At 44.5% G+C, this 115,343-nt stretch carries 117 protein-coding genes and 5 tRNA genes (2 of these 122 cut by a window edge); 97 read left to right on the top strand and 25 right to left on the bottom strand.

Annotated features, from left to right (window positions below; genetic code table 11):
- The 12 genes from carA to rpsI form a co-directional block, all read left to right on the top strand.
- A protein-coding gene (gene carA, locus Q8O20_RS08555) for a glutamine-hydrolyzing carbamoyl-phosphate synthase small subunit (RefSeq protein ID WP_304740953.1) crosses the window boundary here: on the top strand, positions 1-1,027 show its 3' portion. The gene continues 104 nt to the left of window position 1, outside the view; 1,027 of the gene's 1,131 nt are visible here — the last part of the coding sequence; its start codon lies beyond the left edge, outside the window; its stop codon occupies positions 1,025-1,027.
- Between the two features lie 291 nt (positions 1,028-1,318).
- Positions 1,319-2,800: a cytochrome-c oxidase, cbb3-type subunit I gene (gene ccoN / locus Q8O20_RS08550; RefSeq protein WP_295010841.1), complete on the top strand. Its 1,482-nt coding sequence runs from the start codon at positions 1,319-1,321 to the stop codon at positions 2,798-2,800.
- 15 nt (positions 2,801-2,815) lie between these two features.
- Positions 2,816-3,508: a cytochrome-c oxidase, cbb3-type subunit II gene (ccoO, locus tag Q8O20_RS08545; RefSeq protein ID WP_305530809.1), complete on the top strand. Its 693-nt coding sequence runs from the start codon at positions 2,816-2,818 to the stop codon at positions 3,506-3,508.
- A gap of 10 nt (positions 3,509-3,518) precedes the next feature.
- On the top strand, positions 3,519-3,740 hold the full coding sequence (locus Q8O20_RS08540; protein WP_294895083.1) for a cytochrome c oxidase, cbb3-type, CcoQ subunit: 222 nt from the start codon (positions 3,519-3,521) through the stop codon (positions 3,738-3,740).
- On the top strand, positions 3,733-4,656 hold the full coding sequence (locus tag Q8O20_RS08535) for a c-type cytochrome (RefSeq protein ID WP_294895081.1): 924 nt from the start codon (positions 3,733-3,735) through the stop codon (positions 4,654-4,656). The genes Q8O20_RS08540 and Q8O20_RS08535 overlap by 8 nt, the downstream gene beginning before the upstream one ends.
- Before the next feature lie 10 nt (positions 4,657-4,666).
- Positions 4,667-4,873: a DUF4006 family protein gene (locus tag Q8O20_RS08530; protein ID WP_294895079.1), complete on the top strand. Its 207-nt coding sequence runs from the start codon at positions 4,667-4,669 to the stop codon at positions 4,871-4,873.
- Positions 4,874-4,994: 121 nt separating this feature from the next.
- Positions 4,995-5,699: a 3-dehydroquinate dehydratase gene (locus tag Q8O20_RS08525; protein ID WP_304740943.1), complete on the top strand. Its 705-nt coding sequence runs from the start codon at positions 4,995-4,997 to the stop codon at positions 5,697-5,699.
- Positions 5,692-6,198 (top strand): FixH family protein, encoded by a 507-nt coding sequence (locus Q8O20_RS08520; protein WP_305530808.1) that lies wholly within the window; start codon positions 5,692-5,694, stop codon positions 6,196-6,198. The genes Q8O20_RS08525 and Q8O20_RS08520 overlap by 8 nt, the downstream gene beginning before the upstream one ends.
- A 123-nt stretch (positions 6,199-6,321) precedes the next feature.
- Positions 6,322-8,664: a PD-(D/E)XK nuclease family protein gene (locus Q8O20_RS08515; RefSeq protein WP_305530807.1), complete on the top strand. Its 2,343-nt coding sequence runs from the start codon at positions 6,322-6,324 to the stop codon at positions 8,662-8,664.
- Positions 8,654-11,356 carry a RecB-like helicase gene (locus Q8O20_RS08510; protein WP_305530806.1) on the top strand — a complete coding sequence of 901 codons (2,703 nt, stop codon included), beginning with the start codon at positions 8,654-8,656 and terminating at the stop codon, positions 11,354-11,356. Before Q8O20_RS08515 ends, Q8O20_RS08510 begins: the two co-directional genes overlap by 11 nt.
- A gap of 81 nt (positions 11,357-11,437) precedes the next feature.
- A complete protein-coding gene (rplM, locus tag Q8O20_RS08505) occupies positions 11,438-11,860 on the top strand; it encodes a 50S ribosomal protein L13 (protein ID WP_182729598.1) in 423 nt (140 codons plus the stop codon).
- A 9-nt stretch (positions 11,861-11,869) separates the two neighbouring features.
- A complete protein-coding gene (rpsI, locus tag Q8O20_RS08500) occupies positions 11,870-12,259 on the top strand; it encodes a 30S ribosomal protein S9 (protein WP_294893969.1) in 390 nt (129 codons plus the stop codon).
- 56 nt (positions 12,260-12,315) lie between these two features.
- On the opposite strand, the gene Q8O20_RS08495 is transcribed toward rpsI, so the two are convergent.
- Positions 12,316-12,747 (bottom strand): heme-binding domain-containing protein, encoded by a 432-nt coding sequence (locus tag Q8O20_RS08495; RefSeq protein ID WP_305530805.1) that lies wholly within the window; start codon positions 12,745-12,747, stop codon positions 12,316-12,318.
- The gene (locus Q8O20_RS08490; protein WP_305530804.1) at positions 12,744-14,636 is read right to left on the bottom strand and encodes an LTA synthase family protein; all 1,893 of its coding nucleotides are present in this window, start codon (positions 14,634-14,636) and stop codon (positions 12,744-12,746) included. The genes Q8O20_RS08495 and Q8O20_RS08490 overlap by 4 nt, the downstream gene beginning before the upstream one ends.
- Positions 14,637-14,730: 94 nt before the next feature.
- On the opposite strand from Q8O20_RS08490, the gene Q8O20_RS08485 reads away from it, so the two are divergent.
- From Q8O20_RS08485 to lsrK, 10 genes are all read left to right on the top strand, one after another.
- Entirely contained in the window at positions 14,731-16,362 is a 1,632-nt protein-coding gene (locus Q8O20_RS08485; RefSeq protein ID WP_305530803.1) for a phosphoethanolamine transferase, read from the top strand.
- The gene (locus Q8O20_RS08480) at positions 16,349-17,050 is read left to right on the top strand and encodes a phosphatase PAP2 family protein (RefSeq protein ID WP_305530802.1); all 702 of its coding nucleotides are present in this window, start codon (positions 16,349-16,351) and stop codon (positions 17,048-17,050) included. The genes Q8O20_RS08485 and Q8O20_RS08480 overlap by 14 nt, the downstream gene beginning before the upstream one ends.
- A gap of 39 nt (positions 17,051-17,089) precedes the next feature.
- Positions 17,090-18,589: a peptide-binding protein gene (locus tag Q8O20_RS08475; RefSeq protein WP_305530801.1), complete on the top strand. Its 1,500-nt coding sequence runs from the start codon at positions 17,090-17,092 to the stop codon at positions 18,587-18,589.
- The gene (locus tag Q8O20_RS08470) at positions 18,586-19,230 is read left to right on the top strand and encodes an HAD family hydrolase (protein WP_305530800.1); all 645 of its coding nucleotides are present in this window, start codon (positions 18,586-18,588) and stop codon (positions 19,228-19,230) included. The genes Q8O20_RS08475 and Q8O20_RS08470 overlap by 4 nt, the downstream gene beginning before the upstream one ends.
- Positions 19,231-19,352: 122 nt before the next feature.
- A complete protein-coding gene (locus Q8O20_RS08465) occupies positions 19,353-19,910 on the top strand; it encodes a pyruvate flavodoxin oxidoreductase subunit gamma (protein WP_304739287.1) in 558 nt (185 codons plus the stop codon).
- A 10-nt stretch (positions 19,911-19,920) separates the two neighbouring features.
- Entirely contained in the window at positions 19,921-20,337 is a 417-nt protein-coding gene (locus Q8O20_RS08460; protein WP_305530825.1) for a 4Fe-4S dicluster-binding protein, read from the top strand.
- Positions 20,337-21,560 carry a 2-oxoacid:ferredoxin oxidoreductase subunit alpha gene (locus tag Q8O20_RS08455; RefSeq protein WP_304739285.1) on the top strand — a complete coding sequence of 408 codons (1,224 nt, stop codon included), beginning with the start codon at positions 20,337-20,339 and terminating at the stop codon, positions 21,558-21,560. The genes Q8O20_RS08460 and Q8O20_RS08455 overlap by 1 nt, the downstream gene beginning before the upstream one ends.
- 9 nt (positions 21,561-21,569) lie before the next feature.
- Positions 21,570-22,526, top strand: coding sequence for a thiamine pyrophosphate-dependent enzyme (locus Q8O20_RS08450; RefSeq protein ID WP_305530799.1), 957 nt, complete (start codon positions 21,570-21,572; stop codon positions 22,524-22,526).
- A gap of 99 nt (positions 22,527-22,625) precedes the next feature.
- Entirely contained in the window at positions 22,626-22,829 is a 204-nt protein-coding gene (locus tag Q8O20_RS08445; protein WP_305530798.1) for a hypothetical protein, read from the top strand.
- Positions 22,826-24,358 (top strand): autoinducer-2 kinase, encoded by a 1,533-nt coding sequence (gene lsrK / locus Q8O20_RS08440; protein ID WP_305530797.1) that lies wholly within the window; start codon positions 22,826-22,828, stop codon positions 24,356-24,358. The genes Q8O20_RS08445 and lsrK overlap by 4 nt, the downstream gene beginning before the upstream one ends.
- Here lsrK and Q8O20_RS08435 read toward each other — a convergent pair.
- Together Q8O20_RS08435 and Q8O20_RS08430 are read right to left on the bottom strand one after the other, a co-directional pair.
- Positions 24,355-24,660, bottom strand: coding sequence for a putative quinol monooxygenase (locus Q8O20_RS08435; RefSeq protein WP_305530796.1), 306 nt, complete (start codon positions 24,658-24,660; stop codon positions 24,355-24,357). The two genes, lsrK and Q8O20_RS08435, sit on opposite strands and share 4 nt — an antisense overlap.
- Before the next feature lie 8 nt (positions 24,661-24,668).
- The gene (locus Q8O20_RS08430; RefSeq protein ID WP_305530795.1) at positions 24,669-25,841 is read right to left on the bottom strand and encodes a class II aldolase/adducin family protein; all 1,173 of its coding nucleotides are present in this window, start codon (positions 25,839-25,841) and stop codon (positions 24,669-24,671) included.
- 96 nt (positions 25,842-25,937) lie between these two features.
- On the opposite strand from Q8O20_RS08430, the gene luxS reads away from it, so the two are divergent.
- Genes luxS through Q8O20_RS08410 form a run of 4 tightly spaced genes read left to right on the top strand, consistent with a single transcriptional unit; the run spans position 25,938 to position 27,959 of the window.
- Positions 25,938-26,444, top strand: coding sequence for an S-ribosylhomocysteine lyase (gene luxS, locus Q8O20_RS08425; protein ID WP_305530794.1), 507 nt, complete (start codon positions 25,938-25,940; stop codon positions 26,442-26,444).
- A complete protein-coding gene (locus Q8O20_RS08420; RefSeq protein ID WP_305530793.1) occupies positions 26,444-26,746 on the top strand; it encodes a hypothetical protein in 303 nt (100 codons plus the stop codon). Before luxS ends, Q8O20_RS08420 begins: the two co-directional genes overlap by 1 nt.
- Complete coding sequence (locus Q8O20_RS08415) at positions 26,743-27,216, top strand: hypothetical protein (protein ID WP_305530792.1); 474 nt, start codon at positions 26,743-26,745, stop codon at positions 27,214-27,216. Before Q8O20_RS08420 ends, Q8O20_RS08415 begins: the two co-directional genes overlap by 4 nt.
- A complete protein-coding gene (locus Q8O20_RS08410) occupies positions 27,213-27,959 on the top strand; it encodes a tRNA (5-methylaminomethyl-2-thiouridine)(34)-methyltransferase MnmD (RefSeq protein ID WP_305530791.1) in 747 nt (248 codons plus the stop codon). Before Q8O20_RS08415 ends, Q8O20_RS08410 begins: the two co-directional genes overlap by 4 nt.
- On the opposite strand, the gene Q8O20_RS08405 is transcribed toward Q8O20_RS08410, so the two are convergent.
- From Q8O20_RS08405 to Q8O20_RS08390, 4 genes are read right to left on the bottom strand one after another with little or no spacing between them, the layout of a single operon-like run.
- A complete protein-coding gene (locus Q8O20_RS08405; RefSeq protein ID WP_305530790.1) occupies positions 27,934-28,245 on the bottom strand; it encodes a hypothetical protein in 312 nt (103 codons plus the stop codon). The two genes, Q8O20_RS08410 and Q8O20_RS08405, sit on opposite strands and share 26 nt — an antisense overlap.
- Before the next feature lie 2 nt (positions 28,246-28,247).
- On the bottom strand, positions 28,248-28,862 hold the full coding sequence (locus Q8O20_RS08400; protein ID WP_305530789.1) for a riboflavin synthase: 615 nt from the start codon (positions 28,860-28,862) through the stop codon (positions 28,248-28,250).
- Positions 28,863-28,874: 12 nt separating this feature from the next.
- Positions 28,875-29,558, bottom strand: a complete 684-nt coding sequence (locus Q8O20_RS08395) for a tetratricopeptide repeat protein (protein ID WP_305530788.1) — start codon at positions 29,556-29,558, stop codon at positions 28,875-28,877.
- Positions 29,559-29,601: 43 nt separating this feature from the next.
- Entirely contained in the window at positions 29,602-29,799 is a 198-nt protein-coding gene (locus Q8O20_RS08390; RefSeq protein ID WP_305530787.1) for a hypothetical protein, read from the bottom strand.
- A gap of 119 nt (positions 29,800-29,918) precedes the next feature.
- On the opposite strand from Q8O20_RS08390, the gene mnmG reads away from it, so the two are divergent.
- From mnmG to Q8O20_RS08345, 9 genes are all read left to right on the top strand, one after another.
- On the top strand, positions 29,919-31,790 hold the full coding sequence (gene mnmG / locus Q8O20_RS08385) for a tRNA uridine-5-carboxymethylaminomethyl(34) synthesis enzyme MnmG (protein WP_305530786.1): 1,872 nt from the start codon (positions 29,919-29,921) through the stop codon (positions 31,788-31,790).
- Positions 31,787-32,656 (top strand): hypothetical protein, encoded by an 870-nt coding sequence (locus tag Q8O20_RS08380; RefSeq protein ID WP_305530785.1) that lies wholly within the window; start codon positions 31,787-31,789, stop codon positions 32,654-32,656. Before mnmG ends, Q8O20_RS08380 begins: the two co-directional genes overlap by 4 nt.
- Before the next feature lie 60 nt (positions 32,657-32,716).
- On the top strand, positions 32,717-33,226 hold the full coding sequence (gene petA / locus Q8O20_RS08375) for a ubiquinol-cytochrome c reductase iron-sulfur subunit (protein ID WP_305530784.1): 510 nt from the start codon (positions 32,717-32,719) through the stop codon (positions 33,224-33,226).
- A 1-nt stretch (position 33,227) separates the two neighbouring features.
- A complete protein-coding gene (locus Q8O20_RS08370) occupies positions 33,228-34,478 on the top strand; it encodes a cytochrome bc complex cytochrome b subunit (protein WP_304740432.1) in 1,251 nt (416 codons plus the stop codon).
- Complete coding sequence (locus Q8O20_RS08365) at positions 34,478-35,356, top strand: c-type cytochrome (RefSeq protein WP_304740430.1); 879 nt, start codon at positions 34,478-34,480, stop codon at positions 35,354-35,356. Before Q8O20_RS08370 ends, Q8O20_RS08365 begins: the two co-directional genes overlap by 1 nt.
- Before the next feature lie 10 nt (positions 35,357-35,366).
- On the top strand, positions 35,367-35,762 hold the full coding sequence (locus Q8O20_RS08360) for a hypothetical protein (RefSeq protein WP_305530783.1): 396 nt from the start codon (positions 35,367-35,369) through the stop codon (positions 35,760-35,762).
- A 116-nt stretch (positions 35,763-35,878) separates the two neighbouring features.
- The gene (moaA, locus tag Q8O20_RS08355; protein ID WP_305530782.1) at positions 35,879-36,844 is read left to right on the top strand and encodes a GTP 3',8-cyclase MoaA; all 966 of its coding nucleotides are present in this window, start codon (positions 35,879-35,881) and stop codon (positions 36,842-36,844) included.
- 2 nt (positions 36,845-36,846) lie between these two features.
- Positions 36,847-37,605 carry a 7-carboxy-7-deazaguanine synthase QueE gene (locus Q8O20_RS08350; protein WP_305530781.1) on the top strand — a complete coding sequence of 253 codons (759 nt, stop codon included), beginning with the start codon at positions 36,847-36,849 and terminating at the stop codon, positions 37,603-37,605.
- Between the two features lie 53 nt (positions 37,606-37,658).
- A complete protein-coding gene (locus Q8O20_RS08345) occupies positions 37,659-38,240 on the top strand; it encodes a 6-carboxytetrahydropterin synthase (protein WP_305530780.1) in 582 nt (193 codons plus the stop codon).
- Here Q8O20_RS08345 and glp read toward each other — a convergent pair.
- Entirely contained in the window at positions 38,237-39,454 is a 1,218-nt protein-coding gene (glp, locus tag Q8O20_RS08340; protein ID WP_305530779.1) for a gephyrin-like molybdotransferase Glp, read from the bottom strand. The two genes, Q8O20_RS08345 and glp, sit on opposite strands and share 4 nt — an antisense overlap.
- A gap of 101 nt (positions 39,455-39,555) precedes the next feature.
- Here glp and Q8O20_RS08335 point away from each other — a divergent pair, with 101 nt between their 5' ends.
- The 23 genes from Q8O20_RS08335 (at position 39,556) to Q8O20_RS08225 (ending at position 56,353) form a co-directional block, all read left to right on the top strand.
- Positions 39,556-39,969 (top strand): hypothetical protein, encoded by a 414-nt coding sequence (locus Q8O20_RS08335; protein WP_305530778.1) that lies wholly within the window; start codon positions 39,556-39,558, stop codon positions 39,967-39,969.
- Positions 39,966-40,634 carry a 16S rRNA (uracil(1498)-N(3))-methyltransferase gene (locus Q8O20_RS08330; protein WP_305530777.1) on the top strand — a complete coding sequence of 223 codons (669 nt, stop codon included), beginning with the start codon at positions 39,966-39,968 and terminating at the stop codon, positions 40,632-40,634. Before Q8O20_RS08335 ends, Q8O20_RS08330 begins: the two co-directional genes overlap by 4 nt.
- A gap of 103 nt (positions 40,635-40,737) precedes the next feature.
- Complete coding sequence (rpmE, locus tag Q8O20_RS08325; protein ID WP_299805213.1) at positions 40,738-40,941, top strand: 50S ribosomal protein L31; 204 nt, start codon at positions 40,738-40,740, stop codon at positions 40,939-40,941.
- Positions 40,942-40,983: 42 nt separating this feature from the next.
- Positions 40,984-41,793 carry a 16S rRNA (cytidine(1402)-2'-O)-methyltransferase gene (gene rsmI / locus Q8O20_RS08320; RefSeq protein WP_305530776.1) on the top strand — a complete coding sequence of 270 codons (810 nt, stop codon included), beginning with the start codon at positions 40,984-40,986 and terminating at the stop codon, positions 41,791-41,793.
- A 13-nt stretch (positions 41,794-41,806) separates the two neighbouring features.
- A complete protein-coding gene (gene rlmB, locus Q8O20_RS08315) occupies positions 41,807-42,484 on the top strand; it encodes a 23S rRNA (guanosine(2251)-2'-O)-methyltransferase RlmB (protein WP_305530775.1) in 678 nt (225 codons plus the stop codon).
- Complete coding sequence (locus tag Q8O20_RS08310; protein ID WP_305530774.1) at positions 42,481-43,299, top strand: hypothetical protein; 819 nt, start codon at positions 42,481-42,483, stop codon at positions 43,297-43,299. The genes rlmB and Q8O20_RS08310 overlap by 4 nt, the downstream gene beginning before the upstream one ends.
- Before the next feature lie 10 nt (positions 43,300-43,309).
- Positions 43,310-43,939 carry a hypothetical protein gene (locus Q8O20_RS08305; protein ID WP_305530773.1) on the top strand — a complete coding sequence of 210 codons (630 nt, stop codon included), beginning with the start codon at positions 43,310-43,312 and terminating at the stop codon, positions 43,937-43,939.
- Positions 43,940-44,010: 71 nt separating this feature from the next.
- Positions 44,011-45,234 (top strand): LL-diaminopimelate aminotransferase, encoded by a 1,224-nt coding sequence (locus Q8O20_RS08300; RefSeq protein ID WP_304741886.1) that lies wholly within the window; start codon positions 44,011-44,013, stop codon positions 45,232-45,234.
- Positions 45,231-46,490 carry a homoserine dehydrogenase gene (locus tag Q8O20_RS08295; protein WP_305530772.1) on the top strand — a complete coding sequence of 420 codons (1,260 nt, stop codon included), beginning with the start codon at positions 45,231-45,233 and terminating at the stop codon, positions 46,488-46,490. Before Q8O20_RS08300 ends, Q8O20_RS08295 begins: the two co-directional genes overlap by 4 nt.
- A 198-nt stretch (positions 46,491-46,688) precedes the next feature.
- On the top strand, positions 46,689-46,802 hold the full coding sequence (gene rpmJ / locus Q8O20_RS08290) for a 50S ribosomal protein L36 (protein ID WP_013461154.1): 114 nt from the start codon (positions 46,689-46,691) through the stop codon (positions 46,800-46,802).
- Positions 46,803-46,804: 2 nt separating this feature from the next.
- Complete coding sequence (gene rpsM / locus Q8O20_RS08285; protein WP_299804420.1) at positions 46,805-47,176, top strand: 30S ribosomal protein S13; 372 nt, start codon at positions 46,805-46,807, stop codon at positions 47,174-47,176.
- A gap of 11 nt (positions 47,177-47,187) precedes the next feature.
- The gene (gene rpsK, locus Q8O20_RS08280) at positions 47,188-47,580 is read left to right on the top strand and encodes a 30S ribosomal protein S11 (protein ID WP_015654589.1); all 393 of its coding nucleotides are present in this window, start codon (positions 47,188-47,190) and stop codon (positions 47,578-47,580) included.
- Positions 47,581-47,591: 11 nt separating this feature from the next.
- A complete protein-coding gene (rpsD, locus tag Q8O20_RS08275) occupies positions 47,592-48,218 on the top strand; it encodes a 30S ribosomal protein S4 (protein WP_013461151.1) in 627 nt (208 codons plus the stop codon).
- 23 nt (positions 48,219-48,241) lie between these two features.
- Complete coding sequence (locus Q8O20_RS08270) at positions 48,242-49,234, top strand: DNA-directed RNA polymerase subunit alpha (RefSeq protein ID WP_304741879.1); 993 nt, start codon at positions 48,242-48,244, stop codon at positions 49,232-49,234.
- A 24-nt stretch (positions 49,235-49,258) separates the two neighbouring features.
- Entirely contained in the window at positions 49,259-49,609 is a 351-nt protein-coding gene (gene rplQ / locus Q8O20_RS08265; RefSeq protein ID WP_294894092.1) for a 50S ribosomal protein L17, read from the top strand.
- Positions 49,610-49,737: 128 nt separating this feature from the next.
- Positions 49,738-50,013: a NifU family protein gene (locus Q8O20_RS08260; protein ID WP_304741876.1), complete on the top strand. Its 276-nt coding sequence runs from the start codon at positions 49,738-49,740 to the stop codon at positions 50,011-50,013.
- Between the two features lie 46 nt (positions 50,014-50,059).
- Positions 50,060-50,653, top strand: a complete 594-nt coding sequence (locus Q8O20_RS08255; protein ID WP_304741874.1) for a hypothetical protein — start codon at positions 50,060-50,062, stop codon at positions 50,651-50,653.
- The gene (locus tag Q8O20_RS08250; protein WP_305530771.1) at positions 50,643-51,938 is read left to right on the top strand and encodes a UDP-N-acetylmuramoyl-L-alanyl-D-glutamate--2,6-diaminopimelate ligase; all 1,296 of its coding nucleotides are present in this window, start codon (positions 50,643-50,645) and stop codon (positions 51,936-51,938) included. The genes Q8O20_RS08255 and Q8O20_RS08250 overlap by 11 nt, the downstream gene beginning before the upstream one ends.
- 106 nt (positions 51,939-52,044) lie before the next feature.
- A complete protein-coding gene (locus Q8O20_RS08245) occupies positions 52,045-52,419 on the top strand; it encodes a ferredoxin (protein ID WP_304741870.1) in 375 nt (124 codons plus the stop codon).
- Positions 52,420-52,422: 3 nt separating this feature from the next.
- A complete protein-coding gene (gene panD / locus Q8O20_RS08240) occupies positions 52,423-52,788 on the top strand; it encodes an aspartate 1-decarboxylase (RefSeq protein ID WP_294894083.1) in 366 nt (121 codons plus the stop codon).
- A gap of 44 nt (positions 52,789-52,832) precedes the next feature.
- On the top strand, positions 52,833-53,681 hold the full coding sequence (locus Q8O20_RS08235; RefSeq protein WP_305530770.1) for a polyprenyl synthetase family protein: 849 nt from the start codon (positions 52,833-52,835) through the stop codon (positions 53,679-53,681).
- A gap of 3 nt (positions 53,682-53,684) precedes the next feature.
- Positions 53,685-55,601, top strand: a complete 1,917-nt coding sequence (tkt, locus tag Q8O20_RS08230) for a transketolase (RefSeq protein ID WP_305530769.1) — start codon at positions 53,685-53,687, stop codon at positions 55,599-55,601.
- Positions 55,601-56,353 (top strand): RNA methyltransferase, encoded by a 753-nt coding sequence (locus tag Q8O20_RS08225; RefSeq protein WP_305530768.1) that lies wholly within the window; start codon positions 55,601-55,603, stop codon positions 56,351-56,353. Before tkt ends, Q8O20_RS08225 begins: the two co-directional genes overlap by 1 nt.
- Here Q8O20_RS08225 and Q8O20_RS08220 read toward each other — a convergent pair.
- Complete coding sequence (locus tag Q8O20_RS08220) at positions 56,337-56,660, bottom strand: co-chaperone YbbN (protein WP_305530767.1); 324 nt, start codon at positions 56,658-56,660, stop codon at positions 56,337-56,339. The two genes, Q8O20_RS08225 and Q8O20_RS08220, sit on opposite strands and share 17 nt — an antisense overlap.
- A gap of 12 nt (positions 56,661-56,672) precedes the next feature.
- Between Q8O20_RS08220 and Q8O20_RS08215 the strand changes: the two genes are divergently transcribed.
- The 22 genes from Q8O20_RS08215 (at position 56,673) to fusA (ending at position 77,701) form a co-directional block, all read left to right on the top strand.
- Positions 56,673-57,557, top strand: coding sequence for a radical SAM/SPASM domain-containing protein (locus tag Q8O20_RS08215; RefSeq protein WP_305530766.1), 885 nt, complete (start codon positions 56,673-56,675; stop codon positions 57,555-57,557).
- Positions 57,554-58,507 carry a magnesium/cobalt transporter CorA gene (gene corA, locus Q8O20_RS08210; protein ID WP_305530765.1) on the top strand — a complete coding sequence of 318 codons (954 nt, stop codon included), beginning with the start codon at positions 57,554-57,556 and terminating at the stop codon, positions 58,505-58,507. Before Q8O20_RS08215 ends, corA begins: the two co-directional genes overlap by 4 nt.
- A 54-nt stretch (positions 58,508-58,561) precedes the next feature.
- Entirely contained in the window at positions 58,562-59,713 is a 1,152-nt protein-coding gene (locus Q8O20_RS08205) for a calcium:proton antiporter (protein WP_305530764.1), read from the top strand.
- The gene (locus Q8O20_RS08200) at positions 59,713-60,450 is read left to right on the top strand and encodes a YaaA family protein (protein WP_305530763.1); all 738 of its coding nucleotides are present in this window, start codon (positions 59,713-59,715) and stop codon (positions 60,448-60,450) included. The genes Q8O20_RS08205 and Q8O20_RS08200 overlap by 1 nt, the downstream gene beginning before the upstream one ends.
- A 66-nt stretch (positions 60,451-60,516) precedes the next feature.
- Positions 60,517-60,593 (top strand) — tRNA-Thr (locus Q8O20_RS08195).
- A gap of 56 nt (positions 60,594-60,649) precedes the next feature.
- Positions 60,650-60,735, top strand: a tRNA-Tyr gene (locus Q8O20_RS08190).
- Positions 60,736-60,738: 3 nt separating this feature from the next.
- Positions 60,739-60,815 (top strand) — tRNA-Gly (locus tag Q8O20_RS08185).
- A gap of 101 nt (positions 60,816-60,916) precedes the next feature.
- Positions 60,917-60,991: transfer RNA gene (locus Q8O20_RS08180), tRNA-Thr, on the top strand.
- Positions 60,992-61,088: 97 nt separating this feature from the next.
- Positions 61,089-62,288 (top strand): elongation factor Tu, encoded by a 1,200-nt coding sequence (gene tuf / locus Q8O20_RS08175; RefSeq protein ID WP_295052837.1) that lies wholly within the window; start codon positions 61,089-61,091, stop codon positions 62,286-62,288.
- A gap of 38 nt (positions 62,289-62,326) precedes the next feature.
- Positions 62,327-62,479, top strand: coding sequence for a 50S ribosomal protein L33 (gene rpmG / locus Q8O20_RS08170; protein WP_013461134.1), 153 nt, complete (start codon positions 62,327-62,329; stop codon positions 62,477-62,479).
- A gap of 33 nt (positions 62,480-62,512) precedes the next feature.
- A tRNA-Trp gene (locus tag Q8O20_RS08165) sits at positions 62,513-62,588 on the top strand.
- 63 nt (positions 62,589-62,651) lie between these two features.
- Positions 62,652-62,837: a preprotein translocase subunit SecE gene (gene secE, locus Q8O20_RS08160; protein ID WP_013461133.1), complete on the top strand. Its 186-nt coding sequence runs from the start codon at positions 62,652-62,654 to the stop codon at positions 62,835-62,837.
- A gap of 9 nt (positions 62,838-62,846) precedes the next feature.
- Complete coding sequence (nusG, locus tag Q8O20_RS08155; RefSeq protein ID WP_304741846.1) at positions 62,847-63,377, top strand: transcription termination/antitermination protein NusG; 531 nt, start codon at positions 62,847-62,849, stop codon at positions 63,375-63,377.
- A 21-nt stretch (positions 63,378-63,398) separates the two neighbouring features.
- On the top strand, positions 63,399-63,824 hold the full coding sequence (gene rplK / locus Q8O20_RS08150; protein ID WP_015654570.1) for a 50S ribosomal protein L11: 426 nt from the start codon (positions 63,399-63,401) through the stop codon (positions 63,822-63,824).
- Positions 63,825-63,892: 68 nt separating this feature from the next.
- A complete protein-coding gene (gene rplA / locus Q8O20_RS08145) occupies positions 63,893-64,588 on the top strand; it encodes a 50S ribosomal protein L1 (RefSeq protein ID WP_299804407.1) in 696 nt (231 codons plus the stop codon).
- 124 nt (positions 64,589-64,712) lie between these two features.
- Positions 64,713-65,198 (top strand): 50S ribosomal protein L10, encoded by a 486-nt coding sequence (rplJ, locus tag Q8O20_RS08140; RefSeq protein WP_304741840.1) that lies wholly within the window; start codon positions 64,713-64,715, stop codon positions 65,196-65,198.
- A gap of 65 nt (positions 65,199-65,263) precedes the next feature.
- Complete coding sequence (rplL, locus tag Q8O20_RS08135; RefSeq protein WP_294896204.1) at positions 65,264-65,632, top strand: 50S ribosomal protein L7/L12; 369 nt, start codon at positions 65,264-65,266, stop codon at positions 65,630-65,632.
- Positions 65,633-65,797: 165 nt separating this feature from the next.
- On the top strand, positions 65,798-69,943 hold the full coding sequence (rpoB, locus tag Q8O20_RS08130) for a DNA-directed RNA polymerase subunit beta (RefSeq protein ID WP_305530762.1): 4,146 nt from the start codon (positions 65,798-65,800) through the stop codon (positions 69,941-69,943).
- Positions 69,936-74,444, top strand: a complete 4,509-nt coding sequence (rpoC, locus tag Q8O20_RS08125; protein WP_304741834.1) for a DNA-directed RNA polymerase subunit beta' — start codon at positions 69,936-69,938, stop codon at positions 74,442-74,444. The genes rpoB and rpoC overlap by 8 nt, the downstream gene beginning before the upstream one ends.
- A gap of 173 nt (positions 74,445-74,617) precedes the next feature.
- Positions 74,618-74,998 carry a 30S ribosomal protein S12 gene (gene rpsL / locus Q8O20_RS08120; RefSeq protein ID WP_294894172.1) on the top strand — a complete coding sequence of 127 codons (381 nt, stop codon included), beginning with the start codon at positions 74,618-74,620 and terminating at the stop codon, positions 74,996-74,998.
- A gap of 73 nt (positions 74,999-75,071) precedes the next feature.
- Positions 75,072-75,539, top strand: a complete 468-nt coding sequence (rpsG, locus tag Q8O20_RS08115) for a 30S ribosomal protein S7 (protein ID WP_294894170.1) — start codon at positions 75,072-75,074, stop codon at positions 75,537-75,539.
- A gap of 77 nt (positions 75,540-75,616) precedes the next feature.
- Positions 75,617-77,701, top strand: a complete 2,085-nt coding sequence (fusA, locus tag Q8O20_RS08110) for an elongation factor G (RefSeq protein ID WP_305530761.1) — start codon at positions 75,617-75,619, stop codon at positions 77,699-77,701.
- Positions 77,702-77,740: 39 nt separating this feature from the next.
- Here the strand turns inward: fusA and Q8O20_RS08105 are convergent, their stop codons facing one another.
- On the bottom strand, positions 77,741-78,337 hold the full coding sequence (locus Q8O20_RS08105) for a superoxide dismutase (RefSeq protein WP_305530760.1): 597 nt from the start codon (positions 78,335-78,337) through the stop codon (positions 77,741-77,743).
- 117 nt (positions 78,338-78,454) lie between these two features.
- Here Q8O20_RS08105 and Q8O20_RS08100 point away from each other — a divergent pair, with 117 nt between their 5' ends.
- Positions 78,455-81,076 carry a PhnD/SsuA/transferrin family substrate-binding protein gene (locus Q8O20_RS08100; protein ID WP_305530759.1) on the top strand — a complete coding sequence of 874 codons (2,622 nt, stop codon included), beginning with the start codon at positions 78,455-78,457 and terminating at the stop codon, positions 81,074-81,076.
- Here Q8O20_RS08100 and Q8O20_RS08095 read toward each other — a convergent pair.
- The 3 genes from Q8O20_RS08095 to prfB are packed head-to-tail and all read right to left on the bottom strand — an operon-like array spanning position 81,063 to position 83,512.
- Positions 81,063-81,677, bottom strand: a complete 615-nt coding sequence (locus tag Q8O20_RS08095) for a fumarylacetoacetate hydrolase family protein (protein WP_305530758.1) — start codon at positions 81,675-81,677, stop codon at positions 81,063-81,065. The two genes, Q8O20_RS08100 and Q8O20_RS08095, sit on opposite strands and share 14 nt — an antisense overlap.
- Positions 81,658-82,416 carry an arginyltransferase gene (locus tag Q8O20_RS08090; protein WP_305530757.1) on the bottom strand — a complete coding sequence of 253 codons (759 nt, stop codon included), beginning with the start codon at positions 82,414-82,416 and terminating at the stop codon, positions 81,658-81,660. The genes Q8O20_RS08095 and Q8O20_RS08090 overlap by 20 nt, the downstream gene beginning before the upstream one ends.
- On the bottom strand, positions 82,403-83,512 hold the full coding sequence (gene prfB / locus Q8O20_RS08085; RefSeq protein WP_305530756.1) for a peptide chain release factor 2: 1,110 nt from the start codon (positions 83,510-83,512) through the stop codon (positions 82,403-82,405). The genes Q8O20_RS08090 and prfB overlap by 14 nt, the downstream gene beginning before the upstream one ends.
- Positions 83,513-83,571: 59 nt before the next feature.
- Here prfB and panC point away from each other — a divergent pair, with 59 nt between their 5' ends.
- Together panC and Q8O20_RS08075 are read left to right on the top strand one after the other, a co-directional pair.
- Positions 83,572-84,393, top strand: a complete 822-nt coding sequence (panC, locus tag Q8O20_RS08080) for a pantoate--beta-alanine ligase (protein ID WP_305530755.1) — start codon at positions 83,572-83,574, stop codon at positions 84,391-84,393.
- 1 nt (position 84,394) lies between these two features.
- A complete protein-coding gene (locus Q8O20_RS08075) occupies positions 84,395-84,919 on the top strand; it encodes a hypothetical protein (RefSeq protein ID WP_305530754.1) in 525 nt (174 codons plus the stop codon).
- On the opposite strand, the gene Q8O20_RS08070 is transcribed toward Q8O20_RS08075, so the two are convergent.
- Genes Q8O20_RS08070 through flgB form a run of 4 tightly spaced genes read right to left on the bottom strand, consistent with a single transcriptional unit; the run spans position 84,906 to position 87,961 of the window.
- Positions 84,906-86,702 (bottom strand): penicillin-binding protein 2, encoded by a 1,797-nt coding sequence (locus Q8O20_RS08070; protein WP_305530753.1) that lies wholly within the window; start codon positions 86,700-86,702, stop codon positions 84,906-84,908. The two genes, Q8O20_RS08075 and Q8O20_RS08070, sit on opposite strands and share 14 nt — an antisense overlap.
- 14 nt (positions 86,703-86,716) lie before the next feature.
- A complete protein-coding gene (fliE, locus tag Q8O20_RS08065) occupies positions 86,717-87,019 on the bottom strand; it encodes a flagellar hook-basal body complex protein FliE (protein ID WP_294894121.1) in 303 nt (100 codons plus the stop codon).
- 8 nt (positions 87,020-87,027) lie between these two features.
- Positions 87,028-87,522 (bottom strand): flagellar basal body rod protein FlgC, encoded by a 495-nt coding sequence (flgC, locus tag Q8O20_RS08060; RefSeq protein ID WP_304741810.1) that lies wholly within the window; start codon positions 87,520-87,522, stop codon positions 87,028-87,030.
- 10 nt (positions 87,523-87,532) lie between these two features.
- Positions 87,533-87,961: a flagellar basal body rod protein FlgB gene (gene flgB, locus Q8O20_RS08055; protein WP_305530752.1), complete on the bottom strand. Its 429-nt coding sequence runs from the start codon at positions 87,959-87,961 to the stop codon at positions 87,533-87,535.
- Between the two features lie 136 nt (positions 87,962-88,097).
- Here flgB and Q8O20_RS08050 point away from each other — a divergent pair, with 136 nt between their 5' ends.
- The 11 genes from Q8O20_RS08050 (at position 88,098) to Q8O20_RS08000 (ending at position 101,097) form a co-directional block, all read left to right on the top strand.
- Positions 88,098-89,276, top strand: a complete 1,179-nt coding sequence (locus Q8O20_RS08050; protein ID WP_304741806.1) for an FtsW/RodA/SpoVE family cell cycle protein — start codon at positions 88,098-88,100, stop codon at positions 89,274-89,276.
- Positions 89,273-90,286, top strand: coding sequence for an undecaprenyldiphospho-muramoylpentapeptide beta-N-acetylglucosaminyltransferase (gene murG, locus Q8O20_RS08045; protein WP_305530751.1), 1,014 nt, complete (start codon positions 89,273-89,275; stop codon positions 90,284-90,286). Before Q8O20_RS08050 ends, murG begins: the two co-directional genes overlap by 4 nt.
- A 101-nt stretch (positions 90,287-90,387) precedes the next feature.
- Positions 90,388-92,055 carry a 2-isopropylmalate synthase gene (gene leuA / locus Q8O20_RS08040; RefSeq protein WP_305530750.1) on the top strand — a complete coding sequence of 556 codons (1,668 nt, stop codon included), beginning with the start codon at positions 90,388-90,390 and terminating at the stop codon, positions 92,053-92,055.
- 148 nt (positions 92,056-92,203) lie between these two features.
- Positions 92,204-92,689, top strand: coding sequence for a PH domain-containing protein (locus tag Q8O20_RS08035; RefSeq protein ID WP_305530749.1), 486 nt, complete (start codon positions 92,204-92,206; stop codon positions 92,687-92,689).
- A gap of 205 nt (positions 92,690-92,894) precedes the next feature.
- Positions 92,895-95,444 (top strand): alanine--tRNA ligase, encoded by a 2,550-nt coding sequence (gene alaS, locus Q8O20_RS08030; RefSeq protein WP_305530824.1) that lies wholly within the window; start codon positions 92,895-92,897, stop codon positions 95,442-95,444.
- Positions 95,444-95,980, top strand: a complete 537-nt coding sequence (locus Q8O20_RS08025; RefSeq protein WP_305530748.1) for a hypothetical protein — start codon at positions 95,444-95,446, stop codon at positions 95,978-95,980. The genes alaS and Q8O20_RS08025 overlap by 1 nt, the downstream gene beginning before the upstream one ends.
- Before the next feature lie 3 nt (positions 95,981-95,983).
- A complete protein-coding gene (gene maf / locus Q8O20_RS08020) occupies positions 95,984-96,529 on the top strand; it encodes a septum formation inhibitor Maf (RefSeq protein WP_305530747.1) in 546 nt (181 codons plus the stop codon).
- A gap of 6 nt (positions 96,530-96,535) precedes the next feature.
- Positions 96,536-97,291, top strand: a complete 756-nt coding sequence (locus Q8O20_RS08015; RefSeq protein ID WP_305530746.1) for a M48 family metallopeptidase — start codon at positions 96,536-96,538, stop codon at positions 97,289-97,291.
- Positions 97,288-98,394, top strand: a complete 1,107-nt coding sequence (locus tag Q8O20_RS08010) for a pyridoxal phosphate-dependent aminotransferase family protein (protein WP_305530745.1) — start codon at positions 97,288-97,290, stop codon at positions 98,392-98,394. The genes Q8O20_RS08015 and Q8O20_RS08010 overlap by 4 nt, the downstream gene beginning before the upstream one ends.
- A 4-nt stretch (positions 98,395-98,398) precedes the next feature.
- Positions 98,399-99,097, top strand: coding sequence for an ATP-binding cassette domain-containing protein (locus Q8O20_RS08005; RefSeq protein WP_305530744.1), 699 nt, complete (start codon positions 98,399-98,401; stop codon positions 99,095-99,097).
- A 35-nt stretch (positions 99,098-99,132) separates the two neighbouring features.
- Positions 99,133-101,097 (top strand): penicillin-binding protein 1A, encoded by a 1,965-nt coding sequence (locus Q8O20_RS08000; RefSeq protein WP_370688077.1) that lies wholly within the window; start codon positions 99,133-99,135, stop codon positions 101,095-101,097.
- Between the two features lie 91 nt (positions 101,098-101,188).
- Here the strand turns inward: Q8O20_RS08000 and Q8O20_RS07995 are convergent, their stop codons facing one another.
- The 6 genes from Q8O20_RS07995 to pgaB all read right to left on the bottom strand — a co-directional run bounded on the left by Q8O20_RS07995 (position 101,189) and on the right by pgaB (position 108,198).
- A complete protein-coding gene (locus Q8O20_RS07995) occupies positions 101,189-101,749 on the bottom strand; it encodes a DedA family protein (RefSeq protein ID WP_305530743.1) in 561 nt (186 codons plus the stop codon).
- A 4-nt stretch (positions 101,750-101,753) separates the two neighbouring features.
- Complete coding sequence (gene uvrB / locus Q8O20_RS07990; RefSeq protein WP_305530742.1) at positions 101,754-103,727, bottom strand: excinuclease ABC subunit UvrB; 1,974 nt, start codon at positions 103,725-103,727, stop codon at positions 101,754-101,756.
- Positions 103,728-104,015: 288 nt separating this feature from the next.
- Positions 104,016-104,465, bottom strand: a complete 450-nt coding sequence (locus Q8O20_RS07985) for a DUF2721 domain-containing protein (RefSeq protein WP_305530741.1) — start codon at positions 104,463-104,465, stop codon at positions 104,016-104,018.
- Between the two features lie 12 nt (positions 104,466-104,477).
- Positions 104,478-104,921 carry a poly-beta-1,6-N-acetyl-D-glucosamine biosynthesis protein PgaD gene (pgaD, locus tag Q8O20_RS07980; RefSeq protein ID WP_305530740.1) on the bottom strand — a complete coding sequence of 148 codons (444 nt, stop codon included), beginning with the start codon at positions 104,919-104,921 and terminating at the stop codon, positions 104,478-104,480.
- Positions 104,922-104,928: 7 nt separating this feature from the next.
- Positions 104,929-106,224, bottom strand: coding sequence for a poly-beta-1,6-N-acetyl-D-glucosamine synthase (gene pgaC / locus Q8O20_RS07975; protein WP_305530739.1), 1,296 nt, complete (start codon positions 106,222-106,224; stop codon positions 104,929-104,931).
- A 6-nt stretch (positions 106,225-106,230) separates the two neighbouring features.
- The gene (gene pgaB / locus Q8O20_RS07970) at positions 106,231-108,198 is read right to left on the bottom strand and encodes a poly-beta-1,6-N-acetyl-D-glucosamine N-deacetylase PgaB (RefSeq protein WP_305530738.1); all 1,968 of its coding nucleotides are present in this window, start codon (positions 108,196-108,198) and stop codon (positions 106,231-106,233) included.
- A gap of 302 nt (positions 108,199-108,500) precedes the next feature.
- On the opposite strand from pgaB, the gene Q8O20_RS07965 reads away from it, so the two are divergent.
- The 3 genes from Q8O20_RS07965 to Q8O20_RS07955 are packed head-to-tail and all read left to right on the top strand — an operon-like array spanning position 108,501 to position 113,493.
- Complete coding sequence (locus Q8O20_RS07965; protein ID WP_305530737.1) at positions 108,501-109,724, top strand: TolC family protein; 1,224 nt, start codon at positions 108,501-108,503, stop codon at positions 109,722-109,724.
- Complete coding sequence (locus Q8O20_RS07960; protein WP_305530736.1) at positions 109,721-110,458, top strand: efflux RND transporter periplasmic adaptor subunit; 738 nt, start codon at positions 109,721-109,723, stop codon at positions 110,456-110,458. The genes Q8O20_RS07965 and Q8O20_RS07960 overlap by 4 nt, the downstream gene beginning before the upstream one ends.
- 2 nt (positions 110,459-110,460) lie before the next feature.
- On the top strand, positions 110,461-113,493 hold the full coding sequence (locus tag Q8O20_RS07955; RefSeq protein WP_305530735.1) for an efflux RND transporter permease subunit: 3,033 nt from the start codon (positions 110,461-110,463) through the stop codon (positions 113,491-113,493).
- An 18-nt stretch (positions 113,494-113,511) separates the two neighbouring features.
- Here the strand turns inward: Q8O20_RS07955 and Q8O20_RS07950 are convergent, their stop codons facing one another.
- A protein-coding gene (locus tag Q8O20_RS07950; RefSeq protein ID WP_305530734.1) for a PAS domain S-box protein crosses the window boundary here: on the bottom strand, positions 113,512-115,343 show its 3' portion. The gene runs 505 nt beyond the window's last position; only the last 1,832 of its 2,337 coding nucleotides appear in the window; the start codon falls outside the window, past its right edge; the stop codon is at positions 113,512-113,514.

Genomic DNA, 115,343 nt, shown 5'->3' with positions numbered 1-115,343 from the left:
TATGAGCGGCTATCAGGAGATTATCACCGATCCATCGTATGCAGGTCAGTTTGTTACGTTTACTATGCCTGAAATCGGTAATGTCGGAGTGAATGATGAAGATATGGAGAGCACAAAAGCTCACTGTAAAGGGATCATCGTCCGTCAGTACCAAAGCAACTACTCTTCGTTCCGTGCCGAAGAAGCATTGCACACCTTTTTGGAAAAACACGGCATTATCGGGATCACGGATATTGATACCCGTTATATCACTAAAATGCTCCGAACCGAGGGGGCTATGATGATGATTGCTTCGACGAAGATTTCGGATAAAGACGAACTTAAAAAAATGTTAGAGAATTCTCCTCGCATTGAAGAGATTAACTACATTGAAGAGGTGAGTACAAAAACGGCATATACTCATCGCAACGGAATCTATGATCCGTTCAATTTCCGTTATAACGATGCACCCTCTGCGAAAGCCAAGATCGCCGCAATTGATTTCGGCGTAAAACGCAATATTCTCAATGAACTCACTGAAGCGGGACTGGAAGTGGAAGTCCTTCCGAATAGCTTTAGTGCCGATGAGCTGATAGCGCGCTATGACGCGAAAGAGATTGACGGTGTATTTCTATCAAACGGCCCGGGAGATCCCTTGGTATTGAAACGTGAACAAGAAGAGATCAAAAAACTGATTGAACGTAAAATTCCGTTATTCGGAATCTGTTTAGGGCATCAACTTCTTAGTATTGCGCACGGATACGATACCCATAAGCTTAAATTCGGTCATCACGGCGGAAATCATCCGGTTAAAAACGTTAAAACGGGGATGGTCGAGATTACGGCACAAAACCACAACTACAACGTACCCGAATCGGTTCGTGATATTGCGGAAGTGACCCATATAAACCTTTTTGACAATACGATCGAAGGGCTTCGTTACAACAGCGGTCACGTCTTTTCGGTACAGCATCACCCTGAATCAAGTCCGGGGCCTAAAGAGAGCCGGTACATTTTCAGCGAATTCCTCCAACTTCTTCAGCGTTAACCTAAAAAGGGGAGAATTATTCCCCCTTTCTTTCAATAATAAATCTTCAACATGTTACTTTTTTACCCCTATTTCTGTAATTAAACTTAAATATATCGTTAAGTATGAATAGTGTGAAAAATATTTAATAATTTAAGATTCCTTAAATAGTGTGATTGCTATCATTAGAGTGTCTAATAGCCTACTTTTGTTACAAAAGTGTTAAGGGCACCTTTTATTTCACGATCTGTAGTGTGAGATAAGAGGTGCCCTAATAGGCTCTTATGCTTTGAATCTTTAAGGAGGTCGTAAATGGAGAATCGTCCATTGGAGTATGATTACACGGTTGCGAAGTGGTTTATGCTTACAACTGTTGTTCTCGGTATTGTCGGGATGCTTGTCGGCGTTATTTTGGCGTGGCAAATGGCGTTTCCAGCTGTGAATTTGATGGCGGGAGAGGGATTGGCTGAATATACAAACTTTAGTCGTCTTCGTCCGTTGCATACAGACTCAGTTATCTTTGGTTTTACCCTTAGCGGTATCTGGGCTACTTGGTATTATGTAGGTCAACGTGTATTGAAAGTATCAATGGCGGAATCAAAATTCTTGATGGTCCTCGCTAAATTGCACTTTTTTATCTACTTATTAGTAGTAGTTGCAGTAGTCGGTTCATTGTTACTCGGTATCTCTACCGGTAAAGAGTATGCAGATTTCGAATGGCCGATTGATATCGCGGTAGTCGTGGTATGGGTTATTTGGGGTATGTCAATTTTCGGTTTGATCGGTATTCGCCGTGAAAAATCATTGTATATCTCTATTTGGTATTACATTGCTACTTTCTTGGGTATCGCTATGTTGTATCTTTTCAACAATATGGAAATTCCAACGTATTTCGCATCTGGCGGAATCGGCGCATGGTATCACTCTGTTTCAATGTATTCAGGTACAAATGATGCGTTGGTACAATGGTGGTATGGACATAACGCGGTTGCGTTCGGATTTACTGTACCTATCGTAGCAATGATCTATTACTTCCTTCCAAAAGAATCAGGCCAAGCGGTTTATTCATATAAATTGTCTCTTCTTGCTTTCTGGGGATTGATGTTTGTTTACCTTTGGGCAGGCGGACACCACTTGATCTACTCTACAGTACCGGATTGGATGCAAACTATGGGTTCTGTATTCTCGGTTGTATTGATTCTTCCTTCATGGGGTTCTGCGATCAATATGCTTCTTACGATGAAGGGTGAATGGCAACAAGTTGCTAGCAGTCCATTGATCAAATTTATGATCTTGGCTTCTACATTCTATATGTTCTCTACTCTTGAAGGTCCTATTCAAGCGATCAAATCAGTAAATGCTTTGGCTCACTTTACAGACTGGATCGTTGGTCACGTACATGATGGTGTTCTTGGTTGGGTTGCGTTCATGATTATGGCTGCACTTTTCCACATGGCTCCACGTGTATACAAACGTGAGATTTATTCTAAATCATTGATGAATACACAATTCTGGATTCAAACTCTCGGTGTTGTTTTGTATTTCACATCTATGTGGATTGCAGGTATTACTCAAGGTATGATGTGGCGTGCGCACGATGAATTCGGTAACTTAGCTTATTCATTCATCGATACTGTAACGGTATTGCACCCATATTACACTATCCGTGCTGTTGGTGGTACTTTGTATCTCGTAGGTATGTTCTTGTTCGCGTACAATATGTACAAAACAATGACAAGCTCTCGCCGTGTTGAAGAGAGTGAACTTCAAAACGCATCGCCTATGGGCGCTTAATAAGGAGGGGAAAAAATGTTTCACTGGTTAGAAAAACACCCGTTCTTTTTCGCGGTAGCAATTTTCGTTACCATCGCGTTTGCGGGGCTTATTGAAATTTTGCCAAACTTTGCGCAAGCATCTCAACCGGTTGTAGGGACTAAACCTTACACGACGTTAGAGCTTGCAGGTCGACATGTTTATATTAAAAACAACTGTATGGGATGTCACTCTCAACTCATTCGTCCGTTTAAATCTGAAACTGACCGTTACGGTCACTACAGCTTGAGCGGTGAATATGCGTATGACCGTCCATTCCTTTGGGGTTCAAAACGTACCGGTCCTGACTTGATGCGTGTAGGTAACTACCGTACAACGGATTGGCACGAAAATCACATGAAAGATCCTGCAGCAGTAGTTCCGGGTTCAATCATGCCGGCATATCGCTGGATGTTCAAAAATGCAGCGGATATCGATACTGCGTATGCTGAACAAATTACCGTTAATAAAGTGTTTAAAACACCTTATAACACTGAAATTCCAATGGCAGACGGCACAAAAGCAACTGTACCATTGGCAGCGACAGTAGATGAAGCAAAAGCAGCAGCTCTCGTAGAGGCAAAAGTGATTGCAGCAGATATGAAAGATCAAGATGTTAAAGATGCGGTAGCAGCGGGTCAAATCCCTGAAATCGTAGCAATCATTGCTTATCTTAACAGTTTGAAATAAGGGAGAAAGCGTGGATCTCGGTACACTTCAAGCGTATGCTTACTTTTTCTTCGTTGCGTTTTTAGTGGTGGTACTGTACTCGTACATTTATCACCTCTACAGCTCGCAATGGAAAGGGAAGCGCGATTATGAAAAGTACGGAAATATCGCGCTCCACGACGATGTTACCGATCAACCGATCGAAACAATCTCGAAAAACGATGATAAAAAAGTAGGAGGCATAAATGAATAAGACAGTACTTGCTGCTATCATAGTTGTAATTGCAATGCTTGGCTTTACCTATGTCGCTGTCGGAATGGCCGGCGGTATGGGTGGAGAAGGTGACTGGGTTAACAAACTCGCCGTATTGGGTGCAGTTGTTCTCGTTATCGTTACATCTTTTGTAGTTACCAAATATGTTCGACAAATGCAAAATGATCGCGCTGGCGGTAAATTGGCAGATGAAAACTGGGATGGAATCGGAGAATATAAAAACGAACTTCCTTTTGGATGGGCGGTTATTTTTCTTGGTCTTGTAATTTGGGCAGTTTGGTATTTCCTTGCGGGATATCCTGTCAATGCATATTCACAAATCGGTGAATATAACGAAGAAGTAGCGGCTCATGACGCGAAATTCGAAGCAGAACATGCAAATATGGATGATGAAACCCTAAAAGAGATGGGTGGATCAATCTTTATCGTTCAATGTGCACCGTGTCACGGTCTACAAGCAGACGGTATCGACGGTAAAGCGGCGAATTTGAATGTACGTTTGGAAGAAAAAACAGTTAAACACGTTATTAACAATGGTCAAGGTATGCTAGGATTCCCGGCTCCAATGCCGGATCGTAACGGTTTGATGAATGTTAATACCAATGCATTGATTACCGATGCTGAGATTGATGCAGTTGCTAAATACGTAGCTGGCGGAATGAAAGGCACTGAAGGTGCTGACGTATTTGCCGGTACTTGTGCTGCTTGTCACGGAGCTGATGGAAAAGGGATGGAGATGGTTGCGCCTAGTATTGCGGAATTCAATCCAACACTTGTTGCAGACGTTCTTAAACACGGTAAAAAAGGTGCTATCGGTGCAATGCCTGCATTCAACAACTTGACAGAAGCTCAAGTTAAAGCGCTTGGTGCTTATGTCACCGATCTTAGTAAGTAAGGAGAGCCGAATGGAAAATCGTAGTATTTTTGCATTAGACGGTATCACCGGTATGTTGATCGCGACTGTATTGCTTCTCTCTATCCTCGCCGGTTTAACCGTGTGGGGATTGGGTGTTCAACAAGGCAGTGCAGCGAACTATTACCAAGTTGAAAATGAAAAAGACATCAAGATGTTCAGCACAGAAAATGCTACACATCGTGTTGATGTAAAATAAGGGGTTTAGTATGGCAAGTATCATGGATAAACTCATCACAATCGCATTAGTGGTTTCTGCAGCGGTAACGTTGTGGGCGGTGATAACACCAAATCACCTTTACGTCGGTTAAGGGTAGCTTTTGTTACTCTCACGAGGGCTAGCGGCCCTCACCCTCACTATTTTATTCTCACTCTCTCTCCATGCTGAATATTTATATAAAGATGATGTTGTCAAAAATCCTCAGTTTTCTGAGCAAATTAATGCCATCGGTGCGGAACTAAAAGCCAAAACAGGGATATCGCTCTATTTGGTTATGGTACGTGATACGGAAGAAAATCAGAGTATTGCCGACTTCGAAAAACAACTTGCGGGTGAACTCAAAGAGCCGGCCGTGATAATGACGTTTATCGAACTCAAGCAAAAAGTTGATATTTTGGCGCGTCCCGTCTCTTTATACGAATATTTTAACAAATCTCAGGTCTTAAGCCCGAATGCTACCTTTATCGGCTCTGTTGTTAGCGCCGTAATGTTTGCTCGCAGTTTTGATGAAGCGGCTGAGTTGATTGGTAATCGCGGCGGAACGGTACTGCCGATTTTGGCAGAGCGTGCCAAAGGGGCTGAAATCGTCTCTAAATACTCGGTGGCAATGTTCAACGGTTACAGTGATGTTGCTGAACAAATCGCTGCTAAACATAACGTTACCTTAAGTTCATCTGCGGGTAGCGGGAGTAAAAACTTCATCGATATTTTGAGGGTAATATTTTACGGTATCATTCTTTTTGCTATTTTTAAATATGTACGTGGGAAATTCTTACGTAAAAAAGAGGAAACCGAGAATGTTTAAAAACCCCGGAACGAAGTGGCCGATTATCATTGGACTCTCTATTGTCGGTGTTATCGGTGCATGTGTATGGACGATAAAAGTTGCGCTCAATAATCCGGTCGAGTTGTCCAATTACGGGATGCAGGGGTATCATGATTATGATGCCAATGCGAACGAAATTATCAACGCTAAGATCGCGTTTGATCAAAACTATACGATTGCCTTTTTAACACCTCAGATTAGTGAAAAAGGCTCAATCCTTGAGTACAAAGTAAGTGATAAATCAGGCAATGCCGTTAATGACGCAAAGGTTGAAATCATCCTCACACGTCCGGATCTTAAAGAGTTTGATATGAATCTCAGTAATCCGAGCGTGGCAGAGGGGAAATACACCTTTGAGCCTATCGATTTACCAAAAGCGGGTCGATGGGACATCATGGCAAAAGTCTCTGTCGGAACGTTGCAACGGTACTACAACCTCAAAGCGGATACTCGTAACCCGATCATTTCTGAGTTTTAATCTTCATTACCATATCTTCTCCCCTTTAGGGGAAATTCACTACAATAGCTTTTATTTAAAATTACCTATTTATTCCCGAATCTCCAAATGGGGTAGTATGTAAAAAATTGAGGAAAACTCTGTATGACTAGAGAATGTATCGTATATCCGACCGCACGGTGTGTTCGTGAAGCGGTTGCAGAGTGCAGTGAGGGATTTCTCCCCCATACCATGACTATGGGAGAGTTTCTCTCCCGTGCGTATGTTTCGGTAGGAAAAATCGTTCCGGATGAGGATTTGCGCCTTTTGGCAATGCATGAAGCCTCCGATTTTTCCGCTTTTACCGCACTTAATATCGAGCGTAATTTTTTCACTTTTATCCAAAATTCGGAGTATCTGTTCCGTTTTTTCGAAGAGCTCTCTTCTGAATGTGTCTCAGTAGAGACCCTCCAGTCGGTCGATGTCTACGGTGAATACGAAGAGCATATCACAATTTTGAAACGGCTCCGTGAGCGTTACCGCGAGATATGCGCTCGTGAGGGGTGGGCGGATAGAATCTTTAATGCGGAGCATACAGACGTACAGCACGATTTTCTACGTAATTTTGACTTAATCACGATTGTGGTTGAGGGGTATTTGAGCCGTTATGAGATCGCTTTGTTGAGAGAGTGCGCAAACCATATAGAACTGATTCTCCTCTATAACACGACGGCGTATAACCGCAAAATGACGGCACGCTTCGAGGAGATGGGATTTGAACTGAGTGAGGGACGAGAATATCGGTTATCCCTGAGTGAACTTCGCATCATTGGTGAAATGCCGCTTCCTAGCAATCGCTCACTCACGTGTGAAGTGTTTCATACACGCCTTGCCCAGATAGGGTTTATCAAAGCCTCTGTTGAAACGTTTGTAGAGGAGGGAATTGCACCGGAGAAAATTGCGGTAGTTCTCCCCGATGAAGATGCCGCTCAGATGTTAAAGGAGTTTGATACCGAAGGGAATTTCAACTTTGCTATGGGGGAGCCGTTTAGTAATAGCGTACTCTATAAAGAGCTGGAGAGCATTACCCTGTATCTGGATGAAGCGAGTGTGTTAAACCGTGAACGGATTCGCAATATCAAAACAACGACTCTCGATTGGTTTAAAGCCCATTACAACCAAAAATTTCAGTTTGTACAACTGGAGGAGCTGATTCAACTCTTAGAGGGTGCGGAGGAGGAATCACTAGAAATACTTCGTGATGAACTGCACCGTTTTAGCCACCTCTCCCATGCGCTGGAACAGATGGATTTTCGGGCAGTGTTTCGAATTTTTATGAACCGACTACGTCAACAGAGTATCGATGACGTCCGCGGAGGGAAAATAACGGTAATGGGGCTGTTAGAGACACGGGGTGTCTCCTTTGAGGGAGTTGTTATTATCGACTTTAATGAAGGGTACGTCCCCCATAAGAGTGAAAAGGATCTCTTTCTGAACACCAAAACACGAGAATATGCGGGGCTACCGAGTGCACATGACCGTGAATCACTTCAAAAACACTACTACTCCATCCTGTTTAACCGCGCGAAAAAAGTGGTGATCGGCTGTGTCCAAAACGCCGAGTCGGTACCGTCGCGCTTTTTACTCCAACTGGGGATCAAGAGTACTCCCTCACGCTACCGTTTTGAGGAGGTTTTATTTCCCCCTGCGAGGTTTAACGAGCGGTATATCCAAGAGTATGCAAGTGAGTACGATTTTACGGCTCACCCCCTCTCTGCGAGCGGGATCAAAACATTCTTAACCTGCAAAAGAGCATTTTACTATCGCTATATCGCTCATATCCGCGATCACGAATTGCCGCGCGATCTCTCTCAAGAACGCGATATCGGGAATGCGCTGCACAGTGCGCTGGAACAACTTTTTACCCAAAGAGACCGCTATACATCGGCGGTGCAGATCAAAGAGGCTCTTCGTGCTCAATGGGAAGAGGCAAAAAAGGATGATCCTCTGGAGCGTTATATGAAACGGCTATGGATTGATAAGTTAGATCCTTTTTACGGCAGTGAGGTAGAGCGTTTTACCTCGGGTTCTCATGTCCTCTATAACGAGAAAGATGTCAGTGTGAAGATCGAGGGGATCACGCTGATGGGTCGGATCGATCGGATCGATGAAAATAACGGCGTCTTAGAAGTGATCGATTACAAAAGCGGCAAATACCCTGATACGACCAAAGAGCCCAAAGAGGATGATGTTGATTATCAGCTCAGTGTTTATGCCCTCCTTGCCGGAGAGTTGGGGAAAGTGGGACAATGCGGCTATTATGATTTAGGAAAAGGGGAACTTAAATTTGAGCAATTTTTGGAGGCAAAAATTACTAAACTGCGAGAGATATTAGCTTTTATGGCGTCTGAGAGAGTGTGGAACTGGGAGATGTGCGAAGATTTGAGCCGATGCCGCTACTGTCCGTATGTTTATCTCTGTCATCGGGAGGTTATGCGTGGAATTTGAACCCTTTTTAGCCTATGAGGCGAGTGCGGGGAGCGGTAAGACCTTTAACCTCGTTGTCCGCTATCTAAGCCTCCTTTTTATGGGGGAGAACCCATCCTCCATTGTCGCATTAACCTTTACGAACAAAGCGGCGAATGAGATGTTGGAGCGGATCATCCTCACCCTCGAAGAGTTGCCTACGCGGAGCGAGCTTTCCCATATCGCACGTCTCAGCGGGATCGATGAAGCGACGATACTGCAAGAGCGTCCCAAAGTACTCTCCCGCTTTTTACGTTCCGATATTCAAATCTCTACGATCGATAAATTCTTTGGTCGGATTTTACGGAAATTTGCCCTTAATGCGGGGCTGATGCCCACCTTTAAAACGGTTCAGAATCATCACGAGAGCGCACTTCTGGAGCGATTTTTAAACGAGGTGGAGGTGTCCCGTTCTTCCGAGGCATTGGTACATCTCTCCCTTTTGAGCGACAAGCGGCTCGGTGATCTTTTTGTTCTCCTCTCCTCCCTCTATTCTAAATATAAAGAGCTCAATTTGGAGGCGTATGAGGGGATTGAAGCTCCGGAAGAGTCGATGACGTATACTTTGGAGTTGGCAGGGGAACTCTCAAGGCTGGTATTGTCAAAGCCCCTGAGTGACCGTGCCCAAAAAACGATGCAGATTGAGAGTTTCGAGGATCTCTTAGGAAAGACGTGGCTTATGAAGCCGAGTTTGGAATATTGGGATTTTAAAAAAATCTATGAACCGCGTATGGATGAACTGCTCCGAGAGATTCAAACTGCGGTAGCCTCCCAGATGCGCCGCCGTGAAGTGCTCTATTTTAAAGAGTTGTTGAGTATTTTGAAACTCTACATCAAGAGCCGTCACTCTATGGCGTTGCAGAGCAATGAACTGAGTTTTGATGATATCACCCTCAATGTCCATACGCTGTTGCGGGAAAAATTGGAGAGCGAATTTCTCTATTTCCGCCTTGATTCGCGTCTAAAACATCTCCTTCTCGATGAGTTTCAAGACACCAGCGTCATCCAGTTTGATATTCTCCGCCCGCTGATCGAAGAGATACGCTCCGGTGTCGGGGTGAACGAGGGGGGGAGCTTTTTCTTTGTCGGGGATGTAAAACAATCGATCTACCGTTTTCGCGGAGGGGTGAGCGCACTGTTTCATCAAGTCGCCGAATTGTTCGATGTCCGTTTGGAACCGCTTAAGGTGAATTACCGCTCCCGCAGTGAGATCGTCGATTTTGTCAACCGTTCTTTTGAGGGGAAAATTAAGGGGTATATTCCTCAACAAAGTCCGCAAAGCTATAGCGGAGGATATGTCGAGGTGGTGAGCAGTGAAGATCTCCTTGAAACCCTCAGTGAACGTATCGCATTGCTGATCAATCAAGGGGTAATCCCTGAAGAGATCGCCGTATTGACCGCGACCAACAAAGACGGCAGTGCGGTAGAAGAGGCATTGAGCGCTCACGGATACGATGTGGTGACCGAAACGACCGCGCGCCTGATCGCACAGCGGAGTGTCAGGGCTATTATTGAGTATCTTCGCTTTTGCTATTTCGGTGAGCCGATTTACCGTTCCAACTGCGCGGCTCTGCTGGGGCTTTCTATCGAGCAGATCGAGCGCTCAAGTGCAGAGGAGGTATCGACGGCGGCTATCGCTTTTGTTCGAAGTTTTCGTATTGCGGACAAAAGTGCTCTGATGTTTATCGAAGTACTGCGGAGCTATCGCGATATCGAAGAGGTCGTTTTTGAGATTGAGCGGTTGGAGAGCACCTCTCCGCAAAGCGACCTAAAAGGGATTCGGATTATGACGGTGCATAAATCCAAAGGGCTGGAGTTTGAGCATGTCATTGTTCTCGATCGGCTCGGAACGGCGAGAAGCCATAACGACGCTATCGTCTATGAGTATGAGGGGGCGCAACTTCGGGGGATCCATTATCGTATCAAGGGGCGTGAAGCACTTGATCCCGTATACGCCAAGGCATTGGAGGCCGAGAAGAGAGCTTCGGATGAAGATCAGCTTAATGCGCTGTATGTGGCATTGACCCGTGCCGTGGAATCACTGATGGTGATAACCAAAACGAAAAGCTCATGGTTTGATCCGTTGGAACTGACCCCATCGCTGCGGGGAGAGTTAGAGGCACAATCACAAAAATCGGAGTCTGCGGAAGCGATAAAAGCAGCCCCTTTCAAAGGGTTAGTGTTCGGTACACAAGAAGCGACTCTCCGCGCTCACAAAGAGGCAACACACGATTATGCGGCAGTTCAATTTGGACTGGCACTTCACTATACGCTGGAGATGATGGGAGATTTTACCTCTGCATCATTGCGCATTGCACTTGAGTCAACCCGTAACCGTTACGGTGCAGTGCTCTCTATCGGTGCGATGGAAGAGATTGAAAAGAGAGTAGGTTTTTTGATCGGCGATGAGACGTTTCACCGCTTAATAGAGGGGAATGTGCGTAAAGAGCAGATGATACGCCATAAGGGGAATCTTGGGGTCATTGATCTTCTGGTAGAGGGTGAAAATGGATGGGTCATCATCGATTATAAAAGCGGACGTGAAGAGGAGCAAAAACATCGTGAACAGGTCAACCGTTATTGTGAAGCGATACGCTTATCCACAGGAGACGAAACCGAGGGATATTTGTGCTATCTCTTGGAAGATCGATGTGAATGGATTAAGTGCTTATAAAAAACTTAATTTAAGCAGAGTATAAGTTTATGCTGGTACAATTGCGCCACTATTTATAGAGACTTTAGAAGGAGACTCAAGATGAAATTTACTAAAATTGCTTCACCTGAGCAAATCGACCGTAAATGGGTTTTGATCGATGCAGAAGGGAAAACATTCGGTCGTTTGATGACTGATGTTGCTGCCCGTCTTCGCGGAAAAGACAAACCTTACTTTACACCAAATGTTGACTGTGGTGACTTTGTTATTATTATCAATGCATCTAAAATCGTAATTAACGGTGGCGGAAAATTGGCTACAAAAGAATATCACACGCACAGCGGTTACTTCGGTAGCGTTAAAAGTGTAAAAATGACAGAGCTTTTGGCGACTAACCCAGAAAAACTCTTTAAACTCGCAGCTCGCGGTATGCTTCCTAAAACAAAATTAGGTCGTGCGATGTTGAAAAAACTAAAAATCTATGCAGGTGCTGAACACCCTCACTCTGCACAGATCGCTAAGTAAGGATAAACGATGGCAAAAACGTATGCAACCGGCAGAAGAAAATCTTCGATCGCTAAAGTATGGCTTGCTCCGGGTACAGGTAAAATCACTGTAAACGGTCTTTCCCTCGACGCATGGCTCGGTGGTCTTGAAGCAAAAAAATTGCGTGTTACTCAACCGCTTTCTTTGACTAAACAAGATACATCAGTAGACATCACTGCTTCAACTATGGGTGGTGGTTTTTCAGGACAATCTGATGCACTTCGTCACGGTATCTCTCGTGCACTTTGCACATTTGATCCGTCTTTCCGTGCTATCTTGAAACCGTTTGGTATGCTTACACGTGACTCACGTATCGTTGAGCGTAAGAAACCGGGTAAGCGCAAAGCGCGTCGTTCTCCTCAATTCTCAAAACGTTAATCGTTCTCTTTTCCCTTTTCGGGAAAAGATTTTCTTCTCTTCTTTTTATATAAACTCTACAGCTTTTCTATTTGTGAATCAAAAAATTCTTCAAGCGTTTTTTTATCTTCATTCGTTAAAACAGCATTGTCATGCATCAAAAGATAGTCGCTTTTTGGCATCATCTCATTTCTAATCAGTTTTTTTGCACGCTCTAATCGCTCTAACTTCACGTTAGCATCTATGGCTTCCCAATGTGAAAAATTAAGTGCCGCTCGTCCCTCTTTTATATTGGCGGACATCACCCAAGAGAGTGGGGCAACATTGTGGTACCACGGGTATGCTGTTTCACTTGAATGGCAGTCGTAGCATGAGGTTTTCAGTATACGCATCGTCTTTGCGTCCGTATGTAACGCAACAGTGTCATCCACCTTCGGATTATGAAAATCGGGTCTGATGAACTGCAGTAGTATCACGGTACCCAATCCCCAATAGAGTATTTTCTTCATCGATAAAGCTTTTTGTTGTACATATCATCCATAACCGTTACAAACGCCAATGCGTCACGCTCAAGCTCTTTGTCATGAGCTACTGGGAGTAGGCGATCCTTCTCATAGATAAACGTTTCAGCCCCTTTGTTGGGTTGAATGATCGCGACTTTATTATGGTGGCGAAGGGCAAAGCTATCATTGAACAGCATCAGTGCTACCTCTTGTTTTTTATCACCATAAATGGAGTGACCTAAAATAGGATAGGTGAGATTGACACCGATAAGATCCAACGCGGTGGCTAAGACATCGGGCTGGGTGGAGAGGGTCTCATATTTTTGAGGTTTCACCCCCTCGCTGATGATAAGGGCGGGAATATGAAACATAGTGACGGGGACAAGATCATCCCCGTAGACGCGGATATTATGATCGGCAACGACGACAAAAACGGTATCTTTATAATACGACTCTTTTTTGGCAAGTTCAAAAAGACGTCCGATGGCAAAGTCTGCGTATTTAACCGCATTTTCAACCCCATATTTAGGTTTTCCGGAGATAAACTCTATTTTTCCCTCGGGCAGTTCAAACGGAGAGTGGTTGGAGGATGAGAACATCACACTGACAAATTTTTCTCCCTTTGCTGCGTGTGATTTGAATTTTTCGTTCGCTTTGAGGACCAAATCTTCATCACTGACCCCCCATGTACTGACAAAACTAGGGTTTTCATAATCTTTTTGTTCAATCACTTCATCAAAGCCGTTTCCCATATACCAGCTGCGCATATTGTCAAATCGTCCCTCGCCGCCGTAAATAAAGCTCGATTTATAGCCTAGCGGTTTGAGAAGAGACGCGACGGTGAAAAAATCGCTTTGGGATTTATTGCGCTTTACAACACCCTCACCCGGAAGCGGCAAATATCCCGAACTCATCCCCGCCAATCCTTGGATACTGCGCGTTCCGTTGCTAAAGAGATTGCTAAAGGCAATCCCCTCATGGGAAAGCTTTTCGAGATTAGGGGTGATAGAGCCATCCCCTCCGCTAAATCCTACGAATTGGCTCCCCATCGATTCTTGGATAAATATGACGAGGTTTTTAGGTTTTTGAGAGGGAAAATGGGTCGGCTCAAGACGGCTAAAGGGACGTTCTCCACTCCCAATTAGATGGAGCTTTGCCCCCACCCGTGCATACGCTTCGCTAAGCCCTATTTTCCCGTAGGGTTTCACCAAATTTTCTTCTTTGGTATAGCTCTTGTAAGCGTATCCGATGGAGTAGAGAGAGTTTTTGGCAATTTCATTTGCCATTCGATTGGTGCTATAGAGGGCATCAGAGATGTTGGCGGGGCGATGACCGAATGAGGAGCGGATTCCGATGAAAAGAACGGCAACTACAATCGGAAACAAAAGGAGACGTTTCCATAGAGGTGTTTGGATCGCTTCAACTAAACGCAGCGGTGAGAAGCGCAGATAACTCCATGCCATTACAATGAGCATCCCGAGTGCGACAGCCAATTGCAACGGATACTCTTTGAGGATCATCGAGGTGACCTCTTGGGGGTATTTGAGATATTCGATGAAAAGGTAGTTCGGGCGGACATCGTATTGAGCGACAAACGGGAAGGTCGCATTTTCGATATACAGAGCGATAAGGAGAAAAATAAGGACGTAACCGTTCAGAAAGCGTCCTACATATTTCGCGAGAATCTGAGGGGTAATGGAGAGCAAAAGTGCCGGAATAATAAGGATGATAGAGGCAGTCATCGTATCGAGTTTTAAACCGTATAGAAACGATAAGAGCGATTCAGTAAAGCTGATGTCCCCTAAACGATCGAAGTAGAGCCCATAGAGTCCCAGCCGTCCGAGAAAAAAGAGTGTGATAAAGAGGAGGTAAATTTTGAGGAGTTCACGAAGCATACAGTCAGGTTCCTAATAATTAATGATACGCAATTATAGGATAAGTATGGATAATAGTAAGTGTTTACGAACGGTTATCTCATTGAGGATTACAATGCGAAACTTATTTTTTGGAGATGCTGTGTTTACCTTTTTTAAATCTACTCAAGTACTGCAATGGAAAGTCATCCTTACGGTAGCATTTTTTTTGACCCTCGTTGCCAATACAGCATTTTTTAAACACGTTATTGATGTTTATTCCCTCTCGTGGAGTACACTTCCATTTATTGTGTCTCTTGCTATTTTGTTGGTCAGCGTGTGTGTGATACTGCTCACGCTGTTGTCATGGGGGCGGGCTACGAAACCACTCTTAATAATCATTTTGATGGCATCTTCATTCGTGGCCTACTTTATGGATACCTACGATGTGGTAATCGATGCCCATATGATTGAAAATATACTTCAAACCAATCTCAATGAATCTGCCGATTTGTTCAGTGTCACCTTGATTTTATATGTGGCTTTGATCGGTATTATTCCCTCGATTTTGATCTATCGCGTATCGTTTCGAGACGAGGGGATCAAAGCGGTATTGATAGAGAAAGCTAAACTTTTTGGGGCAGCTTTGGGGATTGCACTGGTTGTTTTGGTGGTATTTAATAAAAACTACACCTCTTTTTTTCGTGAGCATAAACCGCTACGCTACTATGCTAATCCGGCTTATTATTTCTATTCGGTAGGTCATTATGTTCAAAAATTCCTCTCTCACCCTTACACAGGACTGCAGATTATCGGCAAAGATGCCAAAATATCTGCTACAGATGTGGATCGGGAATTGGTAATTTTGGTTGTTGGAGAAGCGGCGCGGTGGGATCATTTTTCCCTGAATGGATATTCTCGCGAAACGAACCCCCTGTTGAAAAAAGAGGATATTATCAATTTTTCTCAATTTAGTTCGTGCGGAACCGAGACAGCTGTCTCGGTTCCGTGTATGTTCTCTTCTCTCACTAGAGATAACTATGAGGGCGAGAAAGCAGGCCATATTGAAAATGTTTTGGATGTTATCGCTCATGCGGGAGTTAACGTATTATGGAGAGATAATAACTCCGATTCCAAAGGAGTAGCGCTTCGTGCAACCTATGAAGATTATAAGTCTTCGGATAAAAATACAATGTGTGAAGGTGGGGAATGCCGTGATGAAGGGATGCTGGTAGGACTGGATGAATACATCAAGTCTCATCCGAAAGGGGACATTGTGATTGTCCTTCATCAAATGGGAAATCATGGCCCAGCCTATTATAAACGCTACCCCAAAGAATTTGAGAAATTTACACCCGTATGCAAAAGCAATCAGTTGGAGCAATGCAGCGAGCAAGAGATTACGAATGCGTATGATAATGCCATTCTTTATACGGATCATTTTCTCTCAAAAACGATCAACTTTTTAAAAGGACACAATGATAAATTTGAGACGGCAATGTTTTATGTCAGTGACCATGGTGAATCTCTTGGTGAAAAAGGTCTTTATTTGCATGGGTTCCCTTATGCAATCGCTCCTGAAGTGCAAAAACATGTTCCCGCAGTTATGTGGTTTGGAAAACATTTCGAGGTCAATAAGAGAAAGCTTAGAGAAAAAGCCAAAGAACCGTTATCGCATGATTCTTATTTTCATACAGTATTAAATTTTGCCGAAATCAACAGCAGCGTCTATCAAAGTGAATTGGATATTTTGCATGGAATCCACTAAAAATATAACGCTTACCGTAAGTATTTTAATAGGTGCCGTCCTTTTTTTCGGATTAAGTGGAACTGATATCTGGGTACAAAGCCATTTCTATAATCCCTTTACCCGTCAATGGGTCGTTGACACGAATAATGAAGTTCTGAAATTTATTTTTTACGATGGTATCAAGCGTCTTTTAATTCTTATCGCTGTCTTGATGCTGTTTGGTTCGATAACGGTATGGAAACACCCTTTTTTTGAACCGTATCGACGAGGGATAGCTATCGTTCTTCTCTCATCCATATTAGTTCCGGTGATCGTCGGATCATTAAAAGCCGTAACCAATATGCCATGCCCGAAAAATATTGAAATTTTTGGTGGAGTTTATCCCCATACGTGCGTGTGGGAAAAATACTCTACAGAAGAGTGTCATTTAGAAAAACAAAAATGCTGGCCGGCAGGGCATGCAAGCGGCGGGTTTGCATTACTTGCACTGGTGTTTTTATTTCGTTCACGAAAAGTAAAAATTGCGGCTGCTTCTACCGCTATGCTGATTGGATGGAGCATGGGGACGTATAAAATGCTTATTGGCGATCATTTTCTGAGTCATACGGTTATTACAATGATTTTGGCATGGTTGATTATTTTGTTCATTGTACGCGGTGTCGATAAATTCAATGAAATAAGAGAATCGCGTAAAGAGGGAGTGTGAGATTAGATGCTATAATCTCACCTAAAAAATGAGCACGGATTGAAACTTTTACTACTTCTTTTACAGAGTGTTTGGCTCATCGCATCGACACTTCATCTAAGTGCCTCCTCTAACCCTGCGCGTCTTAATCCTCTGATTGCTACCGATTCGGCCAGTTCGTCTATTGCCGGATTTCTCTTTAACTCTCTTGTCAAATACGACGAGAGCGGTCAGAAAATCATCGGGGATTTGGCAGAATCCTACCGTTTTGTTACTCCGACACTCATTGAGTTTAAACTTCGACGCGGGGTAAAATGGCATGACGGCAAGCCGTTCACGTCTAGGGATGTCTTGTTCACCTATAATCTGATTAAATCGCCGACGACTATTACCCCTTATGCTTCCGATTTCAGAGTTATCAAACAAGTTAAAATCATTGATGAGCATACCCTTCGCGTTACCTATGAAAAACCCTATTTCAAAGCGTTGGAAATATGGATGATGGGGATTGTCCCAAGCCATATTCTCAAAAATGAAAAAGATATAATGGGTTCACGCTTTAATACCGCTCCTATCGGAACAGGGCCGTATATCCTGAAAAAGCTGGAGTTTTCGAAACAGATTGTTCTGGAGGCTAACCCGAGTTATTTCGAGCATCCTCCGAAGATTCAAAAAATTATATTTCATGTCATCAGTGATCCGATGACCCGATTTTTGATGCTGAAATCGGGTCAAATCGATGTAAGCGGCTTGGAGCCGATGCAGTATGAACGGCAATTGGACACATCGTTTCATCAAAAATTTGCAACGTTGGAGCTCCCCTCCCACAGTTATACCTATCTGGGACTTAACCTCAGACTGAAAAAATTTCAAGATCCCAGAGTCCGTGAAGCCCTCTCATTGGCAATTGACCGTGAGGCTTTGATCGATGTATTGTTTTTGAAGCATGGAAAAGTATGTACCGGCCCTTTTTTACCGGGAAGCAAAGGATTCAACACGGAGATAAAGACTCCGAAACGTGATCTTGTACGTGCTAGATCTCTCCTAAAAGCCGCAGGATACGATGCCGCTCACCCTCTTGAGTTTGAGATCGCAACCTCAAACTCAAATGCGATTCGCCCGTATGCCGCCGAAATTTTACAACGTCAGCTTCAGGGTGTCGGGGTGAGGGTGACGCTGCGGGTGATGGAGTGGCAGGCGTTTTTGAATACGGTTGTAGCACCCAGAAAGTTTGATGCGGTATTGTTGGGCTGGTCGCTTTCCCTGACCCCTGATCCGTATGCTCTTTGGCACTCTGAGAGTGACGTTCCGGGAGGGTTTAATCTTGTGGGGTACCATTCGGCGCGTACCGACACTCTGATAGAACAGATGGAAAATTCGACCGATCCTGAGAGGATTGCCTCTTTGCAGCGTCAAATTTTCGCTCAAATTGCAGAGGATAACCCTTATCTCTTTTTGGTGATCCCTAATGAGATCAACGTCTATAGCCGATCGATCAAAGGGATAAAACCGAGTATTAACGGCATTTGGGAAAATTATATCGATTGGGAAAAAAAATGAAAAAAGTGATTTTATTTGATTTAGACGGGACACTGATCGATTCAACCGAAGCAATTTTGGAGAGTTTTCACCACTCTCTTCAAACGCACGGTTTTGGTCATGGTGTGAGTGATGCGATGATTACCTCACAGATAGGACACACCTTGGAGACGATGTTTGAGGGTGTCGGAGTTGAAACAGAAGCGATTGATGCACACGTGGCGACCTATAAACTCTATTATCGGGAAATTTCACGCCAAAAGACTCTCTTGCTCCCCGGAGCAAGAGAAGCGGTACACGAAGCCTCCTTATTTGCCCGTTTAGGGATCGTAACCACCAAAACAGGGCTTTATTCGCGTGAGCTGATGGAACATTTTGAGTTGATGCACTATTTTGAGGTACTCATAGGGCGTGAGCATGTTGAGAATCCAAAGCCACATCCCGAACCGATTTTAAAAGCACTAGAAGAGATGGGGAATCCTAATTTAAGTGTTTGGATGATCGGGGATACCCGACTTGATATTGAAGCTTCTAACCGTGCCGGGATAGAATGTGTCGCGATCACCAGCGGATACGATAATATGGAACAATTGCTAACATTAACGGATATTATAAAACCTAATGCTCTTGAAGCGGTAAAATATATCGCTCAGAGGGGATGAAAGTAACATTTTATCTTTGGTTTTATCGCTCGCAACGACTGAAAAGCTACATTTAAGAGCAACTTTCATAGAATACACGTATTGATAAAATTCAACTTAAACTTAAGTCAGAGGGAGAATTCATGCTAGAGATTCGATGGCATAGTCGAGCCGGACAAGGTGCCGTAACAGGTGCAAAAGGTCTAGCCGATGTTGTATCCACCACCGGTAAGCATGTACAGGCATTTGCGTTTTACGGGTCAGCTAAACGTGGAGCAGCCATGACGGCGTATAATCGCGTCGATGATAAAGTGGTTATGAACCACGAAAAATTTATGAGACCCGACTATGTTTTGGTTATTGACCCTGCATTGGTATATGTCGCAGACATCACGGCAAACGAAAAAGATAATACTATTTATATCGTTACAACTCATATGAGTACGGATGAGCTTATTGCTTCTCAGCCGAAATTGGAAGGGAAAAAAGTCTACACCGTAGACTGTATTAAAATTGCTCAAGAGACAATCGGAAAAGCGATCCCTAATACACCAATGCTGGGTGCATTGATGAAAGTATCAGAGATGTATGACATCGAGTTTTTCAAAGAGAGCATGATTAAAGTTCTCAAAAAACTTCCACAAAAAATTATCGATGCCAACATGATCGCGATACAACGCGCGTATGATGAAGTGAAATAAGGAGCACATGATGGAAAAAAAAGGATGGGATGGGTTCGAAATCGGTGCCATGCTCCGAACGTTTGACGGAGCCGTAAGCGATATCGCAACAACACTTCCGGAGAATCGCCCTTATTCACAATCAAGCTCGTTCACGGCGAGTGTAGCTGACTGGCGTATTGAAAAACCTTTGTTCAACAAAGATTATTGTATTGACTGCCAATTTTGCTGGGTTTATTGCCCGGATATGTCGATCATTTCACGCGATAAAAAGATGATCGGAATCGATTTCGATCACTGTAAAGGATGCGGAATCTGTGTACAGGTTTGCCCGACAAACCCTAAATCTCTTCTCATGTTCCCTGAACAAAAAGATGAAGAGAGTGCTCTTGCCGAATGGCCTAAAAAAGAGAAAAAAGACCAAGCAGAAGAACCAAAGGAAGACTAATGGCTGATACAATGGAACTACGCGATATTGAAGTTTGGGATGGTAATATGGCTGCAAGTCATGCACTTCGTCAAGTGCAAGTTGACGTAGTAGCCGCTTACCCTATTACCCCATCGACACCTATCGTAGAAAATTATGCAGGTTTTACTGCAAACGGCTATGTGGACGGCGAATTTGTAATGACTGAATCTGAACACGGTGCAATGTCATGTTGTATCGGTGCGGCTGCAGCAGGTGGACGGGTTGCTACGGCTACCAGTTCTCAAGGGTTTGCACTGATGGTAGAGACGTTGTACTCTGCATCAGGTATGCGTTTACCGATCGTCCTTAATGTTGTTAATCGTGCTATCGGTGCGCCGCTTAACGTTAACGGTGATCACTCTGATATGTATATGGGACGCGACAGCGGTTGGATTCAACTCGATTCGTATTGCCCTCAAAATGCCTATGATTTGAACTTCATTGCATTCAAAGTATCTGAAGATCATGACGTTCGTTTGCCGGCTATGGTTCACCAAGACGGATTTATGACCTCACATACGGCTCAAGGGGTTCATACCCTTCCTGATGATGTAGCCTACAAATTCGTCGGTGAATATAAACCGATGAACGATATGCTCGATCTTGATCATCCGGTAACTCACGGGGTACAAACGGAAGAAGATTGGCATTTTGAGCATAAAGCACGTCAGCAGCATGCTCTTATGACAGCAGTTATCCCGAAAATCGAAGCGGCGTTTGACGAGTTTGAAAAATTGACAGGTCGTCGTTATAACATCGTTGAGTCGTATAATATGGACGATGCGGAAGTAGCGGTTGTTTGTATGGGAACATCGGTTGAAACGGCACGTGAAGTTGCCGAAGAGATGCGTGCACAACACGGCATTAAAGCGGGTGTCGTCGGTATTCGTGTGTTCCGTCCATGGCCATTGGAGCAAATTGCAGCGGCATTGAAAGATGTCAAAGCAATCGGAGCACTTGATCGTTCAAGCCCGCATGGTACGGTCGGAGCCTTATTCAATGAGATTTCAGGATCATTGTTTAACACCGATACGAAAACAGTTCTCACGAACTATATCTACGGATTGGGCGGACGTGATTTGACCAAAGCACACTTAGTGAGTATCTTCACGGATCTCAAAGCAAATGCGGATGCTGGTAAAGTAACCACTCCATTGCAACAGTATATCGGTCTTCGCGGACCGAAACTCTCTTTTTTCTAAGGAGCCCCTATGTCAGAAATGAAAAAAATTAAAAACCTCAAAGATTTTTCCACTTCAGCGGATCGCTTTGAAGGGGCTAACCTTCTTTGCCCGGGCTGTGCCCACTCGATTATTGTTCGTGAAGTTTTAAACGCTACGAATGATGATTTGATTCTTGCGGCATCGACAGGATGTTTGGAAGTATGTACTGCGGTTTATCCGTATACTTCTTGGGATGCATCATGGATTCATATCGGATTTGAAAACGGTTCCTCTGCGGTAGCGGGTGCTGAAGCGATGTACAAAGCACTCAAAACCAAAGGGCGTTTGAAACAACCGGATCGCGTACCTAAATTTGTCGCATTCGGCGGTGATGGTGCAACTTATGATATCGGATTCCAATGGATTTCAGGATGTTTTGAACGCGGGCACAACATGATGTACGTTTGTTTGGACAATGAAGTGTATGCAAACACAGGTGGACAGCGCTCAAGTTCGACTCCGATCGGTGCATCAGCAACGACGACGCCTGCAGGACGTGTCAGTTACGGTGAAAAACGTAACAAAAAAGACATGATGGCGATTATGGCGGCACACGGTGCCCCTTATGTAGCACAAGTCGCTCCGAACAAATGGAAAGACATGGTGGCAAAAATTCAAAAAGGGTTTGCCGCAGAAGGCCCTGTTTATATTAATGCGATGTCAGCGTGTACAACTGAGTGGAAATTTGCTCCGGAAGATACCATCTCCATCTCTGATTTGGCAACCGATTCATTGGTTTTCCCATTGTACGAAATCATTGACGGAACCAAACTTAATATTACTTACCGTCCGAAAAATATTGTTCCGGTACGTGATTACCTCGGTGCACAAGGGCGTTTTAAACACCTTTTCACCAAACAATACGATTACCTTATCGATGAGTGGCAAACTCGTGTCGATGCGAAATGGGATTATCTCCAACGTCGCGAAGAGGCAAGTGTCTAAGACACTTCCTCTCCTCTCTTTATCTTCTCTCTTTTCCCCTTATAAATTTTTGGAACTCTCTTTGCTTTATCCTATTACTTAAAACTATTGGATAATCTTATGTACAGAATGACCTATAACCATTTAAACAATTCAGGATGTTCCGCACGCGGCATCGCAAAGCGCGAAAGCAAAGAAGAGTTGCTCGAACTTGCTGAAGAGCTCAAAGAGACAATTTGTAATGTTGATATCCGTCCTATTGAGGGGACTATAGAAAAGCGCCTCCCGATGGAGCTCTTTTTGAACATGAAAGAGTTACGGTGAGTCGTTACTTCCTAGTACTCGATGCGGGAACGGGGAGTATCCGTTCCATCATTTTTGATACACTCGGAAATCAAGTAGCTATTGCCCAATATGAGTGGGAACATATCGCTGAGGCGGGTGTTGCAGGGTCTATGGGATTTGATTTTGTGCGCGGTTGGGAACTTGCGAAGCGGTGTATCCGAGAATCGATTGCTGCCTCAGGGATCAATCCTACTGAGATTGCGGCGGTATCGGCATCGAGTATGCGCGAGGGGATCGTTGTCTATGATGGCGATAACCGTGAGATATGGGGAGTAGCGAATGTCGATGGTCGCTCAGGTGAGGAAGTCTCCTATCTCAAAAAAACATTTCCAACACTGGAAGCAGAGAGTTACGCAATAAGTGGACAAACGTTTGCCCTCTCTGCCGCACCGCGACTGCTGTGGCTGAAAAATAATCGCCCAACCGTGTATGAGAAAGCCCGCTATTTTACAATGATCAGTGATTGGATACTCTTCAAGCTCAGCGGAGAGTTAGCGTCTGAGCCTTCTAATGCGGGAACGGCGGGAGCTTTTAGTCTGAAAAATCGCACTTGGAATAAAACTGAGTTCGAGAGATGCGGACTCAAAGATTTGTTTGTCCCGATACGCGAGAGCGGAGAGGTATTAGGTCACATCAATGCAGAAACCTCTAACGAGACGGGATTAAGCACGGAAACCCTAGTGGTGATGGGGGGCGGTGACGTTCAAATCGGTACGGCGGGGCTGGGAGCATCTGCGCTCGGCGATGCGGTGGTACTCGGAGGGAGTTTTTGGCAGCAGGTGGTCAATATCCCTAGCGATGCGAAACTCTCTAATGAGATGCTGTTGCGGGTCAATCCGCATGTCGTACGCGGAATGTCTCAGGCAGAAGGGATCACCTTTTTTACGGGACTGGTTATGCGGTGGTTTCGTAACACCCTTGGGTGTGGGAAAAGTTATGCAGAGCTTGAAGCAATGTCTAAAAGTGTTCCCATCGGTTCGTATGGAATCACCCCCATCTTTAGTGATCGGATGAACTACGGCGAGTGGATACACGCCTCTCCCTCGTTTATCGGGCTTGGCTTGGATGAGTCCAAATACAACGTCGCATCGATGTTTCGTGCATTGGAAGAGAACGCGTGCATCGTGAGTGCGATCAATCTGGAAAACATCAAAGCCTTTAGCGGCGTTTCACCCAGCTCCATTACGTTTGCAAGCGGAGCGGCTAATGGAGCGTTATGGTCTCAGATTTTAGCGGATGTCACAGGATTAGAAGTGCGTGTACCGGTAGTCAAAGAGGCAACGGCATTGGGTGTGGCGATGGCGTGCGGTATCGGTGCTGGGGTCTATAAAAGCTTTGAAGAGGCGGGGAAAGAGATCGTCAAAATCGAGCGGACGTATGAACCGAACGCGGTTAATCACGAACAATACGGCGAGATCAAAGAGAGATGGCTTAAAGTGTACGCTAAACAAATGGAGCTAGTTCGTGAAGGGATTACGGAGCCGATGTGGAAGGCTCCGGGAATTTAGAACCCATACGCCTTTTCATCGAGAAGGTCTAGCTCTTCGGTATATTTATCGTCCACAAACGGCTCATAATGCGATTTGTAGTAGGCATAATGTTCCGTGTGTTTATGCCCCTCTAACGACTCCTCATCTGCCCACGACTCAACAGCGAAGAATTTACGCGGATTATCACGAGACTGAAAGATATAGTAATAGAGGCACCCCGGTTCTTTAAGTGAGGGGGCAACCATATCCTCTAATAATTTTTTTACCGTTGCGATATGTTCCTCTTTGGCAATAAAGGTCACTTTTTTCGTAATTTTCATTTTTTTCCTTATTTTTTGAGTTTAGCTTGTTCGAGTTCCCAGTATTCCATTTCAAACATTTTATCTAATGAAAGAGATGTCCATCCGCCGAGCTGTTCGGCAGAGAGAATAGCGGTAATCGTGTGTTTGACGATGTCGCCGATAATGCGGGACTCTTTTTCATCTTTCCCCAGCACGACGATACCTACCCCTTTGATCACCGCGTAGCGGGGGGCGAGATCGAGACAGATGTGTACCGAGGAGGCATTAGTATCGAAATAGCTTTTGTACTCCTGCGCAAATTGCTCAATTCCCTTAGCGATATCACCGTCGATGATTGCAGGGAACGGTTTGATCCGGATAACGTGTTCGGGTGTCAACCCTCCCTTTTTGACAAGCGATTCGAGGTTGGGGAGGATACTGAAAAGCTGGGCGCGGGGTGAATCGATGAGAAGGGGAAACAACTCACATCCGCGAAGTTTTGCCGCTTCGATTCCGACCGCTTGCGCAATACTCGGGTCGCCTTTTCCTTCACAATCACCACACGCCAATGTGACCTGCTCAGTGAGATACTTTTCAGCGACAGTGACAAGTTCAATCATTTTCTCATAGGCACGCTGTGCATCATTATCAAACGTGAAAACGCCGTGATGCATCAAAACCATCCCCGTAAGGTTTTCCCAATCGATGTTGCGGGTAATCTCATAGATATGTTTCGCCAGCTCAAATCCGGGCATCACGTAATCGATGATGAGCATATTTTTCCCGTAGAGCTTTTGAACTAATCCTTTCCCCTCGGGGGTATTGGTGAGGGTAACGACCGCATCGGCATGGGTGTGATCGACAAAATCATAAGGGATGATGGCGTGAAGGATCGCTTCGATGGAGGGATTCGGGAAACTCTGATCTGACATGGCAGCACGTTGCTCTGCAACCATTTGGGTATCGCTCAGGCTCTCTCGTGTCGCCATTTCCAGCAGTACACCCAGATCGACGGGGGAGAATCCTCCTTTCTCGATGGTATCGAGATTCCAGCCTGATCCCTTGACGTAGAGGGTGTTATCAATTTTTACCGAGGTATTTCCGCCGCCGTGGAGTACCAACTCCTTACTTTGCCCTAAGAGTTGGGAGGTATAGACCCTCATTCCCAGCGGGTCGTTTCGGTATTGGGCGGCGAGTGTATCGTCAAAGAGGCTTGTCATAATGTTAGATCCTTCTATTAATGGTCAAATTATAGCGATGAGGGGATAAAATATGCTAATATTGCTCCCATTAAATATAAAAATTGAAGGATTTTCATGCCGTTACTCGATAGTTTTTGCGTAGACCACACCATTATGCCCGCTCCCGCCGTTCGTAAAGCAAAGGGGATGAAAACCCCTAAGGGTGATGATATCACCGTTTTCGATTTACGTTTTGTAAAACCGAATGAAAAAACACTCTCTCCTGAAGGTATCCATACGTTGGAACATCTTTTTGCAGGGTTTATGCGTGATCATCTCAACTCTGGAAGCACCGAGATCATCGATATCTCTCCTATGGGATGCCGCACCGGATTTTACATGTCTGTGATCGGAACACCGAGCGAAGAGGTCGTTGCCGAAGCATGGGAAGCATCGATGAAAGATATCCTAGAAGTTAAAAGTCAAAATGATATCCCTGAACTCAACATTTACCAATGCGGAACGTACAAAATGCACTCCCTCGAAGATGCGAAAGCGATTGCGACCGAAGTGCTCCGCAAAGATATTGATATTATGGATAACGAAGCGTTAGCGCTTGACCTCGCAAAGGTAGAGCAATAATGAAGCTTTTGTTGCCGATGGATGGCGATGATACGCAGGAGTCAGAACTCACGGGTATTTTAAGCGCATCGTTTTGGGCAACGGTAGAGGTGGAAGAGGGGCGTGTCGTAGAGATTAATTTTTATACGGATCGTTCTGAAATCGAGGGTTGGTTGGATGCGGTTATCGTCACCAACAACTATGAACCCGTTATGGAGTTCATCGATAATCAGATGATGGTTCTTGTTGCTCATACACAGCGCACCATCGATGATATTGTCGAAGCATACTTATTTAGAGAACTGCACGATTTGTCATTATGATCACTTCGCTTCTTCATCCCTCGCCTCATACGAAAATTATGGTGGTGACAAGCCATTTGGATTCTATGACGGAGGAGATGGGTGATTTCCTCGCTCCCTATGAGGGGTTGATCGATGTTTCACTTTTCCCTGGGGATCATCAGAGTCTAAATATTTTTCATAAAACTTTTACGATCAAAGATTATAAATCTCCCGCAGGGGGAATTCCTCGCGATTATGCCGCTGTGATTGTACAGGATGTATTGCATCTGCACGAATCTCCACACAAATTTTTAGAGCTGCTTTACCGCACACTTTTGAATGCTTCCGAGATTATTATTCTCCAAAAAAACGGTTCTATGCCGATTGGTGAGGTGGAAGAACTGCTCGATCAGGTGGAGTTTCGGGCGATCAATGCAATGAGCGATTTGATAGAGGGGTATGAGGTGATCGTGGCAAAAAAAATGCATATGTGGGGAAATGGACTGTGAAGGCGTGGGTACAAAGCGAGGATGGCAGTTATACCGCATACAGCAGTGAATACGACGAACACTACCATTCGACCAAAGACGGCGCCCTTAACGAATCGCTCAAAAAACACATCGAACCCGCTTTTGCACTGCACAGAGAGAAAGATCATCTCCGTCTCATCGACATCTGTTTTGGTTTAGGGTTTAATACCCTCCTGAGTCTCTATTACCGCGACACCTATTTCCCCGATACGACCCTCGAAATCTACTCCCCGGAACTTGACGGCGAACTCGTCGCTTCGCTCGTCGATTTTCCTTATCCCGAAATCTTTGAATCCTATCGAAACATCATTACCGATATTGCAACATTAGGCGGTTACGAGGATGAACGGACGCAGATCACGGTCGATATTATGGATGCACGGGTTGCGATGCGAGAACTGGAGGGGGAATGGGATGTGTGTTATCAGGATGCCTTTAGCCCCTCAGTCAATCCGCTACTTTGGACGAGAGAATACTTCGCCGATATAGGGCGACTGATGGGAGAGGAGGGGGTTGTTACCACCTATTCGACCGCTCTGGCTACGCGGTTGGCTCTGTATGAAAACGGTTTTAACGTCTATTTAAATCAGGGTGAGGGGTATCGCAATGCGACGATTGCCTCGCGGCGTACTTTAGAGGGGTATGAGAAAGTCGATATGGCACATAAGATCGGGTGCAATCCGTCCATCCAAAGTCTTAGAGACGAAAATTCGGCTCTTTGAGGCGATAGTGCTCGATGAGGTGGCGGAGGCGGTTTTCATTGAAGCGCCAGAAATGTTTCGGATCAAAATCGTGATGTGAACTCATCATCTGAAACAGAGACTCTTCGTCCAGATGCTCGAGGGCATTGTTGCACTCGACCATAATTCGCTCCAACAACTCGACCGATTCGGGAGTCGTATCATCATCGGCGAGAGGCTTTTGCGGGAGAAAGAGATACACTTTATAGAGTGTCAGGACCAGTCCGCCGGCAAATGCGAGCATCATTATGAGTTCAATGGTTTTCATGGTTAGTACAACGCGCTAATATGGTCAATATCATTCCAGCTGAGATCTTTTTTAGCCGATGAGGTGAGAATATGGCGCATATAACGGGCAAATACGTCGGTTTCGATGTTGACCCGTGTCCCTTTTTTGTAAGTGCCGAAGAGGGTTTCGCGCATCGTGATCGGGATGATGGTGAGGCGGAATGCATCTCCCATAACCTCATTGACCGTCAGACTTATCCCGTCGATGGTGATGGAGCCTTTCGGGGGGATGAGGGGGATAAATGCTGAGTCGACATCGACGATCACATCGTAACTGTTGCCGTTGTCGGTGATGGAGCGGATAGTGCCGATCGTGTCGATATGCCCTTGGACGATATGCCCCTCGAATCGATCCCCCATCATCATAGCGGGTTCAATGTGTACGGAAGCGCTTAGTTTTTCGGTAGCAATGTGTTTTAGGGTTTCAGGGGAGAGTTCGACGCTAAATCCATCCGACTCGATGCTCACGACCGAGAGGCACGTGCCGTTGATAGCGATGGAGTCACCGAGTTTAGGTTTGTGCGCGGCTTTGAGGGATAAACGATTCCCGCCGAAGCTTTTCACCTGCGCCATTTCTCGAATCAAACCTGTAAACATAGTGCTCCCTTGTTAAAATACAATCTTACCCTCTTCTTGCAAAGAACGGATAATAGTTTTCGCTTTTTCGTGACCGTTATAGGCCGCTTTTCGGCACCATTCGAGTGCTGTATCGTGATCGGCTTCGCATCCGAACCCCTGATCGTACATAAGACCCAGATTATACTGAGCCTCAGCGAGATTCATATTGGCGGCGCGGGAGAAACAGATAAAGGCTTTGGGGTAGTCTTGTACCACTCCATGCCCCTCTTTATAGAGGACGCCGAGATTGTTGAACGCGTTGGTATTTCCCCTCTTAGCCGCTTCTTCGTACCAAAATGCCGCTTCGGAGAAATTTTGTGCACATCCTAAACCCCTCTCCAGTGAGAGTGCCGTTTCAAACTGTGCCTGTGGAAATTCCAATATGGCGGCGCGGAGGAGGTACTCGTAGGCTTTGAATTGGTCATGTGCGACAACGACACCGTCGGCATACATCAGAGCGAGATTGTAAATGGCGGCGGGTTCATTCAGCTCGGCGGCTTGGAGATAGAGATGGTAGGATCGCTCCAGTGAACTCTCAACCCCCAGCCCTTTTTGGTGCATATACCCCAGTGATGAGAGGGCGGTAGGGTTGTTTTGGAGGGCGAGCGTTTCAAAAAGCTCTAGCGCTTCATCATAGCGCCCATTATTAAAAGCATCAAATGCACTTTGGAGCATACAGAGTCCTAGTCAATTTTTGGAGGATTATAACAAAGCGCACTTAACGGCGAACTTTTTTGTCTTCGCGCTGTTTTTCTTTAAGCTTGGTTATAACGTCTTTGAGTTCCTCTTTTTTTTGGAGAAGCTCGTCGCGGATGAGGTATTCGTCTCCTCCATCTACTTCAGGATCGTATTCGAGAGGTTCCGGATTGTAGTTTTTGAGAAGCTCTTCTAATGTTTTGGTGTTTGCGGCATCCATTTGTGTCACCTGTCATCAAAATATTTTCTTAATTGTAGGCTATTTTTCCTTTCTCTTTTTATAGGTTTCAACAAGGGAAGCTATAATTGCATTAATAATTTACGTAAAAAGAAGTAATAATGAACTATGACGTTATCGTCGTCGGCGGAGGACACGCCGGAATCGAAGCCGCACTCGCCTCGGCACGCATGGGACAAAATACCCTGATGGTCTCTATTTTAGCGGAACAAGTAGGTGCTACGAGCTGTAACCCTGCCGTCGGTGGACTTGCTAAAGGGCACTTGGTTCGTGAACTCGATGCCCTCGGCGGAGAGATGGGATTGCTGACCGATGAAGCGGGAATCCAGTTTCGTATTCTCAATATCACCAAAGGCCCCGCCGTTCGCGGAAGCCGTGCGCAGATCGATATGGATCGATACCGTATCCTCGCCCGCAATAAAATCCTCACCACCCCTAACATGTCGTTGATCCAAGAGACGGTTACGGCTCTTATCGTCGAAGAGGGCTCTGTTGTAGGCGTCCGCACCCATCTGCTCAACGAGTATCGAGCCAAGAAGGTAATTTTGACGACGGGGACGTTCTTAAACGGTGTCGTCCATATCGGGGAGATCACTCAGGAATCAGGTCGTTTCGGCGAGTTTCCCGCCAAAGGACTTACCGATTCCCTTCGCGCGGCTGGGTTAAATGTCGGACGGCTCAAAACAGGGACGTGTCCCCGAATAGATAGCTCATCCATCGATTTTAGTGTCATGGAGATTCAAGACGGCGACGAACTTCCTAATCCGTTTAGCTTCCGCACCGATCGGCACGAGTTCGCTCGTACCAAAAAACAGCTCCCTTGCTATATCGCCTACACCAACGAAGATACTCACGCCCTCATCGAGGGGAACTTTCACCGTGCTCCCCTTTTTACGGGACAGATCGAGGGGGTAGGGCCGCGTTATTGTCCGAGTATCGAGGATAAGATCAACCGTTTCCGTGACAAAGAGCGTCACCATCTCTTTATCGAACCCCAAAGTGCGGAAAATACCGAGTGCTACATCAACGGTATGTCCACCTCGCTCCCACCTGATGTACAGCGTTCTATGATCCACTCCGTACAGGGGATGGAGAATGCGAAAATCGTCCGTTACGGGTATGCAATCGAGTACGATTACGTCGATCCGACTGAGCTTAAACACACGTTGGAGACAAAAAAAGTCAAAAATCTCTACTGTGCCGGACAGCTCAACGGGACAACAGGGTACGAAGAAGCCGCGGCACAGGGGATGATGGCGGGGATCAATGCCGCACTCTCACTTCAAGGGAAAGAGCCGCTCATCTTGCGTCGTGATGAAGCCTACATCGGGGTTTTGATCGATGATTTGGTCACCAAAGGGACGAAAGAGCCGTACCGTATGTTCACCTCCCGCGCCGAATATCGCTTGTTGCTCCGCGAAGAGACGGCCGATTTGCGTTTGGGACGCTACGGTCACGCTCTGGGGCTCATCGATGATGCTCAGATGGAGCGGATCGAGACAAAACGTATCCAAATTGCGGAAGGGTTAAAACTTCTCGAAGAGACGATTTATACACCAAACAAAGAGTTTTTGGCATTTTTAGCCTCTATCGGCGAGGAGCATATCACCGATAAGCTCACCGCTACACAACTCGTTTCACGCAAAAGTTTTGAGCTTGATAAATTGGTTAAACTGATCCCGAGTTTCGCAGAGCTTGACCCCTATATCCAAGAGCAGATTTTGATCGAAGCCAAATACGCCCGTTATGTCGAAAAACAAAGCGACGATATCGAGCGGATGTCGAAGATGCTCCATATTGCCATTCCGGAAAATTTTGATTTTTCATCTGTCTCAGGACTCTCTAACGAGATCGTGAGCAAACTGAATACCTTTAATCCACCCACCTTGCAGGCGGCATCGCAGATCAGCGGAATGACGCCCGCTGCGTTGGATATATTACATATTTACATTAAAATGGCAGGAAAAAAATGAGATATTTTTACTACGTCCACACGGGGCACCGCATCGGGCTTGACCGTTTTCATCGTGCTGTTGCCATAATGAATGAGCTTCAAAAAAAGATCGACATCACGCTGCTTTGTTCTGATTTTCGGATTGCGGCAGAAGCAAAAGAGTACGGTATAAAACGTTCCGTCGGTGTGGATCTTGTCCGTAATATTCCTCAAATCGCGCATCATGGTGATCGAATGATTTTTGACTCAGCCGAGATCAATCCGACTCTTTTGGATGATATGACCCAATTTTTCCCCTCATTTATTCGCATTAGTGATGATCCTAGCGATATCAAACACCCTAAAGAGCTTTTGATTTCACCGTATTTGAATGGTGAGGGAATTTGTAACGCAGTAGTTGTCGATAAACGTTATTTTGAACCGCTCCCTAAAACGATTCCGATGGCCCTCTTTTTCGGTGATGATGACTATGAGAAGGATTTGGAAAAAAACCAAGAACTCTTTAAATCGTTCAATATGGAACTATTGATGGGCTTTTACCATTTCTTAGGATATGAAACTTCTCTTAAAGAGAGTTTTTCTCACATTCATGAGTGTGAAGCTTACGATAAAGTGATTCGACAAAGTGAGATTTTAGTCACCGCTTCCCCGATGGCGGCACTTCAAAACTTAGTCGGCGGCGGAAAGCCGATTTTCTTACAACGTCCTGATTATGAAAGAAATTTTATTCCGTTATTTACGATGTTAAGTATTCCGATTGTCGATGGATACAACCAAGAACAGCTTATGCAAGCCATAAGAATATCTTCATCAAATAGTTATCAAAAAATTATAAATAGTAACACTGAAGTAATCGAATTCATAAGTAAAAGTTTCAATTTATAGAAACTTAAACCTTTTTAACTTATGATAGGGAGTTAAATTTCCAACTTAAGTGAGATGACAATGATGGATGAAAGCAGAAGAGGGTTTATCGGTAAAGCCTTTGGTGCAGTCGCTGCTGTCGGGGGTATTGCCTCGCTCATCGCGATGAAGAAGACATGGGATCCGCTCCCTAGCGTCATGTCCGCCGGTTTTACAACGGTAGACGTGTCAGGCTTAGAAGCCAATAAACTAGAAATCGCCGTATGGCGTGGGAAACCGGTGTTTATCCTTAAATACACCGCAGATATGAAACCGACGGATGGCCGCAGTGTCAAAATCGGTGATCACTATTTTTCAGTTATGATCGGTCTTTGTACCCATCTTGGCTGTATTCCGGCTTATCGTGCGGATCAGCACGATTTTAAATGCGCCTGTCATGGAGGAGAATTCACCGATTCAGGTGTTCAAAAATTCGGCCCTCCACCGCGACCATTGGATATTCCGCCGTTTAAACTTGACGGTGTAACGCTTGTTTTGGGTGAAGAAGGTCCTGAGTACAAAGCGATGATGGCGAAAGCAGGAGGAGCATAAGATGGCAGAATTTAAAAAAGCAGACTCGATGCTCGAGTGGTTTGACCAACGTTTAGGTGTTGTTAACTTTGTAAAAGTGATGATGACAGAGTATTGGATTCCGAAAAATATTAACTTCTTGTGGGCAATGGGTGTTCTTTTAACCGTGTTGTTTACGTTCTTGGTAGTATCAGGGATTTTCCTTTTGATGTATTACAAACCAGACGTTAACATGGCGTTTGACAGTGTTAACTACACGATTATGCAAGAAGTAGCGTACGGTTGGCTGTTCCGACATATCCATGCTGTGGGTGCTTCGGTTGTTTTCTTGGTAATCTACATTCACATGTTTACCGGAATCTATTACGGCTCTTATAAAAAAGGGCGTGAGATGATTTGGGTCTCAGGTATGCTCTTGTTCATGCTTTTCTCTGCAGAAGGGTTCAGCGGATACATGCTTCCATGGGGACAAATGTCATATTGGGCAGCATACGTTATTACCGAGATTTTCGGCGGTATTCCGGTTATCGGTGATGAACTGGTTGTTTGGATTCGCGGTAACTTCTATGTTTCCGATTCAACGTTGACCCGTTTCTTTATGCTTCACGTATTGTTGATTCCGTTGGCGATTATCGGTGCGATCGTATTCCACTTTTATGCGCTACGTTTTCCACACGTTAATAACGAAGAGGGTGAGTTTTTCGATTTCGACGAAGAAGCGAAAAAATACCTTGCAGGTAACAAAAAAGAGTCTAAAGTTGTCCCTTTCTGGCCGGTATTCTTGTCAAAAGATTTCTTTGTTCTCGGTTTCTTTATGTTGTTCTTTTTCTATTTGGTTTTCTTCCATTACAACTTTGCAATGGACCCTGTTAACTTTGATAAAGCCGACGGCCTTAAAACTCCGGCACATATTTACCCTGAGTGGTATTTCTTGTGGAGCTATGAAGTATTACGCGGATTCTTCTTTGAAATCGCAGGTGTTTCAGGTAAAGATTTAGGATTGATGGCGTTTGGTTTTGCGAATGCTATTTTCCTTGTATTGCCTTGGTTGGATCGTTCTCCTATGGTTAAACCGGCGAATCAACGCCCTTATTTTAAATATTGGTTCTGGTTCTTAATGGCCGATTTAATTGTCTTAACAGTGTATGGTAAATTGCCTCCGACCGGTGCAAATGCATGGGTAGGTTTCGCTTCATCAATGACCTTTTTGGCATTGTTTATAGCATTGCCGTTTATTACCAAAGCAGAAGCTAAAAAAGTGGGGGGCAAATAATGAAAGAGTTTAAAATTTTAGCAGTTATTGCCGCTCTTGTCGGCATTACCTATTACGGTATTGAGCCTTACGCTCACCACATTATGCATCCTGAAGTCGCTCCGGCGGATTTCAGTTTTAAAACACTTAAAAACGTCGATACAACCCTTGCAGGGAATGCTGAAAACGGAAAAGTGCTTGTTGAAGCGAACTGTATCGCGTGTCATGCAATTGATAAAGCAGGTTATCCTGCAATTATGCCAAACGCAGACGCTGCGGCTTCATACGGTGTTGTTCCACCGGATTTGAGCAGTTCAGGCCGAATTTACGACAAAAACTATTTGGCTAACTTTATCTTTGATCCGGTAAGCGCAATGCATTTGGAAGGTAAATATACCCCTGAAAGTGGTAAACAATTCCCGATGCCGGCATATAACTGGATGTCTCCGCAAGAGATTATGGATATCGTTGCCTATTTGCAATCGGTTACTCCAAAAGTAACAGAAGGCAAAGAGACCAATAAAGCGACATTTGAAGCAGCATGCGGACGTTGTCACGATATGAAATATGCGGGAATCCAAGCGACAACGCCTAAAGATAACTTAAAAGCGTATATGGGTGCAACACCTCCTGACTTGTCTCAGTACATTAAAAGTCGCGGTGAGCACTATCTACACAGTTTTGTCAATGATCCTCAAGTATTGCTTCACGGTACTTCTATGCCACGTGTCGGTTTGACCGAAAAAGCGCAAGAAGAAGTAATAGCCTATATGGAAGAGATCGGTGATTCGAAAAAAGCTGAGCGTGAGAGCCTTGGTATCTGGGTAATGCTCTATACGTTTGTATTTGCAATCTTGGCTTATTTGTGGAAACGTAAAATCTGGTCAGAAGTTCACTAAGGAGTAATGGATGAAAATGGTTAAAATTCTAGCATTATCGGCACTCCTTAGTGCCGGTGTAATGGCCGATGAAACATTGGCTGTAAATATGAGCCAAATGGAAAACGGTTTGAACAATGTTCAAAAAGGATTTCTTTATAATGCTCCTGCATTGATTAAATCAGGTGTAAGTGAAATTCATAAAGCAAATGCCCTTTTTCACAATGTGGATGCGAGCAAAAAATATCTTCCAAAAGATAAACAGCATATGAGCAATATCGCTTTTAATGCGGCTAAACGTATTGACAGTGCTTCAGCTGACTTGTTGAAAGCTCTTGATAAAAAAGAGTATTCAAAAGCAAGCCAATCGTATTCAGAAATCGTGAATGCTTGTACGGCATGTCACGCAGTCGTTCGCGGCTGGTAAAAAGTTATCCCCTATGGGGATTTCCCTCGTCTAATTCTTCCGATAAATAAAACTCCAAACAACTTTTAGATACTATCGCGCATTGCTCCTGATACTAGGATTTTTCAAGGATAGTCGTGTTAATAGATAGTTATGGCAGAACCGTTGATTATTTGCGTGTTTCAGTAACGGAACGGTGCAATTTTAGATGTCAGTATTGCATGCCCGAAAAACCTTTTTCCTGGGTACCGAAAGAAAATCTTCTCAGCTTTGAAGAGCTGTTTGAATTTATTAAAGTAGCCATAGACGAAGGGGTCAAAAAAATCCGTATTACCGGTGGCGAACCGTTGCTTCGTGAAGACCTCGATAAATTCATTAAAATGATTTATGACTATAAAAACGATATCGATCTCGCGATGACCACCAATGCTTTTTTACTCAAAGGTCACGCTCAAAAACTCTATGATGCCGGCCTTCGCCGTCTTAATGTATCCATAGATTCGCTCAAACCGGAGATTGCAGAAACCATTGCTAAAAAAGATGTTTTGCGTCAAGTGCTTGAAGGGGTAGAAGAGGCATTGCGCGTCGGACTAAAAGTCAAAGTCAATATGGTTCCGATGAAAGGGCTGAATGATATCGAAGTGCTTGATGTTTTGGAATACTGCAAAAGCCGCGGCATGGTGGTTCGGTTTATCGAATATATGGAAAACGTCCATGCCGAGGTCGATATAAAAGGGATGCAAAGCCCTGAATTGCTTAGTATTATCGGAAGCCGTTATCAGTTCAGTGATGAGGGATTTGACGGACATTCGCCGTCTCATTACTACAAACTTGACGATGGATATGAGTTTGGGATTATCGAACCGCATAAAGATGACTTCTGTACAAAATGCAACCGTATACGCCTCACGGCAGAGGGGAACTTGATCCCGTGTTTGTATTTTGATGAAGCGATGTCGATCCGTGACGCGGTACGACGAGGCGACATTAAAGAGGCGGCATTAGTCCTCAAAGAGGTAATTCGTACCAAGCCGGAAAAGAACCGTTGGAATGAAGAGGATTCTGAACGCTCCAGCCGCGCGTTTTATGAGACGGGGGGATAAAGATGCTGTATCTGGTTGAGCATTTTTATTCGGTACAAGGTGAGGGAAAATACGTAGGTACACCATCGCTCTTTTTTCGCTTCGGAGGGTGCAATCTCAAATGTGAGGGATTCGGCTGCACTGAAATCACCCCTGATGGGCGAGAAGTGCTCGGATGCGATACGGTCTACGCAGTGGATCGCAAAGGATTCGGAGAGCTGTGGATGGAGATCGAAGAACTCCAAAGCCTCATTTGGATTATGAACGGTTATCGTCTCCCTCATAACGTTGATATAGTCCTTACGGGCGGTGAACCGCTTATCTATGCGAATGAGCCGATTTTTGTCGAATTTATCGAGTATCTGATCTCACAAGGGCATCGGGTAACGTTTGAAACGAATGCAACGATTGCCCCTGATTTTGAGCGTTTTCCGTTTTACCGTGAGGCGACCTATGCCCTCTCTGTCAAACTCTCCAACAGCGGCGAGCCGTATGAGCGTCGGGTCAAACCGGAGGTCTACGGTGCAATTATCGCTAACACCAAAGAGAGTTTTTTTAAATTCAGTGTGGATGAGCCTTCTCTTGGCTCACATATGGAAGAGGAGATTGATGCTATCATCGCCCCTCACCCTTTCACACCCGTTTATTGTATGCCGCTAGGGGGTGATAAAGCCCATATCGAAGCGAACTGCGAAGCGGTGATCGAGCTGTGCAAACGACGCGGATTTATTTATTCCGATCGTCTTCATATACGAATATGGGATCAAAATCACGGTGTATAATACGTATAACACTTGAGGTCACATTTTGTGACCTCAAAATGCTAAGGTAGATTATGATAATTCGTAAATTATTTAAATTTGAAAATGCCCATGTTGTGCGAGGGTGCTCCACTCAACGGTGTCGAGCCTCGATTCACGGACACTCGTATAAAGTCGAAGTATTGTTTGAATCGGCTTATTTGGATCACGGTCAGATGGTCTATGATTTCGGATTGATGAAGCAGGGGATCAAAGAACTGATTGATAGTTTCGATCATGCCGTAGCTATTTGGGATGGAGATGAGGCAGAGTATATTGAAGCGATGAAGGCTCATTCGAATCGTTGGGCGGTGCTTCCGGTTTCCCCCTCTTGCGAGCAATTTAGCCGTGTCATGTTTGTTATGATTGACAAACTCGTATGGTTTACCAAGATGGTCAACGGCGAAAAAATGGTACGCCTTAGCAGTATCATCGTTCATGAAACCGAGACGGGATACGCGCAGTGCTTTCGAGAAGACGCCTATTCCGAACTGATGGGACTGATTAAACTGGAAGATATCCAGTTTAGCGATGAAGTACGCCAAGGGTGGAGCGACCCACAGCTGTGGGAAAAAGTTTTAGCGGGAGAGACGTTCGTCAATCCCGTAAGCGTTTAAAGTGTTATCAGAGAACTTTGTTTCTCTGAACTCATGCACCAGCGTGTCGGAATAATTTTGATGACATCATCTTTTTCAAACCCCTCCACACTCGCATCCACCATCATAAATGCGTTGGCACGTGAAAGCGGCAAGACCATCCCCGGACCGAATTTTTCACTAGGGGTAAAAGAGGAACCATCAAACCATCCCGGTATGAGGGAACGTCTCCCCTTTTTCATTTTAAAAGGTTCAGCCATTTTTGTTGTGATGGTTGAGAGATATTTATCCGCACGGCCGCTCAGTGCTAAAATAGCACTTTGACCGAACACCTCGAAACACAAAGCTGCCGCGAGGGGATTGCCCGGAAGATTCAGGATAACGGTATTGCCGATACGTCCGAATACAGTCGGTTTACCGGGTTTAATGTCTACCGATTCAAAACCACTCTCGAAGCCAAGGGTTTGAAAAGCCTCTTTGGTAAAATCGGCATCTCCGACGCTGACTCCTCCTGAGGTAATAATCAAATCAGCGTTCAAAGAGCGTTCAATATGTTCACGGATCGACTCAAGGGAATCCGATGCCGTTCCGGCAAAGATGACATCACACCCCAGCTCTTGCGCACGTGCGGCAAACGTAGGGGTATTGGTATTGTAAAGCTGATTGGCCCCTAGCGGTTCATAATGCATTTTGAGCTCATTTCCTGAGGAGAAGAGGGCAACACGGGGACGGCGGTAGACTCTGACATGGGTGATCCCCTGTGAGGCGAGGAGAGAGATATGATGGGCATGCAGCATCGTCCCCTCCTCCAGCAATGTCATCCCGGCTTGAATGTCTTCCCCTTTTAGACGAATATGTTGTGAGGGTTTTATGGATGAGGGGAGAGTGATTTGATCAGCGCTAACGACTACGTCTTCGATAGGGATGATCGCTTCACACCCATGCGGGATTTTGGCACCCGTCATAATACGAATGCATTGATCTTCTACCATCCAAACATCGTCAGGATTGCCGGCAAAAATCACACATAATTGTTTTAGTGTTTTACCCGCATCTTCAACCCGCACCGCATAGCCGTCCATTGCGGAGTTATCAAAAGAGGGGAGAGAATGGGAAGCGATAATGCTCTCACAGAGGACACGGTGGATACCGTTTTCGATCGGTACTATCTCACTTTGTGTAGGCAAGCTGAGGGTATAAACCAGATTGAGTGCCTCTTCTACGCTGATTGCCATTGCTTCTCCTTGGGTATATCCTTCCTCAATGCATTAAATGTTCAATCATTGGGAAGTGATTTAGGGAGTGATTATAGGCAATTTAAGGTAAAATCCCCTTTATGGAAGCTATGTATACAACCGGACTTAATATCCACTACTTCGGGGTTATTGTGTTGATGGGAGTAGTTGTGTTTAACATCGTGATGTTATCCCTCTCTCATCATCTTATCCGCTATTCTAAACGGATGCGGATTGTGATGCCGATCTCAGGCTCATTGATCGCTTTGATCCTTTTTACGGGTGCGGTGATGATGGCGGCGAAACACCTTCATTTTACCTTTGCCAATGTTGCCATGATTGCTATCGCCATTATCATGATCATACTTGAAGCAAAACGGTACAAAACGCTTAAACGTAAAACCGACATTACTCAAGAGGGGGCGTTTAGTGAGTATAAGAAAAAAGCGTTTCGTTTCTTGGGCATTGAGATCAGTTTATTGATTGCGATCACTTTTTGGATGATTCTACAATGAAATTTTTACTGCACAATGATGTCGGTACGAATGAATTAAGTGTTAGCGGTGATGATTATAAGTACTTAATTAAAGTACGACGTCACAAAGCGGGGGATTTAATCGCTTTTCGCTCACGTGAACGTTTGGGTGAAGAGTATCGTTATCGGTTAGAGCGAACCGATGGGCGCAATGCCTATTTTTCATTACAAAGCCATCATAGTGCACCGTGTGAAAATGAACGTCGCCTTCATATCGGATGGTGCTTAGTTGATCCGAAGACGATTGAAAAAACCTTGCCGATGCTTACCGAACTGGGAGTTCACAAAATCACCTTTATCCATTGCCGCCGATCACAGCAAAATTTTCGTCTCGATTTTGAGCGCTTTGAGCGTATTATGGAGAGTTCAATTATGCAGTGCGGTCGAACTTCGGTGATTGAACTGTGTGAGACCCCTAATGTAACTACTTTTTTAAAAAACAATCCCGAATCGGTGATTTTTGACTTTGGTGGAGAATCTTTAGGGCGTGATGAGGTGATCGATACGGTCGTGATCGGATGCGAGGGGGGATTTGATGAGTCTGAGCGCAAATTGTTTAGCGACTATCGCGTTCGTCTGTTCCCTTCGCCGATGATTTTGCGCTCTGAAACGGCGGCGGTGGCGATTGCATCACGGTTATTGTAAAAAAATAATTTTTTCGTTATAATTCGCCTCCAATTATCCGCCCCCGTACGGATATAAAACTATACAGACCGACGTACAACGCCGTCGATCACAAGGCAAAACTATGAAAAAAGATCTTCACCCGAACGTTGTAGAGTGCACTGCAAGCTGCGCATGCGGCAATACTTTCACAACAACCAGCATTAAAGATACAATCCGTGTTGATATCTGCAGCGCATGTCATCCGTTTTATACCGGTTCTGAGCGTCAAGTAGATACTGCAGGACGTATCGATAAATTCAAAAAACGTTACGCACTTAATTCGTAATCTAAACCTTTGCCTCTTTGGGGGCAGAAACCGAGCACTCTTATGCTAAGCCTCGTCCCCACTCCTATCGGAAATATTTCTGATATCTCACTCCGTTCTCTTGATGTTTTATCCACTGCCGATATTATCCTATGCGAAGATACCCGTGTCACCAAAAAACTGATCCATTTGCTCAAAGAGCGTCATAATCTTACGACTACCGAGCCCCAGTTTTTGAGTCTTCATTCACACAATGAGGCTGAATTTATTGCTAAACTCACCCCAGAATTTTTTAATGCTAATGTAGTCTATGTGAGTGATGCAGGAATGCCGGGGATTAGCGATCCGGGGCAGATGCTGGTACGCTATTGTTTGAATCAGGGTATTGCTTATGATATTTTGCCGGGGGCAAATGCGGCATTGACCGCTTTTGTCGCCAGCGGATTTGTGGAGACAAAAATGCTTTTCTTCGGCTTTTTGCCCCATAAGGGGAATGACAGAGCATCGGCGCTTCAAGAAGCACTCTTTAACGGATACACAACGATACTGTATGAGTCACCGAAACGTCTTGATAAATTACTCTCGGAACTCTCCGTTGCGGTTCCACAACGTCAAATCTTTTTGGCCAAAGAGCTGACGAAGCGGTATCAGCGATTTTTTCGCGGCGTTGCCTCCGAACTGATTCCTCAAATGGAAAAAGAGATACGAGGAGAGTGGGTTGTGGTGATCGAAGCCTCTGAGACCAAAGGTTCATCGTTGAGCGAACAAGATATCCTCTCCCTCGATATCCCAAAAAAAGTGGCCTCCAAACTGATCGCCAAGATTACCGGCGAAAATCCCAAAGAGTGCTATACGCGCCTCTTACAATCTTAGGATATAATACTTCATGCTTATTTATGGAAAACAACCGGTTTATTACGCAATAGAACGTCACAGAGAACGTATCAAAGTTCTTTATTTGGCAAAAGAGGTCGATAAAAAAGAGTACTCAGCCCTCATGAAAATGGGATTTGAGATTAAACGTATCCCTGAAATAGCGGCACAATCGATGGTCAAGGGGGGGAATCATCAAGGTTTTATTGCCGAGATTTCACAGGTAGTCCCGTATGCCTCTCCTTTTCTCAAAAAATGTGATTTTATCGTGGTGCTGAGCTCTATTACCGATATGGGAAATATCGGATCACTTATTCGTAGTGCGTATGCTCTAGGGGTTCAGGCGCTGGTTATCAGCGGTATTAAAGAGCCGAATTTAGAGGCAATGATCCGAACCAGTAGCGGTGCCGCACTTGATATGCCGTTGGTCATCGTTCATAATATCCATGATGTGCTACATGAACTGAAGCAATCAGGATTTCAGGTGTACGGTGCTGTTATGGACGGAGTAGATGTGCGTGAAACAACTTTTGCCGCAAAGCGGGTTTTAGTTTTGGGTAATGAGGGAGAGGGGCTTAGCGGCAGAGTGCAAAAGAGCCTCGATGTCGGTGTTTCTATCCCTATGGCACATGATTTTGATTCTTTAAATGTCGGTGTTGCCGGCGCAATATTAATGGAGAGAATGAGATGAAACAATGTAACACGTTCGAAGATTTACAGGCTCTGGGGACAGAGAAAATTCATGAGCGAACCCATATTTCTCGTGATAAAGTAGAGTTGGTCATGACCAAATCTTACAGTGAAATAGGGCGTGTCCAGTTCATGGGCTACATATCAATCTTAGAGCGTGAATACGACATTGATCTTAGCGGTATTAAAGAAGAATACACGGACTTTTGTCGAAATAATGCGGAGATGCTTGTTCCAAAGCAATCGGTAATATTACAATCACCATCCAATTCAAAGCCTAAATGGGTGCTGGCAGGGATGATTTTAATCATTATTTTGATGGCAGGCGGATATTTTTTACAAGGCAAAATGTCAACGGAACCGAGTGAAGAGGTTATGAATCTTACAACATCGGCGGTAGAAGTTGCGGATGAGATTAAAGATATCAATGGAACAGAAAACAATGAGACAAATGCAACCGCTACAGTAGTAAGTCCGGAAGCAAACCAAAGTAGTGTCGTTCCTGCACTTATACCTGCACAGTCTGTCGCTTCGTCGAAGCAGCTTATTATCCATCCGAAGTATAAAGTATGGTACGGGATGATCGATCTCTCAAGCGGCGCAAGAGTTCAAAAGATTACGGGAGACCCTATTATCATCGATAGTACAAAAAGTTGGCTGATTGTATTGGGACACGGAAGAATCGAGATTGAATTTCTTGAGGGCAAAACACTTCTTAATGATAAAAATACCGTCCACTTTGTGTGTGAAAAAGGGGCTTTGAAACAAATTACCCAACAAGAATTTATTGAACGAAACGGCGGAAAAAACTGGTAATCCAGTTAGAATGAAACATATTTTCTCTCTTTTTTGTACCCCACTTCTCCTTTTTGGGGTATCTATTAACTCACATATCTCTTTTACAGGCGAGCCTACGGTAAGCGTACGAACCATAACTCAGGCATTTAATGCAATAGGGTATAAATTGGAAATTGATACGCTGGATGTTCAAAAAAATAGAGGTGAGCTGAGTGGTTCCGCAATCGGTAACAAAATATTTAATCCCGCTGCCTTAAGTGAAAATTTAAAAGAGCAAGGGATACGGATTGAGAAAGCACATTTGGAGAAAAATATTCTGGTGATGGTATTGGATACCCAAAGTGCACGTTGGAATATTCCATTGCTGGGGAGCGATGAGGGGGTAGAGTTGAAGAGGGTGAATGTTGCCCAGTGGTTTCGTGTCGAAGAGGGACAACACATCCGTATTGAACCCCCCTATGCCGGAAAATGGTATCCGGATGTGTGCGTTTTGGATGTCTCCATGTCTCTTTTGTCCTCCTTTCGCTCCTTAGAGGCCAAAGAGGAGCTGGAGTTTGAACTTCCCAAAGGTGCCTATTATCTTAAAATTTCCAACGCGCAAGGGATGAAAGTTTTAAAAGAGGGGATGTGGATTGAGTCGATGAGCCCCGGACGATAAGTGAGCGTATTATAGTTAAACTAAGCCTCTTATGTTAAAATGGCGCAATTTTTTAATCACAGGTTGTAGCCATGTTTGATGAAATCCAATTTGACCGGATTAAACGCCTTCCAAAATATGTATTTGCCGAAGTAAATGAACTGAAAATGGCACGTAGACGCTCAGGTGCAGATGTTATCGATTTCAGCATGGGAAATCCTGACGGTGATACCCCTGAACATATCCGAAAAAAACTGGTTGAATCGGCAGAAAAAACCAAAACCCACGGATATTCGGTCTCAAAAGGGATCCCGAAACTTCGCCAAGCGATTTGTGATTGGTATAAACGCCGTTATGACGTTGATCTTGATCCCGATACCGAAGCGGTAGCCACCATGGGTTCTAAAGAGGGGTATGCTCATCTAGCTTATGCCATCACCAATCCGGGTGATGTCGTCGTTGTCCCTGATCCTACCTATCCGATCCATTCATACGGGTTTATTTTAGCGGGCGGGAATGTTCAGAAAATGAAACTTCCGTTTGATGAAGATTACAAAGTCGATGAAGACCTCTTTTTCGAGCGTTTGGAAGAAGCCTTTCATGTCTCTTTTCCAAAGCCTAAATATGTAGTCGTAAATTTTCCTCATAATCCGACTACGGCGACGGTAACACCGGAGTTTTATGTCCGTCTTGTCGAGATGGCTAAGCGTGAGCGTTTTTACATTATCAGTGATATTGCCTATGGGGATTTGACGTTTGACGGATACAAAACCCCATCTATCCTCTCGGTTCCGGGAGCAAAAGATGTTGCGGTTGAAGCATTCACCCTCTCTAAAAGTTATAACATGGCGGGATGGCGTGTCGGTTTCTTTGTCGGAAATGCGAAACTCATCGGTGCATTGCAAAAAATCAAAAGCTGGTTGGATTACGGGATGTTTACCCCGATTCAAGTTGCTGCTACCGTAGCGCTTACCGGCGATCAATCGTGTGTCCAAGAGATTACCGATAAATACGATCACCGTCAAAATGTTCTTTTGGAAGCTTTTAATCGTGCCGGATGGCCGATTCGACGAAATCAAGCATCGATGTTTGTCTGGGCTAAAATTCCTGAGTGTGCCATTCATATGGGAAGTTTGGAATTTTCAAAACGTTTGTTAGTCGAAGCGAATGTTGCGGTTGCTCCGGGGATTGGTTTCGGCGATTACGGTGATGAGTATGTCCGTATCGCACTGATCGAAAATGATAAGCGGATCCGACAAGCGGCTAAAAATATCAAACAATTTTTGAGTACGCTCAACTGCAAGGGCGCCGAGTGACACGTATCGGTGTAATCGGTGTCGGTACGGTAGGTCGTGCCGTCGTACAGATATTGGAAGAGAATAAAGCCATTATTACGGCACGTTCGGGTGATGAGATCATCGTGAAAAGCGCCGTAGTGCGTGATCTTTCAAAAGTATCGGATCTCTCCATCTCCCTTTCTCAAAATCCGTATGATGTCGTAGATGATCCCGAAATTGATATTGTCGTCGAGTTGATGGGGGGAGTCGAACTTCCTCTTGCTATTGTCAAAAAAGCTCTGCAAAACGGTAAAGCAGTAGTTACGGCGAATAAAGCTCTTTTAGCATACCACCGTTATGAACTTCAAGAGATTGCCGGAGATATCCCTTTTGAATTTGAAGCGAGTGTTGCGGGGGGGATTCCGATTATTACCGCATTGCGTGATGGGCTATCCGCAAATCATATCCTGAGTATTATGGGGATAATGAACGGAACCTGTAACTTTATGCTCACCAAAATGATGGATGAGGGGGTAGCTTTTGAGGAGGTTTTGGCCGAAGCACAGGCTCTAGGGTACGCTGAAGCCGATCCGACATTTGATATCGGCGGCTTTGATGCGGCGCATAAGCTTCTTATCTTAGCATCCATTGCATACGGAATTGATGCGAAACCCGAAGAGATTTTGATTGAGGGGATAGAGGGGATTACCCCTGCGGATATCGCTTTTGCCAAAGAGTTCGGTTATACGATTAAGCTTTTGGGAATTGCAAAACGCGAGGGTGATGAAGTAGAACTTCGTGTTCATGCCGCATTGGTCGATGAAGATGCCATGATCGCTAAAATTGACGGAGTTATGAACGGTATCAGCGTTGTCGGTGATCGTGTCGGAGAAACCCTCTATTACGGACCGGGAGCAGGCGGCAATGCAACTGCAAGTGCGGTAGTCGCTAATATTATCGACATCGTCCGCTCGGGAAAACGCTCTCCGATGCTCGGATTTAATCATCCGCTTGAGGAGGGACTTCGTCTTAAAAATAGTGATGATATCCGTTCTAAATACTATCTTCGTCTCCGTGTTTCCGATAAACCGGGAATTCTGGCACAAATTACAAGTCTTTTTGCGGATGAATCTATTTCGATTGAAGCGGTTATTCAACGCCCTTCCGAAACCGAGTGTGCTCATTTGTTGTTTGCAACGCATGAAGCTACAGAGCGTTCACTCCATGCATTAATGGACAAACTTGAAGCATTAGATGCTGTGCTAGAGTCTCCGTTTATGATACGAATCGTATAGTTGCGGTTCGTCCCTCTTACTTCCTATTTAACACCTTAATAAAAATTTAACCTTATTTACTGTATTATACGCGTCCACTTTGCCCTTTCGGACAAATAGAATTGAATGTTTCTAACTGCGTTCAATCGTAGTTACAAGTATTGGTGTGATCAATCCCACCTACGAAAAGCAAGTGATTTAAATCAACGGAGCCTACCGATGAAAGTACGTTCTTCAGTGAAGAAAATGTGCGATGATTGTAAAGTCATCAAACGTAAAGGGATTGTTCGCGTAATCTGCAAAACCCCAAAACATAAACAAAGACAAGGATAAGCATGGCACGTATTGCTGGTGTGGACTTACCTAAGAAAAAACGTTTGGAGTATGCATTAACTTATATCTATGGTATCGGTTTACATACTTCACGCAAAATTTTGGATGCTACAGGGCTCGATTACAACAAGCGTGTATTCGAACTCAGCGAAGATGAAGCGGCAACGCTAGCTAAAGAGATCCGAAGCAGCGGTATTGCTGTAGAGGGTGACCTTCGTAAACAAGTTGCTATGGATATTAAAGCGTTGATGGATCTTGGTTCTTACCGTGGTCTTCGTCACCGTAAAGGTCTCCCATGCCGTGGTCAAAAAACCAAAACCAATGCTCGTACACGCAAAGGTAAAAAGAAAACCGTCGGCTCAGCCACAAAGTAAGGGATTAGAGTATGGCAAAAAGAAAAGCAACCCGTAAAAAAATTGTAAAGAAGAATATTGCTCGAGGTATCGTACATATCTTGGCTTCATTCAACAATACCCTTGTAACGGTAACAGATGAAATGGGTAATATGATCGCATGGAGTTCGGCTGGTGCCCTTGGTTTCAAAGGTTCTAAAAAGTCAACTCCGTTTGCTGCGCAACAAGCAGTAGAATCTGCGCTCGAAAAAGCAATGGTCCACGGTATTAAAGAAGTGGGAATTAAAGTTCAAGGTCCAGGTTCTGGCCGTGAAACAGCAGTTAAAAGTGTTGGTGCGATTGAAGGTTTACGTGTCTCTTTCATGAAAGACGTTACTCCACTACCACACAATGGATGTCGTGCGCCTAAGCGCCGACGAGTCTAAGGAGTTTAGCAATGGCAAGATATAGAGGACCCGTAGAAAAAATCGAAAGAAGATTCGGTGTAAGCCTTGGACTAAAAGGTGAGCGTCGTCTTGCAGGTAAAAGTGCCCTTGACAAACGTCCATATGGACCTGGCCAACACGGTCAACGCCGTACAAAAATTTCTGAATACGGTACACAGCTTCGTGAAAAACAAAAAGCGAAGTTTATGTACGGTTTGAGCGAAAAACAAATGCGTTCATTGTTCGGTGAAGCAAAACGTCGTACAGGTAACACCGGTACGAATTTGGTAATGCTTCTTGAGCAACGTCTTGACAACGTTGTTTACCGTATGGGATTTGCAACGACTCGTCGTTTTGCACGCCAATTGGTAAACCACGGTCACGTATTAGTTGACGGAAAACGTGTAGATATTCCATCTTACCGTGTAAAACCGGGTCAAAAAGTGGAAATTCATGAAAAAAGTAAAAAGAACAACCAAATCGTTCGCGCGATTGAGTTGACCAACCAAACCGGTCTTGCGGCATGGGTTGACATCGATCAAGATAAAGCGTTCGGTATTTTCACACGTCTTCCAGAGCGTGAAGAGGTTGTTATTCCTGTTGAAGAACGTCTAATCGTCGAGCTTTACTCGAAATAATCATTAAAGAAAGGGCGTTCAGCATGAAAAAAATTAAGACATCACCGCTTCTTCCGAAAGAGTTTGTCGTCGAGCAAATCAGCGCGAATGAAGCGAACATAATTGCTTATCCGTTTGAAACCGGATTTGCGGTTTCACTCGCCCATCCGATCCGCCGCTTTTTGCTAAGCAGCTCGGTTGGATTCGCACCGATCGGTATTAAAATTGAGGGTGCTAAGCATGAGTTTGACTCAGTGCGCGGTATGCTCGAAGACATTTCGGATTTCATCATTAACCTCAAAGGGATCCGTTTCAAATTGAAAAACGGTCTTAAAGAGAAAGAGATCACTTACAGTTTTGCAGGCCCTTGTGAAATTAATGGAAGTGATTTGGATAATGACGATGTCGAAGTGGTAACCCCAAATTCGTTCTTGGCAACATTGAATGAAGATGCGACGTTAACGTTTAGCATTAAAATTCATCAAGGAATCGGATATGCTCCGAGCGAAGATGTACGGGATATCTTGGGTGATGGATACATTGCGTTAGATGCGTATTTTACACCGGTTCGCCGTGCAACATATGCAATTGAAAACGTTCTTGTTGAAGACAACCCGAATTTTGAAAAAGTCGTTATTAATATCGTTACTGACGGACAAATTTCTCCGGTAGACGCGTTTAAAAATGCATTGGAAGTAATGTATGCTCAAATGGCTGTATTTAACAGCGAAGTGAGTATCAAAGCTCCTGCTGCAACTGAGCGTGGCGATGAACATCCTGAACTTAAACGTTTGGGTGCACGTATTGAAGACCTTGGTTTAAGCGCACGTAGCTTCAACTGTTTGGATCGCTCAAACATCAAATACATCGGTGAAATCGTTATGATGAGCCAAAATGATTTGAAAGAGGTTAAAAACCTCGGCAAAAAATCGTTTGAAGAGATTTTAGAAAAAATCACTGAATACGGTTACGCTGTCGGGCAAGATTTGGCTGATGATCTCATCGGTGCAATCAAAAAGAAAATCGAAGCTGAATAAGCTTACTATAAAAGAGGAAGTATCATGAGACATCGTCACGGATACCGCAAGCTAGGTCGAACGAGCGCACATCGTGAAGCTTTGTTGACCAACCTTAGCATTGCGTTGATTGAACACGGTAAAATCGAAACTACGTTGATTAAAGCAAAAGAACTTCGTTCATTTGCTGAAAAATTGATTACAACTGCACGTGCTGGTGACGCTAATGCTCACCGTGCAGTGTTTGCTGTATTGCAAAACAAAGAAGCGACTAAGTTGCTTCTTAACGAAGTTGCCCCTAAATACACCGAGCGTAACGGCGGGTATACCCGTATCGTTAAAACTCGTATTCGCCGTGGTGATGCTACACCAATGGCATACATTGAACTCGTTTAACGAGTTCAATAACCCATCAACCCCTTAAATCGAGCTTCACTCGAAAACTACCCTTTTCGCATTAGTACATGTTTAGTCCACTTCTTATACTATAACGCCATATTTGAGCTTTAAAAGGTACGATAACCATGATTCCATTTAGTGATGAAGAATTGATGCAACCAGTTCGGAATGTAATTGATAAAATACGTCCAAGTCTTGCATTAGACGGTGGAGATATAGCATTTTTAGGTGTAAAGAATGGTACAGTATATGTACAGCTACAAGGTGCGTGTATTGGATGCTCAAGCAGTGGGAATACTTTGAAATACGGTGTTGAACGTCAGTTGCGTATGGATATTCATCCGGAATTACTCGTAATCAATGTACCGCACGGTATGGAACATCAAATCGACGCACTATAATTTAGTCTGAATGTGCCGATATTAATAAAAAGCGGAGGGAGTAAGAATGAAAACAATCAATTTAACCAAAACCCTCAAACAAGCAAACGAACATTTTTTGGCGGGTCAATATACTGAGGCTTTGCGTGATTATTCTTTAGCGCTTAAAGATTATCCGGAGTCTAAAGAAGCCTATAACGGTGCGATCCTCTCAGATATGGCAATGAGCGGCGAGAGTGCCGGTGAAGCACTTTTCGATTACTATACAATATTACGAAGTGAAGATACTGAATCGGCGGACATCATTATCTCTGAGATTTTGGAGACAATGGATGGGACAATGGAGCAGCTTTCGGGACTGTTCGATGAGACCGTGAAGCAGCGTTTGGCGTATGAAGACGGAATTATGTATACCGAATTCAAAGAGTTGGTAGAAAATGATAACGATTTCAACCGAATTTTTGAAAATATTATGTTTTCAACTCGGGTTATTATCACGGAAAAAGAGGATTTTGTCGATTTTCTGGACAATTTGATCGATCATGGATACAAAGAGATGGCACTGAGCTATTTAGAGAGTGCCCTCGGTGTCTATCCGAATGACCGACAGCTTCGCAATTTATTACGACGTTTAGCCAAGGGGAAAAGCATTGAAAATTGAGATTGAAGCCCAGCCTTATCGATACATTAGTGAAAATTCTAGTGATTGCGGCAGTGAATGCGCTTTTTTACTGACGAAGCAAAATGAGAAATACAAAGAGGATGCGATTGAACGCGGTGCACACTCGATTATAACTCCGAGTGAGTGCTGGAGTATTTTTGGATTGGACCGACTATGCGTTATCGGAATTACCGGAACAAACGGTAAAACGACAACCGCAAGTGCTATTTACTCTTTACTGCTCGATTTGGGCCACAAGTCGGCGATGCAGGGGACACGCGGATTCTTTATGAATGATACACCTGTAGAGGGTAAAACGTTGACCACTCCGAGCGTACTTAACACCTATCGCCATATGGCTCACGCGATTGCGGCAGGATGCGAATATTTTATTATGGAAGTAAGCTCTCACGCAATAGAGCAAGAGCGGATTGCTGGAATCACGTTCGGTCTTAAAATTTTGACCAATATCACCCAAGATCACCTTGATTATCACGAGAGCATCGAAGAGTACACCCGTATCAAGAATCTCTTTTTTCAAGATGAGACAAAGAAACTTATCAATAAAGATGAGGCCAAAGCACAGTTCAATATCAAAAACGCTTTTACGTATGGAGTGGAAAATCCCGCTACTTACAAAATCATAGCCTATTCGTTGAATAACGGAGTCAGCGGTGTTCTAAAACATTTTGAAGATCATGTTCCGTTTGTCTCCTCCTTGCACGGTTTCTTTAATTTGTACAATATAACGGCGGCTATGGCTGCTGTGCATTTGGTCAGTAATGAGAGTTTAGAGAAAATCGCCGATGCGGTTGAGAACTTTGGCGGTGTTAGCGGACGGATGGAAGTGGTGAGTGAAAATCCTCTTGTCATTGTCGATTTTGCCCATACTCCCGATGGAATGGAACAAGTCCTTAATGCCCTCAAAGAGAAAGAGGTCCTTGTGGTATTCGGTGCGGGTGGGGATCGTGATCGAACCAAACGACCGATGATGGGGAGAGTCGCCAGTGCTTATGCCAAAAAAGTCTATGTTACTAGTGATAATCCCCGTTTTGAAGATCCGGATAGTATTATCGAAGATATTTTGGCGGGAATTGAAGACAAAAGTAATGTTTATGTTGATGTTAATCGCCGCAGTGCAATAGCACAAGCGCTTCGTGAGCGGAGCGGTGATGAAGTCGTTTTGATCCTAGGCAAAGGGGATGAGACGTCCCAGATCATCTATGATCAGCATCTCCCTTTCGATGATCGTGTTGTAGCTCGTGAGTTGTTAAAAGAGATTTAAACCAACAAGTTGCTTACGGGAGCTTAATATGCACTCGTAAGATTTGGCTATAATGCCGTAATTATTTTCCGGTGAATGAACTCACCGAATCCATAAGGAGCAGCTGATGGGTCTTCCACAACCGGCGTTTTATATTTTCAAGTGTGAACAAAGTTCCCCTCCTGGGATGCCAAAACCGAGTTGTGTCAATCCGCAAACTCAGGATCTATTTCAGCATTTAGCACAAACCTTGATGCAAAAAGGTTTGATCGCAACCGTACAACCGATTCGTACATCGTGCATGAACCGCTGTAATGTGGGACCTATTATGCTTGTAGAGCCTGGGCATGTGATGTATGCAGGTCTTACTAAAGAGAAAATCAATGAAATTATCGATCGTCATATTATAGGCGGTGAAGTGGTTCAAGAGTATGTTATCCCGCAAGAATTATGGGATGCAGCGATCACACCGGCTGATATGATGAAGCAGATGGGTAGATAAATCATGTTGATCGAAATGCTTTACAGTAAAATACACCGCGCTACGGTCACCGATGCCAACCTCAATTATGTGGGTTCTATTACGGTTGACGAAGAGCTTTTGGAAGCTTCCAAAATGCGAGTAGGGCAAAAAGTGGAAATTTTGAACATTAATAACGGTGAGCGATTTTCAACCTACATTATACTCGGTGAACGGGGGCAACGCGATATTTGTCTTAACGGTGCTGCGGCGCGAAAAGTACATAAAGGCGATAAAATTATTATCGTTGCGTATGCAACCTACAATGATCAAGAACTTGAGAACTATAAGCCGACTGTTGTTTTGGTCGATGATGAGAACGCTATCACCGATATAATCGAGAAGATATAAGCTCGCACATGATACTATTTCGCTAAAAAAATAGTAGGATATAGATGGAGCAGTTTGAAGCATTTTTAGGGTTACATCTTCCCACTGTTCCCTGCTTTCATCCCCATTATGAGTCATCGTTGCGTCAAATGCTCACCGGAGGCGGGAAACGGTTCCGTCCGGCTCTCCTTTTAGGGGTTGTTCGAGCCTACAACCCTCTCTTAACCCAAAGTGCTTACCATGTCGCATTGGCAATCGAATTGCTTCATACCTATTCCTTGATTCATGATGATCTCCCCGCAATGGATAATGCCGATTTACGGCGCGGTATTCCGACACTGCATAAAACCTATGATGAAGTGAGTGCTATTTTAGCAGGGGATGCTCTTAATACCTACGCATTTGAGGTACTCTCCAATGCCCCGCTCTCCGATCGTGTGATTGTCAAATTGGTTCGCTCTCTCGCTCATAACGGCGGTGTAGCGGGGATGGTTTTGGGTCAGGCGATTGATTGCCATTTTGAGAATCACCGCCTCGAATTGGATCAAGTGAAGATGCTCCATATTCATAAAACGGGGAAACTGATCGCTGCATCTCTTCAAATGGGCGCGTTCATTGTCGGACGTGATGACATTGCGAGCGAATTGTATGATTTCGGAATAGATTTGGGATTATTGTTCCAAATCCAAGATGACATTTTGGATGTGACGCAAGATGATGAAGAAGCGGGCAAAACAACCAATAATGATGAAGCGAAAAACAGCTTTGTTACGTTGCTCGGATACGACACGGCAATGGAAGAAGCGAATACTCTAGCGGATAAAATAACACAAAGAATGGAAAGTTTTGATGAGAATTTGCAGCGTGAATTGTCACCAACACTTAACCACTACATTAACCGACACAAGGACTAAATAATGAGTAATGCAATGCGCCAAAAAATGGCAGATACAATCCGCTTTTTAGCGGCAGATATGGTTCAGCAAGCCAATTCAGGACATCCGGGCGCACCGATGGGATTAGCGGATATCGCCGTAGTTCTCTCAGAGCACATGAACCACAATCCGAAAAATCCGGAATGGCTGAACCGTGATCGTCTTGTTTTTTCAGGCGGTCATGGAACAGGGCTTATTTATTCCCTTTATTATCTTTGGGGGTACGGGTTGGAGATCGATGATCTTAAAAATTTCCGCCAACTAGATTCCAAAACTCCGGGACACCCTGAGTTTGGCCACACGGCAGGGATTGAGATCACAACAGGACCGCTAGGGCAGGGGATTGCTAATGCCGTCGGTTTTGCGATGGCGTCTGCGTATGTCGGAAACAAAGTCAACTCGGAAACGGCCGAATTGATCGATCATAATGTCTATTGTCTGTGCGGTGACGGTGACTTGGAAGAGGGGATCAGCTATGAAGCGTGCTCCATCGCAGGTCATATGGGGTTGGATAATCTGGTATTGATTTACGATTCTAACCGCATTACGATCGAGGGGTCTACCGAACTTAGTCTCAGTGAAAATATGCGGGATCGTTTCGAGTCTCAAAACTGGGCAGTCTTGGAGATTGACGGACACAACTTTGATGAAATCGACAGTGCATTGACGCAAGCCAAAACGATTAACCGTCCGGTACTTATTATCGCCAACACCGTTATCGCCAAAGGGGGCGGTAAAATGGAAGGATCTCACCATGCACACGGTGCACCGTTGGGTCATGATGTGATTAAAACCGCTAAAGCGCACGCAGGATTTGATCCTGAAGCGACATTTGCTGTCGATGCGGATGTACTAGAGCGTTTCCGATGCGCGATCGAAAAAGGGGACTTGGCAGAACGTGAGTGGAATCATCGGATCAAAGAGCTTCCGTTGGTCGAACAAAACGAAGCGTATGAGCAGTTAATGAACCCTGATTTCAGTCGTATTCAATGGCCTAGTTTCGAAAAAGCGGATGCGACCCGCAATACGAACGGAATTATTCTGAACGCAATTGCAAAAGCAATTCCGGGATTCTTAGGCGGATCGGCTGACCTCGGACCCTCTAATAAAACGGAACTTGCCAATATGGGTGATTTCCCTAAGGGTAAAAACATCCATTTCGGTATCCGTGAGCACGCGATGGCCTCAATTACGAATGCGATGGCGTTATACGGTCCGATTATGCCGTTCAGTGCAACCTTCTTTGTTTTCAGCGATTATCTTAAACCATCCGCCCGTATTGCGGCGTTGAGCGGTATTCAGCATTTCTTTATTTGGACGCATGACAGTATCGGTGTCGGTGAAGACGGCCCTACTCATCAGCCGATCGAGCATTTGAGTCAGTTTAGAGCATTACCGAATTTCTACGTCTACCGTCCGGCGGATGGTGTGGAAAATGTCAAATCTTGGCAAAAAGCCCTTTCGATGAAACACTCACCATCTGCTTTTGTCTGTTCACGCCAAAATCTTCCGTTGCTCCCCACTGCGGTTCACGGAGATGTGGAAAACGGCGGATACCTATTGGTAGAACGTAATGATGCAACCGTGACCTTGATGGCATCGGGTTCTGAAGTTGGTTTGGCAATTGAATCTGCCGAACTCCTCTTATCACGTGGAATTGCCGCTAACGTTGTGAGCGTCCCTTGTTTTGACTTATTGTTGGAACAGCCGCAAAGCTACATCGACACTATTATCAAAACGGGAACAAAACGTATTGCTATTGAAGCGGCAAGAGGTCTTGAATGGTACCGTTTTGCCGATACGGTAGTCGCGATGGAGGGATTCGGTGCCAGTGCACCGGCCGATAAGCTGTTTGAGAAATTCGGATTTACTGCGGAAGCCGTTGCGGCAAAAATCTAATGCAGGACTCTCCTGAATATTTAGAAAAAAAGCGTTTCTTTGATTCGCTGATTACTCTGTACGGTCGCAACGTCGCAGTCGAAGTGTTGCGTGATAATGCGGTACAGATCCATAAGCTTCATCTCTCCAAAAGCAACCGCACCGATGAGACGATTGAAGAGATTATGGCGTTAGCCGAGATGCGCGGTGTGGAGATCAAATACCATACAAAAGAATCATTATCCCGTATCTCTAAAAACAGTGCACAAGATCAAGGGGTTGCTATCGATGTGGTATCCCGCAATTATCGAAGCGCTACCAACATCGAAACGGATCTCCCCTCCTCCTTTCGTCTTTTAGCCCTCGATGGGATTAACAATCCCCAAAATCTTGGGATGATTGTCCGCTCTGCCGCGGCGAGTAAGATCGACGGGATCGTACTGCCTCGCCGTAACAGCACGAAACTCTCTCCACTGGTGATGAAAGCGTCTGCGGGGACACTGTTTAAAATACCGATCTATTATTGTGAAGATTTGTCTGAGATATTGGGACTGAGAGATACGGCAATTATTACCCTCTCATCGCATGCCACAGAAGATATTCATACACTGAAAATTCCGTCTCGCGCTATTTTTGTCTTGGGTAATGAATCCGAAGGGGTCAGCGATGCTGTGATGCGTGCTTCTACTCACAGCGTATCGATAGAAATGCATCGCGGAGTGGAGTCCCTCAATGTTGCCGTAACGGCAGGGATTGTCAGCTTTCTGCCATAAGGGTATAAGGTCGGCGGATATCAGAAATAACTTCTCCGACACTCATGTGTCGGCTTTTCCGCAAAAATTCTCGCCCCTGAAAAAATATTAGCACTGTCGGAATAGTAAAAACGGTAAAATGGGATGCAATTTCAGGGGTTTCTGAGATGTCGATACTCTCAATGACAAAAGAGGGAAAATTCTCCATAATGGCTTCGGTCAGTTTGGGTTTTAGGGCATGGCAGACGTTACAAGTGGGTGCGCTAAAATAGAGCATGACCGCATCATTCGTGTTTAGGGTGAGGTTGAGTAATTCTAAGGTTTGCATAAAAGGATTATAATGAAATTCAGTCGTGCTTATGTTGAAATAACCAATGTTTGCGGACTCTCATGCAGTTTTTGTCCTCCGAAAACAAAACCGTCCACAACGATGGAACTCCCATTTTTTAAAAAAGTAGTCGAAGAGTTATCCCCTTATACGGATGAAATTGCGCTCCATGTGATGGGTGATCCAATGGTGCTGAGTACTCTTAATGAGTATTTGGATATTGCACAAAGCAGCGGATTAAAAGTGATGATTACCACCAGCGGATTTTATCTCGATTCCATCCGTCGCAAACCCCTTTTTCACCCTTCTCTTCGGCAGATCAATATTTCGCTCAACAGTTTCAATAAAAATAGTGTTTCAAGAACCTTTGAAAACTATATGGAGCCTATTTTAGAGCTGTGTGATGAGAAACTTTCTACAAATAGCGATTTCTTTATCAATTTGAGACTTTGGAATTTGGATGATGAGAGAAGTGAGAGTGCTTTTAATGAACGATTGTTTGAACTTTTGGAGAGTCATTTTGATTTGGCTGAGGGGATGATTGCCTCTTTGATTAGCGGAGAGCGCCAATCAATACGTTTGGCCTCCAAAATACTGCTCCATTTTGATCGCTATTTTGAATGGCCGAATCTGGAGAATGTGATTGTTGGTGATGGCTATTGTCAAGGGTTGAGTAAACAAATCGGGATTTTATCAGATGGCCGTGTAGTGCCGTGTTGCTTGGACTCAGAGGGGATTATGGAACTGGGTAACCTTAGAGAGACAAATTTGGGTAAAATTCTGACATCAAAACGCTCTTCCGCGATAACCGACGGTTTTTCCAAGGGGATCTGCAGTGAAGAGTTATGCCAAAAGTGCTCCTACAAAGAGCGATTTGTGAAAGGAGGGATACAATGATTAAATGTTACGTCCGTAATGAAAATGCGATAGCTTTTATCGATACGATGTCGGAACTTGATGGTGATGTAATCGATAAAGTGATATGGATCGATATGTTGATACCGACGTATGATGAGATTATTTTTATCGAAAATACGTTCAATATCAAGTTTCCAACCAAACAGGAGACGGAAGAGATTGAAATCAGTTCACGGTATTGGGAAGAGTCTGATAGAATTGAAATTAATAGTTATTTCTTAGTAACTAAACCTGATAGTTCTCACAATGAGACCGTATCTTTTATCCTTTATCGTGATCTGCTAATTTCTATTCGTTATACTACCTTATATACTTTTGATGAATTTAATCGAAAGTTTTTTGCTACTCCGAAACAGTTTGAGACGGGGTATGATATTTTTTGTCAACTTTTGGATATCAGGATTGATGCGGATGCGGATATTATTGAAAAACTCTCAAAAGATATCACGCGTGTCCGAAAACATGTTTTGACCGATTATTCCAATGAGGATGAAGAGATATTGGAACGTATTTCTTCGTTAGAAGATTTGAATATGCAGCTTCGTGAGAATCTGAATGATAAACAGAGGATTTTGAGTGCATTTTTAAAATCAAGTAAATACAAACACGCATTAAAACACGATGTTACCGTTATGTTAAAAGATATCAAATCGTTGATCGATTATACCGATTTTAATTTTGAGCGGCTTGATTATCTCCAAAATATTTTCGTAGGTGTTTTGAGCATTGAACAAAACAAAGTTATTAAAATGTTTACGATCGTCAATGTTGTTTTCCTCCCTCCAACCTTGATTGCGAGTATTTACGGAATGAATTTTGATATTTTGCCTGAGCTTCATTGGAAATACGGTTACTTAGTGTCCGTATTTATGATGATTATTTCATCGATTTTACCGGTATATATTTTTAAACGAAAAGGGTGGATTTAATCATACTGTCGATTATGGTATGATTCTAAATTACTCTTTTTAAAGGATAAAGACTTGGACAGGCGGATACGCTATTTTATTGAAGACTATTGGGATATCTTTATCGGTATCACCTCTATTGCTCTTGCTTTTATCTTCCATGCTCAGCATGATTCTCTTATGGCGACACTGTTTGCCGCCGTTGGTATTGCCGCTCTTTCACTGACCGTTGCCGAAGTGGCTGATATCCTCTCTGAGCGCCTTCAAGAGCCTTATGGCAGTTTTGTTCTCACTTTCAGTGCCGTTGCGGTTGAAATTATCTTACTTTATATTATTTTACTCGAAGTTAAACACTCTCCCGAAGTCTTGGAGACGGTCAAAGGGGGGATCATTTCGGCGGTTATCGTCGATTTGAACGTGCTTCTAGGGCTTGCGGTGTTTTTAGGAGGATTGGCCTATACACAACAGCAGCATAACAAAGAGACCTCCAGTGCCTACAGTACCGTATTGTTTGTTGCATCGAGCGCATTGTTGGTACCGGGGCTGTTGAGCCATACTGAACATGGAAGTGAATCATTAACCCAAGTCAGCCATTTGATCGCAGGGGTATTGCTATTTTTCTATATCATCATTTTTATTTTTCAAACCCGTACCCATACCCATTTTTTTAAGGCAACGGCTCGCAGCCGCTTTTTCCGTTTAAAACGAAAGCTTCAAGAGGAGGAAGACGCGGAGATCGATGAAAATGAGACGAGTGATTATATTTTTGAACATCTCAGTACAGCGTTTAATTTCGGGGTAATTTTCTTTTTTATCGCTATTATTGCTTTCGGGGCGGAAATCTTTGCAGGCGAAGGGGTTCATATCGCCAAAGAGTATGGTATTTCTGCCGGATTAGCCGGATTGGTTATTGCGATCATCAGTGTCTCTCCCGAAATCTTTACGGCAGTTCGTGCCGCGCGCAATGATCAGATTCAGCGTGTCGTTAACATTGCTATGGGGGCTTCTACTGTATCTATTATCCTGACAGTACCGATTTTGATGATGCTAGCCTACTTCTCAGGGATCAATCTTACCCTCGATTTTAATCCGCTTCAAATCGGAGCATTGCTGCTGACGATTCTTTTGGTATGGAAAACGACCGATGAGGGGGAAACCAACTATTTTGAGGGGGCATCGCACATGATGTTCTTCCTCAGCTATGCCATTATCGCTGCGTATTACTGATGATAATCCTTTTTTCACCGAGCGAAGGGAAACGGGAGGGGGGAATACTTCCTCCGCTCACTCAACAAAGCCTCCTTTTTCCTGAGCTCTATCCGAAACGTCTCGCAGTCATTGAACAGTATCAGACCTTGACACAACAAGGGACTGAAGAGGAGTTGTATGAACTCTTCGGGATCAAAGACGCTAAAGAGTACGGACGGTATAAATACCCTTTTGCAACAGTACCCACTATGAAAGCGATTGAGCGCTACGATGGGGTTGCGTATGATTATCTCACCTATACGCTGCTAACATCGGATGCTCAACACTACATTGATACTCAGACGATTATTTTCTCCAATCTTTTTGGACCGATCCGTGCGGGCGATTCTATTCCCGATTACAAACTTAAGCAAGGTGCTTCAATCGGATCGTTTCTACCCGATAAACATTATAAAGAGGGTTTTAGTACCGCATTGAATGAGATGATCGGTGAGGAAGAGATTTTAGATTTGCGTGCAGGATATTACGACAAATTTTATATCCCAAGCAAACCGAGTGTCACTCTGAAATTTCTCAGAGGGGGGAAAGTGGTAAGTCACTGGGCAAAAGCATATCGCGGAACCCTTTTGCGTGAAGCTGCTATCCATCAAGTCCGATCAATTCAAGAACTCTTGGCCTTGAATATAGAGGGGTTATTTTTAAGTGAAATTGTTGAGACGAAAAAGAAAAAAGAGGTTATTTATACAATCGTATGAGTTTCTCTAAAATACGCTTGACATTTTAGGAAAGAGTGTATATAATTTCGGCTCCATTTCACCAATGCCGGCATAGCTCAGTTGGCTAGAGCAATTGATTTGTAATCAATAGGCCCGGGGTTCAAATCCTCGTGCCGGCACCATTGAATGAAATCGGAAACGCATTACATTTATCAGTGTTAGACCAGATTATGGCCGTGGTGAGATACTCAAGTGGCCAACGAGGGCAGACTGTAAATCTGCTGATTTTTATCTTCGAAGGTTCGAATCCTTCTCTCACCACCATCTGCGGGAATAGCTCAGTTGGCTAGAGCGTCAGCCTTCCAAGCTGAATGTCGCGAGTTCGAGTCTCGTTTCCCGCTCCACTGGGAGCTGAAGTATACATTTCATAATTACTACTTCATCATTACCTTAAAACGTAAAATAGTTTTTAAGCTTCCAAAATACATATTTATCATTGTTTTATGCTCACGTGGCTCAGGGGTAGAGCACTTCCTTGGTAAGGAAGAGGTCGGCGGTTCAAATCCGCTCGTGAGCTCCAGTAATAATATTGTAATTTTTTTTGAAAGCTTGAAAGCTATTTCAGCTGTTTTTTGGTATAATTCCAAATTCATTTACACATTCAGTCGGAGGACACTATGGCAAAAGAGAAATTTGAACGTACAAAACCACATTGTAACATCGGTACAATCGGTCACGTCGACCACGGTAAAACTACGTTGACTGCAGCAATTACAGCTGTACTTGCGGTAACAAACGGCGCAAAAATGATGGATTACGATGCTATCGATAATGCACCAGAAGAGCGTGAGCGCGGTATTACGATCGCTACTTCACACGTTGAGTACGAAACAAACAATCGTCACTATGCACACGTTGACTGTCCTGGACATGCCGACTATGTTAAAAACATGATTACCGGTGCTGCTCAAATGGACGGCGCTATTCTTGTTGTTTCTGCAGCGGATGGCCCAATGCCACAAACACGTGAGCACATCCTTCTTTCTAAACAAGTCGGTGTTCCATACATCGTTGTTTTCATGAACAAAGAAGATATGGTTGATGACGAAGAACTTCTTGAACTCGTTGAGATGGAAATTCGTGAACTTCTTGATATGTATGATTTCCCGGGTGATGATACTCCAATCGTTGCTGGTTCAGCTCTTCGTGCACTTGAAGAAGCAAAAACTGGTACTCTTGGTGAGTGGTCAGCAAAAATCCAAAAGCTTATGGCTGAGGTAGATGCTTATATCCCACAACCAATCCGTGAAACAGATAAAGATTTCTTGATGCCGGTAGAGGACGTTTTCTCTATCTCTGGTCGTGGAACTGTTGTTACTGGTCGTATCGAGCGTGGTACAATCAAAATCGGTGAAACTATCGAGATCGTTGGTATCCGTGACACTCAAACAACAACTGTAACAGGTGTTGAGATGTTCCGTAAAGAGATGGAAATGGGTGAAGCGGGTGACAACTGTGGTCTTCTTCTCCGTGGTACTAAGAAAGAAGATGTTGAGCGTGGACAAGTTCTTTGTAAACCAAAATCAATCACTCCTCACACAAAATTTGAGGCAGAGATTTATGTATTGAGCAAAGAAGAGGGTGGACGTCATACTCCATTCTTCAACGGTTACCGCCCACAATTCTATGTTCGTACAACTGACTGTACAGGTGCTATCACCTTGCAAGAAGGTACTGAAATGGTTATGCCTGGTGATAACGTGAAAATCAATGCTGAATTGATTCACCCGATCGCTATGGAAGAGGGTACTCGTTTTGCTATCCGTGAAGGCGGACGTACTGTCGGCGCTGGGGTTGTTTCTAAAATCCTTGCATAATTTCCCCCAACCTTCGGGTTGGAATCATAAGGTAAAACATGCGTGAAAATATCCATTTAGCGTGTGAGAAGTGTACGAGACGTAACTATCACACTACTAAAAACAAAAAAACTCACACTGAGAAATTCTCAGTACGTAAGTTTTGTAAATTTTGCCGTGAGCACACGGTTCATAAAGAAGCAAAACTTTAAGTCGTTTCCCCTCGGGGATTCTAATAGATATATAGGTCAGTAGTTCCAATGGTAGAGCGCCGGATTCCAAATCCGATTGTTGGGGGTTCGAATCCCTCCTGGCCTGCCACCCATCTTCAACTAATGATGCTTACGGGCTTTATTCGTTGGAAATGTCCTGAGGATGAAATAGATGAAAAACACATTAAGTCAAACCATTCATAATGCGAAAATGGAACTTGCAAAAGTTATTTTCCCGACAAAACCGCAAGTTAAACAAGCATTTATTGCTGTTATCGCTGTGGTTACGTTTGTAGTATTGTTTTTAGCATTGGTAGATTTTATCATGTCTTCAACCGTTTCGGCAATTTTGAGTTAAGGAAAATACATGGCACATCGTTGGTACTCGATTCAAACGTATGCAGGTAGCGAGCGCAGTGTTAAAGCCGCTATCGAAAATATCATTGCTGAAAATCATCTTGAAGATGTTATTACGGAAGTAATCGTTCCGACGGAAGATGTTATCGAAGTAAAAAACGGTAAGAAGAAAATTACGGAACGTTCATTGTATTCAGGGTACGTATTCGCGAACATGGATCTCTCTATTGATCTTCAGCACCGTATCCAATCGCTTCCGCGTGTAGCGGGCTTTATCGGTGAATCCAATAAGCCGACGCCTCTTAGCGAGAATGACATCGCCGTGATCTTGGATCGTGTTACGAATCGTTCCGCTCCGAAACCGAAAGTATTCTTCGATAACGGAGAGATGGTTCGTATCGTAGACGGTCCGTTTGCGAACTTTACGGGAACAGTGGATGAGTATGATCTCGAACACGGCACGTTGAAACTCAATGTCTCTATCTTCGGACGTAGTACTCCGGTTGATATTTCGTACACTCAAGTCGAAAAAATAATTTAATCTCAAAAAAAGGAAGCACAAATGGCAAAGAAAATTACGGGCTACATCAAGTTGCAAGTACAAGCCGGCGCTGCTAATCCAGCCCCTCCGGTTGGACCAGCACTCGGTCAACGTGGTGTTAACATCATGGAATTTTGTAAGGCGTTCAACGAGCGTACAAAAGATAAGGCAGGTTTTAAACTCCCTGTTGTTATTACTGTATATGCGGACAAAACGTTTTCATTCATCACAAAACAGCCTCCGGCATCTGCTCTCATCATGAAAGCGGCTGGTCTTAAAAAAGGGACTGATAATCCGATGAAAAACAAAGTGGGTAAAATCACTAAAGCTCAATTGATGGAAATCGTTAAGCAAAAGATTCAAGATATGAACACAGATGACATCGATGCAGCAGCTGCTACAATCGCCGGTTCTGCACGTTCAATGGGTGTTGATATCGTAGATTAATTTCTACACTACTCTTCGACCGCAAAGAGGCTAAATCTTGCGGCAGATTCTAATATTGGAGAATTCAAATGGCTGGAAAACGCTACAAACAACTTAGTGAAAAAATAGATATGGCTAAAAGCTATTCTGTTGCGGACGCTGCGGCATTCGTAAAAGAGCTTAAATCTGCAAAATTTGACGAAACCGTTGAAATTGCACTTAATCTTGGTGTTGACCCACGTCACGCTGACCAAATGATCCGTGGTGCTGTTGTACTTCCTCACGGCACAGGAAAAGTGGTTCGTGTTGCGGTTTTCGCAAAAGGTGCAAAAGCGGATGAAGCAAAAGCTGCCGGTGCTGATATCGTCGGAAGCGATGATTTGGTTGAGCAAATCAAAGCGGGTAACATCAACTTCGATATCGTTGTTGCTGCACCTGATTGTATGGGACTTGTTGGTCAAGTAGGACGTATCCTCGGGCCAAAAGGGATGATGCCGAATCCTAAAACAGGAACTGTTACAGCGGATATCGCTAAAGCGGTAAGCAATGTTAAAGGCGGACAAGTAAATTTCCGTGTTGACAAAAAAGGGAACATCCATGCCGGTATCGGTAAAGTGAGTTTCGATACAGATAAAATTGAAGAAAATATTAAAGCGTTTGTCGGTGCTATCAACCGTGCAAAACCATCAACGGCTAAAGGTCGTTACATCAAAAATGCCGCTCTTTCATTAACTATGAGTCCGGCTATTAAATTTGAAACACAAGAGCTTTTAGACATTCGTTAATGAGTGGCTAACGGACGAAGTAATGCTTCGTCTTTATCTTATGGACTGAAGACAGTAGGGGGCTTAGGCCTTAATCAGAAAAACTCTGCCCCGCTTGAAGTTGTATGTCTGGAAAGGAGAAACTATGAATAAATCACAGAAATCTGAGATTGTTAATACATTGACCTCAGAGTTTAAATCTTCTGCAGCAGTTATCATGTGTGATTATCGCGGTTTAGCAGTGTCTGAACTCGAAGCACTTCGTAAAATTGCACGTGAAAAAGATTCGAAAGTTCAAGTTGTAAAAAATACACTTGCGACTATCGCTCTTAACAACGCTGAAATGTCCGGTATTGATATCGTTGATACTAACATTTTTGTATGGGGCGCTGATGCTATCGCTGCTTCAAAAACTGTTGTTGATTTTGCAAAAGCGAATGATAAATTTGTTATTCGTCAAGCATACATCGACGGTGAAGCGGCTGATGAGAAAAAAGTACGTGCATTCGCTACTCTACCGGGACGCGAAGAGTTGCTCGGAATGCTCGCATCTGTATGGATGGGACCAGTTCGCAACTTCACAATCGGACTCGATGCGCTTAAACGCAAAAAAGAAGAAGAAGCAGCATAATCGCTGCTTTGAAAAACCGCTGATTTTATTATCGGCATAAAAAAAATACTTATAGGAGAATTACTATGGCTGTTACAAAACAAGACGTTCTTGAGTTTATCTCAAACCTTTCTGTCCTCGAGCTTTCTGAGCTTGTAAAAGAATTCGAAGAAAAATTCGGAGTATCTGCTCAACCGGTAGCGGTTGCTGGTGCTGCTGTTGTTGCAGAAGCTGCAGAAGAAAAAACTGAATTCGATGTTATCTTGAAAGACGGTGGTGACAAAAAAATCAACGTTATTAAAGTAGTACGTGCGATGACAGGTCTTGGTCTTAAAGAGGCTAAAGATGCAGTTGAAGGCGCTCCTACAACTATCAAAGAAGGTATCTCTAAACAAGATGCTGAAGCAGCGAAAAAAGAGCTTGAAGAAGCTGGCGCTGCCGTCGAAATCAAATAAATTTGATCGGAGGCATCCGTGCCTCCACCTCCCACAGGGCACTTTACGAAGCGGGTTTTTAACCCTTTCGTAAAGTGCCCATACGTCGTTATAGACTCAAGGACGCTTGAGTCATAGACTTTGCACTTATCCCTATGGGATCAAAAACTTCGATTGAGGTAGCCTATGTTAAACACTCTTCACTCCGGAAACCGCTTACGCGTTGATTTCGCGAAAACTCCCCAGCAAATTGAAGTACCGAACCTTTTACAACTTCAACAAAGTTCGTATGAATCATTTTTGATGTTAGATCAAAAAGATCGTACCAAAAGCGGTATTGAGCGCGTATTCCAATCGGTATTCCCGATTCATGATTCACAAAACCGTCTCTCTCTTGAATATCTTGGTTCTGAAGTAGGACGCCCTAAGTACACCGTACGCGAATGTATGGAACGCGGATTGACTTATTCAGTATCGTTACGTATGAAAACACGTCTTATGATTTGGGATCGTGACGAAAACACCAAAGAAAAAACCGGTGTAAAAGATATCAAAGAACAAACGATTTTTATCCGTGACATTCCTTTGATGACGGAACGTACTTCGTTCGTTATCAACGGTGTTGAACGTGTCGTTGTTAATCAGCTTCACCGCTCCCCGGGTGTTATCTTCAAAGAAGAAGAATCAACCACTGCCGGAAGCAAAATGATCTTTACCGGTCAGATCATCCCTGACCGCGGTTCATGGCTCTATTTTGAGTACGATCCGAAAGATATCCTTTACATGCGTATTAATAAGCGTCGTAAAGTACCGGTTACGATCATGTTCCGTGCCCTCGGTTACAGCAAACAAGATATTTTGAAAATGTTCTATCCATTGCAAAAAATCCGTGTCGAAGAGAACAAATATTTGATGGATTTCGATCCTGAACAATTTGCGGGACGCCTTGGATACGATTTGGTTGATGCGGATGGAAAACTTCTTGTTGCAGCAGGTAAACGTCTTTCAACTAAAAAAGCGGAAAAATTGATCGCTGAGGGTGTTACTGCTATTCAGTACCCGATCGAAACATTGATCGAACGCCATTTGGCTGAGCCGATCATCGATGCACTTACCGGCGAAGTAATGTTCGACACTATGGCACAGCTTGATGAGACAAAACTCAAAAAGATGATAGAAGCGGGTGTTAAAGAGTTTATTATCGCGAATGACCTTGCAGAAGGTCACGATAGCTCAATTATTAATGCTTTTGCTGCCGATACCGATTCTTTGAAATTGCTTCGTCAAACCGAAATTATTGAAGATGAAAACGATCTTGCCGCAATCCGTATTTATAAAGTAATGCGTCCGGGTGAGCCTGTAACGAAAGAAGCGGCAAAAGTATTCGTCAATCAACTTTTCTTTGATCCTGAGCGTTATGATCTCACGCGCGTTGGTCGTATGAAAATGAACCACAAACTTGGGCTTAATGTTCCTGAGTATGTAACCGTTTTGACCAACGAAGATATTATCAATACCGTTAAATACGTCATTAAAGTTAAAAATGGACAAGGTCACATCGATGACCGTGACCACCTCGGTAACCGACGTATCCGTTCAATCGGTGAGTTACTCGGAAACGAGTTACACAACGGTTTGATCAAAATGCAAAAAGCGATCAAAGATAAACTCTCTACAATGAGCGGACCGACGACTGAGTTGATGCCGCACGATTTGATCAACTCAAAAATGATCACTAGTACCATTATGGAGTTCTTTAGCGGCGGACAATTGTCACAATTTATGGACCAAACAAATCCGTTGTCGGAAGTTACCCATAAACGTCGTTTATCAGCTCTCGGAGAAGGGGGTCTTGTTAAAGAGCGTGCCGGATTTGAAGTGCGTGACGTTCACCCGACTCATTACGGCCGTATCTGTCCGATTGAGACTCCTGAGGGACAAAACATCGGTTTGATCAATACGTTGGCAACCTATTCAAAAGTGAACGAGCATGGATTTATCGAAGCTCCGTACAACGTTGTCAAAGAGGGTGTCGTAACCAAAGAAGTTGTTTATTTGACAGCAACTCAAGAAGAGGGAAAAATTATTGCTGCGGCTTCTAGCCGTATTGACGATAAAGGTAATTTCCTTGATGACTTGGTTGAAATTCGCCAAGACGGAGAGATTATTCTCAAATCTCCGAAAGAGTGTGAACTACGTGACTTAACACCGCATATGGTTGTCGGTGTTGCGGCGAGCTTGATTCCGTTCCTTGAACACGATGACGCGAACCGTGCATTGATGGGATCGAACATGCAACGTCAAGCAGTACCGTTGTTGCGCCCTGAAGCGCCTATGGTCGGAACAGGGGTTGAAAAACTCGTTGCTCGTGATTCATGGGAGTGTGTCAAAGCTGAGCGTAGCGGTGTTGTTGAGAAAGTCGACTCTAAACACATTTACGTGATGGGTGAAGACGAAGACGGAACCTTTATCGATTATTATCCGTTACAGAAGAATCTTCGTACCAATCAAAATACGACATTCCTTCAAAAACCGATCGTAAAACAAGGTCAATTGGTTACAAAAGATCAAATCATCGCGGATGGTCCGAATATGGATCAAGGTGAATTGGCACTGGGAATCAATGCATTGGTTGCGTTTATGCCATGGAACGGATACAACTTCGAGGATGCGATCGTTATGTCTGAGCGCATGATCCGTGAAGATGCCTTTACCTCGGTTCATATCTATGAAAAAGAGGCGGAAGCTCGCGAACTCAAACACGGTGTCGAAGAGATCACTCGTGATATCCCGAATGTTCGTGACGATGAACTCTCTCATCTTGATGACAGCGGTATCGTAAAAATCGGTACCTATGTTCAAGGCGGGATGATCCTCGTCGGTAAAGTTTCTCCGAAAGGTGAAGTAAAACCGACTCCTGAAGAGCGTTTGTTACGTGCTATCTTCGGTGAAAAAGCGGGTCACGTGGTCAACAAATCACTCTACTGTACACCAAGTATGGAAGGGGTTGTTGTTGATGTTAAAGTGTTCACGAAAAAAGGATACGACAAAGATCCTCGTACTCTTGAGCTTGAAAAAGCAGAACGCGACGAGTTAGAGCGCGAACATTACGATCGTTTGTTAATGATCGATAAAGAAGAGATGCTTCGCATTGTTTCTTTGCTCACTAAACATCCGTTACTTAGCGATGTAAGTATCAATGGCAACGAGTATAAAGCGGGTGAAAACGTCAAAGCTGACGATCTTAAAGAGGTTAACCGTTTCGCGATGAATAACGTTGTTAAAGCATTTAGCGACGATATTCAAGAGAAATACAACCAAACGAAAAACCATTTCCAAAAAGAGAAGAAAAAATTCCGTGACGAACACGAAGAAAAACTCTCTATCTTGGAAAAAGACGACATCCTTCCAAACGGTGTTGTGAAGTTTGTAAAAGTTTACATTGCAACAAAACGTAAACTCAAAGTCGGGGATAAAATGGCGGGACGTCACGGGAATAAAGGTATCGTCTCTACGATCGTTCCTCAAGTTGACATGCCGTACATGGCAAACGGGCGTTCAGTTGACGTTTGTTTGAACCCGCTCGGGGTACCTTCTCGTATGAATATCGGGCAAATCCTTGAGATGCACCTCGGTATGGTCGGGAAAGAACTCGGATTCCAAATTCAAGATATTTTTGAAGCGAAACAAAAAGAGTTCATCGGTGAATTAAGAGCAAAAATGATCTCTTTCGCCGATGTTGCAGGTCTTATGAACGCGGCTAAAGTACTTGGTGAGATGGATGATCAAACTCTCCTTGGCTATGCACAAGATTGGTCAAAAGGGGTTAAATTCGCAACTCCTATTTTCGAAGGGGTAACCGAAGCTGAATTCGCTAAACTCTTCGAATTGGCTAAATTGGATACTGACGGTAAAATGGTATTGTTCGATGGTAAAACGGGCGATCAAATGAAAGAACGTGTTAACGTCGGTTACATGTATATGCTTAAACTTCATCACTTGGTTGATGAGAAAGTGCATGCTCGTTCAACCGGACCATACTCTCTCGTTACTCAACAACCGGTCGGTGGTAAAGCACTCTTCGGCGGACAGCGTTTCGGGGAGATGGAAGTATGGGCACTTGAAGCATACGGTGCTTCTGCCGTTCTTAAAGAGATGTTGACGATTAAATCGGATGACGTTGACGGACGTGTACGTGCGTATAAAGCAATTACGAAAGGTGAAAGTGTACCGGCATCCGGTATCCCTGAAACTCTTTTCGTATTAACGAAAGAGCTCCAATCATTGGCGCTTGATATTGAGATTTTTGACGAGGTGGATGACGATGAGTAAATTAGTACCGGTTGCCGTAACAGAAGAGAATCGCCCAGTCGATATTAAACAAATTCAATTTCGACTCGCGTCTCCTGAGAGAGTTCTCTCATGGAGTCACGGGGAAGTTAAAAAACCAGAAACCATCAACTACCGTACCCTTAAGCCGGAACGTGACGGATTGTTTTGTGCCAAAATTTTCGGACCGGTTCGTGATTACGAATGTTTGTGCGGAAAATACAAAAAAATGCGTTACAAAGGTGTCATTTGTGAAAAATGTGGCGTTGAAGTAACGTCGGCAAAAGTTCGCCGTACCCGTATGGGACACATTGATCTTGTTACTCCGGTAGCGCATATTTGGTATGTTAGTTCACTTCCAAGCCGTATCGGAACACTCCTCGGCGTGAAGATGAAAGACCTTGAACGCGTATTGTATTACGAAGCGTACATCGTTAAAAGCGGTGGAGAAGCGTACTATGACGGTGAGCAAACATCATCGGTTCTTAAATACGATGTCTTGAACGAAGAGCAATACCGTACATTGGTACAGCGCTACGGAGACAGCGGTTTTTCTGCTGAGATGGGTGGATCTGCGGTTCGTGAATTACTTGATGAACTCGATCTTGTTGATCTTTTCTCTTCATTGAAAGAAGAAGTAGCAGGGACTAACTCAGAAGCGAAACGTAAAACCATTATCAAACGTTTGAAAGTTATTGAATCATTTTTGAATTCAGGTAACAATCCGGCGTGGATGATGCTTACTGCATTGCCGGTTCTCCCTCCTGAACTTCGCCCGTTGGTAAGTCTCGATGGCGGAAAATTCGCGGTATCGGATGTCAATGACCTCTACCGTCGTGTAATCAACCGTAACCAACGTCTTAAACGTCTTATCGAACTCGAAGCACCGGAAATTATCGTACGTAACGAAAAACGTATGCTTCAAGAAGCGGTAGATGCGTTGTTTGACAACGGTCGTCGTGCAAACGCTGTTAAAGGTGCAAACAAACGTCCGTTGAAATCTCTCTCTGAGATCATCAAAGGTAAACAAGGACGTTTCCGTCAGAATCTACTCGGTAAACGTGTTGACTTCTCGGGACGTTCGGTCATCGTTGTTGGACCAAACCTTCAAATGGATCAGTGCGGATTGCCGAAACAAATGGCATTGGAACTTTTCAAACCTCATTTGATTGCAAAACTCGAAGATAAAGGGTATGCGACCACCGTGAAAGCGGCGAAAAAAATGATCGAAGAGAAAACCAATGAAGTTTGGGAGTGTCTTGCTGAGATCGTTGAGGGTTATCCGATTATGCTCAACCGTGCACCAACGTTGCACAAACTCTCGATCCAAGCGTTTCACCCGAAACTGATCGACGGTAAAGCGATCCAATTGCATCCTCTCGTTTGTGCCGCCTTCAATGCGGACTTCGACGGTGACCAAATGGCGGTTCACGTACCACTTTCAGCCGAAGCGATAGCAGAATGTAAAGTATTGATGCTCTCATCGATGAACATCTTGCTTCCTGCATCGGGTAAAGCGATTGCTACCCCTTCACAAGATATGGTCTTGGGTCTTTATTATTTGACACTCGGTAAAAATGATGTGAAAGGATCGAATAAACTTTTCAGCAACGTTGATGAGATTATGATCGCACTTGAACACAAAGCACTCGATTTGCACGCGAAAGTTCGTACTCGTGTTGAGGGGCGTGTAATTCACACCACAGCTGGACGTATGATTCTTCAGGCGATTCTTCCGGAATTCGTACCGGCAGAATTGTGGAACGTTGTGATGAAAAAGAAAAATATCTCTATCCTTGTTGACTATGTCAATAAGCATGGTGGAATCGCTGTAACAGCAGGTTTCTTGGATGATTTGAAAAATCTCGGTTTCAAGTACGCGACTGCATCAGGGGTATCGATCTCTATCACCGATATCATTATTCCTGAAATGAAAGCGGGATTGATCGTTGCTTCTAAAAACCGTGTTAAAGAGATCCAAAAACAATTCGAAGCGGGTCTATTGACCGAGCAAGAACGTTATAATAAAATCATTGACGTTTGGACCGATACGAACAATACCGTTGCGGGCGGAATGATGGAGTTGATTCAAAACGATAAAGACGGATTCAACTCGATCTTTATGATGGCGGACTCTGGAGCGCGTGGTTCTGCGGCTCAGATTCGTCAGCTAGCCGGTATGCGTGGTTTGATGGCGAAACCGGACGGTTCGATCATCGAAACACCGATTATCTCAAACTTTAAAGAGGGTCTAAACGTCCTTGAGTACTTTATTTCTACCCACGGTGCTCGTAAAGGTCTTGCGGATACCGCACTTAAAACAGCGAATGCGGGTTATTTGACGCGTAAACTCGTTGACGTTGCGCAAAACGTGAAAATCGTTGAGCATGACTGCGGAACTCACGAAGGGATTGAACTTACCGATATCTCTGTCGGTAATGAATTGATCGAGCCGTTAGAAGACCGTATTTACGGTCGTGTATTGGCAGAAGATGCTATTGATCCGATCACGAATGAGATCCTTTACTCTGAAGGGACTTTGATTGATGAGATCAAAGCCTCTAAAGTTATCGAAGCGGGTATCCGTTCGGTTCAAATCCGTACTCCGACAACATGTAAATCTGAGGGTGGTGTATGTGCTCTTTGTTATGGACTCAACCTCGGAAGCGGCGGAATCGTTAAACGCGGAGAAGCGGTCGGTATTATCGCGGCACAATCCATCGGGGAACCGGGTACGCAGTTGACACTTCGTACCTTCCACGTTGGTGGAACGGCGTCAAGTACACGTGAAGAGCGTCAAGTTATCGCGACCAAAGAGGGTTTCATCCGTTATTACAATATGAAAACCTACCTCTCAAAAGAGGGTAAACAAATCGTTGCGAATCGTCGTAATGCCGCTATTTTGTTGGTAGAACCGAAAATCAAAGCTCCGTTTAACGGAACCGTTGAGATTCAAACGATTCATGACGAAGTGATCGTAAGCGTTAAAGGTGAAAGCCAAACGGTGCGTTACACACTTCGTAAAAATGAAGTGGCAAAACCGAACGAGCTTGCAGGGGTTAGCGGTAAAATCGAAGGTAAATTCTATCTTCCGTATGAAACAGGCGCTTCTGTAAAAGCGGATGAATCCGTTGTTGAAACGATCAAAGACGGATGGAATGTACCGAATCGTATTCCGTACGCTTCTGAGATTCAAGTCAAAGACGGTGCACCGATTACACAAAAAATCTATGCCAAAGAGAAAGGGGTTATCAAATACTACCTCCTCAAAGGCGATTACCTAGAGCGTCATCACGAGATCGCAAAAGGGTACAGTGTTGAAGAAAAAGGTCTCTTTGCCGTTGTCGCCGACAGCGAAGATCGTGAAGCGATCCGTCACTATATCGCTCGCGGTTCTGTGATCGAAATCAACGATAATGAAGCGGTAAAAGCGGATACGTTGATTGCTAAACCGGTCAAAGAAGAGTCAACGGTTATCGCTGAGTGGGATCCGTATTCGAATCCTATCATCTCTGAGACGGATGGTGTTATCACATTTGAAGACATTATCCCTGGTATTACTGCGTCTGAGCAATTCGACGAACTAACCGGTAAAACCCGTTTGATGATCAATGAGTACGTTGCTCCTGAGTTTAAACCGGCGATCGTCCTTGCGGCGAACGACGGTTCGGTTATCCGTTATGCGGTTGAGCCGAAAACAGCGATTTTCGCACAAGATAGAGCCGATGTAAAAGTCGCTGATATCTTGGCAAGAACGCCGAAAGCACTTCAAAAATCACGCGATATTACCGGGGGTCTTCCACGGGTTTCTGAGCTTTTCGAAGCGCGTAAACCTAAAGAGATCGCTCTTATCGCTGAACTTGACGGGGTTGTCAGCTTCGGTAAACCGCTTCGTGGTAAAGAGCGTATTTTGATTACCTCTGAGAACGGAATGGTTAAAGAGTACTTCGTCGATAAAAACCTTGTCGCATTGGTTCATCCGGGTGAGTTCGTTCACGCCGGTGAGCGTTTGACCGACGGTGTTATCAGCTCACACGAGATTTTGAGAATCTTGGGTGTTAAAGCGTTGTATAACTACCTTGTCAGTGAAGTACAACAAGTTTACCGCCGTCAAGGGGTTAACATCGCCGACAAACACATCGAAGTTATCTTTACTCAGATGTTGCGTCAGATCAAAATCCTCCGCTCCGGTGACACTAAGTTCATCGAGGGTGATGTGGTTTCTAAAGCACAGTTCAAAATCGAGAATGAAAAAATTCTTCGTCTTGGCGGAGAGCCTGCGATTGCTGAACCGTACCTTGTCGGTATCACCCGTGCTGCGGTTAGTGCTGACTCGATTATCTCAGCGGCATCGTTCCAAGATACCACAAAAGTCTTGACCGAAGCGGCAGTTTCAGCGAAAATCGATGACTTGACTGATCTTAAAGAAAACGTCATCATCGGTCGTACCATCCCGGTCGGTACCGGTATCTACAAAGACCAAAGAATGGTTTTCGGAGACTAAGTTCACCTTTGTCTCTTTCTCGCTTCGGCGGGAATCCTATTTCCTCTTCCTCTCTTACAAATTCCTTAAAATAAGCTCAAATTAATCAAAAATTAGCTATTATTGCGCGTTTATTAGTCCCCTTTAAGTAGCGGATTAAAATTCTACTGGAACATTTCAACAAAGGAGATTGTGTGCCAACAATCAACCAACTTATTCGTAAAGAGCGACAAGCGGTAGTGAAAAAATCAAAATCACCCGCTTTGGTGTCATGCCCACAACGTCGTGGTGTATGTACTCGTGTATATACTACAACCCCTAAAAAACCGAACTCGGCGCTTCGTAAAGTTGCTAAAGTTCGTTTGACTTCAGGGTTTGAAGTTATTAGTTATATCGGTGGTGAGGGTCACAACTTGCAAGAGCACTCTATCGTTCTTGTTCGTGGCGGTCGTGTAAAAGACTTACCAGGGGTAAAATACCATATCGTACGTGGTGCTCTCGATACCGCGGGTGTTAAAGACCGTAAAGTATCTCGTTCTAAATACGGAACGAAAAAAGCTAAGGTTAAAAAATAACCAACTAGTCTGACAAGATTCGGTTTTTGATGACCGTTTTTTGAGTAAATGAAAAAACATTGAAGGAAACATTATGAGAAGAAGAAAAGCGCCCGTTCGCGAAATTATGCCTGACCCGGTTCATGGTTCAAAAATTTTGACAAAGTTCATCAACAAAATTATGTGGGACGGTAAAAAAAGTACCGCTGAAAAAATTATGTACGGTGCTTTGGATATCATGGGTTCACGTGGTGAAAAAACAGGTATCGAAGTGTTTAACGCTGCGATTGATAACATCAAACCGGTTATCGAAGTAAAAAGCCGCCGTGTGGGTGGAGCGACCTACCAAGTTCCAGTAGAAGTTCGTCCTGTACGTCAACTATCTCTTGCAATCCGCTGGTTAACCGATGCGGCACGCAAACGTAACGAGCGCACTATGGCAGAGCGTTTGGCAAATGAATTATCAGATGCTGCAAACGATAAAGGTACAGCATTCAAACGTAAAGAAGATACTTACAAAATGGCTGAAGCGAATAAAGCGTTCGCTCACTATCGCTGGTAAGATATACGTAACCTTTTGATGACCCTCTCGGGTTATCATTCCCCTATCCACTATAAACTCTATTAAGGGCTATTATCATGGCAAGATCCCATAAACTTGAAGACGTAAGAAACATCGGTATCGCCGCTCACATTGACGCGGGTAAAACGACAACAACTGAGCGTATCTTGTTCTACACCGGTGTATCACACAAAATCGGTGAAGTTCACGAAGGTGCTGCAACTATGGACTGGATGGAGCAAGAGCAAGAGCGTGGTATCACGATCACCTCTGCGGCGACAACATGTGAATGGAACGGCAAACAAATCAATATCATCGACACTCCGGGCCACGTTGACTTCACCATTGAAGTTGAGCGTTCTATGCGTGTACTTGATGGTGCTGTAGCGGTATTCTGTGCTGTTGGTGGGGTTCAACCACAATCAGAGACTGTATGGCGTCAAGCAAACCGTTACGGGGTTCCTCGTATGGTTTTCGTCAACAAAATGGACCGTACAGGGGCTGATTTCTACAACGTAGAAGAGCAAATCCGTGCACGTCTTAAAGCGAATCCAATCGCGATTCAACTTCCAATCGGTGCTGAAGATCAGTTTAAAGGGATCATCGATCTCGTTAAAATGAAAGCAATCCTTTGGGATGAAGATGCTGCGATGGGTTCAAACTATCATGAAGCAGAAATTCCTGCCGATATGGTTGAAAAAGCGAACCAATACCGTGCGCAACTAATGGAAGCGGCGGCTGAGGGTGACGATACTTTGATGGAGAAATTCTTCGAAGAGGGTGAACTTAGCAACGAAGAGATTATGCGCGGGATTAAAGCCGGATGTCTTAAAATGGAAATCATTCCTATGACATGTGGAACTGCGTTTAAAAATAAAGGGGTTCAGACTCTTCTTGACGCGGTTGTTGATTACCTACCATCACCTTTGGAAGTTGCGGCTATCAAAGGGACTATGGAAGACGATGAAGAGATTGAAGTTGATGTTGAATCAACAGACGATGCTCCATTCGCCGGTCTTGCGTTCAAAATTATGACTGACCCGTTTGTTGGACAGCTTACTTTCGTACGTGTTTACCGTGGTGTTCTTGAATCAGGTACGTATGCTTATAACACCATCAAAGGTAAAAAAGAGCGTATCGGACGTATCGTTAAAATGCACGCTAACAAACGTGAAGAGATCAAATCTCTCTACGCGGGTGAAATCGGTGCGGTTGTAGGTCTTAAAGACACAACTACCGGTGATACACTTTGTGATGAGCGCGAACGTCTTGTACTTGAGCGTATGCACTTCCCTGAGCCGGTTATCTCGGTTGCGGTTGAGCCTAAAACAAAAGTAGACCAAGAAAAAATGGGTATCGCGTTAGCTAAACTAGCTGCGGAAGATCCATCTTTCCGTGTTCACACTGACGAAGAGACAGGACAAACGATCATCAGCGGTATGGGTGAGCTTCACCTTGAAATCCTTGTTGACCGTATGTTCCGTGAGTTCAAAGTTGAAGCGGAAGTCGGTGCACCTCAAGTTGCTTACCGTGAATCAATCCGTTCAGAAGTTAACCAAGAGTACAAATACGCGAAACAATCAGGTGGACGTGGACAATTCGGTCACGTATATCTCCGTATCAAGCCGGGCGTACCTGGTACTGGTTATATCTTCCACAACGAAATCAAAGGTGGGGTTATTCCTAAAGAATACGTTCCTGCCGTTGAAAAAGGGTGTAAAGAAGCTATGCAAAAAGGTATCCTTGCCGGTTATCCGATTGAGGATGTTGAAGTTGCATTGTACGATGGTTCATACCATGAGGTTGACTCGAATGAGATGGCGTTTAAACTCGCTGCTTCTATGGGATTCAAAGAGGGTTGTCGTAAAGCTAACCCAGCAATCTTAGAGCCTATGATGAAAGTTGAAGTTGAAGTTCCTGAGAACTTCATGGGTGACGTTATCGGTGACCTTAACCGTCGTCGCGGACAAGTTAACAACATGGGTGACCGTTCTGGTAACAAAATTGTTGATGCGTTCGTACCGTTGTCTGAAATGTTCGGTTACTCAACTGACCTTCGTTCAGCGACACAAGGACGTGCAAGTTACTCTATGGAATTCGATCACTACGAAGAAGTTCCGCGTAACGTTGCCGAAGAGATTATCAAAAAGCGTAACAGCTAAGCAACTCTCTTTCTCCTCTTGCCCCGTTCGGGGCAGACTCTATCCTTCTAAATTTTTATTCGCAAAATCCCAATTTAATAAATTTTTGATCACTGCATCGGCATAGTCGGCACGGCCGTTTTTGTAATCCAGATAATAGGCATGTTCCCAGACATCGATACATAAAAGCGGTTTTACGCCATGCGCTATCGGGGTATCGGCGTTAGAGGTTTTAGTAATACTCAATTTCCCGTTTTTTAGAACAAGCCAGGCCCATCCGCTTCCGAATTGTCCCAATGCCGCCTCTTTGAGTGCTTTGGCAAAATTTTCATAATTTCCAAAATCACTATCTATTTTTTTAGCCATTTCACCTGTTGGAAGACCGCCGCCGTTTGGTTTGAGGGAGTTCCAATAGAAGGTGTGGTTCCACACTTGTGCGGCATTGTTAAAGAGGGAAGTTTTTGTCGGATCATTAGCGGTTTGAAGAATAATCTCTTCGAGAGATAGAGTATCGAGTTCTGCATCAATTATCAGATTATTGGTGTTGACGACATAGGTATTGTGATGTTTACCGTAGTGGTATTCTAGTGTCATAGAACCGATATAAGGTTCCAACGCATTTTTTTCAAACGGTAATGGGGGTAAAATGATTGCCATAATAAACTCCTTATTTGGATAGGAGATTATTATAGGACAAAATAACCTTATGAGATGCTAAATTTTTAATCTAATAAAAAAAGTAGATTTATTTGGAGGATTTGCTATAATGAAACGATGAAGACGTTAGTACGTATTATTTCCTTTTTAGTGTTGTTCACTCTGCTATTAGAGGCAAAAGAGAGAGTTTCTATCGGAGTATTGGCGCATAAGAATTATGAATCAACACACATAATGTGGAACCCTACAGCTGAATATTTAAACGAAAAAATTCCACGTTACGAATTTGAAATAGTTCCGTTGCGATTTGAAGAATTTCCACCCTACCTGCGCGATAAGAAAATTGATTTTGTCATTACCAACTCTGCTTATTATGTCGATTTGGAAAACCGTTACGGCATCTCTAGAATCGCTACCCTTAAAAATATGGATTTAAACGGTCGTGCCCAAACCCAATTCGGAGGGGTTATTTTTACCCTCGCTTCTAATAAAACGATCCAAAAACTAGGAGACATTAAAAATCGTCCCTTCGCGGCAGTCGATCGTGATTCTTTCGGAGGTTGGATCATGGCTTTGAGAGAGTTCAAAGCGTATCATATACCCCCGGATAAGATGAAAGTAACGTTTTACGGAACACATGAAGCCGTCGTAAACGCGGTTTTGAAGGGGAAGGCAGAAGCGGGAACGGTTCGAACCGATACACTCGAGAGGATGGCGTCAGAGGGAAAAATCAATATTAATGATTTTGTGATTATCAATCCCCAAAATTATCCCGATTTCTATTATCAGGCAAGTACGAGACTCTATCCGGAGTGGCCTATTGCTACTTCCAAGCATACCACCGATGAGCTGGCGGAGAAAGTAGCGGTTGCTCTCATATCAATGTCCTCGGCTTCAGAAGCGGCACGAGCTTCTAAAGCTTTGGGCTGGACGATACCGCTTGATTATCAAAGTATTCACGAATGTCTTAAAGAGCTTGATTTAGGGCCGTATAAATATCGGAAGAAGGACGCTTTCGCTTATTTTTTAGAACAATATGGAGAGTATCTTCTCATCTCTTTTCTCCTTTTAATTCTCTCGATCGTTGTGACGCTTTATATACTTAAGATTAATATGCGGTTGCGGGAGACCAGGGGAGAACTCGAAGTGATGAATGCTTCGTTGGAGGAGCATGTTCGAGAGAAAACGCAGCATTTGTTTGATAAAAGTATACGACTTGAAGAAGCGTATTTAAACGAAAAATACCTCCGAAGTATTTTGCGTACGGTTGCGGATGTTAATCAAATGTTGATTACAACGAGGTCGGTGGATGAATTGATAGATAAAGCAACCCTCTGTCTCAGCTCAAACGAATCGTTTAAAAGTGCAAAAATTTCTCTTGTAAAAGATGGCAAGCTGAGTGTTGTGGCAGCCTACGGTGTAGGAGAGGATAAAAATATTACCCCGATTGATAAAAAGGCATTTGAAGAGGGAAAAAATCTTATGATCACCGATATGGATGATGAGATCATGAGCGAAATGTGTAAAGAGAACGCTCTGAAACACGGCATAAAAGGGATTTATGCACTACCTCTCAAAAGCAGCACCTTTAGCGAAGAGGTGATCGGAGTACTGAGTATCTGTACGGGACGTGAAAACGGGTTTAGTGTGGAAGAGCAGAAAATGATTGAAGAGCTCTCCGGTGATATAGGATTCGCCCTCTATTCGTTTACACAACAGCAGCAGATTGATACGCTTCACGAAGAGCGGTTGAAAAGTTACCAAAATTTTATCGATGCCATGGTTAATATGATCGAGCAGCGTGATACCTATACCGCAGGACATACGGTGAGAGTAGCCCATTATGCGGAGCTGATTGCCCGAGAGATGGAGCTCCCCGAGAAGGAGATCCAAAAATTGGTAGAGTCTGCAAAATTGCATGACATCGGCAAGGTTGTAACCCCTGATTCAATATTGCTTAAACCCGGAAAATTGACTAAACTTGAATATGAGCTAATTAAAGAACATGCCAAAGCGGGATATGAGGTTCTCTCTACCGTCCATTTGTATAAAGAATTGGCGGAGATTATGATTGATCACCATGAACGCTATGATGGCAGCGGATACCCCTATGGTAAAAAAGGGGGAGAGATATCGTTACTGGGATATATTATGGCGGTTGCCGATTCATTTGACGCGATGACCACCAACCGTATTTATAAACCCCGAAAAGAGATCGAGGAATCACTGAACGAGTTGAATGAGTTGAGCGGTAAATGGTACCATCCGGCCGTCGTCAATGCCGCATCAAAAGTTCTTGCCGATGTTACTATCGATACATCGATTACGCAGATGGGTTCCACTGCTCTCGAAGAAGAGCGTATGAGCTATTTTTTCAAGGACCGATTGACGAAACTTTACAATGAAGATTATTTTATGATGACGTTTAACGGACGTTCCCGTCATCCGAAACCGGATAAACTTTGGATTATTTCATTGGTAGATTTTCATCATTATAATAAAGCACATGGTTGGGAAGGGGGAAATGAACTTATTTCAGAATTTGCCGACTATTTAGCGATGAGATTGCCGGAATATCTGATTTTTAGAATATGGGGCGATCGCTTTGTACTAGCCGATTTTGAAGGAGATATCGAAGCTTTGATATCAGAGTCGTCGCTCTCTTCAAGGGGTGTTGGGACAAAAACAAAAGAGATTGTGAATATTCCCGATAACCTAGAAGAGCTTATGACTGAATAACACTCCATTGATTCTCAACCACTAATATATCCCCACTATAAATTCTTCCGATAAATTCATCACCGACAGTATAGGTATTGACCCCTTTAGGGGTTCCGCTCATGATGATATCCCCATCTTCAAAGCGCATAAAGCTTGCTATCTCCTCTACCATTTCTGAGGGTTTGTAGATCATCAGCGCATACGTCGCTTCTTGCACTAAAGTACCGTTGATATGGAGCGTCATCCGAAGTGATTCGAGGGGTACCCTCAGAGGGACAAAATCACCTAAAACGGCAGAACCGTCAAATCCTTTAGCCCGCTCCCACGGAAGAGCTTTGGATTTAAGATAATTTTGGAGTTCACCTTTGGTGAGATCGAGTCCGAATCCCACCCCCGCTATTGCTCCGTCCATCATTAGAAAACAGATTTCTCCCTCGAAGCGGGTGTCAGGCGAAATGAAACAAAGAGAGTCCGTGATAGCGGAGTTGGGTTTGTTAAAGACGACCATAGAGGAGGGAATCTCATTATTCAACTCATAAATATGTTCGACGTAGTTACGCCCGATACAGATCACTTTGGACGGGGTTATCGGGGTGTCGTTAAAGAGTAGAGAGTTCATCGGTTATCTCTTTCCATATCGGTATCTCATCCTCTTCGGGTCTCCCTACGAGTTCGAGCGAGGGGGTGTAATGTGCTTTGTACTCCAAACTTTGACACCCTTCGACGTAGTAGCCCAGATAGATCCATTTAAGCCCCAAACGGCGGGCAAATTCGATTTGCTGCAACAGAGTATAGCGTCCGAGAGATTGGTGGTTGTAGTCGGGATCGTAGTAGCAATACAGAGCACTGATCCCCTCTTCTAAAATATCGATGAGATCGACAGCTATGAGTGTATCTCCGTCAAAATAGAGAACCTCAAAACCAAAGTCGCCATGCCCCTGAACAAATGAGGCGTAGTAGTTTTTCGGGTCGCTTTTAGGTGCATCCCAATCGCGGGTATGGTGCTTGTATCGGTGGTAACGCTCAAAAAGGCTTAGGTGTTCACGCGTCAGGGTAGGGTGGCGTATAACGGTGCTTAGATGGGCGTTTTTACGCAAGATTCGACGATCCGATTTTCTCAGCGGATAGCGTTCAACATCAATTTTTAGACTTTCGCAGGCACGACACTCCTGACAAATAGGACGGAAATACATTGATCCGAATCGTCGCCATCCTCGCAGTATGAGGGCTTCACATTGCTCTTTTGAGCACTCTTGGATCACTTTATAATGGATGCTTTGGGTATTCCCCGAAATATAGGAGCACGGCTCATGGAGCGCGCACTCTTTGAGAATGGTGTTTGGATTATTCGTCGTCATCTTTGCGGCTAAGGGAGATGAGTACCCCTTCGATCATCTCATCAATATCTCCATCGAGAATAGTACTGATGTTCGAATAGGGGATACCTGAACGGGTATCTTTTACTTGCTGATACGGAGCGAGGACGTAGGAACGGATCTGATGGCCCCAGCCGTTTTCACTTTTCTCTATTCCATCAACCGCCGCTTGCTTTTTCTCCATTTCAAGTTCATAAAGACGGGATTTGAGCATTTTAAAGGCAGTCGCTTTGTTTTTGTGTTGAGAACGGTCATTTTGACACTGTACAACGATCCCGCTCGGGATGTGGGTGATACGGATTGCCGATTCGGTTTTATTGACGTGCTGACCCCCTGCGCCGGAAGCACGGTAGGTGTCGATACGGATATCACGGTCTTCGATCTCGATATCGATATCATCGTCGAGTTCGGGAGAGACCATAACGGAGGTAAAACTGGTGTGACGTTTCGCCGCAGAGTCGTACGGGCTGATACGAACAAGGCGGTGGATACCGTTTTCGTTTTTGAGATAACCGTAGACATTGACCCCTTTGATCAGAAGTGCCGCATCTTTGATTCCCGCCTCTTCTCCGGCTTGATAATCGAGTATCTCTACGCTAAAGTCATGTCGCTCCGCCCAACGGGTGTACATACGTAACAGCATCGATGCCCAGTCTTGGGATTCGGTTCCCCCCGCACCCGGATGGATGGTGACGATGGCATTATGACTGTCGTGCTCACCCGATAGAAGGACTTCGACTTCCATCGATTTGACATTGTTTTCCAGTGCCCCCGCATCGGCGAAAAGGGATTCGATCGTCTCTTCATCCCCCTCTTCTTTTGCCATATCGTACAAATCGACGGCATCACCGAGGGTATGAAAGGTTTTGGAATATTTGGCTAAACGGCGTTCCAACTGGGTTTTCTCTTTTTGGATAACGCCGGCGGCAGCCGCATCGTTCCAAAAGCCGTCCGTGTTTTCAAGTGCTTCAATTTCGCTCAAACGACTATTAATATCTTGAGGACGGACAACATCGGTGACGTTTTGCATTTTAATCGTCAATGTTTTAAGTAATTCGGTATATTCGTAATGATCCATAAGTAGGAATACCTTCTGATATATTATAATGCCAATTATATTCTATAGAGGCTAAAACAATGATTATCGCCCGTTCTGTATCTGAACTTCGTAGTGCACTGGATACTCTTAAGGGGAGTATCGGGTTTGTTCCGACCATGGGGGCTCTCCATATCGGCCATCGCAGCCTGATCGAAGCGGCGCGCAAAGAGAACGATTGTGTGGTTGTTTCGATTTTTGTCAATCCGACCCAGTTTTTGCCAGGTGAGGATTTGAGTAAATATCCCCGTCGCGAAGAGGCCGATTTTAAAATTTGTGAGCTGAGCGGTGTCGATATTCTTTTTTACCCCGATGTAAGGACGATGTACGGCGAAGATGAGGTGCGGATATGTGCCCCTGATGTGAGAGGATTTATTCTCGAAGGGGCTTCCCGTCCCGGACATTTTGACGGAGTGTTGACGGTTGTCATGAAACTGCTAAATATGGTACGCCCCACTCGTGTCTATTTCGGGAAAAAAGATGCCCAGCAACTCGCCCTTATTACCCAAATGTGTCACAATTTTTTTATGAACATCGAGATTGTCCCTATGGAGACGGTTCGCGAAGCGGATGGCTTGGCGCTCTCGAGTCGTAATGTTTATTTGAACAGCGCTGAGCGTCAAGAGGCGTTAAAACTCTCAGCCGCACTCAAACGGGCAACGAAGATGCTTATGCAGGGAAATACCAAAAGTGCTGAGATCAAAGGGGCTATGGAAGTTATCCTTGAGCCTTTGGATGTTGAGTATGTGGCGATCGTCAATAGAGCGTTTGAGTCGATCGATGAAGTTGAAATCGGCAATACCATCGTACTGGTTGCGGCACGTGTCGGAACGACCCGTCTAATCGATAATGTGTGGATGTAATATGAAAAAGTATCTATCGAGTGTTCTTATTGTTATCCTCCTAGCTGGATGTGCTCCGAAAATAGGGAAAGATATTTTCATTGAGCCGCAAGGAAATTTACGTTGGGAAAATACCCAAGCTGAAATGGTATTGGGGGTATTGTCGCTCTTAGGAATGTCGACGAAGAGCGGAGAACTCCGTTTGGGGAGTGATTTAAAAGTGGTGAATAAATGGCACAGCGATATTACTATTGTATCGCTCACCTATACCCTAATTGATACAAAAGAGGTGATTGCACGAGGAGAAGCAAAATCGGGGGGAGCATACTCTTTTATCATCCCTTCCGGCGGCGAAAAAGTGATCCCTTTGGAGTTTCGTGTCGATACGAAACATCTGAACAGCAACCGTGTTCTCGCTATTGTGCAATCGAAGCGTAAGCTTTACGTGAGAGGGGAAGCGGTCATTGAAGTATGGGGAATACAGAAACGTCACCTTTTTGAGAAAGAGGTGACGAGTGTTATTCAAAAAGCTCTTACGGGTGCGTAGTGACTACCGGTGAAACAGCGGCCGCTACGGCTGAGGGATCGGGGATAAGGTATTTTTCCTCTACCATCAGATCGACAATGGCTTTAAACACCGGTACGGCGGTAATAGAGGCAAAGTAGACGGTACGCGGCTCGATCACCGTAATTCCGATCGTATAGTTGTGTGTCGCATCATTGGCAAAACCGATAAACGAGGTGTGGTAGCTGTTAACATAGGCACCGTTTTTGGCGATATGCGCCGTTCCCGTTTTTCCTCCCACTTGAATTCCCGCTGTTTTGGCAACGGTTCCCGTCCCCTCATTGACGGTTTTGATGAGAATTTGTTTCATCCGCTCTGCGGTAGCGGGAGAAATTACCTGAACAGGCGGTTGTATCTGCATCGGAATGGTACGGCCGTTGTCATCATAGAGGGCCTCGACCACCATCGGATTGATCAGTCTCCCCCCGTTGTTAAAGACATTGAACGCTTTGACCAGCTGCATCGGATTGGCACGCATTCCGTACCCGTACGAGGTGATTGCTTTGTAGAGGTAATTGTTTAACTGTGCAGAACTGGGGATTGATCCCCGTTTTTCATACGGCAGGTCAATACCGCTAAAGTGGGTGAATCCGAATCGTTTCAGCCCTTCGGTATATTCAGCACCGTTGAGTTTCTGCGCCAGTTGGGCGATACCGATGTTGGAAGAGTGGACAAGGACGTCTTCGGCGCTGATCATACTGAAGGCATGCTCATCGACAATGGTTTTGCGTCCCATAGTGAAGCGTCCGTTATGACCGTTGACCATATCATAGGGGTTGATAAGTCCTCGATCGAGGAGAAGGGAAAAAATAATCGGCTTGATAACCGATCCCGGCTCATAGCTGTATTCTATGGCATTGGCATTGAGTGAAGGGTAGTCTTCGGTTCGGATACGGCTCGGGTCAAATCGGTTTGAGCTGGCAAGGGCAATAATTTTTCCGCTTTTGGACTCCATCACGGTGGCGATGATCTCATCGGCTTGAAGCTGTTCTTTGATTTGGTCGGTGATCGTTTCGACGCGAGATTGGAGCATAATGGGGATATTGAGTTTCACGGTTAGACCGTTGATCTGACGTTTGGCTTGGCTTTGTTTATTTAAAATCAAATAGCCGTTGACATCACGCAGCGCTTTTTGGGTTTTGTTTTGTTGAGGGTTCAGCTCTTCATCAAAAAATTTCTCCAACCCTTTGATTCCGTAAACGCGAGTATACCCCTCTTCTTCGATTTTACGAGGATAGCCCAAGAGGGGAGTGAGGAGTTTTCCGTAAGGGTATTGACGCGCTTCGCCGCTCTCTAAGATATTCAACCCTTGCAAAATACGCTCACCCGATGGGGTTTCGTACTCGATAAATACCCCCAAACGGCGCAATTCAAAGGCAAGAGTTTTAAGATACATTGCCTCTTTTGGACTGATATGGTAGCTGAGTGTCACGGAGCCTTTACGGGTATGGAGACGTTCTCGAATTTCGCTCGGCTCGGTTCCGCTGTAGATACTGAAGAGCTGGATAAAAAGTTCCTCTTTTCCCGGATCGATATTGCGGGTATTGACGACTGCTTTATAGAGTTTTTGGGTCGTAGCGAGATGATAGCCGTCTGCGCTGATAATCGATCCGCGTTGGGCTTTGGCACTGTCTTCAGAGTAAATAGAGGGGATATCCCGTTCATGGAGTGCCGTATAGAGCATAACCGCCAAAAAAATGACGAAACCGAACATGAGAACGAGGAAAAGGGCAAGGATTTTTTTTGATTTATTGGAATGGCGCATGTGAAAAGATTAAATCACATTTGCGTTCGAGTAATTTCTTTATAGGCATTGAGTGCCTTGTTTCGTACTTCTAGCATTAATTTCATACTGATTTCGGCTTTATCGATGGCAATGGCGGCTTGGTGAAGATCTTTGACTGAGCCTGTCGCGATATCGCTCATAGCTCTTTCGCCGTCAACTTGCATTTGGTTGACGTTGCCGAGGGCATTTTTGAGCTCTTGTGCGAAATCGGTACTGCTTGCTTCGACGGTATTACCGCTTTTGTTCGCCAGTAAATCGGCAGTAGAGAGAGATTTTATCGATTGAATATTAGCCATTTACTCTGTTATCCTTGTAATATACTAATGGCACTGCCGGCCATATTTTTTGCACTTTCGAATGCGGCGACGTTCGCTTGATACGAACGTGTTGCTTCGACTAAATCGGCCATTTCGACGACAGGATTAATATTTGGGTAAGCAACATACCCTTTTGCGTCTGCATCGGGGTGTGAAGGGTCGTATTTCATTTTCGGTGCGCTGTCATCTCGACTGATTTTATCAACAATAACACTCATAATAGCAGGATTTGGTTTTAAACCTGCCAATCCCTCTTTGAGCGGGTCGCTGTAGCCGAGTGCCGACGTTTCGTTTTCCAATGCTTTGTTATAGAGTTGGTTAAAATCGATTGCTTTAAAAATAACCTCTTGACGGCGGTAAGGTCCACCCTCATCGGTGCGGGTTGTTTGTGCATTGGCAATGTTCGAACTGATGGTGTTGACACGAACACGCTGAGCAGAGAGCCCGTAACCGCTGATGTCAAAGCTATTTAAAAAAGCCATAATCTAATCCTTACGCTGTTTTGCCCGAAGCGTCTATGACACTTTTGAACAAAGCGGAATCTTTTTTGAGTGCAGCGGTGAGGGCATTAAACATTGTCGAGTTTTTTGCCATTTCCGTTGTTTCGACATCCAAATCGACACTGTTTCCATCGTTACGCGCCATGTGGCCGTCTCGAAAAAAGGTAGTCGGTTTTGAAGAACCCGAATCTATCGGTCCCAAATGGGCACCGTTAGTGTGCGCCATTTGAAGGGTTTGAGATTTATCGGCAAAAATTTGAGCACTCTTTTGAGCCAATGTATCTTCGAAGCTGATATCTTTAGGGCGATAGAAAGGGGTGTCGGCATTGGCAATGTTTCCGGCAATAATATCTTGTCGTGCAGCACGGTAATCCATGGCGCTTTTCATCAGATCATGTGAACGTGAAATAGTGAGTCCCATTGCTTTTTCCCCTTTCTCTCAATTTGTTTGGAATACAAAAGCAAAAAACATTCCATATTCTAACAAACTGCTTTTATCGAACTCTAGTATAAAGAGCGATATACTTGCATAAATTATACATTAAATAAGTCCTAAAATGCCTGATAAAAAACTATTTATATTGACGACAATGCTGATTACCTTAGGGGTTATATGCTCTTATACCCTTTCCGCATATACGGTTATTTTATTCGAATATAACGACTTTCATTTCGTTGCACGTGAGTTGGTTGTTGCGGTTATCTCGATTTTAATTATGTGGACGCTTGCTCAGTTAGACCCCGATATTTGGCTTCATCGTTTAGGGCTTGGCCTCTTTTTCGGAGGGATGCTTTTGATGATTGTGATGCCATTTCTCCCAGCATCGCTGGTGAGTGAAGTCGGCGGTGCAAAACGGTGGATAAAATTATTTGGATTTTCACTCGCCCCTGTCGAGTTTTTTAAAATCGGTTTTGTCTACTTTCTGGCGTGGAGTTTCTCCCGTAAACTCGGTCACCACGCTGATATGGGGGTGACGGAAGAGTTTAAACGGTTTGCCCCCTACGCGGCTATTTTTATCATTGTCATGTTTTTGATCGCCTTCATGCAAAACGACTTGGGGCAGGTTGTCGTTTTGGCGTTGACATTGGCGTTTATGCTCTTTTTTGCAGGGAGCAGTTTTCGCTTTTTTATGACCTTGGTTGGGAGTGCCGTAGGTTTCTTCCTCTTTTTCATTTTTACCTCGGAGCACCGTATAAACCGTATCTTGTCATGGTGGGGATCGGCACAAAGTACCGTATTGGCTTTTTTCCCTGAACCGATTGCACGCCATTTACGGATCGAAAATGCCGAAGAGGCGTATCAAATCGGACATTCTCTCAATGCGATTCATAACGGAGGGATTTTCGGTGCGGGACTAGGGGGCGGAACGTTCAAACTCGGCTTTTTGAGTGAGGTTCATACCGACTTCGTATTAGCGGGGATAGCCGAAGAGTTCGGATTTATCGGGGTTTTCGGAGTGGCTCTCCTTTTTATTATGCTGTTGCACCGTCTCTTTAAAATTGCCAATCGCTCTCATAACGATACGGCCTATCTTTTTAGTTTGGGTGTTGGGCTTTTGATCACCTTCGCATTTATGATCAATGCCTATGGTATCAGCGGATTAACCCCTATTAAAGGGATCTCTGTCCCATTTTTGAGTTACGGAGGTTCGGCCATGTTGGCTTCGGCGATGGGGATAGGGATGGTGTTGATGGTCTCTAAAAAGATTGAATACAAATCGGGGGATAAAAAGTGAATCTCATCTTTACCGGCGGCGGAACCGGAGGACATTTGGTGATCGCGCTCTCTTTGGCAGAAAAAGCGCGTGAGCAAGGGCATAAAGTGATGTTTATCGGTTCAACATCGGGACAGGATCGTCAGTGGTTCGGAAACAGCACCCTTTTTGATGAGGTTCACTTTTTGGATACGACGGGTGTGGTCAATAAATCGGGATTTGGAAAACTCGTCGCTTTGTGGAAAGTGTTTAAAGCACTGTTACAATCACGTACGTTGATTCGTACTTTTAAAGCTGACGCCGTTGTGAGTGTCGGCGGCTTTTCGGCGGCACCCGCTGCTATGGCGGCGGTTGCGACGGGCACACCGCTCTACATACACGAACAAAATGCGGTGACGGGAAAACTCAATCGATTGCTCCGTCCGTATGCGAAACGCTTTTTCAGTTCTTATGAAGAGGGGGAAAATCATTGCGATTATCCCGTTAATTCCCGCTACTTTGAGAACTCCCGCATTCGTGATTCTATTAAGACGGTTATCTTTTTAGGGGGATCGCAGGGGGCTAAATTTATTAACGATTTGGCACTTGAAATCGCTCCGTGGCTTCGTGATAAAGGGATACATATCATTCATCAGTGCGGTCTAAAAGAAGAAGAGCGGGTACGTGCCGCGTACCATGATCTTGGGATACCGGCGGAAGTGTACGGGTTTACGACGCAGATTGCGGAGTTGTGCGAGCGGAGTGATTTTGCGGTGAGCCGTTCGGGAGCCAGTACACTTTGGGAACTCTGCGCGGCGAAAATCCCCGCTTTTTATATACCGTTTCCGTATGCGGCGGCCGATCATCAGTACCATAATGCCCGCTATATCATTGATCATAATGCGGGATGGTGCGAGAGACAAAGCGACGGATTAGCCCTTAAACTGCAAGAAGCGATCGAGAGTGATATCGGTGTCAAAAGTAAAGCATTGGAAAAACTGATTGCCCCGAACGGAGCAGCGCATATTATTGAAAAGATCGAAAAACGATAAAAATTTGCTTCATCCGCGTTTGCTCCCCTTTTTGCTATAATTCGCCCACTTATTGCCACCAGCAAGGGCAGTGAGGAGAGAATTTTAAAAGGAGTTTCGTTATGAAACACGCATTCGCAGGCAAATACCGCCCGTATCCTCAAGTTGATTTGCCAAATCGTATTTGGCCATCTAAAACCATCACGCACGCACCTATCTGGTGCAGTGTCGATCTTCGCGACGGAAACCAAGCGTTGATCACCCCGATGAATTTGGATCAAAAACTCTCTCTCTTCACCCTCTTGCTGAAACTCGGATTTAAAAATATCGAGGTGGGATTCCCCTCCGCGTCGAAAGTGGAGTTCGATTTTTTACGCACTCTTGTAGAGCAAAAATTGATTCCCGATGATGTCACGGTACAAGTCCTCGTCCAAGCGCGAGAACATTTGATAGACAAAACGTTCGAGGCATTAGCAGGGGTGAAAAAAGCGATTGTCCATTTGTATAACTCTACCTCGGTAGCCCAACGTAAAATCGTCTTCGGCAAAGAGCAAGATGAGATTATCGCGTTGGCGTTAGAGGGTGTCGATATGGTCAAAGCCCGCGCCGCTAAACACGATGGCGAGATCATGCTCGAATATTCTCCTGAGAGTTTTACGGGGACAGAGCTCGAATTTGCCGCCCGTATCTGTAACGCCGTAACCGATCGTTGGGAAATTAGCGCGAATCGCAAGGTTGTGATTAACCTCCCCGCTACCGTCGAGATGGCGACACCGAACGTCTATGCCGATCAGATCGAGTGGATGGCCGGTCATCTCACCAACCGTGAACACGTGTTGATCTCGACCCATACCCACAATGACCGTGGAACATCGGTTGCCGCGACAGAGTTGGCATTGCTCGCGGGAGCGGATCGTGTCGAGGGGACGCTTCTCTCTAACGGCGAACGTACCGGAAATGTCGATATCATCACCCTAGCGCTCAACATGTACACCCAAGGGGTCGATCCTGAACTCGATTTCAGCGATTTGGAGAGTGTCGTTCGTGTCGTCGAAGAGTGTACCGATATGAAAACCCATGAGCGTCATCCGTATGTGGGTGAGCTTGTTTATACGGCGTTTTCAGGTTCCCACCAAGATGCGATCAACAAAGGGCTGGCGTATCAGCGCGCCAAAGACGATGCGTTTTGGGAAGTACCGTATCTCCCTATCGATCCGCAGGATGTGGGACGTAATTACGAGGGGATTATTCGTATCAACTCCCAATCGGGTAAAGGGGGGGTAGCCTACGTCCTCGAAGATAAATTCGGCTACTCATTGCCGAAGAAAATGCATCCTGAAATCGGAACCATCGTTCAAAAAATTACCGATGAAGCGGGACGTGAGCTCACCTCCGAAGAGATTTTAGACATTTTCGAGAAAACCTATTTCGGTGAACCGCATGACATCGAGTTCGTCGATTATTCGGTGATCTCCGAGAGTGCAAAAGAGCACTCCGCCAAATGTGTGTTGGAATACACCCACAACGGCAAAGCGATCCGAAGCGAAGGGCAGGGGAATGGCCCGATCGATGCGTGCAAAAATGCATTGATGGTGGAGTATTCCCACAGCTTTAAAATCCTCTCCTACTCGGAACATTCACGCGGAGAGCTTTCCAGCGCCGAAGCGGTCGCCTATATCGAGATTCAGACAGAGAGTTTGGAGAAATTTTTCGGTGTCGGATGCGATAATGATATTACCGTAGCATCGATCAAAGCGATGTTTAGTGCATTGAATCGAGCATTTTCGTAACTCTCCAGTCATTCCGTGCTCGACACGGAATCTATCCCCGTTCGCCCTGAGCTTGTCGAAGGTGTTCATGGTTCGACAAGCTCGCCACAAACGAATTAATGATAAATCTATTCTCTTTTATGCATATTGATAGTTATAAGGAGTCACATTGGTAAATTATTCAAATTCAGAAAATAAATTAGATGTAGCTACACATCCATGTGCAATTGAAGCAATAGTAGATATTTTACTTCAATTATTTGGTTTGTCTTTGATGTATCTTATATTTAATGAAATTGGAAAATACTTGATAGGTAGTAAATTTACTCCAGATATGCTTCTTAGCTTAGTTGTTTTACCAGCTATTTTAGTACTCAAAAGTTGCGGAAAAATTCTCGAACCATACTTTGTGGCAGTTTCTCTAAACAATGAGACGTTATCTGTCAAACAAGGTATTCTTACAACTTTCGAAGATAGCCTTAGTTTAAAAACGGTTGAAAACATTGAAGTGACGACAACTTTGTTAGGAAAGTATCGAAATTATGCGACCATAAGAGTTTTCGCATATGGTGCTTGGGTAACAATTCCTAATGTTAAAGATGCACAGAATATTAAGCTTCGTATTGAGGATATTGTAAAAAAAAGTAAAAGCTGACTTTTCGCTTTTAGATTCATGGTTCGACAGGCTCACCACGAACGGAAGCAATATACCGAGAAATCTAATCTAAAAAGTTTAGTAAAAAAGTGACAAAACGAGGCTGAATAGATATTAATCACTCGCAAATAAACCCCTTATTCTTTATTTAACTCCTTCTTCGCTATAATCGCGCAATTTTATCCAATATGAGAGTATGACTATGATGGATGTCCGCGAAGCCTTTTTGGCCTTTTTTGAATCAAAACAACACGCTCGGGTTCCGAGTTCTCCTCTCGTCCCTGATGATGCAACCCTCCTTTTCACCAATGCCGGTATGGTTCCGTTTAAGTCAATTTTTACGGGCGATATCCCTATCCCCTCAAATCCTCGTGCGACCAGTGCACAGACGTGTATTCGTGCGGGTGGGAAACACAATGACTTGGAGAACGTCGGTCATACGGCGCGTCACCACACGTTTTTCGAGATGCTCGGGAACTTTAGTTTCGGGGATTATTTCAAAGAGGAAGCGATCGCCCATGCGTGGGAGTTTGTCACGGAAGTGATGAAACTCCCTGTCGATAAACTCTGGGTAACCGTCCATGAGAGCGATGATGAAGCCGAAGAGATTTGGAAAAAGCATATTTCGGCGGATCGCATTATGCGTTTGGGAGATAAAGACAATTTTTGGCAGATGGGAGATACCGGACCGTGCGGACCGTGTTCGGAAATCTTCGTCGATCAGGGTGCGGAACATTTCAACGGCCCTGAGGATTATATGGGGGGAGACGGGGATCGATTCCTCGAAATCTGGAACCTCGTATTTATGCAATATGAGCGTAATGCCAAGGGTGAGTTGAAACCGCTTCCGAAACCGTCCATCGATACGGGGATGGGATTAGAGCGCGCAACCGCAGTATTAGAGGGGGCATTGAGCAACTACGATTCAACCCTCTTTATGCCGATCATCCGTAAAGTCGAAGCCCTTATCGGACAACCGTATGTATACGCGAGCGGAGCGTCGTATCGTGTTATCGCTGACCATATTCGCACCGTTACGTTCCTCCTCGCACAGGGGACAAACTTCTCCAACGAAGGGCGCGGATACGTTCTTCGCCGAATCTTGCGTCGTGCGGTTCGTCACGGTTACTTGCTCGGATTTACCAAACCGTTTATGTTTGAGGTTGCCGATACCGTCGTTGAACTGATGGGGAAACAATACCCGTACATCGTGGAAAAACTGAGCGTATTAAAAGAACAGATTATGCTCGAAGAGGAACGCTTTTTCAAAACGATTGCATCGGGGATTGAACTCTTTAACGAAGAGTTGAAAAACACCAAAGAGACCTTTAGCGGCGAAGTGGCGTTTAAACTTTACGATACCTTCGGATTCCCTCTTGATTTGACCGAAGATATGTTGAAAGAGAAACATCTTTCCCTCGATGTAGAGACGTTTGAGACATTGATGTCAGAGCAGCGAAAACGGGCGAAAGCGGCGTGGAAAGGCTCAGGTGATGCCCATGTTGAGGGGGATTTTAAAACCCTTCTTGAGACGTTCGGTGTCAACTCCTTTATCGGATACGCGTATACGAAAGCTCCGGTCAAAATCCAAGCCCTTTTGGGTGAGAATTTTGAGCGCGTTGATCAGTTGCACGCTCACCAGAGCGGATGGGTTCTTTTGGAAGAGACTCCGTTTTATGCGGAGAGCGGCGGACAATGTGGCGATATCGGAACTCTTGGAGAGAGAGCGGTTGTAACCGAAACGAAAAAATTCCATGGGTTGAATCTTTCCCACATTGAAACCAAAGCGACATTGAGCGTTGGCGATACGGTAGAGGCGATTGTCGATCCATCACGTAACGAGGTTGCGAAACACCACTCGGCAACCCACTTGTTGCACGCAGCGTTGTATGAGCAACTGGGCGAACATATTTCCCAAGCTGGGTCATTGGTCGAACACAACCGTCTCCGTTTTGACTTTTCACATCCTAAAGCGATGTCTCACGAAGAGATCGCTCTCGTAGAAGAGAGAGTGAATTATCATGTCTTCCATGCACTTGAGGGGATGACGCGTGAAATGAGCATCGACGAAGCGAAAAAAAGCGGGGCGAAAGCACAATTCGGTGAGAAATACGGCGATACGGTACGCGTCGTCAATTTCGGAACGGCTTCAGTCGAGTTCTGCGGCGGTATCCACGTCGATAATACGGCAACCATCGGGACGTTTGTCATCGTCAAAGAGAGCGGGGTCAGTGCGGGAGTTCGACGTATCGAAGCGGTGTGCGGTAATGCCGCCTACAACCTCTTTAAACAACAGCGTCACCTTCTCGAAGAGGTGGAAGCATCGGTTAAAAATCGAGATGTATTGGCGGGAATCGAGCGTCTTAAAGAGCAAGTAAAAACCCTAAAAACTGAAATGAGCACATTGGCTTCTTCAGCTAAAGAGGAACTTTCCGTCACGATGATAGGGAATACGGCGGTCGTTGTCAGCGAACTCACGGCGGGCGATATCAAAGAGCGTATCGATGAGCTTAAAAATCAACATGACTCGGTTGCGGTGATTTTATTCCAAATCAAAGAGGATAAAGTACTCCTCGCGGCGGGTGCTAAAAACACTAATGTTAAAGCGGGGGATTGGATCAAAGCAATCGCTCCGATCCTCGGCGGCGGGGGCGGCGGACGTCCTGACTTCGCTCAAGCGGGGGGAAAAGATGCGAGCAAATTAGGTGAAGCCAAAGAGGCGGCCTTGGCGTATGTGACGAAGGAACTCTCGTAATGAAAGAATTTTTAGTCGAAACGTTTGCCCATCATCGTACATTGATCGTTTTTTTACATGTTATAAGTGCTGTTATCTGGGTTGGAGGGATGATTGCCATCCGATTTGCAACCCATCAGTCATTAGCACTCATCAGTGATCCGAAACTACGACTAGAGCGTGCGGCGCATACTCTCAAACGTCTTTTCGCTATCGTAATGCCGTTTGTTATCATTCTTATTATTACAGCGGTTTTGATGGCGGTCGGTCTTGGATTCCGCGCGGCGGCGATGGATCCCATGGGTAATGTAATCGATGAGTATGCGATGAGTATCTACAACACCGTTCATATCAAAGAGGCAATTTGGCTCATTATGGCATTGAATTTAGGCGCTATGATGTGGCGTCGTGCAAAAGCAGAGCAAGCACTAAAAGTGGGAAATCTTGAAAAAGCCAAAGAGATGCTCGGCCTTATCGCGAAAACCATGGTTCCCGTGAATATCGTGTTGGGTGTTACCGCTATTTTTATCGGTGTGGTACTCCGAAACGCTTATTAAACCATGATACGCTTAGCGTCCTCCTCCATCACCCGCGCCGAACTCCTCAAAGCGGCGGGTATCTCTTTTATCCAAGAATCTATCGATTTCGATGAAGATTCCATACTCGCATCGTCACCCAAAAATTTCGTCTATCAAGCGACACTCGGAAAATACAAAGTCAATTTAGAAAAATTCGGCTGCAACGATTATCCCCTTCTTGTTGCCGATACGGTTGTCACTGCACAGGGAAAGATTTTGCGAAAAGCCAAAGATGAAGCAGATGCACGGATCATTTTGGAGACACAAAGCGGCTCGGAAGTGGCTATTATAACTTGTATGATTTACAAGACTCCTCGTTTGGAATTAATAGACATCTCTTCGACCCACTATTTTTTCGATCAGTTTGATCCGAGGGACGTTGAGAACTATCTTCAAAGCGGTGAGTGGCGAGGCAAAGCGGGAGCCTGTATGGTAGAGGGATTTTGCAAACCTTATATTCGTGAAGTGCGCGGATATGAGAGCACAGCAATGGGGCTTTGTGTCGAAATGCTCAAACCGTTTCTTTAGGAGGCTATGATGAAGTTTAGATGCATCGTATTAATCGGATTACTGTTTGTCGGATGTACAACGACACCGGTCACAAACCGTACACAGTTTATGATGATTTCACCCGACCAAGAGATGGCATTAGGCGTCAGTGAAGCTCAAAAAGTAGTCAAAGGATCAAAAATAAGCACCGATAAAGCGCTTCAAGATCGAATTAAACGGATTGGTGAACGGATTGCGGCAGTGAGCGGGCGAAGCGATTTTGCGTGGGAATTTACGGTGATTGATGACGCAACTCCCAATGCCTTTTGTTTGCCGGGGGGAAAAGTCTTTTTTTACACGGGGATTTTGAAAATTACCGAAAATGATGATCAGATCGCTACGGTGATGGGGCATGAGATTGCTCACGCTTTGGCACGTCACGGGGCAGAGAGGATGTCGATGCAAACGGTTAGCAATTTGGGTGCTCAGGTTTTATCCGCGGCATTAAATGTCCCTCCGGAGTACCAAAATCTTTATGCGCAGGCGTATGGGGTAACATCGCAAGTCGGTCTTATCCTCCCATACAGCCGAAAGTTTGAGCATGAAGCGGATCAAATAGGTGTTTATTTGATGTGGAGGGCGGGATATAACCCTTCGCAAGCCCTCAAATTTTGGGAAAATATGGGACGTTTGTCGAAAGATTCCAAAAAGACACCTCCGTTTTTATCGACCCATCCTGCCGATGATGAACGGATTCGAGAGATCCGTAATTACATAGCACAGCTCCCCTCTCAACGATGAATAATCCCTACACAAGCGAGTTAAACGCACTAAAGCGCTCAGGTCGCTATCGTGAACGTCGTATTCGTGATGAATCCCTGTTTGATGCCGCCTCGAATGATTATTTGGGACTGGCTGAGAATAAAGAGCTCCATCTAAAAGCGTGCGAGACACTCAATCGATACCCTGATCATGCTCCGAAAGCATCGATGCTGGTCAACGGCTACCATCCAATCCATGCGGCGTTTGAAGAGGCATTGTGCGACGCTAACGGCTTTGAGGCGGGGATCGTGATGGGGAGCGGATTTAATGCTAATATCGGTCTTATCGAAGCCCTTGTCCGCAAGGGAGATGTTCTCCTGATGGATGAGGAGTACCATGCTAGCGGTGTAGCTGGGGCTCGTATGTGTGAGGGGGAAGTGATCTTTTTCCCCCATAATGATCCATCCGCTTTGAAAACAGAGCTTGAACGGGCGCAGGGAAAACGGGTTATTGTCGCGGTAGAGGGGATATACTCGATGGGGGGTGATCTTGTTCCTCGAGAGATTATCGAACTTGCCATAGAGCATGAGGCAATTTTGATTTTGGATGAAGCGCATAGCAGCGGTGTGATCGGTGAGCATTTGATGGGGATTCTTGATTATTATGCCATTGTACCGACTCCTCTGATGATTAAAATGGGGACGCTGGGGAAAGCGTACGGGAGTTTCGGTGCGTATGTCCTCTCCTCTACCCATATCAGCGAGTATTTGATCAATCGTGCTAAAAACGTCATTTATGCAACTGCCCCTTCGCTGTATGATACGGCATTAGCGCATCACGCATTGATCTATATTCAAACCCATGCGATAGTGTTGCGTGAAGAGATAGTGGCACGACAGAAAATCGTGAAAGAGATACTGGGAATCACCTGTGCGGGATTGATTGTTCCGATAGAAATCGGGGATAATCGCGAGGTGATGCGGTTGCAGGAGCAGCTTAAAAATGAGATGGGAGTCCATGTCGGAGCGATTCGCCAGCCGACGGTGAAAAAAGCGATCCTCCGTCTCATTGCGAGGTTGGAGATTGATGAGGTACGTTTGGCTCGGGTGTGTGAGCGTTTAACACAGATTTGGGTAAAATAGTACTATGAATACGATTCATATCGATCGGCTCAAAATCGCCCACGGAGATAGAGTGCTGGTGGATATCTCTTTTGATATTCGGCGTTCATTGGCATTGGTCGGACAAAGCGGGAGCGGTAAATCGCTTACCCTTAAAGCCCTTTTGGGGCTTTTGGAGCCGTCATTAGAGATAAGTATCGAGAAACGATCCGATTTTGAGTGGAAGCGGGGAGTATCGCTCTCGTTAGTTCCTCAAAATCCGTTTACGGCACTCTCTCCGCTCACACGGATTAAAGAGCAAATGTTTTTGACGCGTGAGAGACAAAGTGACCTGTTTGCTCTGTTGGGTTTGGATGAATCGCTCTTAGAACGGTTTCCTCCCGAGCTCTCAGGGGGGCAGCTTCAGAGGGTTGTAGTCGCGATTGCTTTGGGATCAAACCCGAAGCTTTTATTACTCGATGAGCCGACTACGGCACTTGATCCCGCCTCAAAAGAGGCTATGATTGCATTGTTAAAAACACTGCAGGAGAGAATGGGCTTTTCCATGTTGTTTGTTACCCATGATATGAGTGTGGCATCGGCATTATGTGAAGATATTTGTATTCTCCGTGAGGGTCGTGTGATCGAAGCGGGAGAAACGACTGATGTTATCGCTCACCCCCAAGAGGGGTATACTCAAGCGCTGATAGACGCTGAATTTAAAACCAGAGGATTTAGAAATTGATCAACTCCTATGACGAAGTACCGCTACGGACAAAAATGAGAAAATATATGCTCATAGGGCTCGGAATTATCGTGATGATTCCCGTCGTTTTTTTAGGGTATCTTATTTACTCTTTTGAATATGAAACCCAAAAACTGATCAAATATCAGCCCCGTTTGACGACGGAAGTCTACGATCGTAACGGGAACAAAATTGCCAACCTTTTTAGTGACGAACACCGATATTACGTTTCGTATGAAAACATCCCTCCACGCTTGATTGAAGCCCTTTTGGCGATTGAAGATACGATGTTTTTTGAACACGGCGGGGTTAATCCCGATGCGATTATGCGGGCGATCATCAAAGACGTCAGTGCGGGGAAACTCAAAGAGGGTGCGAGTACGATTACTCAGCAGCTTGTTAAAAATACTCTTCTCAATCGTGAGAAAAAATTCTCCCGTAAATTTAAAGAGGTGCTCTACGCTATCCGTATTGAGCAAGAACTCTCCAAAGAGCAGATTTTAGAACGTTATTTCAACGAAATCTATTTGGGACACGGATACTATGGGATCAAAACGGCATCGGACGGTTATTTTCGTAAACCTCTCAAAGAGTTGAGCCTCAAAGAGATTGCGATGCTTGTCGGTCTTCCGAAAGCCCCTAACTTTTATTCTCCGACTCGAAATTATGAACTCTGTCTGGGACGGGCGAATCGTGTTATCGGACGGATGTATGAGCTGGGATGGATCGATCAGGCAACCTATGAAAAAGCGACCCAAGAGCGGCCGAAAGTTTACAATGACACCCTCAGCAAAAATTCGGGTCCCTATATTATCGATGAGGTAATGCGTCAGCTCGGCGATGCGTTCCCCGATATTCGCAGCGGCGGGTATAAGATTTACACCACAATCGATATGCGATTGCAAGAAGCGGGATATAAGGCGCTTCAGTCGGGTCGTGATGAGATTTTGAAGCGTGCTCAGGAAGCGGGTGATTTGGATGAGAACATGCAGCGTCAGCTCAACGGCGCCCTTATCAGTCTGAACCCTCATACGGGAGAAATTCTGGCGATGGTCGGGGGGTATGATTATGCCCTCAGCCCTTACAACCGCGTGACACAGGCGAAACGACAACCCGGATCGGCCTTTAAACCGTTTATCTATCAAGTAGCACTCGATAGCGGTATGTCACCCTCCTCACTTGTTCCGGATATAGCCCGTACGTATACTTATGCGGGAGATGACGGTGAAGAAAAGACATGGCAGCCGAAAAACTATAAAAATGAATACAAAGGGATGGTTACGATCCGAGATGCACTGACCCACTCGCGCAACCTTGCGACGATCAACATGGTCAGTGATATGGGATTTGGGAAGATTACCGATGGACTGAGACGTTACGGAATTGTTGAAAATCTTCCACCTGACCTTTCTATCGCTTTGGGAACGATTATGATCTCTCCGATCGATATAGCAAAATATTATACGATGTTTGCCAGCGGCGGAGCCTTGACGAATCCAATGCTGGTACGACAAGTGATCACCCCAAAAGGGGAGACGATTCAGTATGAAAACAAAAGTCGTCAAGTCAATACCCCTCAGCAGATCTATCTCATGACCTCAATTTTGAAAGATGTCGTGAGCCACGGAACCGGAACAGGGGCACGTGTGGGCGGGATAGAGATTGCCGGTAAAACGGGAACAACCAATAAAAATGTCGATGCATGGTTTGTCGGCTATTCTCCAACCGTAGAGACGGTCGTATGGTTCGGACATGATAACAACACCCCAATGCGCCGCAGTGAAACGGGCGGACGTGCCGCAGCACCGGTTTTTCGTTATTATTACGAAGATATGTTACGCATTTATCCGAATACCAAACGCTATTTTGATCTTCCTGCGGGAGTATACCGAGCTCCTACGGATGAGCAAAACGGGAGTGAAACGTTTACCGATACGTCGTTAGCTCCGGATGCAACGCAGGATGAGGCACCGAAAACGGAAGAAAAACTACTCTTTTAATTGTAAATTTGAACGCCAAAGGAATAAAATCCCTTTGGCTACGCTAACGCTAAGTTTACTTCAGCAGTAGGCTCAAAATCGCATACGATTTTTATTTCTTTTTGGTTGCTGATGAGAGGTAAAGCCATACGGTTCCTCCGATAACAAGGAGCATAACGGGAGCGAGATAGGGCTTGTCGGCTATCATGTCGTACCCTTTGATAAGCGCTCCTCCGAAAAGATAACTTCCCCCCCCGACGACGACTGCCCATATAACCGCGCCGATGGCATTATAGGCACTGAATTTCCAAAAATCGTACTTGGTTAATCCGATGGCTAAAGGGACGAGTGTTTTAAGGCCATAGATGAACTTTTTAACGACGATGATCCATGACCCGTTTCGTTTGAGCAGGAGGTGGGAAAAGGCGAGTTTTCGACGGTGCTTTTTAAAGTACTCCATCATTTCACGCTTATGGTATCGAGACATATAAAACATCAACGAATCCCCGATGAAATTGGCAATCATAGCGATGGTAATGGAGAGTGATATATCCATTTTCCCCATAAAACTGAGAACTCCCGCACCCAAAAGGGCAACAAATCCCCCACCCAATGAGTAGAGAAATAAAACAATATATCCATAGGTTGATAAATTAGTGAGCATGTCATCCATAACGTTATAACTTCCTTATTTTGGCTATTTCATCGCGTAAACGGGCGGCTTCTTCGAATTCGAGTTTTTTGGCGGCCTCTCTCATTTTGAGATTCAGCTCCTCGATCAGTTTTTTCCGCTCAGCGGCAGGGAGCGTTTTCGCTTTTTTAGAACGGTTGTATAAATCGCCAACATCTTCGAGTTTGAGATTCTCATCAAGCGAGCGTTTGGTGGTGGTGGGGGTAATGCCGTGTTCGGTGTTATACGCCTCTTGGGTTTCTCGTCTTGCCGTCGTTTTGGCAATGGCGCGTTCCATCGATCCGGTAATCTTTTGCGCGTACAAAATAACCCGTCCGTGTTCATTCCGTGCCGCACGTCCGATGGTTTGAACGAGAGCGGTTTCAGAGCGTAGAAATCCCTCTTTGTCGGCATCTAAAATCGCTACGAGACTCACTTCGGGAAGGTCAAGCCCCTCACGCAGGAGATTGATCCCGATCAAAACATCAAAATCCCCGACCCGTAGACCACGGATAATCTGATTACGTTCGATGGCATCGATTTCGGAGTGCATATACTGCACCTTTATCCCCAAATCGGCGAGGTATTTTGTGAGGGCTTCCGCCATTTTCTTGGTGAGTACCGTCACGAGGACACGATCCCCAAGGGCGACAGTTTTTTTAATCTCATCGTGTAAGTCTTCGACTTGATTGGTGCTTGGTTTGATCGTGATAATCGGGTCAAGCAATCCTGTAGGGCGGATGATTTGGTGGGCGATCGTGGTACTGATATCGAGTTCTTGCGCCGATGGTGTTGCGGAGACGAACATATAGTGAGGCGCTTTGTTCATAAACTCATCGATCATAAGGGGGCGGTTATCAAGGGCACTCGGGAGGCGAAATCCGTAATCGACAAGGACCTCTTTACGGCTTCTATCCCCCGCAAACATCCCCCGAAACTGTGGAAGACTCACATGACTCTCATCGACGATAATCAAAAATTTATCGTGATGGAGGGTGAAATAATCGAGCAATGTATAAGGGGCTTCACCGGGAAGTTTATCGGTGAGATGACGGGAGTAATTTTCGACCCCTTTACACATCCCTGTTGCCTGAAGCATTTCGAGGTCAAATTCACAACGCTGTTTGAGGCGCTGTGCTTCGACGATTTTCCCTTGTTTATCGAGCTCGTTCAGCCGTTCTCCGAGTTCATCCTCGATCCGCTTGATCGCGCGGGAGAGTTTCTCCTGCCCCACGGCAAACTGGCTGGTAGCGTAGATCGTGACCGTTTCTTGCTTTTCGGTCATTGTGTTACTCAGGGGTTCAAAAAATGTCAGACGTTCCACTTCATCCCCGAAAAATTCGATCCGTACCGCCTGATCCTGCCAGTAAGGGGGATAGATGTCGACGACTTCCCCATTCACCCGAAAGTGCCCACCCTCAAAATAGGTGTCGTTTCGGGCGTATCCCATCTCTACGAGGCGAAGGAGGAGCTTTTTTTGGTTGATTTCATCTCTGATGGCGATGACCTGTACCATCTTTTCATACTCTTCAGGGTCACCGAGCCCGTAGTTAGCAGAGACGGAAGCGACCACGATGACGTCGTCGTAACTGAGGAGATTGGCGGTGGCAGAGAGGCGAAGCCGTTCCAGTTCATCGTTGATAGAGCTATCTTTTTCGATAAACAAATCTTGGCGGGGGATGTAGGCTTCGGGTTGATAGTAATCGTAATAAGAAATAAAATACTCGACATGGTTTTCGGGAAAGAAACTTCTAAATTCGCTGTAGAGTTGTGCCGCTAATGTTTTGTTGTGGGTCATGATAATCGTCGGCAGCTGAACGCTCTCGATCACCTTCGCCATTGTGTAGGTTTTACCGCTACCCGTGACCCCTTCGAGGGATACATAGCGCTCTCCGTTTTTAATGCCTGATGCGAGAGCATCGATAGCAACGGGCTGATCACCGGCAGGTTGATAGGGTGTATGGACTTTAAAAATCGGCAATGAGTGACCCTAGGAATAAATTATGAAATTATACCGCAAATGCTGTTTTTCATTATGGATGACTGCCTGTAGACTACTGAGTTAAGGTGAGTTTTTGAATTATCCCTAATGCTTAACTTTTTTTCGAATTTTTGTCGTTGCGTTTTTCTTTTAACGTTTTAGTCGGTGCTTTTTTAACTGCTTTTTTTGAATCTTGACCTTTTGCCATAATATCCCTTTCTTTGGATGTGTTAATCGTATAACTCTTTACAGATAGTATACGACTTATACTTAAAAGGTAGTAGCATCTCAAACAGATTTGGCTAATCCTTTTGGAAGTTCGATCCAAAGGGCTTTTAATGAGAGATCGAGATCGTAGATAAACAAAAAAAGCGAAAGGATCAAGCTGATGATACTGGAAATAAACAAGATACTGAGGATATAGGTCATAGTAAAATGATACAGTGCAGACCCGAATAGACCGATAATAATAAATGAAACCAGTAAAACGCTTAGTACGGCTAAAAAATTACTGCTTCTAATCACTTTTGCTCTTACTGTGAGTATTTCGAGTTCTTGTAAAATACGCTCTTGATCTGCCTCCGAAGTATTACGGTACTCAACCGAGAGTTGACGAGTCCTATCAACTATCCGCCCGAAACGGTTGGTTAGACTTAAAAGGATTAAACCGATTCCCGAAATAAGGATGACAGGGCCAACTGCCAATTGTAATGTACCGATAAGATCAGAGAGGAGCATAAAATCCCTTTTTTATTCGTTGCTTTTTGTAATGTGATTATTAAGACGAATAATATGACCAAGTTCATTGTGGTAAACCGTCACAAACTGACTGTTTGCACACTCATGCAACTGGGCATCATCTAAGTGAAAATAATTTGAGTAATCGGTGGATTTATAGAGCAAATGCTCACTTGGCGCTCGGTGTCTGTTTAGTCTTGACAATATAAAGAGAACAATAGGTGTTCCGACTAACATATAGACAGCATGCTCAAATGTAACACTGTGAATATTTTCATATATCCAATCTGATATTTCATCAGCAGGTACTTTGAGGGTAATGATTCCATAAAATACAATGAGTAAAGGCTTCCACAAATAGATAAAGCCTAACCAAAGCCCAATCGTTAGTGCATCCCAAAGCCATCTTTTTCGCTTGGGCTGTTCATGACGTTTATTGATAATTAACGTTTCCATAGAGCTATTACCTCTTTTTCTTTGGTACTTGTTGATGGACACCGCGGTCTGGGCTAACCCATCTGGCTCGACCTTTTTTACCAAATAAAACTTTAGGCAAAGCAGTTACGGCGGTAAAAAGATTCAACAGCCAATAAGCAAACGGATACCAGATCATCCAATAATAGTTTTTCCCCATTCCTTCGTCATAATGGCCGTCCAACCATTTACTGACCGCAAACTGTATCAAACATGCACCGATTAAAATAACACTGCTCTGATCGGGCAGTATCGGCGATTGCTGCGGCATTAAATAGCCAATAGGGAAAAATAAGCTAATGAACCAAATAACAAACACCAAAAGCATACTATAGGCCCAAAGGGTACTGAGCATAAGCTCGGTCATAAGACCCCAAAGATGGGTTTGTTTGTGCATAAATAAAACTTTAAAGTTTTTAAGCATTACTTGAACACCGCCCATGGCCCAACGCAACCGCTGTTTCCAAAGTCCGCTCAATGTTTCCGGCATCAAAATCCATACCAAAGCCCGAGGCTCAAAGCGTACATCCCAACCGTTGCGCTGCAGTTTCCAGGTAACATCAATATCTTCAGTCAGCATATCCGGGCTCCAATAGCCCACCTCATGCACCGCTGCTTTTCTAAATCCGGTGATGACCCCTGATACGGTAAATAACCGCCCGAAACTACGCTGTGCTCGCTTAATCATCCCCACTATCGATGAAAATTCGCCAACCTGAATTTTACCTAACAGGCTGGTTCGATTACGAATTCTTGGATTACCCGTTACCGCAGCAACTTCCGGATAGCGGATAAAATGTTTGACCATCCAATGGACACAATATTTATCAATTAAGGCATCGCCGTCGATACAGATAAGATACTCATACTTGGCTAATAATGCACCGGCTTGAAGCCCTAATGCTTTACCTTGATTTTCGGCTAAATTAACGACTTTTAACTTTGGATGATCTTTTGCCAGAGCGATCAATATTTCTAGCGTATCATCTTTACTTCCGTCGTTAATGGCGATGACTTCAAATTCAGGGTAGTCCACATTGAGGGCATAGGTAATGGTTTCAATGGCATTTTGTCCTTCATTGTAGCACGGGATCAAAATGCTCACCCCTTGCCAGCTCTCATTGCCTCTGAGTGGGGGAATTATATATTTGAGATAAGGCTTTTCATTTTTGTAATAAAAAAAGATTGCTCCGATAATCCATAAAGTGGACATAAATAGCGGATAATAAAAGACATACGCCAGTACAAAGTGCCAAAGTGAATGCCAAAATAGTTCAAATGTCATCATGCTCTACTCTTGACTCGTCGGGATGGTATTAGCGGGTGTTAACGTATGCTTATAGACCGGTTTTTGTCCGAAAGCTTTTTTTATCGTATCGGCATCAGGGATATTTTTAAATACGCTATCCGGATAATACGCTATATGATGAACACCTAGCCCATACAAATGATATATTGTATCACTCAACTCCTCAGATGAAAGCGGTTCATCATTTTTTCTCCAATTGATGGTTTGCAGTTCCATCACCGTACGATCCAGACCGCACTCTTCTTGCTTTACCCGTTCAACGATCTTATCGTAAAACTGCCGTGTATCACTCGCCTGTTCCATATACGGCATCGCCATAATGGCAGTATAGTCGTAGTGTTTGATCGACTCACTCAATCCTTGAGCATACCACTCTTGAGCATACTCATTTAAGGCCACCTGCGCGTACAAATTACGGGCTGTCTTGAGGCCAGGGTGTTCATTTCTTATGATTTGAGCCAATTGCATCGCAAAACGGTCCAAGTAATCCGTTTTGAGATTCGTCCATTTCTCGTACTGCTCTCTATCTGCTCGAATTTTAGTAACATTTTGTGCCAATCCCCATTTTTTATACTGCTTGCGGGCAAAGATGCTGTCATCTTCATAGTCGGAGAGGGTGACATCGTCATGAAACAATATTCCGTCAATACGGGGCGATTTGGCCAAGTCTTCATAAATCTCTTTGATCACCGTTTGCGCTTTGGGAGAAAATGGGGATAATCTCGGGTATCCCATATTGAGATGGGTCGAATCAACCTGCAATGTTACTACCGTATCTTTAGCGGCTGCATTGCTATGGGGCAATTGCCACGCGAGCATCGGCATCCACGCATAAATACGCTTTACCTGTGTACGCGTTGCGATTTGCCAAGCCACCCGATTAAACAAGTCGGCACGCATCGGTATATTTCGATTGGGGAAATAGACATAATCGGCCGCACCGTTGGCGTCAGGATCGGCAAAAGCTTGCAGATAGATCGTGTTGACCCCCAATTTTTTGATCCGATCGAGCAAATCACCCAAATTTCTCTCCTGCTGAGCAGGATCAGGATCATACATGTAATCCAAATCGATATGTGCCGCTTTGGTCACTCTGTCGTTATCGGTTAAATTCGCATTGCGCGATCCTATATCGTGCTCTAATACTTTGAGTGTCATGCTTTTATCGACCAAGATACGTCGCATTCCCCATAAAGGGGTAAGGCGTGTATTACTCCCATCATCCAGGGTTAGCCCTATGCTCATCCCTAAACGCTCTGCAATGGTGCGTGATTCTTTATTGTAATACCCATACGGCCAAACCATGACACGGGGTTTTTGTCCGGTATAGTGCTTTAAAAAAGTGTTGTTTTCCGATAAGTCTTTGTAGATGCGCTGCTGATAATTTTTTTCATCTTCATAGGCGTGTTTATCGCTCAGCCATTGGCGTGTGATCACGGCAGGCTGCATATTGCCCTGAGGATTCCCCTGAATCCCTTTGTGTAAAAAATAGCTATGGCTGGCAATCTCTACCAGACCGCTGTTCACCATTTCTTTAATCTCACTCTGGTTCAAAAACTTTTCGCGGGGAATCTTTTGTCCATCAAAATCGACTTTCTCTTTGGCTTGAAGCCAACTACCGACCAATGCGATGACAACAGGAATTTTATGTTTTTTTATAATCGGATACGCATTGGCATATACGGATTGATACCCGTCATCGAATGTCATTAAAACGGCTTTTTTCGGTAATGTTTTTCCATTGTTTCGATACGCTAAGATATCATTTATACCGATAAAATGGTATCCGTTAGACATTAACCACTGTATCTGTTGCTCAAAATTTGATGGAGTTACCGCGTACGTCGGATCAAGAGTTTCACTTTTATCGGCTATTTCGTGATAGCTTAGGATCGTAAATTCGTTGACATTTTGATCTCGACTGCACTTATTAGGGAAGTCATTTGCCATAAGGTAACTACTTGCAACCGCTGTTACTACAACAATAAATTTTACTATTGGTTTGAGCATAAATTAGACTGCTTTGCTTTAAATTTTTAATAAAATATTATACATTAGACCCACTTTAGAGTCGCTATATATCTTGTTTTCTGGAAAGTTATGAACGCACAAAGCAGTTGGAACGGATATAACTCTCTTAGGAAAGAGCAATAGGATCAAAAAAATATATGAACTTAATTCATTATTAAATATTTAGGTTCTATACTACCCCTTGTAAAATGGTACATAGTTACCTTCAAAAAGGAATAACGGTGCGAATACTCTATTTTCTGATGGCGGCGTGTGCATTGAACGCCCAGACATCGCTTCCTTCCCTGCTCGATTCTGCTCAAAAAAACGGGCGCATCGAGAGTTATGCTCACCAATCTAGTGCTGCAAAACTGGGGTATGATGCGGCTAAATACTCTTATTTCCCGCGAATCGACGGATTCGGCAATGCCTCTTTTGTCGATCATACGGGAGGGTTTGATGCGAAGCAGACCTACAGTGCAGGATTTAGAGGAGAGTTTATCGTCTATGACGGCTTTCGGAGAGAGAATCTTTTGGATCAAAACAAAGCACTCGAAAATGCCGCCCAACATACCCTCTACGGTGCCAAAAAAGAGCTTTCTCTCGATGTCATACAACGCTATTTTGAACTCCAAAATACGCGAGATGAGATCAAGACCTATCGAACAATGTCAGAGCAGCTTGAGGGGCAACTGGAGCGTTTGGAGATGTTTAAAAGAGCAGGGCTTGCGAGTGAAGATGCCCTTATGCGTCTACGCTCGGAAGTCTCGAATGCCCGCTACGGTATTGAAGATTTAGAGTATCGTGCGGAACGTCAAAAAAGGGAGTTGGAGACGATTACGAATCAAACGATAACCGAGCTCGAATCTTCCGAAGTGCTCCCCCCAAAAGAGGTGCAGATGCAAGAGTTGGACAAACTCAATGCGCTGAAATACACCCGTGATGCCAAAGTGCATGAAGCAAAGCAAAAAGATGCCTCTAATCTTCCGACGATCAAGCTGGAAGATCAGTACAGTTTTTACGACTATAAAAATGATCCGATTGCCCAGATGCGGGTCGATACGCAAAATAAATTTATCGCTTCACTCAGTATGAATTTGGTCGATTTTTCGGCTGCATCGACAGCGAAACAAGCACTGATGGTACAAGCACAGGCCCAAAGCAGCGAATTGGCTTACGCTGCCAAAGAGGTGGAACATAACCGTCTCTTGGCCAGCCGTTACATTGAGCGCACCCGTATTTTGATCGATAGTTCGGAAAAAACCTATGATGCGGCGACAAAAACCTTTGATGCGGTCAAAAAGAAGTATGAGGCGCGAATCGTCGATTACGTCACCTATCTCGATGCCCTTCATACCCTCACCGATGCCACCAACCAGCTTAGCCGTGCAAAACGGATGCTCTATTATGCCTACGCGGCCTATTATTTTTATGCGGGATTCGATCCCAAGGAGTTTGTACGATGATCAAAACACTATGGATAGCACTTTTACTCACCGCTTCGCTGATGGGGGAAGAAATTTATGCCACGTTTGATGTCGTTGCGCGTAAAGAGGCGAATCTGAACCTGACGACGCAGGGGATTGTTAAACACCTGAATGTCGATGTGGGAAGTCGTGTGAAACAAGGGGCGGTTTTGCTCGAAATCGATAATGATGATCTCGCCGCCGGTATCGATCTCGCACGTGAGAAGCTCAAAAAAGCAAAAATAGAAGAGGAGTTTGCTCGATTGACGTATGATCGTTACGCTCAGGTGAAGAGTGTGATTGATGCGGAGTTGATGGATCAGCACACCCTCGCGTACAAAAAAGCCTCTGCTGCGACGTCCGAGGCCAAAGCCTCTTTGCGCTATCAGGAGACATTGTTGGAAAAAACACGTCTTCGTGCCCCTTTTAGCGGTATCATCGCCGGACGTAACATCGAAGTGGGGGACAGTGTCGTAGGGGCATCCTCTCTTTTTCGTCTGATCAGTTCGCCGGAGGTAAAACTGATTTTAAATTTTGACGAGAAATATCTACACGCTCTCAAAGTCGGTTCTAAAGTTCGTTACCGAGTGGATGGTCAGAGTAAGGAGAAAATCGGATCTATTTCAAAAATCTATCCTTCCGTCAATGCGAAAAACCGAAAAGCGACGGCGGAAGTTTTGACAACGAATATTGCTCCTGGGCTTTTTGGTGAAGCCTATATTATTGGAAAATAAACATGTACAAATTTGCCATTAATCGTCCTATTACCACGCTGATGCTCGTAATGACACTTATTGTATTCGGAATAATGTCGTTTCGCTCTATGCCCGTTGCCCTATTCCCTAATATCGATTTTCCGATTGTGACGATTCAGACCGCTTATCCGGGAGCCGATCCTGAGAGTGTTGAATCCAAAGTAACCGATAAGATCGAAGAGGCGGTATCGGGAATTGACGGGATAGACAAACTCATCTCCACCAGCTATGACGGACTGAGCGTGGTCACCGTACAGTTTGAACTTACCAAAGATATCGAAGAGGCGGCGAATGATGTCCGTGATAAGATCGGAACGCTTAACCTTGATGCGGAGGTCGAATCCCCTTCCGTTCAAAAAGTGAGCGCTTCGGGGGCGGCCTCTATCAAACTGTTCATCACCACCGAGCAGGGTGATCAGATCGCTTTGATGCGTTTTGCCGATGAGCAGATCAAGCCTCGCCTTCAACGTATTGCGGGGGTAGCCAAAATCGATATCGTCGGCTATCGGGATCGCGAAATACGGATTTTTACCGATCCCTTCCTCCTTAACAAATACGCCATCTCTTCGGATGTTCTCCAATCACGTATCAGTGCCGAAAATGTCCGCGCAGGAGGGGGTAAACTCATTTCTGCGAATAACGAGCTGATCCTAAAAACACGCTCCGATGCTACGAGCGTGGAGCAGTTGAAGAGCCTTAGTATTGCTCCGGGGGTACGCTTGAGCGATATCGCACGGGTGGAAGACGGCCTCAAAGATACGACAAGCTACTCCTCCTATAATGGAAAAGAGGGGGTGTTGCTGGAAGTTCAAAAGATTGCCGGATCGAACGATCTTGAAGTGATTGAAGGGGTCAAAAAGACGCTCCCCTCCCTTGCAACGCTTGCCGGAAAATCGTACTCCTTGACACTGGTGGAAGATCAGTCGGAGAAAATTCTTATCAACATCGATAATGTCAAATTTGACCTTCTCTACGGGTCTATACTGGCGGTGCTGATCGTCTTTTTCTTCCTCCGCAACCTTACTGCTACGATTATCTCGGCAATCGCTATCCCCACCTCCATTATCGGAACCTTCGGACTGATCGATTATTTGGGGTACGATCTTAACCGCCTTACCCTTATCGGTTTGACTTTGGCGATCGGTATTTTTATTGATGATGCGATTGTTGTCATTGAAAATATCTCCAAAAAAATGGAACACGGGATGGAACCTTTGGAGGCCTCTTTCGAGGGGGTGAGAGAGATCTCTTTCTCAATCCTCGCCATCTCTTCAATGCTTTTGGCGGTTTTTGTCCCCGTAGCTTTTATGGGGGGGATCGTCGGAAAGTTTTTTAACTCCTTTGCCATGACCGTTGCTTCGGGGGTATTGATCTCCTATATGGTTGCGATTATGTTTATCCCTACCCTCGGTGCACGTCTTTTGAGCGGAACTGAGAGCCGATTTTGGGAGAAAACAGAGCCGATTTTCCAAAAACTCGATCTTTACTATCGTGCGGTTCTTGCGAAATTACTTCACTATAAATGGATCACCCTCGCGGCGGTTTTGGTGATTTTATTCTCCTCTTTTGCCCTTGCCGGTAAAGTAGGGGGAACCTTTGTACCGATGGAAGATATGTCGGAAATGAGGGTAATGATCAAGGCTCCCGTAGGGATCTCTCTGGAGGCGATGAAAAAAGAGATGGCACCGCTCGTTAAAACGATGCAGGAGGATAAACAGTTCCAAAAGGTCGTCCTCTCTATCGGCTACAACGCGGCACAAGAATCACACAAGGCGATGATCTATGCCAAGCTTTTGCCGGTGGGAGAGCGAGAAGGGCTGGAGTCGGTTATCAACGCTTACCGAGAAAAATTTAAATCGTATAAGCATTTGATTATCAGTGTCGAAGATGTCCCCCCTATCGATACGGGGGAGAGCAATGCTCCGGTTCAAATCGTCCTTACGGGAGCTGATTTGGAGACACTTGAGACAAAATCGGCCGCTTTGGTTAAACTCCTGCAAGAGAGCGAGGGGGTGATCGATATCGATACCGATTTCGAACCGGGAAAACCGGAAGTGCGTATCGGTATCAACCGAGAAAGTGCTCAACGTTTGGGTATTTCGGCTCAGCAAATCGCCAAATCGATCGGATCAACCTACTCGAGTGACAGCGCTATCTCCAATTTTGAACAAAACGGCCGCCAATTTGATATCACCCTCCGAGCCTCAGATGAATATCGAAGTGTGATCGATGATCTTAAAAAGATGCAGGTTCAGACACAGACGGGTGAAATGGTTATGCTGGATGGTCTTATCACTCTCGAGACGACCGAAGGGGCGGCATCGATCAACCGATTTGACCGTGAGCGTAAAATTTTGGTTACGGCCAACCTCGACGGTGCCCCTTTGGATAGCCTCGTCAACAAAATAGACAGCGCCCTTCCCTCGATTTTAGGAGAGGGGTACCATTATCGTTACACCGGAGATATCGAACGGATGCAAGAGACGATGGAAGCGTTCGGTTTTACCGTATTGCTGGCAGTTGTTTTGATCTATCTGATTCTTGCCGCACTCTATGAGTCGTTGATTCAGCCTCTCATCATTATGGTGGCGATGCCGCTGAGTTTTACGGGGGTTATCCTCTCGCTCTATCTCACCGGAAACCCGTTTAGTATTTTTGTTATGATCGGGATTATTTTGCTGATGGGGATGGTGGGAAAAAATGCCGTCTTGGTGGTCGATTTTGCGAACAACGCGATTAAAGAAGGAAAAAATGTCAATGAAGCACTCCTCGATGCGGGAGAGAAACGTCTTCGCCCGATTTTGATGACGACTTTCGCGATGATTTTTGCGATGCTCCCTCTCGCTCTCGGCGGCGGAGCAGGTCATGAGAGCAATGCCCCGATGGCGATTGCCGTTATCGGAGGGCTTATCAGTTCAACCCTTCTTGCCCTTTTTATCGTTCCGGTACTCTATCGGATGATGTATCCGCTTGATGCATTTTTACGGAGGTTGTATGAGCGAAACACACTGTAGGAGTGTGGCGCGCGAGTTTTATTCCGGCGTCACTTCTTCTTTGTCCGGTTTTATCTTAAGGGTAATCACAAAACAGGCACCACTCTCTTTGTTGTGCCATGTCAAAGTTCCGAAAAGATGTTTTTCGATAATACTTCGAGAGATGTATAATCCCAATCCGGTGCCGTTAAACTCTTGTTTGGTTGTAAAATAGGGTTGACCGATTTTATGCATGATAGATTCAGGAATCCCCCCCGCATTATCGCAGATAGAGATGACAATGACCTCATTTGTCTCTGTAACGGTTATGGTGATGGCGGCGTGTGCGATTTTGTTGGCTAAAAGCATATCTTTTGCATTTCCCAAAAGATTGAGTAAAACCTGTATCAAGGAGCTTTTGTTAATAAATAAAGAGCTTTTGGAAGTATCGTGAATGGTTAGGCTAATATTATTATTTTCACAACTTGAACCGATGATGTTAAGGGTATTGTTTATAACCTCATCTATTGTTATTTCTACTTTAGATTGGTTCGGCATGAAAAAATTTCTAAAGTTGTCAATCGTCGTAGAGAGTTGCTGCACTTGTTCGTTAAGTGCTTCTGAGAATGTTACAAGATAATCGGTGGTTATCTCCTCCTCTAATGAAATGGACATGATTAGGTTGTTAATGTCCATCCCCATTATGGCAAGAGGCTGCCGCCATTGGTGGGCGATCATTGCGATCATATCCCCCATTGCCGCTTGTTTTGATTGGGTAAGCATCATTTCATCTTTCTCTTTGATCTCTTTTTCCATTTTTTTGCGTTCGGTGATATCGCGAAGTATGCCGATGGCACTCCATCGACCGTTTTTGAGGAGGGTTGAGAGAGACAGTTCTATAGGGAATTCTGTTCCGTCTTTTTTCAAAGCGGCCAGTTCAACGGTCTTCCCGATAGCCGCACCTTCTCCGGTTTTTTTGAAATGTTCGAAACCTATGTGATGGGCAGCTAAAAACCGCTTCGGTGCAAGCAGCTCATGCAATGGCCATCCCATGACTTCGTTTTCCGAATAACCGAATATTTTTTCGGCGGATTTGTTCCAGTACGTAATCTTCCCCTCATCGTCCATCATTAAAATAGCATCTTGTGCGGAAGCGGTGATACTGTGAAATTTTTCCTCACTTTCACGCAGTGATTGTTCTGCAATTTTACGTTCGGTAATGTCTCGTGCAATACCCAACATGTAGGATTTGTCATGTTTGACAAGCGTTACGTTGACTTCCACGGGGAATATTGAGCCGTCTTTACGGCGATGCATACGTTCGGTTTGTAAGCTTCCTTTTTGAAGAATCTGATGATTTATTTCTTTCATTGAATCAGTATCTAACATCGGATCAATGTCAAAAACACTCATAGAGAGCATCTCTTCTTTGGTGTAGCCTAATGTTTTATATTCAGTTTCATTGATATCCAAAAAACGCATTGTCGAGGGCTCTATTATTTCGATAGCGTCACTGGAGTGATCCAACAGTAATCGAAAGAGTTTTAGTTTTTCCTCGTCTTCCTTGCGGTTGGTGACATCCAGTCCTATGGAAAGGAGCCCAACCGTATTGCCTGCTACATCCTTCAATGTTTTATCGTACCATTCAATTAATTTTTTACTACCGTCTTTTGTAAGAATTGTATTGATATTACCAATGGTTTGGATATCGTCGATGGCAGTCATAAATAATTTCTTTGTTTTTTCCCTTTGAGATTCCGGAAGGAAAATATCGAACCAATCTTTTCCTTCCACCTCCTTCAAAGAGTATCCTGATATGCTCTCCATGTAGTTATTAACGCGGATAATCTTACCTTCCGGACTCAGTATCACAATGATGAGTGGCGCGGTTT

The organism is Sulfuricurvum sp. (genome assembly GCF_030691015.1).
Taxonomy (GTDB): Bacteria; Campylobacterota; Campylobacteria; order Campylobacterales; family Sulfurimonadaceae; genus Sulfuricurvum.
Note: the sequence above shows the minus strand (reverse complement) of the source record. Positions and strands in the feature narration are given on the sequence as shown.

What these genes read in the sequence shown, in the direction of transcription:
- ccoN (WP_295010841.1), top strand. Translation starts at nt 1,319, where the DNA reads ATGGAGAATCGTCCATTGGAGTATGATTACACGGTTGCGAAGTGGTTT.
- ccoO (WP_305530809.1), top strand. Translation starts at nt 2,816, where the DNA reads ATGTTTCACTGGTTAGAAAAACACCCGTTCTTTTTCGCGGTAGCAATT.
- Q8O20_RS08535 (WP_294895081.1), top strand. Translation starts at nt 3,733, where the DNA reads ATGAATAAGACAGTACTTGCTGCTATCATAGTTGTAATTGCAATGCTT.
- Q8O20_RS08530 (WP_294895079.1), top strand. Translation starts at nt 4,667, where the DNA reads ATGGAAAATCGTAGTATTTTTGCATTAGACGGTATCACCGGTATGTTG.
- Q8O20_RS08520 (WP_305530808.1), top strand. Translation starts at nt 5,692, where the DNA reads ATGTTTAAAAACCCCGGAACGAAGTGGCCGATTATCATTGGACTCTCT.
- Q8O20_RS08515 (WP_305530807.1), top strand. Translation starts at nt 6,322, where the DNA reads ATGACTAGAGAATGTATCGTATATCCGACCGCACGGTGTGTTCGTGAA.
- rplM (WP_182729598.1), top strand. Translation starts at nt 11,438, where the DNA reads ATGAAATTTACTAAAATTGCTTCACCTGAGCAAATCGACCGTAAATGG.
- rpsI (WP_294893969.1), top strand. Translation starts at nt 11,870, where the DNA reads ATGGCAAAAACGTATGCAACCGGCAGAAGAAAATCTTCGATCGCTAAA.
- Q8O20_RS08495 (WP_305530805.1), bottom strand. Translation starts at nt 12,747, where the DNA reads ATGAAGAAAATACTCTATTGGGGATTGGGTACCGTGATACTACTGCAG.
- Q8O20_RS08490 (WP_305530804.1), bottom strand. Translation starts at nt 14,636, where the DNA reads ATGCTTCGTGAACTCCTCAAAATTTACCTCCTCTTTATCACACTCTTT.
- Q8O20_RS08485 (WP_305530803.1), top strand. Translation starts at nt 14,731, where the DNA reads ATGCGAAACTTATTTTTTGGAGATGCTGTGTTTACCTTTTTTAAATCT.
- Q8O20_RS08480 (WP_305530802.1), top strand. Translation starts at nt 16,349, where the DNA reads ATGGAATCCACTAAAAATATAACGCTTACCGTAAGTATTTTAATAGGT.
- Q8O20_RS08470 (WP_305530800.1), top strand. Translation starts at nt 18,586, where the DNA reads ATGAAAAAAGTGATTTTATTTGATTTAGACGGGACACTGATCGATTCA.
- Q8O20_RS08465 (WP_304739287.1), top strand. Translation starts at nt 19,353, where the DNA reads ATGCTAGAGATTCGATGGCATAGTCGAGCCGGACAAGGTGCCGTAACA.
- Q8O20_RS08460 (WP_305530825.1), top strand. Translation starts at nt 19,921, where the DNA reads ATGGAAAAAAAAGGATGGGATGGGTTCGAAATCGGTGCCATGCTCCGA.
- Q8O20_RS08455 (WP_304739285.1), top strand. Translation starts at nt 20,337, where the DNA reads ATGGCTGATACAATGGAACTACGCGATATTGAAGTTTGGGATGGTAAT.
- Q8O20_RS08450 (WP_305530799.1), top strand. Translation starts at nt 21,570, where the DNA reads ATGTCAGAAATGAAAAAAATTAAAAACCTCAAAGATTTTTCCACTTCA.
- Q8O20_RS08445 (WP_305530798.1), top strand. Translation starts at nt 22,626, where the DNA reads ATGTACAGAATGACCTATAACCATTTAAACAATTCAGGATGTTCCGCA.
- Q8O20_RS08435 (WP_305530796.1), bottom strand. Translation starts at nt 24,660, where the DNA reads ATGAAAATTACGAAAAAAGTGACCTTTATTGCCAAAGAGGAACATATC.
- Q8O20_RS08430 (WP_305530795.1), bottom strand. Translation starts at nt 25,841, where the DNA reads ATGACAAGCCTCTTTGACGATACACTCGCCGCCCAATACCGAAACGAC.
- luxS (WP_305530794.1), top strand. Translation starts at nt 25,938, where the DNA reads ATGCCGTTACTCGATAGTTTTTGCGTAGACCACACCATTATGCCCGCT.
- Q8O20_RS08420 (WP_305530793.1), top strand. Translation starts at nt 26,444, where the DNA reads ATGAAGCTTTTGTTGCCGATGGATGGCGATGATACGCAGGAGTCAGAA.
- Q8O20_RS08415 (WP_305530792.1), top strand. Translation starts at nt 26,743, where the DNA reads ATGATCACTTCGCTTCTTCATCCCTCGCCTCATACGAAAATTATGGTG.
- Q8O20_RS08405 (WP_305530790.1), bottom strand. Translation starts at nt 28,245, where the DNA reads ATGAAAACCATTGAACTCATAATGATGCTCGCATTTGCCGGCGGACTG.
- Q8O20_RS08400 (WP_305530789.1), bottom strand. Translation starts at nt 28,862, where the DNA reads ATGTTTACAGGTTTGATTCGAGAAATGGCGCAGGTGAAAAGCTTCGGC.
- Q8O20_RS08395 (WP_305530788.1), bottom strand. Translation starts at nt 29,558, where the DNA reads ATGCTCCAAAGTGCATTTGATGCTTTTAATAATGGGCGCTATGATGAA.
- Q8O20_RS08390 (WP_305530787.1), bottom strand. Translation starts at nt 29,799, where the DNA reads ATGGATGCCGCAAACACCAAAACATTAGAAGAGCTTCTCAAAAACTAC.
- mnmG (WP_305530786.1), top strand. Translation starts at nt 29,919, where the DNA reads ATGAACTATGACGTTATCGTCGTCGGCGGAGGACACGCCGGAATCGAA.
- Q8O20_RS08380 (WP_305530785.1), top strand. Translation starts at nt 31,787, where the DNA reads ATGAGATATTTTTACTACGTCCACACGGGGCACCGCATCGGGCTTGAC.
- petA (WP_305530784.1), top strand. Translation starts at nt 32,717, where the DNA reads ATGATGGATGAAAGCAGAAGAGGGTTTATCGGTAAAGCCTTTGGTGCA.
- Q8O20_RS08370 (WP_304740432.1), top strand. Translation starts at nt 33,228, where the DNA reads ATGGCAGAATTTAAAAAAGCAGACTCGATGCTCGAGTGGTTTGACCAA.
- Q8O20_RS08365 (WP_304740430.1), top strand. Translation starts at nt 34,478, where the DNA reads ATGAAAGAGTTTAAAATTTTAGCAGTTATTGCCGCTCTTGTCGGCATT.
- Q8O20_RS08360 (WP_305530783.1), top strand. Translation starts at nt 35,367, where the DNA reads ATGAAAATGGTTAAAATTCTAGCATTATCGGCACTCCTTAGTGCCGGT.
- Q8O20_RS08350 (WP_305530781.1), top strand. Translation starts at nt 36,847, where the DNA reads ATGCTGTATCTGGTTGAGCATTTTTATTCGGTACAAGGTGAGGGAAAA.
- Q8O20_RS08345 (WP_305530780.1), top strand. Translation starts at nt 37,659, where the DNA reads ATGATAATTCGTAAATTATTTAAATTTGAAAATGCCCATGTTGTGCGA.
- glp (WP_305530779.1), bottom strand. Translation starts at nt 39,454, where the DNA reads ATGGCAATCAGCGTAGAAGAGGCACTCAATCTGGTTTATACCCTCAGC.
- Q8O20_RS08335 (WP_305530778.1), top strand. Translation starts at nt 39,556, where the DNA reads ATGGAAGCTATGTATACAACCGGACTTAATATCCACTACTTCGGGGTT.
- Q8O20_RS08330 (WP_305530777.1), top strand. Translation starts at nt 39,966, where the DNA reads ATGAAATTTTTACTGCACAATGATGTCGGTACGAATGAATTAAGTGTT.
- rpmE (WP_299805213.1), top strand. Translation starts at nt 40,738, where the DNA reads ATGAAAAAAGATCTTCACCCGAACGTTGTAGAGTGCACTGCAAGCTGC.
- rsmI (WP_305530776.1), top strand. Translation starts at nt 40,984, where the DNA reads ATGCTAAGCCTCGTCCCCACTCCTATCGGAAATATTTCTGATATCTCA.
- rlmB (WP_305530775.1), top strand. Translation starts at nt 41,807, where the DNA reads ATGCTTATTTATGGAAAACAACCGGTTTATTACGCAATAGAACGTCAC.
- Q8O20_RS08310 (WP_305530774.1), top strand. Translation starts at nt 42,481, where the DNA reads ATGAAACAATGTAACACGTTCGAAGATTTACAGGCTCTGGGGACAGAG.
- Q8O20_RS08305 (WP_305530773.1), top strand. Translation starts at nt 43,310, where the DNA reads ATGAAACATATTTTCTCTCTTTTTTGTACCCCACTTCTCCTTTTTGGG.
- Q8O20_RS08300 (WP_304741886.1), top strand. Translation starts at nt 44,011, where the DNA reads ATGTTTGATGAAATCCAATTTGACCGGATTAAACGCCTTCCAAAATAT.
- rpmJ (WP_013461154.1), top strand. Translation starts at nt 46,689, where the DNA reads ATGAAAGTACGTTCTTCAGTGAAGAAAATGTGCGATGATTGTAAAGTC.
- rpsM (WP_299804420.1), top strand. Translation starts at nt 46,805, where the DNA reads ATGGCACGTATTGCTGGTGTGGACTTACCTAAGAAAAAACGTTTGGAG.
- rpsK (WP_015654589.1), top strand. Translation starts at nt 47,188, where the DNA reads ATGGCAAAAAGAAAAGCAACCCGTAAAAAAATTGTAAAGAAGAATATT.
- rpsD (WP_013461151.1), top strand. Translation starts at nt 47,592, where the DNA reads ATGGCAAGATATAGAGGACCCGTAGAAAAAATCGAAAGAAGATTCGGT.
- Q8O20_RS08270 (WP_304741879.1), top strand. Translation starts at nt 48,242, where the DNA reads ATGAAAAAAATTAAGACATCACCGCTTCTTCCGAAAGAGTTTGTCGTC.
- rplQ (WP_294894092.1), top strand. Translation starts at nt 49,259, where the DNA reads ATGAGACATCGTCACGGATACCGCAAGCTAGGTCGAACGAGCGCACAT.
- Q8O20_RS08260 (WP_304741876.1), top strand. Translation starts at nt 49,738, where the DNA reads ATGATTCCATTTAGTGATGAAGAATTGATGCAACCAGTTCGGAATGTA.
- Q8O20_RS08255 (WP_304741874.1), top strand. Translation starts at nt 50,060, where the DNA reads ATGAAAACAATCAATTTAACCAAAACCCTCAAACAAGCAAACGAACAT.
- Q8O20_RS08245 (WP_304741870.1), top strand. Translation starts at nt 52,045, where the DNA reads ATGGGTCTTCCACAACCGGCGTTTTATATTTTCAAGTGTGAACAAAGT.
- panD (WP_294894083.1), top strand. Translation starts at nt 52,423, where the DNA reads ATGTTGATCGAAATGCTTTACAGTAAAATACACCGCGCTACGGTCACC.
- Q8O20_RS08235 (WP_305530770.1), top strand. Translation starts at nt 52,833, where the DNA reads ATGGAGCAGTTTGAAGCATTTTTAGGGTTACATCTTCCCACTGTTCCC.
- tkt (WP_305530769.1), top strand. Translation starts at nt 53,685, where the DNA reads ATGAGTAATGCAATGCGCCAAAAAATGGCAGATACAATCCGCTTTTTA.
- Q8O20_RS08225 (WP_305530768.1), top strand. Translation starts at nt 55,601, where the DNA reads ATGCAGGACTCTCCTGAATATTTAGAAAAAAAGCGTTTCTTTGATTCG.
- Q8O20_RS08220 (WP_305530767.1), bottom strand. Translation starts at nt 56,660, where the DNA reads ATGCAAACCTTAGAATTACTCAACCTCACCCTAAACACGAATGATGCG.
- Q8O20_RS08215 (WP_305530766.1), top strand. Translation starts at nt 56,673, where the DNA reads ATGAAATTCAGTCGTGCTTATGTTGAAATAACCAATGTTTGCGGACTC.
- corA (WP_305530765.1), top strand. Translation starts at nt 57,554, where the DNA reads ATGATTAAATGTTACGTCCGTAATGAAAATGCGATAGCTTTTATCGAT.
- Q8O20_RS08200 (WP_305530763.1), top strand. Translation starts at nt 59,713, where the DNA reads ATGATAATCCTTTTTTCACCGAGCGAAGGGAAACGGGAGGGGGGAATA.
- tuf (WP_295052837.1), top strand. Translation starts at nt 61,089, where the DNA reads ATGGCAAAAGAGAAATTTGAACGTACAAAACCACATTGTAACATCGGT.
- rpmG (WP_013461134.1), top strand. Translation starts at nt 62,327, where the DNA reads ATGCGTGAAAATATCCATTTAGCGTGTGAGAAGTGTACGAGACGTAAC.
- secE (WP_013461133.1), top strand. Translation starts at nt 62,652, where the DNA reads ATGAAAAACACATTAAGTCAAACCATTCATAATGCGAAAATGGAACTT.
- nusG (WP_304741846.1), top strand. Translation starts at nt 62,847, where the DNA reads ATGGCACATCGTTGGTACTCGATTCAAACGTATGCAGGTAGCGAGCGC.
- rplK (WP_015654570.1), top strand. Translation starts at nt 63,399, where the DNA reads ATGGCAAAGAAAATTACGGGCTACATCAAGTTGCAAGTACAAGCCGGC.
- rplA (WP_299804407.1), top strand. Translation starts at nt 63,893, where the DNA reads ATGGCTGGAAAACGCTACAAACAACTTAGTGAAAAAATAGATATGGCT.
- rplJ (WP_304741840.1), top strand. Translation starts at nt 64,713, where the DNA reads ATGAATAAATCACAGAAATCTGAGATTGTTAATACATTGACCTCAGAG.
- rplL (WP_294896204.1), top strand. Translation starts at nt 65,264, where the DNA reads ATGGCTGTTACAAAACAAGACGTTCTTGAGTTTATCTCAAACCTTTCT.
- rpoB (WP_305530762.1), top strand. Translation starts at nt 65,798, where the DNA reads ATGTTAAACACTCTTCACTCCGGAAACCGCTTACGCGTTGATTTCGCG.
- rpoC (WP_304741834.1), top strand. Translation starts at nt 69,936, where the DNA reads ATGAGTAAATTAGTACCGGTTGCCGTAACAGAAGAGAATCGCCCAGTC.
- rpsG (WP_294894170.1), top strand. Translation starts at nt 75,072, where the DNA reads ATGAGAAGAAGAAAAGCGCCCGTTCGCGAAATTATGCCTGACCCGGTT.
- fusA (WP_305530761.1), top strand. Translation starts at nt 75,617, where the DNA reads ATGGCAAGATCCCATAAACTTGAAGACGTAAGAAACATCGGTATCGCC.
- Q8O20_RS08105 (WP_305530760.1), bottom strand. Translation starts at nt 78,337, where the DNA reads ATGGCAATCATTTTACCCCCATTACCGTTTGAAAAAAATGCGTTGGAA.
- Q8O20_RS08100 (WP_305530759.1), top strand. Translation starts at nt 78,455, where the DNA reads ATGAAGACGTTAGTACGTATTATTTCCTTTTTAGTGTTGTTCACTCTG.
- Q8O20_RS08095 (WP_305530758.1), bottom strand. Translation starts at nt 81,677, where the DNA reads ATGAACTCTCTACTCTTTAACGACACCCCGATAACCCCGTCCAAAGTG.
- Q8O20_RS08090 (WP_305530757.1), bottom strand. Translation starts at nt 82,416, where the DNA reads ATGACGACGAATAATCCAAACACCATTCTCAAAGAGTGCGCGCTCCAT.
- prfB (WP_305530756.1), bottom strand. Translation starts at nt 83,512, where the DNA reads ATGGATCATTACGAATATACCGAATTACTTAAAACATTGACGATTAAA.
- panC (WP_305530755.1), top strand. Translation starts at nt 83,572, where the DNA reads ATGATTATCGCCCGTTCTGTATCTGAACTTCGTAGTGCACTGGATACT.
- Q8O20_RS08075 (WP_305530754.1), top strand. Translation starts at nt 84,395, where the DNA reads ATGAAAAAGTATCTATCGAGTGTTCTTATTGTTATCCTCCTAGCTGGA.
- Q8O20_RS08070 (WP_305530753.1), bottom strand. Translation starts at nt 86,702, where the DNA reads ATGCGCCATTCCAATAAATCAAAAAAAATCCTTGCCCTTTTCCTCGTT.
- fliE (WP_294894121.1), bottom strand. Translation starts at nt 87,019, where the DNA reads ATGGCTAATATTCAATCGATAAAATCTCTCTCTACTGCCGATTTACTG.
- flgC (WP_304741810.1), bottom strand. Translation starts at nt 87,522, where the DNA reads ATGGCTTTTTTAAATAGCTTTGACATCAGCGGTTACGGGCTCTCTGCT.
- flgB (WP_305530752.1), bottom strand. Translation starts at nt 87,961, where the DNA reads ATGGGACTCACTATTTCACGTTCACATGATCTGATGAAAAGCGCCATG.
- Q8O20_RS08050 (WP_304741806.1), top strand. Translation starts at nt 88,098, where the DNA reads ATGCCTGATAAAAAACTATTTATATTGACGACAATGCTGATTACCTTA.
- leuA (WP_305530750.1), top strand. Translation starts at nt 90,388, where the DNA reads ATGAAACACGCATTCGCAGGCAAATACCGCCCGTATCCTCAAGTTGAT.
- alaS (WP_305530824.1), top strand. Translation starts at nt 92,895, where the DNA reads ATGGATGTCCGCGAAGCCTTTTTGGCCTTTTTTGAATCAAAACAACAC.
- Q8O20_RS08025 (WP_305530748.1), top strand. Translation starts at nt 95,444, where the DNA reads ATGAAAGAATTTTTAGTCGAAACGTTTGCCCATCATCGTACATTGATC.
- maf (WP_305530747.1), top strand. Translation starts at nt 95,984, where the DNA reads ATGATACGCTTAGCGTCCTCCTCCATCACCCGCGCCGAACTCCTCAAA.
- Q8O20_RS08015 (WP_305530746.1), top strand. Translation starts at nt 96,536, where the DNA reads ATGATGAAGTTTAGATGCATCGTATTAATCGGATTACTGTTTGTCGGA.
- Q8O20_RS08010 (WP_305530745.1), top strand. Translation starts at nt 97,288, where the DNA reads ATGAATAATCCCTACACAAGCGAGTTAAACGCACTAAAGCGCTCAGGT.
- Q8O20_RS08005 (WP_305530744.1), top strand. Translation starts at nt 98,399, where the DNA reads ATGAATACGATTCATATCGATCGGCTCAAAATCGCCCACGGAGATAGA.
- Q8O20_RS08000 (WP_370688077.1), top strand. Translation starts at nt 99,133, where the DNA reads ATGAGAAAATATATGCTCATAGGGCTCGGAATTATCGTGATGATTCCC.
- Q8O20_RS07995 (WP_305530743.1), bottom strand. Translation starts at nt 101,749, where the DNA reads ATGGATGACATGCTCACTAATTTATCAACCTATGGATATATTGTTTTA.
- Q8O20_RS07985 (WP_305530741.1), bottom strand. Translation starts at nt 104,465, where the DNA reads ATGCTCCTCTCTGATCTTATCGGTACATTACAATTGGCAGTTGGCCCT.
- pgaD (WP_305530740.1), bottom strand. Translation starts at nt 104,921, where the DNA reads ATGGAAACGTTAATTATCAATAAACGTCATGAACAGCCCAAGCGAAAA.
- pgaC (WP_305530739.1), bottom strand. Translation starts at nt 106,224, where the DNA reads ATGACATTTGAACTATTTTGGCATTCACTTTGGCACTTTGTACTGGCG.
- pgaB (WP_305530738.1), bottom strand. Translation starts at nt 108,198, where the DNA reads ATGGCAAATGACTTCCCTAATAAGTGCAGTCGAGATCAAAATGTCAAC.
- Q8O20_RS07960 (WP_305530736.1), top strand. Translation starts at nt 109,721, where the DNA reads ATGATCAAAACACTATGGATAGCACTTTTACTCACCGCTTCGCTGATG.
- Q8O20_RS07955 (WP_305530735.1), top strand. Translation starts at nt 110,461, where the DNA reads ATGTACAAATTTGCCATTAATCGTCCTATTACCACGCTGATGCTCGTA.